95 protein-coding genes, 1 pseudogene and 1 riboswitch (1 of these 97 running past the window's edge) are annotated in these 115343 nt (G+C 43.3%); of the genes and pseudogenes, 48 read left to right on the top strand and 48 right to left on the bottom strand.

The window, feature by feature from the left end:
* Nucleotides 1-1019: 1019 nt before the first annotated feature.
* From L2748_RS06335 to L2748_RS06345, 3 genes are all read left to right on the top strand, one after another.
* Entirely contained in the window at nucleotides 1020-2579 is a 1560-nt protein-coding gene (locus L2748_RS06335) for a flavocytochrome c (protein WP_220780230.1), read from the top strand.
* Nucleotides 2580-2618: 39 nt separating this feature from the next.
* A complete protein-coding gene (locus L2748_RS06340; RefSeq protein WP_220780278.1) occupies nucleotides 2619-4268 on the top strand; it encodes an HAL/PAL/TAL family ammonia-lyase in 1650 nt (549 codons plus the stop codon).
* 189 nt (nucleotides 4269-4457) lie between these two features.
* Complete coding sequence (locus tag L2748_RS06345; protein WP_220780231.1) at nucleotides 4458-4838, top strand: cytochrome c3 family protein; 381 nt, start codon at nucleotides 4458-4460, stop codon at nucleotides 4836-4838.
* Between the two features lie 95 nt (nucleotides 4839-4933).
* Here the strand turns inward: L2748_RS06345 and L2748_RS06350 are convergent, their stop codons facing one another.
* The 11 genes from L2748_RS06350 to L2748_RS06400 all read right to left on the bottom strand — a co-directional run bounded on the left by L2748_RS06350 (nucleotide 4934) and on the right by L2748_RS06400 (nucleotide 15616).
* Nucleotides 4934-5317, bottom strand: coding sequence for an MAPEG family protein (locus tag L2748_RS06350; protein WP_220780232.1), 384 nt, complete (start codon nucleotides 5315-5317; stop codon nucleotides 4934-4936).
* Nucleotides 5318-5469: 152 nt separating this feature from the next.
* A complete protein-coding gene (locus tag L2748_RS06355) occupies nucleotides 5470-6027 on the bottom strand; it encodes an HdeD family acid-resistance protein (RefSeq protein WP_220780233.1) in 558 nt (185 codons plus the stop codon).
* 216 nt (nucleotides 6028-6243) lie between these two features.
* A complete protein-coding gene (locus L2748_RS06360; protein ID WP_246616112.1) occupies nucleotides 6244-7038 on the bottom strand; it encodes a cobalamin-binding protein in 795 nt (264 codons plus the stop codon).
* Nucleotides 7039-7588: 550 nt separating this feature from the next.
* Nucleotides 7589-8206 carry a cob(I)yrinic acid a,c-diamide adenosyltransferase gene (gene cobO, locus L2748_RS06365; protein WP_220780235.1) on the bottom strand — a complete coding sequence of 206 codons (618 nt, stop codon included), beginning with the start codon at nucleotides 8204-8206 and terminating at the stop codon, nucleotides 7589-7591.
* A 277-nt stretch (nucleotides 8207-8483) separates the two neighbouring features.
* Nucleotides 8484-10043, bottom strand: a complete 1560-nt coding sequence (locus L2748_RS06370; protein WP_220780279.1) for a cobyric acid synthase — start codon at nucleotides 10041-10043, stop codon at nucleotides 8484-8486.
* 60 nt (nucleotides 10044-10103) lie between these two features.
* Entirely contained in the window at nucleotides 10104-10646 is a 543-nt protein-coding gene (gene cobU / locus L2748_RS06375) for a bifunctional adenosylcobinamide kinase/adenosylcobinamide-phosphate guanylyltransferase (RefSeq protein WP_220780236.1), read from the bottom strand.
* The gene (locus L2748_RS06380) at nucleotides 10643-11422 is read right to left on the bottom strand and encodes an adenosylcobinamide-GDP ribazoletransferase (protein ID WP_220780237.1); all 780 of its coding nucleotides are present in this window, start codon (nucleotides 11420-11422) and stop codon (nucleotides 10643-10645) included. The genes cobU and L2748_RS06380 overlap by 4 nt, the downstream gene beginning before the upstream one ends.
* A 215-nt stretch (nucleotides 11423-11637) precedes the next feature.
* On the bottom strand, nucleotides 11638-12666 hold the full coding sequence (cobT, locus tag L2748_RS06385) for a nicotinate-nucleotide--dimethylbenzimidazole phosphoribosyltransferase (protein ID WP_220780238.1): 1029 nt from the start codon (nucleotides 12664-12666) through the stop codon (nucleotides 11638-11640).
* A 34-nt stretch (nucleotides 12667-12700) separates the two neighbouring features.
* Nucleotides 12701-13702 (bottom strand): FecCD family ABC transporter permease, encoded by a 1002-nt coding sequence (locus L2748_RS06390; protein WP_220780280.1) that lies wholly within the window; start codon nucleotides 13700-13702, stop codon nucleotides 12701-12703.
* A gap of 46 nt (nucleotides 13703-13748) precedes the next feature.
* Nucleotides 13749-14597: an ABC transporter ATP-binding protein gene (locus L2748_RS06395; RefSeq protein ID WP_220780239.1), complete on the bottom strand. Its 849-nt coding sequence runs from the start codon at nucleotides 14595-14597 to the stop codon at nucleotides 13749-13751.
* Nucleotides 14598-14992: 395 nt separating this feature from the next.
* Entirely contained in the window at nucleotides 14993-15616 is a 624-nt protein-coding gene (locus L2748_RS06400) for a histidine phosphatase family protein (RefSeq protein ID WP_220780240.1), read from the bottom strand.
* 243 nt (nucleotides 15617-15859) lie between these two features.
* Here L2748_RS06400 and metH point away from each other — a divergent pair, with 243 nt between their 5' ends.
* Nucleotides 15860-19615, top strand: coding sequence for a methionine synthase (metH, locus tag L2748_RS06405; protein WP_220780241.1), 3756 nt, complete (start codon nucleotides 15860-15862; stop codon nucleotides 19613-19615).
* Nucleotides 19616-19764: 149 nt separating this feature from the next.
* Here metH and L2748_RS06410 read toward each other — a convergent pair whose 3' ends face one another.
* The 3 genes from L2748_RS06410 to L2748_RS06420 all read right to left on the bottom strand — a co-directional run bounded on the left by L2748_RS06410 (nucleotide 19765) and on the right by L2748_RS06420 (nucleotide 22741).
* Nucleotides 19765-20505: a hypothetical protein gene (locus L2748_RS06410; RefSeq protein WP_220780242.1), complete on the bottom strand. Its 741-nt coding sequence runs from the start codon at nucleotides 20503-20505 to the stop codon at nucleotides 19765-19767.
* 237 nt (nucleotides 20506-20742) lie between these two features.
* Nucleotides 20743-21342, bottom strand: a complete 600-nt coding sequence (gene gfa / locus L2748_RS06415) for an S-(hydroxymethyl)glutathione synthase (RefSeq protein ID WP_220780243.1) — start codon at nucleotides 21340-21342, stop codon at nucleotides 20743-20745.
* A gap of 349 nt (nucleotides 21343-21691) precedes the next feature.
* A complete protein-coding gene (locus L2748_RS06420; RefSeq protein WP_246616108.1) occupies nucleotides 21692-22741 on the bottom strand; it encodes a flavin-containing monooxygenase in 1050 nt (349 codons plus the stop codon).
* Nucleotides 22742-23031: 290 nt separating this feature from the next.
* Between L2748_RS06420 and L2748_RS06425 the strand changes: the two genes are divergently transcribed.
* The 6 genes from L2748_RS06425 (at nucleotide 23032) to L2748_RS06450 (ending at nucleotide 28237) form a co-directional block, all read left to right on the top strand.
* The gene (locus L2748_RS06425) at nucleotides 23032-23286 is read left to right on the top strand and encodes an HP1242/YdcH family protein (protein WP_220758746.1); all 255 of its coding nucleotides are present in this window, start codon (nucleotides 23032-23034) and stop codon (nucleotides 23284-23286) included.
* 270 nt (nucleotides 23287-23556) lie between these two features.
* Nucleotides 23557-23656: riboswitch (purine riboswitch) on the top strand.
* Between the two features lie 95 nt (nucleotides 23657-23751).
* Complete coding sequence (add, locus tag L2748_RS06430) at nucleotides 23752-24747, top strand: adenosine deaminase (protein ID WP_220780245.1); 996 nt, start codon at nucleotides 23752-23754, stop codon at nucleotides 24745-24747.
* 250 nt (nucleotides 24748-24997) lie between these two features.
* Complete coding sequence (locus L2748_RS06435) at nucleotides 24998-25693, top strand: class I SAM-dependent DNA methyltransferase (RefSeq protein WP_220780281.1); 696 nt, start codon at nucleotides 24998-25000, stop codon at nucleotides 25691-25693.
* Between the two features lie 400 nt (nucleotides 25694-26093).
* Nucleotides 26094-26831: a basic amino acid ABC transporter substrate-binding protein gene (locus L2748_RS06440; protein WP_220780246.1), complete on the top strand. Its 738-nt coding sequence runs from the start codon at nucleotides 26094-26096 to the stop codon at nucleotides 26829-26831.
* Nucleotides 26832-26838: 7 nt separating this feature from the next.
* Nucleotides 26839-27519 carry an amino acid ABC transporter permease gene (locus L2748_RS06445; RefSeq protein WP_220780247.1) on the top strand — a complete coding sequence of 227 codons (681 nt, stop codon included), beginning with the start codon at nucleotides 26839-26841 and terminating at the stop codon, nucleotides 27517-27519.
* Nucleotides 27512-28237: an amino acid ABC transporter ATP-binding protein gene (locus L2748_RS06450; protein WP_220780248.1), complete on the top strand. Its 726-nt coding sequence runs from the start codon at nucleotides 27512-27514 to the stop codon at nucleotides 28235-28237. Before L2748_RS06445 ends, L2748_RS06450 begins: the two co-directional genes overlap by 8 nt.
* Nucleotides 28238-28442: 205 nt before the next feature.
* On the opposite strand, the gene L2748_RS06455 is transcribed toward L2748_RS06450, so the two are convergent.
* A complete protein-coding gene (locus tag L2748_RS06455; protein ID WP_220780249.1) occupies nucleotides 28443-29465 on the bottom strand; it encodes an SEL1-like repeat protein in 1023 nt (340 codons plus the stop codon).
* A gap of 135 nt (nucleotides 29466-29600) precedes the next feature.
* Nucleotides 29601-29990: pseudogene (locus tag L2748_RS06460) on the bottom strand (DUF2938 domain-containing protein); the annotation flags it as partial.
* A gap of 183 nt (nucleotides 29991-30173) precedes the next feature.
* On the opposite strand from L2748_RS06460, the gene L2748_RS06465 reads away from it, so the two are divergent.
* The 8 genes from L2748_RS06465 to L2748_RS06500 all read left to right on the top strand — a co-directional run bounded on the left by L2748_RS06465 (nucleotide 30174) and on the right by L2748_RS06500 (nucleotide 39925).
* The gene (locus tag L2748_RS06465) at nucleotides 30174-30515 is read left to right on the top strand and encodes a TM2 domain-containing protein (RefSeq protein WP_220780251.1); all 342 of its coding nucleotides are present in this window, start codon (nucleotides 30174-30176) and stop codon (nucleotides 30513-30515) included.
* 123 nt (nucleotides 30516-30638) lie between these two features.
* Entirely contained in the window at nucleotides 30639-30767 is a 129-nt protein-coding gene (locus tag L2748_RS06470; RefSeq protein ID WP_220780252.1) for an RNA-directed RNA polymerase catalytic subunit, read from the top strand.
* Between the two features lie 220 nt (nucleotides 30768-30987).
* The gene (locus L2748_RS06475) at nucleotides 30988-33591 is read left to right on the top strand and encodes an acylase (protein WP_220780253.1); all 2604 of its coding nucleotides are present in this window, start codon (nucleotides 30988-30990) and stop codon (nucleotides 33589-33591) included.
* Between the two features lie 276 nt (nucleotides 33592-33867).
* A complete protein-coding gene (locus L2748_RS06480; protein ID WP_246616110.1) occupies nucleotides 33868-34422 on the top strand; it encodes a hypothetical protein in 555 nt (184 codons plus the stop codon).
* A gap of 337 nt (nucleotides 34423-34759) precedes the next feature.
* Nucleotides 34760-35317, top strand: a complete 558-nt coding sequence (locus L2748_RS06485; protein ID WP_220780254.1) for an NAD(P)H-dependent oxidoreductase — start codon at nucleotides 34760-34762, stop codon at nucleotides 35315-35317.
* Nucleotides 35318-35366: 49 nt separating this feature from the next.
* On the top strand, nucleotides 35367-36614 hold the full coding sequence (locus tag L2748_RS06490; protein WP_220780255.1) for a NupC/NupG family nucleoside CNT transporter: 1248 nt from the start codon (nucleotides 35367-35369) through the stop codon (nucleotides 36612-36614).
* A gap of 320 nt (nucleotides 36615-36934) precedes the next feature.
* Complete coding sequence (locus tag L2748_RS06495) at nucleotides 36935-37600, top strand: DUF2076 domain-containing protein (protein WP_220780256.1); 666 nt, start codon at nucleotides 36935-36937, stop codon at nucleotides 37598-37600.
* A gap of 282 nt (nucleotides 37601-37882) precedes the next feature.
* Complete coding sequence (locus L2748_RS06500) at nucleotides 37883-39925, top strand: S9 family peptidase (RefSeq protein ID WP_220780257.1); 2043 nt, start codon at nucleotides 37883-37885, stop codon at nucleotides 39923-39925.
* A gap of 73 nt (nucleotides 39926-39998) precedes the next feature.
* On the opposite strand, the gene L2748_RS06505 is transcribed toward L2748_RS06500, so the two are convergent.
* Complete coding sequence (locus tag L2748_RS06505) at nucleotides 39999-41828, bottom strand: carboxypeptidase-like regulatory domain-containing protein (protein WP_220780258.1); 1830 nt, start codon at nucleotides 41826-41828, stop codon at nucleotides 39999-40001.
* Between the two features lie 413 nt (nucleotides 41829-42241).
* On the opposite strand from L2748_RS06505, the gene L2748_RS06510 reads away from it, so the two are divergent.
* Entirely contained in the window at nucleotides 42242-45823 is a 3582-nt protein-coding gene (locus tag L2748_RS06510; RefSeq protein ID WP_220780259.1) for a hypothetical protein, read from the top strand.
* Between the two features lie 101 nt (nucleotides 45824-45924).
* Here the strand turns inward: L2748_RS06510 and L2748_RS06515 are convergent, their stop codons facing one another.
* Nucleotides 45925-47133: a toxin-antitoxin system YwqK family antitoxin gene (locus tag L2748_RS06515; RefSeq protein WP_220780260.1), complete on the bottom strand. Its 1209-nt coding sequence runs from the start codon at nucleotides 47131-47133 to the stop codon at nucleotides 45925-45927.
* A gap of 468 nt (nucleotides 47134-47601) precedes the next feature.
* On the opposite strand from L2748_RS06515, the gene L2748_RS06520 reads away from it, so the two are divergent.
* Nucleotides 47602-47898, top strand: coding sequence for a DNA polymerase III subunit epsilon (locus L2748_RS06520; protein ID WP_220780261.1), 297 nt, complete (start codon nucleotides 47602-47604; stop codon nucleotides 47896-47898).
* A gap of 98 nt (nucleotides 47899-47996) precedes the next feature.
* Here the strand turns inward: L2748_RS06520 and L2748_RS06525 are convergent, their stop codons facing one another.
* A complete protein-coding gene (locus L2748_RS06525) occupies nucleotides 47997-49298 on the bottom strand; it encodes an NAD(P)/FAD-dependent oxidoreductase (RefSeq protein WP_220780262.1) in 1302 nt (433 codons plus the stop codon).
* A gap of 446 nt (nucleotides 49299-49744) precedes the next feature.
* Between L2748_RS06525 and L2748_RS06530 the strand changes: the two genes are divergently transcribed.
* From L2748_RS06530 to L2748_RS06540, 3 genes are all read left to right on the top strand, one after another.
* A complete protein-coding gene (locus L2748_RS06530) occupies nucleotides 49745-50098 on the top strand; it encodes a DUF2541 family protein (protein ID WP_444544723.1) in 354 nt (117 codons plus the stop codon).
* 276 nt (nucleotides 50099-50374) lie between these two features.
* Nucleotides 50375-52600 carry a TonB-dependent siderophore receptor gene (locus tag L2748_RS06535; protein ID WP_220780264.1) on the top strand — a complete coding sequence of 742 codons (2226 nt, stop codon included), beginning with the start codon at nucleotides 50375-50377 and terminating at the stop codon, nucleotides 52598-52600.
* Nucleotides 52601-52660: 60 nt separating this feature from the next.
* Nucleotides 52661-53332, top strand: a complete 672-nt coding sequence (locus tag L2748_RS06540; protein ID WP_220780265.1) for a Fe2+-dependent dioxygenase — start codon at nucleotides 52661-52663, stop codon at nucleotides 53330-53332.
* 27 nt (nucleotides 53333-53359) lie between these two features.
* Here L2748_RS06540 and L2748_RS06545 read toward each other — a convergent pair whose 3' ends face one another.
* Nucleotides 53360-53881 (bottom strand): hypothetical protein, encoded by a 522-nt coding sequence (locus L2748_RS06545; protein WP_220780266.1) that lies wholly within the window; start codon nucleotides 53879-53881, stop codon nucleotides 53360-53362.
* Between the two features lie 171 nt (nucleotides 53882-54052).
* Here L2748_RS06545 and L2748_RS06550 point away from each other — a divergent pair, with 171 nt between their 5' ends.
* Nucleotides 54053-54340, top strand: coding sequence for a DUF6482 family protein (locus tag L2748_RS06550; protein ID WP_220780267.1), 288 nt, complete (start codon nucleotides 54053-54055; stop codon nucleotides 54338-54340).
* 25 nt (nucleotides 54341-54365) lie between these two features.
* Here the strand turns inward: L2748_RS06550 and L2748_RS06555 are convergent, their stop codons facing one another.
* On the bottom strand, nucleotides 54366-55151 hold the full coding sequence (locus L2748_RS06555) for an AraC family transcriptional regulator (RefSeq protein ID WP_220780268.1): 786 nt from the start codon (nucleotides 55149-55151) through the stop codon (nucleotides 54366-54368).
* Nucleotides 55152-55253: 102 nt separating this feature from the next.
* Between L2748_RS06555 and L2748_RS06560 the strand changes: the two genes are divergently transcribed.
* Entirely contained in the window at nucleotides 55254-56504 is a 1251-nt protein-coding gene (locus L2748_RS06560; protein ID WP_220780269.1) for an MFS transporter, read from the top strand.
* Between the two features lie 66 nt (nucleotides 56505-56570).
* On the opposite strand, the gene L2748_RS06565 is transcribed toward L2748_RS06560, so the two are convergent.
* A complete protein-coding gene (locus L2748_RS06565) occupies nucleotides 56571-58634 on the bottom strand; it encodes a TonB-dependent receptor (protein WP_220780270.1) in 2064 nt (687 codons plus the stop codon).
* A gap of 141 nt (nucleotides 58635-58775) precedes the next feature.
* On the opposite strand from L2748_RS06565, the gene L2748_RS06570 reads away from it, so the two are divergent.
* Genes L2748_RS06570 through L2748_RS06580 form a run of 3 tightly spaced genes read left to right on the top strand, consistent with a single transcriptional unit; the run spans nucleotide 58776 to nucleotide 60942 of the window.
* Nucleotides 58776-59042 (top strand): hypothetical protein, encoded by a 267-nt coding sequence (locus L2748_RS06570; RefSeq protein ID WP_220780271.1) that lies wholly within the window; start codon nucleotides 58776-58778, stop codon nucleotides 59040-59042.
* Nucleotides 59042-59338 (top strand): hypothetical protein, encoded by a 297-nt coding sequence (locus L2748_RS06575; RefSeq protein WP_220780272.1) that lies wholly within the window; start codon nucleotides 59042-59044, stop codon nucleotides 59336-59338. The genes L2748_RS06570 and L2748_RS06575 overlap by 1 nt, the downstream gene beginning before the upstream one ends.
* A complete protein-coding gene (locus L2748_RS06580; protein WP_220780273.1) occupies nucleotides 59335-60942 on the top strand; it encodes a PepSY-associated TM helix domain-containing protein in 1608 nt (535 codons plus the stop codon). Before L2748_RS06575 ends, L2748_RS06580 begins: the two co-directional genes overlap by 4 nt.
* A 22-nt stretch (nucleotides 60943-60964) precedes the next feature.
* Here L2748_RS06580 and L2748_RS06585 read toward each other — a convergent pair whose 3' ends face one another.
* Nucleotides 60965-62032 (bottom strand): DUF2955 domain-containing protein, encoded by a 1068-nt coding sequence (locus L2748_RS06585; RefSeq protein WP_220780274.1) that lies wholly within the window; start codon nucleotides 62030-62032, stop codon nucleotides 60965-60967.
* 46 nt (nucleotides 62033-62078) lie between these two features.
* Nucleotides 62079-63146: an HlyD family secretion protein gene (locus L2748_RS06590; RefSeq protein ID WP_220780275.1), complete on the bottom strand. Its 1068-nt coding sequence runs from the start codon at nucleotides 63144-63146 to the stop codon at nucleotides 62079-62081.
* 100 nt (nucleotides 63147-63246) lie between these two features.
* Between L2748_RS06590 and L2748_RS06595 the strand changes: the two genes are divergently transcribed.
* The gene (locus L2748_RS06595) at nucleotides 63247-64122 is read left to right on the top strand and encodes a LysR family transcriptional regulator (protein ID WP_220780276.1); all 876 of its coding nucleotides are present in this window, start codon (nucleotides 63247-63249) and stop codon (nucleotides 64120-64122) included.
* Nucleotides 64123-64272: 150 nt separating this feature from the next.
* Here the strand turns inward: L2748_RS06595 and L2748_RS06600 are convergent, their stop codons facing one another.
* From L2748_RS06600 to L2748_RS06610, 3 genes are all read right to left on the bottom strand, one after another.
* The gene (locus tag L2748_RS06600) at nucleotides 64273-67110 is read right to left on the bottom strand and encodes a TonB-dependent receptor domain-containing protein (RefSeq protein WP_220780277.1); all 2838 of its coding nucleotides are present in this window, start codon (nucleotides 67108-67110) and stop codon (nucleotides 64273-64275) included.
* A gap of 318 nt (nucleotides 67111-67428) precedes the next feature.
* Nucleotides 67429-68811 (bottom strand): Na+/H+ antiporter NhaC family protein, encoded by a 1383-nt coding sequence (locus L2748_RS06605; RefSeq protein ID WP_220780967.1) that lies wholly within the window; start codon nucleotides 68809-68811, stop codon nucleotides 67429-67431.
* A gap of 363 nt (nucleotides 68812-69174) precedes the next feature.
* A complete protein-coding gene (locus tag L2748_RS06610) occupies nucleotides 69175-70104 on the bottom strand; it encodes a hypothetical protein (RefSeq protein ID WP_220780968.1) in 930 nt (309 codons plus the stop codon).
* Nucleotides 70105-70367: 263 nt separating this feature from the next.
* Here L2748_RS06610 and L2748_RS06615 point away from each other — a divergent pair, with 263 nt between their 5' ends.
* The 4 genes from L2748_RS06615 to L2748_RS24615 all read left to right on the top strand — a co-directional run bounded on the left by L2748_RS06615 (nucleotide 70368) and on the right by L2748_RS24615 (nucleotide 73204).
* On the top strand, nucleotides 70368-71432 hold the full coding sequence (locus L2748_RS06615) for a permease (protein WP_220780969.1): 1065 nt from the start codon (nucleotides 70368-70370) through the stop codon (nucleotides 71430-71432).
* A 171-nt stretch (nucleotides 71433-71603) separates the two neighbouring features.
* Nucleotides 71604-71825, top strand: coding sequence for a ribosome alternative rescue factor ArfA (locus L2748_RS06620; protein ID WP_220780970.1), 222 nt, complete (start codon nucleotides 71604-71606; stop codon nucleotides 71823-71825).
* A gap of 438 nt (nucleotides 71826-72263) precedes the next feature.
* Nucleotides 72264-72875: a DMT family transporter gene (locus L2748_RS06625; protein WP_373317205.1), complete on the top strand. Its 612-nt coding sequence runs from the start codon at nucleotides 72264-72266 to the stop codon at nucleotides 72873-72875.
* Nucleotides 72863-73204, top strand: a complete 342-nt coding sequence (locus tag L2748_RS24615) for an EamA family transporter (RefSeq protein ID WP_373317206.1) — start codon at nucleotides 72863-72865, stop codon at nucleotides 73202-73204. The genes L2748_RS06625 and L2748_RS24615 overlap by 13 nt, the downstream gene beginning before the upstream one ends.
* Before the next feature lie 61 nt (nucleotides 73205-73265).
* Here the strand turns inward: L2748_RS24615 and L2748_RS06630 are convergent, their stop codons facing one another.
* The 3 genes from L2748_RS06630 to L2748_RS06640 form a co-directional block, all read right to left on the bottom strand.
* Entirely contained in the window at nucleotides 73266-73784 is a 519-nt protein-coding gene (locus L2748_RS06630) for a DUF3465 domain-containing protein (RefSeq protein WP_373317207.1), read from the bottom strand.
* Between the two features lie 150 nt (nucleotides 73785-73934).
* Nucleotides 73935-74846 (bottom strand): 3'-5' exonuclease, encoded by a 912-nt coding sequence (locus L2748_RS06635; protein WP_220780971.1) that lies wholly within the window; start codon nucleotides 74844-74846, stop codon nucleotides 73935-73937.
* 108 nt (nucleotides 74847-74954) lie between these two features.
* Nucleotides 74955-75656, bottom strand: coding sequence for a hypothetical protein (locus tag L2748_RS06640; RefSeq protein WP_246616150.1), 702 nt, complete (start codon nucleotides 75654-75656; stop codon nucleotides 74955-74957).
* A gap of 116 nt (nucleotides 75657-75772) precedes the next feature.
* Between L2748_RS06640 and L2748_RS06645 the strand changes: the two genes are divergently transcribed.
* From L2748_RS06645 to L2748_RS06655, 3 genes are all read left to right on the top strand, one after another.
* Nucleotides 75773-77053, top strand: coding sequence for a polysaccharide biosynthesis protein (locus L2748_RS06645; protein WP_220780972.1), 1281 nt, complete (start codon nucleotides 75773-75775; stop codon nucleotides 77051-77053).
* 213 nt (nucleotides 77054-77266) lie between these two features.
* Nucleotides 77267-78658 carry a DUF4397 domain-containing protein gene (locus tag L2748_RS06650; protein ID WP_220780973.1) on the top strand — a complete coding sequence of 464 codons (1392 nt, stop codon included), beginning with the start codon at nucleotides 77267-77269 and terminating at the stop codon, nucleotides 78656-78658.
* A 385-nt stretch (nucleotides 78659-79043) separates the two neighbouring features.
* Nucleotides 79044-79700, top strand: coding sequence for a thiol:disulfide interchange protein DsbA/DsbL (locus tag L2748_RS06655; protein ID WP_220780974.1), 657 nt, complete (start codon nucleotides 79044-79046; stop codon nucleotides 79698-79700).
* Between the two features lie 97 nt (nucleotides 79701-79797).
* On the opposite strand, the gene L2748_RS06660 is transcribed toward L2748_RS06655, so the two are convergent.
* The 6 genes from L2748_RS06660 to L2748_RS06685 all read right to left on the bottom strand — a co-directional run bounded on the left by L2748_RS06660 (nucleotide 79798) and on the right by L2748_RS06685 (nucleotide 86585).
* Nucleotides 79798-80832: a glycosyltransferase gene (locus tag L2748_RS06660; protein ID WP_220780975.1), complete on the bottom strand. Its 1035-nt coding sequence runs from the start codon at nucleotides 80830-80832 to the stop codon at nucleotides 79798-79800.
* An 84-nt stretch (nucleotides 80833-80916) separates the two neighbouring features.
* Entirely contained in the window at nucleotides 80917-81447 is a 531-nt protein-coding gene (locus L2748_RS06665; RefSeq protein WP_220780976.1) for a cytochrome b/b6 domain-containing protein, read from the bottom strand.
* Between the two features lie 17 nt (nucleotides 81448-81464).
* On the bottom strand, nucleotides 81465-81992 hold the full coding sequence (hemG, locus tag L2748_RS06670) for a menaquinone-dependent protoporphyrinogen IX dehydrogenase (RefSeq protein ID WP_220780977.1): 528 nt from the start codon (nucleotides 81990-81992) through the stop codon (nucleotides 81465-81467).
* Between the two features lie 218 nt (nucleotides 81993-82210).
* A complete protein-coding gene (locus L2748_RS06675; RefSeq protein ID WP_220781007.1) occupies nucleotides 82211-83824 on the bottom strand; it encodes a di-heme oxidoredictase family protein in 1614 nt (537 codons plus the stop codon).
* 176 nt (nucleotides 83825-84000) lie between these two features.
* The gene (locus L2748_RS06680; protein WP_220780978.1) at nucleotides 84001-85149 is read right to left on the bottom strand and encodes an imelysin family protein; all 1149 of its coding nucleotides are present in this window, start codon (nucleotides 85147-85149) and stop codon (nucleotides 84001-84003) included.
* 29 nt (nucleotides 85150-85178) lie between these two features.
* Nucleotides 85179-86585, bottom strand: coding sequence for a porin family protein (locus L2748_RS06685; protein ID WP_220780979.1), 1407 nt, complete (start codon nucleotides 86583-86585; stop codon nucleotides 85179-85181).
* 484 nt (nucleotides 86586-87069) lie between these two features.
* Between L2748_RS06685 and L2748_RS06690 the strand changes: the two genes are divergently transcribed.
* Entirely contained in the window at nucleotides 87070-88251 is a 1182-nt protein-coding gene (locus tag L2748_RS06690; protein WP_220780980.1) for an MFS transporter, read from the top strand.
* 351 nt (nucleotides 88252-88602) lie between these two features.
* Here the strand turns inward: L2748_RS06690 and L2748_RS06695 are convergent, their stop codons facing one another.
* A complete protein-coding gene (locus L2748_RS06695; protein ID WP_248957672.1) occupies nucleotides 88603-89553 on the bottom strand; it encodes a LysR substrate-binding domain-containing protein in 951 nt (316 codons plus the stop codon).
* A gap of 563 nt (nucleotides 89554-90116) precedes the next feature.
* Between L2748_RS06695 and L2748_RS06700 the strand changes: the two genes are divergently transcribed.
* The 5 genes from L2748_RS06700 (at nucleotide 90117) to L2748_RS06720 (ending at nucleotide 95385) form a co-directional block, all read left to right on the top strand.
* Nucleotides 90117-90728 (top strand): thiol:disulfide interchange protein DsbA/DsbL, encoded by a 612-nt coding sequence (locus tag L2748_RS06700; protein WP_220780982.1) that lies wholly within the window; start codon nucleotides 90117-90119, stop codon nucleotides 90726-90728.
* Nucleotides 90728-91342, top strand: coding sequence for a disulfide bond formation protein B (locus L2748_RS06705; RefSeq protein ID WP_220780983.1), 615 nt, complete (start codon nucleotides 90728-90730; stop codon nucleotides 91340-91342). Before L2748_RS06700 ends, L2748_RS06705 begins: the two co-directional genes overlap by 1 nt.
* A gap of 24 nt (nucleotides 91343-91366) precedes the next feature.
* Nucleotides 91367-93127, top strand: a complete 1761-nt coding sequence (locus tag L2748_RS06710) for an aryl-sulfate sulfotransferase (protein ID WP_220780984.1) — start codon at nucleotides 91367-91369, stop codon at nucleotides 93125-93127.
* A 62-nt stretch (nucleotides 93128-93189) separates the two neighbouring features.
* Nucleotides 93190-94167 carry a porin gene (locus tag L2748_RS06715; protein WP_220780985.1) on the top strand — a complete coding sequence of 326 codons (978 nt, stop codon included), beginning with the start codon at nucleotides 93190-93192 and terminating at the stop codon, nucleotides 94165-94167.
* Between the two features lie 366 nt (nucleotides 94168-94533).
* Entirely contained in the window at nucleotides 94534-95385 is an 852-nt protein-coding gene (locus tag L2748_RS06720; protein WP_220780986.1) for a TIGR03899 family protein, read from the top strand.
* A 79-nt stretch (nucleotides 95386-95464) separates the two neighbouring features.
* On the opposite strand, the gene cysC is transcribed toward L2748_RS06720, so the two are convergent.
* The 5 genes from cysC to cobA form a co-directional block, all read right to left on the bottom strand.
* Nucleotides 95465-96082, bottom strand: coding sequence for an adenylyl-sulfate kinase (gene cysC, locus L2748_RS06725; protein WP_220780987.1), 618 nt, complete (start codon nucleotides 96080-96082; stop codon nucleotides 95465-95467).
* Between the two features lie 106 nt (nucleotides 96083-96188).
* Nucleotides 96189-97913 carry an SLC13 family permease gene (locus tag L2748_RS06730; RefSeq protein ID WP_220780988.1) on the bottom strand — a complete coding sequence of 575 codons (1725 nt, stop codon included), beginning with the start codon at nucleotides 97911-97913 and terminating at the stop codon, nucleotides 96189-96191.
* Between the two features lie 2 nt (nucleotides 97914-97915).
* The gene (cysN, locus tag L2748_RS06735) at nucleotides 97916-99355 is read right to left on the bottom strand and encodes a sulfate adenylyltransferase subunit CysN (RefSeq protein ID WP_220780989.1); all 1440 of its coding nucleotides are present in this window, start codon (nucleotides 99353-99355) and stop codon (nucleotides 97916-97918) included.
* Between the two features lie 41 nt (nucleotides 99356-99396).
* Nucleotides 99397-100305, bottom strand: a complete 909-nt coding sequence (cysD, locus tag L2748_RS06740; protein WP_220780990.1) for a sulfate adenylyltransferase subunit CysD — start codon at nucleotides 100303-100305, stop codon at nucleotides 99397-99399.
* Nucleotides 100306-100331: 26 nt separating this feature from the next.
* Nucleotides 100332-101147 carry a uroporphyrinogen-III C-methyltransferase gene (cobA, locus tag L2748_RS06745; protein WP_220780991.1) on the bottom strand — a complete coding sequence of 272 codons (816 nt, stop codon included), beginning with the start codon at nucleotides 101145-101147 and terminating at the stop codon, nucleotides 100332-100334.
* 418 nt (nucleotides 101148-101565) lie between these two features.
* On the opposite strand from cobA, the gene L2748_RS06750 reads away from it, so the two are divergent.
* The 3 genes from L2748_RS06750 (at nucleotide 101566) to L2748_RS06760 (ending at nucleotide 105060) form a co-directional block, all read left to right on the top strand.
* Complete coding sequence (locus tag L2748_RS06750; RefSeq protein WP_220780992.1) at nucleotides 101566-102501, top strand: phospholipase A; 936 nt, start codon at nucleotides 101566-101568, stop codon at nucleotides 102499-102501.
* 114 nt (nucleotides 102502-102615) lie between these two features.
* Nucleotides 102616-104106, top strand: a complete 1491-nt coding sequence (locus L2748_RS06755; RefSeq protein WP_220780993.1) for a S41 family peptidase — start codon at nucleotides 102616-102618, stop codon at nucleotides 104104-104106.
* A gap of 93 nt (nucleotides 104107-104199) precedes the next feature.
* On the top strand, nucleotides 104200-105060 hold the full coding sequence (locus tag L2748_RS06760; RefSeq protein ID WP_220780994.1) for a PA4780 family RIO1-like protein kinase: 861 nt from the start codon (nucleotides 104200-104202) through the stop codon (nucleotides 105058-105060).
* A 97-nt stretch (nucleotides 105061-105157) separates the two neighbouring features.
* On the opposite strand, the gene L2748_RS06765 is transcribed toward L2748_RS06760, so the two are convergent.
* From L2748_RS06765 to L2748_RS06790, 6 genes are all read right to left on the bottom strand, one after another.
* Entirely contained in the window at nucleotides 105158-105730 is a 573-nt protein-coding gene (locus L2748_RS06765; protein WP_220780995.1) for a peroxiredoxin family protein, read from the bottom strand.
* Nucleotides 105731-105860: 130 nt separating this feature from the next.
* Entirely contained in the window at nucleotides 105861-106283 is a 423-nt protein-coding gene (locus L2748_RS06770; RefSeq protein ID WP_220780996.1) for a DUF3010 family protein, read from the bottom strand.
* Nucleotides 106284-106399: 116 nt separating this feature from the next.
* Nucleotides 106400-108124: a hypothetical protein gene (locus tag L2748_RS06775; RefSeq protein WP_220780997.1), complete on the bottom strand. Its 1725-nt coding sequence runs from the start codon at nucleotides 108122-108124 to the stop codon at nucleotides 106400-106402.
* A gap of 715 nt (nucleotides 108125-108839) precedes the next feature.
* The gene (locus tag L2748_RS06780) at nucleotides 108840-109601 is read right to left on the bottom strand and encodes a phosphoadenylyl-sulfate reductase (protein ID WP_220780998.1); all 762 of its coding nucleotides are present in this window, start codon (nucleotides 109599-109601) and stop codon (nucleotides 108840-108842) included.
* Nucleotides 109594-111291: an assimilatory sulfite reductase (NADPH) hemoprotein subunit gene (cysI, locus tag L2748_RS06785; RefSeq protein WP_220780999.1), complete on the bottom strand. Its 1698-nt coding sequence runs from the start codon at nucleotides 111289-111291 to the stop codon at nucleotides 109594-109596. The genes L2748_RS06780 and cysI overlap by 8 nt, the downstream gene beginning before the upstream one ends.
* Nucleotides 111292-111378: 87 nt before the next feature.
* On the bottom strand, nucleotides 111379-113175 hold the full coding sequence (locus L2748_RS06790; RefSeq protein WP_220781000.1) for an assimilatory sulfite reductase (NADPH) flavoprotein subunit: 1797 nt from the start codon (nucleotides 113173-113175) through the stop codon (nucleotides 111379-111381).
* A gap of 344 nt (nucleotides 113176-113519) precedes the next feature.
* On the opposite strand from L2748_RS06790, the gene L2748_RS06795 reads away from it, so the two are divergent.
* The 3 genes in view from L2748_RS06795 to L2748_RS06805 are tightly spaced (at most 6 nt apart) and all read left to right on the top strand, a layout consistent with a single transcriptional unit that may run on beyond the window.
* The gene (locus L2748_RS06795) at nucleotides 113520-114710 is read left to right on the top strand and encodes a Re/Si-specific NAD(P)(+) transhydrogenase subunit alpha (RefSeq protein ID WP_246616151.1); all 1191 of its coding nucleotides are present in this window, start codon (nucleotides 113520-113522) and stop codon (nucleotides 114708-114710) included.
* Nucleotides 114710-114985, top strand: coding sequence for an NAD(P) transhydrogenase subunit alpha part 2 (locus L2748_RS06800; RefSeq protein ID WP_012153916.1), 276 nt, complete (start codon nucleotides 114710-114712; stop codon nucleotides 114983-114985). The genes L2748_RS06795 and L2748_RS06800 overlap by 1 nt, the downstream gene beginning before the upstream one ends.
* Nucleotides 114986-114991: 6 nt before the next feature.
* Nucleotides 114992-115343: the 5' end (the start) of an NAD(P)(+) transhydrogenase (Re/Si-specific) subunit beta gene (locus tag L2748_RS06805; protein WP_220781002.1), read on the top strand. Its footprint extends 1031 nt past the window's final position; 352 of the gene's 1383 nt are visible here — the first part of the coding sequence; the start codon lies at nucleotides 114992-114994; the stop codon falls past the right edge of the window.

The following is a 115343-nucleotide window of genomic DNA, read 5'->3' on the forward strand; positions in this document are numbered from 1 at the left end:
TTTGATTTACGGGTCATTTGTTCACCTTGTGTTTAGATGGGGATTATACCCCTTACATCTTGGTGTCCAAATTCACTATGCCACTACAGTTCATACATTATTGTAAACAGATAACAGTGCAGCCACCTTGGTTATTAAATTCACTTATTTAACTTACTTATTAAACAATACTAATTTAACCTTTCAATGGGTATGTCTTACAAAACCCTATAAATATGTGAGTTTGATAAAACTAATTTTAAATTTGTGAATCATTTATAAGTAATCTTAAATATGTGAGCTATTTAAATAGTAAAAATCAAATTTTACAAGCAGAAAATAACTGCTCGAAAGTTTACGCATAAAAAATCGAAAAAAGATTAAAGCTAACGTCACAAAATACGCCTTGAGACATAATGCTCACTGAATTAAATCAGTAAAATCCCCCACGCCATCACAGAAAGTTGAAGTTGACTGGCTTAGGAACACTTATAACACCAAGCGGTTATCGACAAAAACTTAGCGGCGCTGGCGATAACGTTAACCTTCGGGGATGCAAGCTAAGGTTGTAATAAAAAATATTGCAATATTTATTGGTGTGAAAATTAAACCAATAATAGGCAGATATAAATTACAAATAAAAAACTATAAAAACCCAAATTCCATAAAATTAAATTATCGAATAAAAATCAAAGGTAACATTTGTGTTCAATAATTTTTAAATACTGTTATTCAACCATCAAAAATCGAGTTTAAGAAGCGGTTAAAAGCAATAGCAAACCAACTTTACTCATTCTTTTTATCCATTATTGATGCTTCATACTTTTTAAAACAAAAGCAAAACTTCATTGATATCTCGGGGTGACCACGAAATATCAAGACGCCAGACCATGATATTTCGTGGTTACATGATTCGGTTCATAGAACCCCAGTAATAAAGTACAAATTCACGAGTTGGCATAGTCACTGCAACTTTACCTGTATTAAATCGAGCAGCAACCGCTCTGATAGATAATTAAAAATACAGATAGGAAAGAGAGATGAACGATAAAGAATTAGTTAGCCTTGGCAGACGCCAGCTTCTAAAAGGTGGCGCTGCAATGGCTGTTGCAGGTCTAGGCAGTACCGTCGCCCTATCGGCAAATGCCGCCTGTGTATCTCAAGACGATGCGAAGTTTGATGAAGTGGTTGATGTTATCGTGGTCGGTAGCGGTTTTGCTGGTATGTCTGCAGCACTGCAAGCAAGAGAAAACGGCGCCAGCGTAATGGTTATTGACAAGATGCCAGTATTTGGTGGCAACTCAACCATCAACGGCGGCGCAATGGCAGTTGCAGGCTCTCCTCTGCAAAAGAAAGAAGGTATCGAAGATTCTGTTGATGTGATGGTTGCTGACATGCTTGAGTCAGGCCGTGGCATGAACGATGTCGAAATGCTTAAGCTAGTGTGTAATGGCACCGCAGAATCATGTGAGTGGCTTATCGACCATGGTGTTGAATGGAAGCCTTTTGTACAGCACTTTGGTGGTCATTCTATTCCTCGCGTTCTACAAACCGTACAAAGCTCTGGCGCCGGCATTATTCGCCCACTAATTAAAGCAGCAAAGAAAAGCGGCATTGAAATGCGCAACCAAGCCAAGCTTGAAGGCTTTATTAAAGATGAAAACGGTCGCGTTATCGGTCTAGACGTGCGCCAAGGCTATTACTTCCCTAAAGAACGCACTGGCAAAATGATCAAAATCGGTGCTCGTAAAGGCATCATCATGGCAACAGGCGGCTTTGGTAACGATATTGAATACCGCCAAATGCAACAACCTGAATACACCAATCAACTGGACTCAACTAACCACGCAGGTGCAACCTCTGAAGCACTAAAGCAGATGATGTTACTTGGCGCGAACCCAATTCACTTAGACCAAATCCAGTTAGGCCCTTGGGCATCTCCTGATGAAAAAGGGTTTGGAACTGCGTCTCAGTTTAACACTATCGCGACTTACCCAAGCGGCATTGTAGTTGACGTACGCACCGGTGAGCGTTTCTTTAACGAGCTTGCCGACCGTAAAGCCCGCGCCGATGCGATTATGGCCCGTCGAGACGGCCAAGGTAATCCTGTTTACCCAATTGGCTTTACTAATGCCGAAGGTGCAAAAGACGCGCAAACCTTAGATTGGGGTCTGAAGTACAACGTAATTAAGAAAGCAGACACCCTAGAAGAGCTCGCAAAAATCTACAACATGCCAGCAAAAGCACTGAAAGATCAGGTTGCTCGTTGGAATGAATCTGTCACTAACGGCAATGACACCGAGTTTGGTCGCCCAATGCAAAAGGCGATGTTACTTGATAAAGGTCCTTGGTATGGCGTACGCATGTGGCCAAAAGTGCACTACTGCATGGGCGGTGTAAAAGTAAACACCGCATCAGAAGTACTACACCTAGTGACCAATAAACCTATCCCAGGTCTTTACGCTGCCGGTGAAGCAACTGGCGGTATTCACGGTGCCAGCCGCTTAGGCGCATGTGCTGTGGCAGAGGGTGTTGTAACCGGCAGAAATGCAGGTCGTCACTGCGCTGAAAGCCAAGCAGTAACCCTAAAACTTGCCTAGTTAGTCGCTACTAAATTTAATAAAAAAATTATAGGAATGATGAATATGAAAACCACTAAAAATGTTGCTTTAACTACACTCGCATTAGCACTGACTGCCGGCCAAGCAATGGCAGCAGATACTGTAGTATTAGACGGTAAAAACCTGTCTCAAGATCAAGCATGGGAAATTGCCGAAGGCGCTAAAGTAAAAATTGCTGCACAATCAGCAACAGCACTAGTTAAGTCTCACGAACTGCTTATGGAAGCAGCGCGTTTAGGTAAGCCAGTATACGGCCTAACAGTAGGTGTTGGTTTAAACAAAGATCACAAACTATTTGATGCCAACGGCGAACTTAGCCCTGAAGTGATGAAAGCATCGAAGTCATTTAACTACAGCACGCTACGCGCTCACAGCGCAGGTGTTGGCGAAGCGATGCCAGTTAACTTAACTCGCGTTGCACTGGCTGTACGCTTAAACACGATTTTATCGGGTCACACAGGTGTACAACCTTATGTTGCCGAGCTCTACCAAGCTTATCTGAACAACGATATTACGCCAATTATCCCGTCTAAAGGTACTGTGGGTGAAGCAGACATTCTATTGGCTTCTCACGTTGGTCTAGCCATGATTGGCGAATGGGACGTTATCTATAAAGGCGAGCGCATGAACAGCGCCGTCGCGATGAAAAAAGCCGGTATTAAAGCCCTTGACCCAGTAGGTAAAGATGCACTGTCTATTTTATCAAATAACTCAGTAGGCGTAGCTTATGCAATGCAAGGCTACCGTGATGCTAAGCACCTGCTAGAAGTATCGCCAACGGTATTTAGTTTAAGCCTTGAAGGCTTAAACGGTAACGTTTCGCCATTCTTGCCACAAACGAACGACATTCGCCCATTCCCATTCCTAAAAGAAGCGACTAGCGAGATCCGTAACGACTTAACCGGTAGCTACTTATGGGATGCAAACCCAGAGCGTCCGCTACAAGATCCACTAAGCTACCGCACTACCGCTTACACTTTTGCTAGCGCTTATAAGGCACTGGCCGATCTTGACCAAGTGATTGATATTCAGATTAACCACTCAGACGACAACCCTGGCGTTATCGTAGGTGCAGGTGTGGATTACGGTAATAACTCACAAGTATCTAAGTACTTAGTTGAAGGTAAGGGCGGTGTGTTCCCAACAACTAACTTTGAGCCATTACCTGTTGCACTTGCAGTACAGCAGTTAGCCATTGCGCTGACTCACGTATCACACAACAGTGCTATGCGTACGATTCACTTGTCAGATGACCACTTTACTCGTTTACCACGCTTCCTAAGCGCACCAGGTAACAACGGCCATGCTTTTGGTGCAATCCAAAAGACATTTGTTGATATGCAAGTACGCAACAAGGCGTTAGCTAATCCAGTATCATTCGACGGTATTGCGATTGCAGGTAACATTGAAGACACCTTCACTAACTTAAAACTTGCGTCAGAGAGACTAATTCAAATCGTTGATAACACAAACGTTATGTACGGTCTTGAGCTAATGCACTCAACTCAAGCAATCGATTTGCGCAAACTTGCCAACCAAAACTTGAAGCAAGGCGAAGCAACAAAAGCCATGTATGAAGGTTTCCGTAAGCAAGTGCCATTCGTTGAAATCGACCGTCCATTTACACCAGATATTAAGGCATCAAAAGCATTTATCGCCCAGTACTAACTTTTAGTACCAAGAGTAAGTACTAAGCACAATAAGTACCACTCGCAAGATACTTTTGCACTTGCTCAGCGTTACCAATACCGCTCCCTTTGGTAGCGCTGAGTAAGTCGCAATAGTGTCACAACGCAGCAGCGATTTAAGCAAGATGTTATACAAGTTATCGGGCGCTATGCCCAACAAGGATTAAAGATGTTAAAAGTATTATCGACTATCTGCATGTTAATGCTGATGGCTATCCCAAATGCCAATGCAATGAAGATTAAAGATTACCACCAAGAGATCATGATGGGTGATAACGGCAAGGTAGAATGTAGCGCATGTCACGGCGATGCAAAACGTAAAACCATCCCTGATGCCAGTGTATGTGAAAGCTGCCACGGTAGTGTTGAAGACGTTGCTGAGCTAACTAAACGCCCTGCAGATGCCGGCCACGATGTTGAGCCTAACCCACACGACAGCCTACATTACGGTACAGACCTGCCTTGTACTTACTGTCATATCGAGCACAAAGAAAGCAAAGTGTACTGTAACCAGTGTCATGAGTTTGAATATCCAGATATGAAGCGATAAGTTTAGCTTCGATCAGTAAAAAGCCACGCTACTATTTAGCGTGGCTTTTTGTTAACTGTGATTGTATATCTTGATGGGCTAAAGCCCAACCTACTTTAAACCGCCTGCCAAAACACGGTAAATGAGGCAAAAATGGCTACAAACCAAGATAAAGAACGCAGCGTTCCTTTATCCATTAAATATAAAAGGTGATAAAAAACCCGAGCAATCACGTGCACTATGGCCGCGGTTTCGGCAATGGCATTCACTTTACCTGTCGCAATAACGGCTAATACCGACAGACCAAAAATAAGCAGAGATTCAAATGCATTTTGATGACCAGCAACCGCGCGCGCACCAAAACCAGTGAGCTTAGATTGCTGCTCACGCGGGTGATTATTATCGTAGCCACCCAGTTTTGCCATTGCCACAGCAACCGGGCCTTTAGCGACATAAGGCAGCAACATGGCAATAAATAGGCAGATAAGTAACGTGGTCATGGATAAGTCCTTTTCTTATTGTTATTTGGAGTTCACCAGTTGAAAACTCTTACACCAACAAAGCTATTAAAGTCAGCACTAAAACATGAAAAGGCGCTACAGGTAAAGTCCCCGTAGCGCCACACAAACAAAACCATTGGAAATCATCTCGATTATTTAGCAACAGCCTTTTTCATCTGCAAGCCTATAAAGATAAAACTAAGCCCTTCAAACAGAAACGATACTCCAATAAATACACCCAAAATGGATAACGAGAATTCTGGGTTACCCATTAACGAAAAGAAATAAACCGCAATCGCGGTCGACACTAAGCCGCTGACCACAATCCAGCGCCATCCAGCCAAATTATTACGGCTATTAAAACCGAAGAACATCCGCGTCACCCCATTAAACAACATAATGGTTATCATCATTACCGTAATGGTAAACAAACCGACATAAGGCTCAGCGATAATCATGATGCCGCCAATCAGATAAAACAGTGCACTGATGACATACCAAAAACTGGATTTCCACTTTGGAATGCTAAAGATGTGATACAGCTGCACTATCCCCAACACCAAAAAGATAGCACCAATAATCGTAGTAATTGTAACCCCCACAGCCACAGGCAAGCTTATGGCAAAAATGCCGCCTAGCGTCACCACAGCGCCAACCATCACAAACCACTTCCACCCTTTACTCAGCATCGCATTTACAGGATTTTCCATAACACTTCCTTAGTCTTTAGCTCATTGATAGCCAGTTGCAGCCCTAAGTATTGGTCATCATTAGATATATAACTAGTTTGCGAGAGGGATTTTGACTTGAACTACGCACTAAAACGAATCAACAGGAAGACCGTTGCAAACAGCCGCAGCTGACTATGCACGGGGAAACATGCAGCGGCAAGCCTCACTATCGCTTGCCGTTTAAGTTGATAAGTATTAACGCGCCTTATCTAACGCCTGACAAAGCGCTTCGACACCTAACAATGCTCTTGGGGCTGCTCGGTGTAAAAGGTCGGCATTGAGCTGATAAATATGCTGATTTTTAACCGCTGGGATTTCTGGCCAGTCGCTCCAGTTTATCCCAATAATATTGCCCTCATCTTGGCTTTGCAAAATGACATCTGGATTTTTTAATACTACGGTTTCTAGGCTCACTTGCGGATAATCACTTGCCGCATCAACAAACACATTATTGCCATGACACACTGCAATGATCTGTTGAATCCAACTGTTTTTAGCGACTGTACGCAGTGGTGCAGACCACAGTTGATAAAATACCTTTACTTCAGGCTTAGCAAAATTGTCGCTACGTAGCTTAGTCAACTTAGCCCGATAATCATCAGCGGCTTGCTTAGCTTTAGCTTGATTACCAGTAAGCTCACCTAAAGCCTCAAGCTCATCAGCTACCGCCTCTAAAGTCTTAGGGTTGCTATCAAACACCTTAAAGCCTAATTCTTTAATCCGCTGAATATCTTCAAGCTTATTGCCGCTAGCCCATACAACGACAAGATCAGGATTTAACTCTAAAATACGCTCAATCTGCACGCCGTGATAACCACCTATACGTGGAATATCAAGTGCAGCCTCAGGAAAGTCAGCATATTCAGTGGTTGCCACAATAGAGTCCCCAGCGCCAATGGCATACAGCATCTCAACCGAGTGTGGAGAAAGCGCAACAATCCGTTTAGCTGGTTCAACTGCAAAAGTTGAAGCAGAAACAAATAGGCTCATCGCCAGTAATAACTTATACAAGATGTTCATAAAATCCTTTTAAAATGAGCTGCAATTAACAGCGATACTTCATAGCATTCGAGCTTGTGGCTGAGCCGTTAAATTTATCCCAAATGGCTAGCCTAAAGCATACGTCTCTTTCTAAAAACCGATTGATAGAGTGGACTATCATCTAAACCTAACCAGCACCGACAATAACGCCACAACAAAGAAAGCGAAGAAAGTAATTTCAAACTGATCGCTTTTGTAGCTAAGCCGTCAAGCTTTCTCAGAATAAAAAGCCTAGCCCATGAGCATACGACTCTTTCTAAGAGCCGCTTGATTGGTTTAACTATTATCTAAACTCAACCTGCACCGACAGCAACGCCAAAACAAATAAGGCGAAGAAAGCAATTTCAAACTGATCGCTTTTGTAGCTAAGCCGTCAAGCTTTCCAAAAAACAACCAACTCTTGAGCATACGACTCTTTCTAAGAGCGAGTTGATTGGGTGAGCTCTTGTCTAATCAACCAGTGCAGACAATAACGCTACAGAAGCTAGCAGGACGAAATTTAGTAGTCGAAGCCGGGCTGGGCTTTAATTCCTGCCTCAAATGCGTGTTTTACGACTTGCACCTCGCTCACAGTATCGGCAAGCTCCACGATTGCTCGGTGACAGGCTCTGCCCGTGACAATCACATGCTGCATTGGTGGGCGATTCTTTAACGCTTCAATCACTCTTTCTACTTCTAGATAGTGGTAACTCACCATATAGGTCAGTTCATCGAGCATGACTAAATCAATGCTTTCATCTTGTAGTAGTTTTTCAGTCGCTTCCCAGGCTTTAACTGCGGCAGCCGTATCTTTTTCACGGTCTTGAGTTTCCCAAGTAAAGCCTGTTCCCATTACGTGGAATTCTACGCCAGCACCTTCGAGCAACGTGCGCTCACCGCAGTCCCAGTTCCCCTTAATGAACTGCACAACAGCCGCTTTTTTACCATGGCCTACTGCGCGGGCTACGGTACCGAAACCAGAGGTTGATTTGCCTTTACCGTTGCCTGTTAATACCAGCAAAATGCCTTTTTCTTCTTGGGCGCGTGCGATCTTGGCATCTACGCCCTCTTTTATCCTTTGCTGACGGGCTTTATGACGTTCTGCTTTTGCTGCATCCGCCGATTTATTATCAGTCATTATTCCGTTCCTATTTTGTCCCTGAAAACCTGTTTTATTAAACTCACATCTACCAGGTTGTTTAAATTCAAAGCAGCCCAAAAGCCACCAACTTAATAACAATTTAGTAGCAAGCCAATATAAGCCCAACCTCAGTATTGGCGAGGGTTTAAGCGATTTGAATTATGATGAATGCGTATCATATTTTAATTGTTTAGTTGACGCTCAAACAAAGTTCAACCTTTGCTCACAACGGCTATTTTTAATGCGTTACACCGCTGCTGCACTAAATGTTTATTTAGCTTGGATCCCAGATCTTGTTAACAAGATCGAGATCTAGGTGCTTCTCTAACACATCAGCCAATCGTTCTAATTGCTGCTCGCGTACTTGATTAACATCGACCATTTCGGCCTGTTGCATTCCAGCCCACTTCAAAATCAACTGACATGCCGCAGGCGAGTCAAATAAGCCGTGCACATAGCTACCCAATATTTGACCATCGCTAGATAGCATTCCCTCTGGCGCTGTAGGCGCTTGTTGATTATCTGCACTAGGGTCTATTGTGGAGTGCGCCTCTTGTTCTGAGTCGTTTTTAGCCCGTAACTGCAAAGGCTGAGTCAATGGCATTAACGAGCGAGAACGACCGCAGTGGATCTCATAACCCACCAGCGCAGCATTTTCATCAAGAAGATGTAAACTACCCTCAACTTGTTGCAGAATCTTATGACTCGTTAGCTCGGTCGCTAGCGGCAGTAAGCCAAGTCCTTCACTATTGCCAGGGGTACCTTCAACGCCTTGAGGATCATCAATAATCATCCCTAGTATTTGATAACCGCCGCAGATCCCCAGCACTTTACCGCCATAACGCAGATGCTTTTCAATTGCACTATCCCAGCCTTGCTCACGCAAAAAGTCGAGATCAGCGCGGACATTCTTACTGCCAGGGATAATGATTAAATCTGCTTGTGGAAGCGTATTTACGCCCTTATTTGGGTTCTGTGCTTGGGTTTGTAATGACACATAATTAAAGTCGATTTGCGGGTGTAATCTTAGCGGGTCAAAATCAGTATGATTACTAATACGTGGCAGCACTAATACTAAGACTTTAAGTTTAGTATCAGAGGATTTATCAGGCGCTGCGATCAATGCGTCTTCAGCATCTAAATGCAGGTCGTGCAAATACGGTAACACGCCTAATACTGGCTTTCGGGTGTAGTCTTCTAACCAATCTAAGCCGCCTTGTAATAGGCTAATGTCGCCGCGAAAGCGGTTAATGACAAAGCCTTTAACACGCGCTTGTTCAGACTCGCTTAGCAGTGCAAGCGTGCCCACTAAATGGGCAAACACACCACCTTTATCGATATCAGCAATGATGATTACTGGGCAATCAACTTCTTCGGCAAAGCCCATGTTAGCAATATCACCTTCACGCAGATTAATTTCTGCAGGGCTCCCCGCACCTTCAACCAACAGCATGTCGTAATTACTGGTTAATCGCTGATAAGATGCTTTAACCGCAGCCATCGCCTTAACCCGGTAACCATTGGCGTTTTTGCCAAAATAGTCCTCAGCTTCCATTTTCATCAAGGCTTTACCGTGCACAATGACTTGCGAGCCTGTATCTGAGCTAGGTTTTAATAAGATAGGGTTAAAATCGATCTGCGGCTCTAGCTTACAAGCAACGGCTTGCAAAGCTTGTGCACGGCCAATCTCGCCACCATCAATCGTTACCGCACTATTAAGTGCCATATTTTGTGGTTTAAAGGGTGCGACTTTAATACCTTGCCTAACAAATAAGCGACACAAACCAGCGACTAAAGTGCTTTTACCTGCATCGGAAGTGGTGCCTTGCACCATAAGTACTTTGCATTCTGTTTTGACTTTATTGTTATCTTTTACTGTCAATTTAGCGCTCTCCTAACCTTTTAAATGCAGAGGCAAACCTGCAGTCACTAAAGTAACTTTATCTGCTATTGCTGCAATATCTTGGTGTAGCCAACCGGCTTCATCTACAAAACGGCGGCTCAATTCGCCCATTGGCACAATACCGCAACCTACTTCATTACTGACAAGAATGACCGTCCCTTCGATGTCAGCTAAGGTTTGCAGAAACTCACGCTTTACTTGTGCCCAGTTATCATCAGTCCGTAAAAGATGATTGGTTAACCATAGGGTTAGACAGTCGACTAATATAATGCTGTCAGTTGATGAATAGGACCTTAACGCTTGGGTTAATTCAGTTGGACATTCAATGGTTTGCCAGGCAATAGCATCTGTTAGACGCTGGGCTTGATGATGCTCAATACGCTGATGCATTTCGCTGTCTAATGCTTGTGCGGTAGCAAAATAGAAACTATGTATCGCCCTGTTTGACTCTGTAGCCTGCAGATATTGCTGCACCTGCGATTCTGCATAGCTGCTCTTACCGCTACGCGCGCCGCCTAAAACAAAGTGGATCACCAGCTGACTCCCAATATCAATAGCATCAGATAGCAAGTCAGCTCTGAACCTTGTTGCGCAGCGCCTAAGGTATCGCCGGTATAGCCACCTATTTGCTTTCTGAACAGCCAAACAAAACCGTAACGCACTATAATAAGACCAAGCGTTAACACTAAGGCTTGCATAACCCCCACTAACAACAGCGCCAATAAGCCTGTCGCCAGTAAAATAGACAACTCATTTAGCCCTTGTTGCTGAGCCAACGGCTTACTTTTGCTGGTGTCCGCATCACTGACATACTCTTCAGAAAAAATAAAACTTGCAGCCACAACCCGGCTCAAACAATGTCCCACCAGCAAAGCTAAACTGACACTGCTAGGATCAAATAGTGCCAACTCCGTCAGCAGTTGCCATTTAAGTATTAAGGCTAATACCAGTGCTAATGCGCCGTAACTGCCTAAGCGCGAGTCTTTCATAATGCTCAGCTTAGCTTCTACCGTCCAGCCGCCACCAAGGCCATCGGCGGTATCGGCAAGACCATCTTCATGAAAGCCACCTGTAACCAAAACGCTAGTGATCATCGCCAACACAATTGCAATTGACGGTGATACCCAATACAGCATCAAGCTATACACCAATGCGCTAATTGCACCGACCAACAAACCCACTAAACCAAAGTAACGACTCGCTTTATTGAGTTTATCTGCATCAACTTGGATCCATTTTGGCATAGGGATCCGCGTAAAAAATCCCATCGCAATAAAAAACAGATTGAGCTGTTTTTGCCAAGTTTGCATGTAACAGTCCTTAAAATATCGGGTTTAAGCTAAAACGATTAACTGCTCAATAAAACAAAGCAGAAGGGGATTGGCCTAAACCTGCGTTACCCCGTAGGTCGGTATTTATGCCGACAATACTTATATGTAAAACCTAAGGTGATGGGCTAAAGCCCAACCTACAGAAAAATTAGACTTTTCCGTCTTAGCTCATACTGTCTGAGCTAATTAGCGCCTCAAATCGCTATACCTGCGTCATCAAAGCTAGCCATTTCATTATAGAAATTCACCGCGGCCTGAATCAGTGGCAATGCCAATGCGGCGCCAGTACCTTCACCGAGCTTCATACCAAGTTTTAGCAGTGGTTTCGCCTGTAAAAACTCCAGCATTAGGTAGTGACCTTTTTCACCCGACTGATGGGCAAAAATCATGTAGTCGCGTACATTTGGATTAATCTTTACCGCAGCGAGTGCCGCAGCCGAGGCTATGAAGCCATCAACTACAATAAGCATATTGCGCTCAGCAGCAGCTAGCATAGCGCCTGTCATCTGTACAATTTCAAAACCACCGACACAAGCAAGCACCTGCATAGGATCGTTAAGCTCGCTGTGGTGTAATAGTAGAGCTTGTTCCACTAGCATTTGCTTACGCTTATAAGTTGCGGCATCAATCCCCGTGCCGCGGCCAACGCAGTCTTCACCTTTCATGCCAGTAAGCGCAGCCATCATCACAGCAGCCGATGTTGTATTGCCAATGCCCATCTCGCCTAACGCTATCAAATTACAGCCATTTTGGTGATGTAAATCGACTCGAGCCCTTGCCATTTCAAAGCCCTGTTTAACGGCACCAAGCGTCATCGCCGCGCGTTTATGGATAGGGCCAGTGCCCGCACCTAAGCGCTGGTCGATAACCCCATCAACATTGTCTAACGGCTTTAAAATGCCGCAATCGATGACTTCTAAATCAAAACCGACTTGGCGAGTAAATACGTTAATTGCCGCGCCACCACGCATAAAGTTAGCCACCATTTGGGTCGTCACTTCGCTCGGCGCAATCGACACACCAGAATCAGCAATACCATGGTCAGCAGCAAATACCATCATCTTAGGATTCGTAATTGCAGGTTTATCTTTACCTAACACTTGAGCAATTTGTAGCGCTAGCGTTTCTAAATCTCCTAACGCGCCCAGAGGCTTAGTTTTGGTGTCTATTTTGTGCTGAATTTCAGTATTAAATTCAGTATTAACTGGTTTTATATCAAACATTAACTTCCCTTGCCCACTCAACTTGGGGCCATCGCTAAATGCGCTTGGCGCCTCGACTGCCTAAAATAAATAAAAAGAAGATACTGCCCATCACAGAGGTTATTATCCCCACAGGGAGCTCTTGATAACTCAACAAAGTTCGCGCGAGTACGTCCACCCACACCATAAATAATCCGCCCACCAGCGCAGTCAATAACAATGGATAGCGCCCAGGAAATAACAAGCGCACGGTGTGAGGAACCATTAAACCGATAAAGCCAATACCGCCGCAGTTTGCCACTAGAATCGCTGTAATAAGCGAACACAGCAACAGCATACTTAACCGTAGGTGAGCGACGTCTATCCCCAATGTATGCGCGGTTTCATCACCTGCACGCATCGCCACAATCTGGCGTTTATATAATAAAATGATGAGTGTACAAATAAACACAACGCTGGCGGGTAACCACAAACCTTGCCAACTGGCTTTAGCGAAGCTACCTAAAGTCCAAAACAACACCGACGCCGCAGCTTGTGGACTTGAGAAATACAACATCAAGCTGGCCATAGCACCAAACATAAACGAAATCGCCACCCCAGATAAGAGCATACGCTCAACCTGAGTCGATAAATTTCGCCCACATAAAGCCAACACCATAACAACCGATAGACTGGCACCAATAAAGGCACCTAAGGGCAAGCTCAACCATAGAATGCTTTGACTAAATAGGGTTAGAGCGACCACGGCGCCAAAGGATGCGCCTGATGAAATACCGAATAGGTATGGGTCGGCTAACGGGTTGCGAGTGACTGTTTGCAGCACACTACCGGCGATAGATAAGCCGGCTCCCGCGATAAAAGCAAGCAATACCCGTGGTAAACGCAGCTCCCAAATAATGCGTTCTCGTACACCAAGTGACTCACCCACATTGAATAGTTTATGACTCAGCACACTAAATACATCAATAACACTAATGCTAGCTGCGCCAAAACTGGTCGCCGCAAATGGCGTCGATAAGGTAAGTAAGGCGAGTACACCAAACAATAAATATTCAATTGGGCGTCGCTGCAAGGTTAAACCATTAACCTGCCCAATAGCGGAATTACTCACCCTCGCCTCCTTGAACTTTATTGGCTAAATCAGTTGCCGACTCATAACCGTAAAAGTAACTAATAAGTGGATTGCCATGCTGAGGGTGCGGCCTTATTTCACAGCACACATCAAATACCTCGGCAATAGTTTGCTCGGTAAGTACAGCTTTAGGTGAACCTTTTGCAATACAGCGGCCGCCATCGAGTAGCAGTAATTCATCACACAATGCGCTGGCAAGGTTTAGATCATGAATCGATGTGATAACCGTAATATTGAGGGTACGTAGCAGTTCCAAAGTTTGAATTTGGTAGCGGATATCTAAGTGATTAGTTGGCTCATCAAGAATAAGTAGCTTTGGCCGCTGCACTATCGCGCGGGCAATCAGTGCGCGCTGCTTTTCACCGCCAGATAGGCTTTCATATGCTTGATTCGCCTTATCTTGTAAGCCAACCTTTAACAGCGCACTGGTGACTTGTTCTCGGTCTTGCTTAGTCGTGAATTCAAAAGCATTTTTATGTGGGGTCAGACCTAGTGAAATTAATTGCGCGGTCGTCATTTCAAAATGATGTGGAGTATCTTGCAGTACCACCGCAACTTGCTGCGCAAAGCGCTTAGCCGATAGGGTGTCAACTTGCTCACCAAATAGTTCTATGCTGCCCGAGGTTGGCTTAACAAAGCGATATAAGCAGCGCAGCAGACTAGACTTACCGGCGCCATTTGGCCCAATAATGCCGAGCATTTTCCCTTCAGCAAGACCAAAGTTAACTGCCGACAAAATCATCTTGTCGTGTAATTGCCAAGTTAGATCTGTGACTGACAGAACAAGATTTGTCTGTAGTTTGGAATCTGGTTTAGCCATAAGTGGCTGTGTACCAAATCAATAGGATCATTTTATTATCTCCCTCGAGTCGCCCGCTCGAGTTTATGTGCCGCTAAAATAAGTGCACGTTTACTTTATCAATACCGATTTTTGATAAGCATGTTCGATTAAGCTAGGCAGGTATCTGACTTGAATCCGCATTAATAAAGCGGTCTTCATACAGTTGCGGGTACAGTCCGGACTAAATCTTGATAACAACTACGACCTCCGGTTCCCTTTATGCTATTTAAGCACCTAACTTTATTTGTTACTTATGCCACGCTTTCTTAGCGAGGATAATACTAACGTTGCAGTTTACCATCATACGTTTACAGCGAATACCAATCAGTATGAGAAGTTGTTCAATACAGCAGTAAGCCATCGATTCGCTTTATTTACGCCCAGTTTAAACTCAAATGCAGTGTATCGCCGTCGTGTAGTATGTCTATTGGTACCTTAGCGGCATAAGGCAGTTTTAATGCCGTGTAAAAACCCGCGACTTGGCTAACACCAAGCGCTTTACTCATTAAATAGCGCATCACGCCACCATGAGTAACCAGTAATATCTGTTTACCTTGGTGCTGTTCAATCATGCTTTGCCAAGCTTGCTCTATGCGCAATTCAAATGCTTGCATCGATTCACCATTAGGCGGCGAAGCTTGCCAAGGGTTAGCCCAGTAGCTATCTAACGCGGCTGCATCTGACTGATACAACGCATCAAATGTTTTTCCATCCCAATCGCCAAAGTTCAGCTCTTTAAAGCCATCGTCTATAAATAAGGGCAACTGATGCGATGTAGCGAATGCTTTAGCTGGGGCTGCACAGCGAATAAGTGGCGAGCTAATTACTACTAGAGGAGAATCACTAAGCGTGGGTTCTGCGACTAAAAATAGCTCAAAAAATGCGTTTTGCATCTGTAACTTACCTTGCTCACTCAAGCTTACATTCACTTGACCGCGCAAAATATTACCGCCTTCACATTGACCATGGCGTAATAGAGTAACCCTAGTGGTTTGCATGGCGTTAAATCATCCTCATTATTAATCATGCACTTACAAATCTTAACGGGCTTTTAATACTGAAAAAGTATCATGCTTTAGCACTTGCACTTTAGAGTAAGCCTCACGTATTATGGACGTCTATACGTATAAATGTCCAAACAAATAAGGTATCGCTTAAATCAACAGGCGATTTAATCAAAAATAATGGGCATGATGCATAAATTACAAAAATAACGATTTGCGAACTGGTAGGAATTATCTATGGCAACCTGTACCCCAACACATGCCTTGAGCGCAGTAGCACACACTCAAGACACTGCCGAAAAGGTGTTAGCAGTACTTACCCAAAAGCTTCAAGCAGGGATCCTTATTCTCGATGGTGCTATGGGCACCATGATCCAAGATCGCAAATTTGAAGAGCAAGACTTTCGTGGCGAACCATTTAAAGATTGGCATTGCGATGTAAAAGGCAACAACGATATGTTGGTGCTGACGCAACCTGAGGCGATTAAGCAGATCCATAAAGATTATCTACTCGCCGGCTCAGACATTATTGAGACCAACACCTTTAACGCCACGCGTATCGCCATGGCCGATTACGACATGCAGGCGCACTCTGCCGAGATTAACTTAGCCGGTGCCCGTCTTGCCCGCGAAGCGGCAAATGAAGTCGAAGCCGAAACCGGTCGTCAATGCTATGTAGCAGGTGTTCTGGGTCCGACCAACCGTACCTGTTCAATCAGCCCAGATGTTAATGATCCAGGTTATCGTAACGTCAGTTTTGATGAGCTAGTTGAAGCCTACATTGAATCGATTAATGCGTTGATTGCTGGTGGCGCAGATTTAATTATGGTTGAAACCATTTTCGATACCCTTAATGCTAAAGCGGCACTGTTTGCCATAGAAACCGTATTTGATCAGCAAGGTTTCCGCCTGCCGATTATGATCTCTGGCACCATTACTGATGCCTCAGGTCGTACCCTTACCGGCCAAACAACTGAAGCGTTTTATAATTCTTTGCGCCACGTTAAGCCTTTATCTATCGGCCTTAACTGTGCATTAGGGCCAACCGAGCTGCGCCCTTATGTTGAAGAGCTATCTAAGATTTCTGAATGTTATGTCTCTGCCCACCCTAACGCTGGCCTGCCTAACGAATTTGGTGGCTACGATGAAACGCCAGAGCAGATGGCAGAAGTCATTCAAGAATGGGCCGAAGAAGGCTTTTTAAACATTATTGGTGGCTGCTGTGGTACCACGCCTGATCACATCCGCGTTATTCGTGAAGCGGTAATTAAGCACTCAGCCCGTGTGCTGCCAGACATTCCTGTTGCTTGCCGTCTATCAGGGCTTGAGCCGCTAACTATTGATGCCAACTCGCTATTTTTAAACGTGGGTGAACGTACCAACGTCACTGGTTCGGCTAAGTTTTTGCGCCTAATTAAAACCGGCGAATATGAAGAAGCGCTGTCAGTTGCCCGTGAGCAAGTTGAGAGCGGCGCACAAATCATCGATATCAACATGGATGAAGGCATGCTCGATGGCGCTGAAACCATGCACAAGTTTCTTAACTTAATCGCTTCAGAGCCTGATATCTCACGCGTACCAATTATGATCGACTCCTCTAAATGGGAGGTGATTGAAGCAGGCCTTAAGTGTATTCAAGGTAAGGGCATCGTTAACTCAATTTCGCTAAAAGAAGGCGAAGAGAAGTTCATCGAACAAGCGACCTTAGTAAAACGCTATGGCGCCGCTGCCATTGTGATGGCATTCGATGAAGTCGGCCAAGCTGATACTAAAGCGCGTAAAGTCGAGATCTGTACCCGCGCTTATAATGTATTGGTCGATAAAGTCGGCTTCCCGCCAGAAGACATCATTTTCGATCCAAACATCTTTGCCATTGCTACCGGTATCGAGGAACACGATAACTACGCCGTGGATTTTATTGAAGCCACCGCAGAGATAAAACGCACTTTGCCACACGCGATGATCTCAGGCGGCGTATCAAACGTGTCGTTCTCGTTCCGCGGTAACAACCCGGTGCGTGAAGCAATCCACGCGGTATTCCTGTATCACGCGATTCAAGCTGGCATGGACATGGGTATTGTTAACGCCGGTCAGCTGGCCATTTATGACGATATCGACCCAGAGCTAAAAGCGCGCGTTGAAGCCATTGTGCAAAACTTACCGTGCACTGTGGCCGATACCAACAACACCGAACTGCTATTAGAAGTTGCCGAAAAATTCCGTGGTGATGGTAGCCAAACCGTCAAAAAAGAAGATTTAGAATGGCGTACTAAGCCGGTTAATGAGCGCTTAGCCCATGCGTTAGTAAAAGGCATTACCGACTATATCGATGCAGATACCGAAGAAGCGCGCCAACAGGCAACGCGCCCACTAGATGTAATTGAAGGGCCGTTAATGGACGGCATGAACATAGTTGGCGATCTCTTTGGCTCAGGCAAAATGTTCCTACCTCAGGTGGTTAAATCAGCTCGAGTGATGAAAAAAGCCGTGGCTTACTTAAACCCATACATTGAACTAGAAAAAGTTGCGGGTCAGTCAAACGGTAAGATCTTAATGGTCACCGTAAAAGGCGATGTGCACGATATTGGTAAAAACATTGTTGGCGTAGTACTCGCTTGTAACGGTTACGAAGTCATCGATTTAGGCGTAATGGTACCAGTTGAGAAAATCATTGAAGTCGCTACTGCAGAAAACGTCGATATTATCGGTATGTCAGGCCTCATTACCCCAAGCCTTGATGAAATGGTGCATAACGTTAAGAGCTTCCATAAAGCAGGCTTAACCATTCCATCGATTATTGGCGGCGCTACCTGCTCTAAAATTCATACCGCAGTCAAGATTGCACCACACTCACCAGAAGGTGCTATCTACATTGCCGATGCTTCGCGCGCCGTGCCTATGGTATCTAAACTCATCAATAACGACACTCGCCAAGCGACTATCGATGAGGCTTATGCCGAATACGATATGATGCGCGAAAAACGTTTGTCGCAAACCAAGCGCAAAGAGATCACCTCGATTGAAGCCGCGCGTGAAAACCGCTGCCAGCACGACTGGCAAAACTACAGCCCATTTGTGCCTAATCAACTTGGCCGCCAAGTGTTTGATGACTACCCGCTAGAAGACTTAGTTGAACGTATCGACTGGACACCATTTTTTAGAAGCTGGGAGCTGCATGGTCACTTCCCAAGAATTCTAGAAGATGAAGTGGTGGGCATTGAGGCGCGTAAGCTGTTTAGCGACGGCAAAGCCATGCTAGACAAAATCATCAGTGAAAAATGGCTTACTGCGAAAGCGGTTATTGGCTTGTTCCCAGCTAACACCGTTAACCATGACGATATTGAACTGTACACAGATGAAAGCCGCAGCGAACTTGAATTGACGACTCATCACCTACGGATGCAGATTGAACGTGTTGGTAACGACAACTTCTGTTTAGCCGACTTTGTTGCGCCAAAAGACAGTGGTGTGGCCGATTACATGGGCGGCTTTGCAGTCACAGCGGGTCATGGCATTGATGAGCATGTAGCTCGTTTTGAAGCTGACCACGATGACTACAGCGCGATTATGCTTAAGTGTTTAGCCGACCGTTTAGCCGAAGCCTTTGCCGAGCGTATGCATGAACGCGTACGTAAAGAGTTTTGGGGTTACGCAGCCGATGAAGCACTGGATAACGAAGCACTTATTCGTGAAAAATATAAAGGTATTCGCCCAGCTCCTGGTTACCCAGCATGCCCAGATCACACTGAAAAAGGCCTGCTGTGGGACTTATTAAAGCCTGATGAAACTATCGGCCTTAATATCACCGAAAGCTACGCCATGTTCCCAACGGCTGCGGTTTCTGGTTGGTACTTTGCTCATCCTAAGTCGCGCTATTTTGGCGTAACTAATATTGGTCGTGATCAAGTCGAAGATTATGCCGCCCGTAAAGGCATGAGCATAGAGGAAACCGAGCGCTGGCTAATGCCAGTGTTGGACTATGACCCAGAGTAATTGAATCCAGAGTAATTAAAGCAAAAATTAAGCCCCTGAATAAGGGGCTTAACATAGAAAACAACGTAGTTTGCTAGGCAGCTTACCTGTTCAGTTTAGTAAGCTTAACCTAAACTCAAAAGCGAATCTCAAAGGCTAAATTCACAGCCCTAGCTCACATTACTCATACAAGGTTTAATCATGCCTGTGGCGTCATCACCACTCAGCAATAACGCCTTATACTGATTTATATTTCTTTCAAGTTGCAGCATTAATCCTTCAGCGCCTTTAGCCGCTGTACTTTCATATACTAAAGGCACCATAGTTAGATTATGCGCCTGAGCCTGAGCATCGACAAACTGCAACTGTGACCAGAATAAATTAGAGATAAGATGAAACAAACAGCTGCTGATCCCCTTGTGTCGCATTTCTGGTACCACATAAGCATAAAGTAAGTAACAACACACGCCCACATGCCGATCATCACAGGTATTGCCATCGGCATACCAAGAATCAAGTAGGCCTATATTAAAGGTGACAAAAGCGATTGGGGTTTGTTGCTGCTCTTCTAAAAAAGCGACTAGTTGATAATGTCTTTGATGTCGACTTTCTGAAAGGTGACTAACGGGTACAAGGCTCTTAAATATTTGATGGCTGATGGACTCATCATCAAGACTTTTACCACAAAAGTGCTGCTGTAAATCAGCTGATGTAATATGGGCTGGCGCATCATAAATACTCACGCAGGGGGCATTTAATAATGTATCGGTATCGACAGACGTAGGTGCGTGCAGGCGTAAATCTTTTTCGGCTAAGGTTTTGATAAACCCGCCTTGCAGTTGAAACTGGTTAAAATCATCCAGTAAATGAAACGAAGGAAATAACTGCGCCTTACTTTTATAAGAAGTCATAGACAACCCCACTTATAGCTGCGGTTACCTGTAAAATAAAACTTTTTTATCAATTGCTTATTAAGTCAAAAAGGCATACAGGCAACACACTTAGTTAACTCAATACCCATTAACTATAGGTTCTATATATTTGACTGTAAAACCCGTTGTCAGATAAAAAACAACTTATGGGCAAGATTGCAGATAAAAACCATACCTACAACCAAAATTGTCATAGGTATGGCGATGATAGGAGAGTTAGTCCTTTTTAGCTACATGGGTTGCGATAGCATCCATAAGATCTGGGGATAAGCAGTCGTAAGGCTCTAAGCCAAGCGTCGTTAGACGCTCACGAATAGCAGGCATACTTTCAATCTCTGTTCCCGACTCAATAATAGATGATACAAACGCAGCAAATTTTGGCTCAGCCCAACCTGCCTGCTTGCTTAATTCGGTATGAACAAAATCAAGACCGAAGAAAGGGTGGGCTTCATTATGTATACGGCCATACATGTGGACGCCACAATCTTTACAGGCATAGCGATTAATAGCCGCCTCAGAATCAACAACTTTAAGCTTAGTTTCATTCGCAATAACTTCTAGATTATCACGCGAAATTACAGCGACTTGTGAAAACAACGCCTCTTTTGGCTTCCAGCACTTAGAACAGCCGCATACATGGTTATGTGCTGTTTGGGAGGCCAACTTTACTTTTACCGGCTTACTCTTACAGTGACAGGTTAATGTCCCTCCTGTAAAAACAGGTAATTCGGTAAAAATGCCATTATCCACTGCAGGGTGAATAAGAACTTTAACGGTTTTTTTACTTTTAAATAAACTCAATAATTTAGAAATCATAATCAACATAAATAGGTATTTGGGTAACTTGAATCGTTGAACTATCGATTTCTAAATGTTTATTTAGACGCTCAATCAAAATGCGATATAAACATATACCTTGTGAGCTCGACTCTTGAACAACGGGCTTGAGTGCGAGCAATTATATGCAGATATAAAATCTTGATAAGTCCACTTAGAGGTAAAAGATTATTACCAAATGAGCGGCAATCTTTGTATTTCCGAGGAATTCAAAGCAAAATAACCCAATATTACCCTTGTGTAATAATATAAAAAGCATAAGCCTAAATACGCTTAATCCATTAACTGTTTATGCTGTTAATGGTTCGATAAGGTCAGTTGATAGCAATCACGCAGCTTGCTTTGCTAAAATATGCGTCATTAAGTAATTCGCATCTTTCCAAACCCCGCCTAACGTTGCCGAGCCACGGGTATATAACCAAGGTAAACCAATAAAAAACAAGCCATCGATATCTTTACTCACACCGCGATAATTACTTGGGTAGTTCATTTCATCGAACGAGATGTCTTCAATCCAAAAAAAGTTAGGCTTAAAACCTGTCGCCCATATAATATTCTTAATGCTGCTTACACTGCCTTTTTGAAACTTGATACTGCAATCATCAGCTGACAGGGTCCTGCCCATATGCAGCACATTGTCTTTTGCCAGCAAAGACTTCACATCAGTGCCTATTACCGGTTGTACGCCTTTACTTAACCACTGACCGATTTTGCTATAACGGTTAACCGACAAAAAGCCTATCTTAGTAAACCACCACCAAAGGGTTTTACCTAAAAAGGTCTGCGGAATAGCAGGGATTTTATCCGTACCGGAAAAGTGTACTTTGCGTCCGGTATCGGCGATTTCCGATAAAATTTGCACGCCGGAATCGCCCGCGCCAACAACTAAGCAATCGCCCTCTTGCAGTTGAGCCGGACTTTTATAGTTCTCACTATGAATTTGCTTCACATCTTTAGCGATGTCCGCATGACAAGGAGGTGTATACGGAGTATGGAACGGGCCGGTGGCGATAATAAGCTGCTTAGCTTGATAATTTGCCGTCGCACTAGTGATCTCAAAGATGCCATTCACTTTCTTTACCGAGATGATTTTTTGATTAAATTCAATCGGTATCGAAAACTTATCGGCATAACTTTTTAAGTAATCCGCCACTTCATATTTATTAGGGTAATAGCCTTTTGGGAACGGAAACGGCATGCCCGGTAAGTGGTTATATTCGGTTGGGGTAAACAGTTTCAATGAGTCCCAACGCTTTAGCCAAGGCGCACCGATATGCTCGTTGGCATCTAAAATAAGGTAGTCTTTTTTATGCTGCGATAAGTTATAGGCCATAGACAAGCCAGACTGACCCGCGCCGATAATGATAAATTCTTTCATAATTTCCAACTGCATATGTTTTATTTTTATTATGCCAAGCATGATAACAGAACATCAGCATAGAACCTGATTTAGCCAAAAAATAGTCAAGGGGGGGACTGTAAAGAACAGCGAAATTGAACAGTGACTCCTACCGTTAACAATCAATACTAGGCTTTTAACATTGTCATCGCTAAAAGCTGCAGAGATCTCATTTTGTGCTAAATTGCAGTGCTATAGTCAAATGAGTAAGTCAAAAAGATTTAAATAGAATATCCCAGTATTTCAATTCAGTAGGTCTAGGAGCAACTATGTTAAATGAAAATCACGCGCTTATTTTCGACTTTCCAGAATTTAAACAAGACATTGTTTATTTGAACTATACCGACCAAGAGTTCGACAAGCTTTCCAAGCAATACCACCTACTCGATTATGATATTCGTCAGTTAGAAATCGCCGGTAGCCCTACCGATGACGAACATATGCACCAACTCAAAGTACAACGCGCTAACTTAAAAGATGTTTTATTCCATAAGCTTCAAGCCCACCATAGCGAATCGAAGTAACAAATTTTTGAAAAATACCGAGCGCATTCAGCTCTGCATATAACAGTCAAAAATAAGCCAAAAGGCAGTAACGCTAACTTTTTGGCTTTAAAATCTTTTTCTAATCATCTCTTATTGCCACTAAACTCAGCCTAGTGACCTTTAGGGTTAAACAACTGCGTACGAAATAGCTAGAAAATACGTGCTTAAGGCAGATTTTGTGTTAGGCAGCCAATGAATCCTCTGGTCTTATTTGTTGTTAGGCTCTTTCGCAACTAGCTTAATGAGTGCTAATATTGACCGTTAACACTTCGTATAATCTCAATGATATGGTTTGAGAGTTTCTACCAAGAGCCCTAAACTCTTGATTATGAAGACTTTACTTTATGTAATGCTAACTATGTAATATTGCTTATATTTTGCGCTGCAAGGTATAAATGATTATTTGCCTATAGTTGGTATAACCACTTAATAAAGGAGAGCTTCATGAATTTTCTACAGCTACCTAAAATTGATCTTCATTGCCACCTAGACGGTAGCGTACGTCCGCAAACGGTTATCGACCTTGCTAAAATCCAAGGCACAGCTATTCCTAGCGATAACGTTGACGAGATAAAAGCGCTAATGGTGGCGCCTGAATCTTGCCCAAACCTCGATGAATATCTAACTCGCTTTGCACTGCCGGTATCGGTTATGCAAACAGAAGCGGCATTAGAGCGTATTTCGTTTGAGCTATTTGAAGACGCAGCAAAAGAAAACGTGAAGTACCTAGAAGTCCGTTTTGGCCCACAATTACATCGTAAGCAAGGCCTTAACTTTGAGCAGATCATTGGCAGCGTTGTCAAAGGTATGCGCAGAGCTGAAGCCCAATACAACATTAAGGGTAACTACATCCTATCGATTATTAAGGTGCTACCAAAAGATGACATCAATGATGTGATTGACGCTGGTGCTAAGTTCCTTGATAACGGTGTCGTTGCATTCGACTTAGCAGCAAGTGAAGAGCCAGGCTTTTGCCATGAGTACATTCCTTACGCTAAGTACGCGTTAGAAAAAGGCTACCGCATTACAATTCATGCCGGTGAGCAAGGTGTAGGTCAAAACGTGTATGACGCCATTGCGTTACTAGGCGCTGAACGTATTGGACACGGTATTCATATTAACAGCCACAAACAAGCGTACGATTTAGTGCGTGCTGAAGCCGTTGCGTTAGAAACCTGCCCAAGCAGTAATGTGCAAACTAAGGCGGTTGAGAATCTAGAAAGCCACCCGTTTGGTGATTTCTACCGTGATGGCTTACTGGTTACTATTAACACAGATAACCGTACAGTGTCTGACACCACCATGACTAAAGAACTTCAGCTTGCAGTAGAGAAATTTAACTTAACCGAACAAGATTACATGGCTATCTACAAAATCAGCGCGAACAACTCATTCGCATCTGATGCTGTAAAACAACATCTATTACAGTTTGTTGCGTAAGCTTCATTAGCAAATTGCTAGCCCTTTAGCGAGTACAACTATGTGCTCGCTAAACCCTCCCTCCCTAGGACTCATCAACAACCCATTTCAGTGACAAATATAGCGAGATTTAGATCGCAAATCGCTTAATTACTCATCGCTAAAACGCCTTATTGCTATAAAATGCCGCACCCCAATTTACTGGTCACCTTCCTTGCAAACTGCAACAACCAACGCGTTATATACTGACTTATCGAGTTACTACAATTTAATGTGTGCTGATATCGACTATCTTGCACAAAGCGAGTGTATTCGCAGACATCATCAGCTCTTTGGTAATGGTGGCAAACGTCATTTAGATCTTGCTTGCGGCACAGGTCCACATGTAAGGCATTTCATCGATAATGGTTATCAAAGCCAAGGGTTAGATATTAACCAACCTATGCTTGATATTGCCAAGTTACATTGCCCAGAAGCTGAGTTTAGCCTGCAAGATATGTGTGATTTTAAGGTCGATGAAAAACTGGATTTGATTACCTGTTTTCTATACTCCATTCACTATAGCGATGGAATTGAAAAGCTAAAACAGTGTATTGCTAGCGCACATCAAGCACTCAACATGGGTGGTGTTTTTTGCTTTAACGTTGTCGAAAAAAGCATGATTGTGAACAACTCGTTTGCCCAATATCAACTAGAACATGAAAATAGCCAGTTTACCTTTAGCTCAGGTTGGGACTATTGCGGCGAAGGCGAAAGGCAATCACTCAAAGTGAGCATTGAGAAAACCACCGATCTCATTAGTCAGTCATGGCAAGACGAGCACCCTATGGTTGCCGTCAGCTTTGCAGAGCTTAAACAACTTCTTGCCCCCTACTTTGAGGTGCATATGTTTGAGCATGATTATGAAAAAATTCTGGCTTGGGATGGCCATTCAGGTAATGCTATTTTTACCTGTGTAAAAATTTAACCCTCGCTCGGCACACATTGTTAGCCAAGTCGAAGTTAGCCCCTATTATCGTGAGCGGTTTATTAGGGGCTAAACCATAAGTTACTCTACTGACTTATCCCGCCCACTTAATCCCCTTTTTAGTTTTCACTAACTATTGCTAGCGCTTGATAAAAACATGCATCAGCTCAACTCACTAAATATTCATTTCTACTGATATTCTAATCAACAGCTCAAACTGTAAATCAAAGCCATAACCTTTGTTAATACCTAGTTAACAGCAGCATCTAAACGTTCAAACCTTAACCATAAAAACAAATCACACTGAATTTTTAGTCATTACTTATGAATAACTATTGATTTATTTTGGTGTCAGTTTATAGTCGTCACCAGTTAAGTAATTTGATTAAGAGAGTTTGAGATGAAGCGGTCAGTGACAGGTTTAGTAAGTTTAGGGTTAGCAAGCGTTCTATTATTGGCTGGCTGTGGCAAGAGCGATGATGTACTTGTAGTAGGCACTAATGCCACCTTCCCGCCTTTTGAATATGTGGGTGGTGTAAGCGGCGATGAGATTAAAGGTTTTGACATCGACTTAGCTAAGCAAATTGCTAAAGATGCAGGTAAGACCCTCAAAGTTGAAAATATGAACTTTGACTCACTCATCGTTGCATTAAACGCGGGCAAAATTGATTTTATCGCCTCAGGTATGACTATCACACCTGAGCGTCAAGCAAGTGTTGACTTCTCAGCACCATATTACGAAGCAACCCAACTGGTGTTGGTGAATAAAGATAACACCAGTATCAACAGCACTGATGATCTAAAAGATAAGCATATTGCAGTACAACTTGGCTCAACTGGCGACATTATGGCAAAGACCTATAGCCAGAACGTCACTGCTTTCAACACAGGTTTTGAAGCGGTAATGGAACTGAAAAATAATAAAGTCGATTTAGTACTATTTGATAGCGAGCCGGCGATAAGCTTTTTGAATAAAAACCCACAATTGAAAATGGTGAAGTTGGACTTTGATGCCGAGTTTTATGGCTTAGCAGTACCTAAAGGCAAAACAGAGCTATTAAATAGTATCAACACCACCCTTAAATCCATGAAAAGCAATGGCGAGTACGATGCCCTTGTGACCAAATACATGAAGTGAGCAACTGATGATTGATGCAATAAACTCTTCTTTATTTACGCCCATTGGCTCAGACGGTTTAATCGGGATCTATCTCATCTTAAACGGCTTGAAAGTCACGTTAATCGTTACCTTCTTTGCCATGATAATGGGTTCTGTACTCGGCGTTGCCACCACCTTAATGAAGATGTCATCAAAGTGGTATTTTAGCTGGCCAGCCAATTTATATGTAAGCGTGATACGCGGTACACCAGTGGTTGTGCAGTTAGTGATCCTTTACTTCATCGTACTGGCATCACTCGATGTAGATAAAATCACTGCAGCTATTATAGCCTTTGGCCTTAACAGTGGTGCGTATATCTCTGAAATCATCAGAGCCGGGATCCAAGCTGTAGACAAAGGCCAAATGGAGGCGGCGAGATCACTCGGTTTATCGCATTGGTCAACCATGAAAGAAGTGATTTTACCCCAAGCGATTAAGAACATTCTGCCATCGCTAGGTAACGAGTTTATTGTATTGCTCAAAGAGACTGCGGTTATTGGCTTTATCGGCGGTGTCGACTTAATGCGGGCAGGTGAAATTATCCGTAGCCGTACCTTTGAAGACAGCGTACCGCTATTTACCTGTGCCATTATTTACTTGCTACTGACGTATATCTTCACCTTTATGCTATCTAGATTCGAAACGAGGCTAAAACAAAGTGATTAAAATAAATAACTTACATAAAAGCTTTGGCGACAACCAAGTACTCAAAGGCATTAGCGAGCAAATTAATAAAGGCGAAGTAGTCAGCGTTATTGGTCCATCTGGGAGCGGTAAAAGTACCTTTTTACGTTGTATCAACTTACTAGAGCAACCAACTCAAGGTGATATTTTCATTGATGGTCAATCCATTACCGCCGCAGGGGCTTGCGTTGACAAGTTAAGACAAAAAGTCGGTATGGTGTTTCAAAACTTTAATCTGTTCCCTCATAAAACAGTTAAACAAAACATCATGCTAGCTCCAGTGAAGTTAGGTGTGATGAACCAGCAACAAGCGGGCGCAGAAGCCGATAGATTGCTAACCCTAGTGGGCTTAAAAGACAAAGCCGATGCCTATCCATCAAGCTTATCTGGCGGGCAAAAGCAGCGTGTTGCCATTGCAAGAGCGTTAGCCATGAAGCCAGAGCTTATGTTATTTGACGAACCAACATCAGCACTCGACCCTGAGATGGTTGGCGATGTACTCGATGTGATGAAATCACTCGCGGAAGATGGCATGACAATGGTGATTGTTACCCATGAAATGGGTTTTGCACGGGACGTATCCGATAGAGTGATCTTTATGGATGGTGGTTATATCGTCGAGCAAAGCGAACCTGAAGCCTTATTTAGCAAGCCTAAAGAGGCCAGAACTCAAGAGTTTTTAAGTAAAGTACTACGATAAGCTTAACCGCTATGTTGCTGGCATTTGAGCAAGATTGTCACCCCAAATTGCCGCCTCTTTAAGAGGCGGCGTTATCTTTTAAAAGTAAGGTGAAGACTCCAGCCCCAAGCAATACATCTCGTTCGGCTTACATTAATTAGCTTGAATAACTGAGCCTGAGTTACTGAGCTTGAGTTACTAAGCTTGAGGCACCGAACTTTCTAAATCAGTGTACGAACTGCGGTTTGCTAGCGCTCGACATTAATGCTTCTAAGGCTTTTTGATGTCCCTGCGCCGCAGCCTCTAGATACCACTTTTCAGCGTTCTGTAAGTTTTGCGGGTCGCTTTTATCCGATTCATATAAGGTGCCCAAAACATATTGCGACTCTGCATCGCCTTGCTTAGCAGCGGCTGTATACCAGGTTATCGCTTCAGGTATGTTTTGAGCCACACCATCACCCAGTTCAAATATCACCCCAAGGCTATATTGCGCACCAGTGTTCCCTTGCTCTGCCGCTTTTAAATACCATTTAATTGCCTGTACTTTGTCAACCTGAGTGCCTTGACCTTGCTCAAACATTGAACCTAGGTAAAACTGCGCTTTGGCATGGCCGTTATTCGCCGCCTTTTGATACCAAGCAAAAGCCTTAACCGGATCTGCAGCCACGCCTTGGCCAAAGTCATAGGCTGAACCAATATAAAATAAAGAGGCTACATGGCCTTGCTCTGCGGCTTTCATATACCAAGTAAATGCTTGCTGTCTGTCTTCTTCAATTCCAACACCAAAAGTTAGCATTCTAGCCATATCATACTGAGCTTCATCAAGGCCTTTAACTGCCGCTTTTCTGATCCAATAAATGGCTTGTGGATAATTTTGCTTAGTTGAGTGAAATATCATTCCGATGGCATAAAGCGCATCGATATGCCCTTGCTCTGCCGCTTGATAATACCAATGCAATGCCTGTTGCCTATTTTCAGGCACGCCAAGCCCATAATCATAAAAGGTACCGAGTGTATACTGCGCATCAGCATGACCTTGCGTTGCCGCGGTTTGATACCACTCAATCGCTTTCTGTTTATCCTTCACTGTACCGCTCCCAAAATCATAAAAGCGTGCCAGCTCGTATTGCGCATAGACATCACCTTGTTCAGCCGCTTTGCGATAACTCTCAAAAGCAAGGGCTGGGCCTTGCTCTGAACTTGCACACCCAGCCAGTAAGAAAACCATTAATAAAATTAAAAACTTCATAATCACTCTTTGACAACAGCAAACCATTAGTGGCTTTTATCGCTCATTGATGCGAGTGTAAACTATATTTTTTAATTTAACTTCAGTTATTTAGATGGCTAACTTGTAAAGTAAAAGGTTAAGACAGGGACCACCTTAAGTGAGTAACTTTACTGCCAAACCTGAAAGATATAAGCCCAGCCCAAACACAGCGTGAGCAATAACACTGTGTAGTCGAGTAATGGCAGGCTTTGGCGTTTTAGAAGTTGCAATTCCCGCCCCCATGCCTGGCTGCATTACCAAAAAAGGGGCAACTACGGTGGCGACCCCGACGATAAGTGCGGGTCCAAGTGTTGGGTTTTCAATCCACGTCTGCCCCCATAAACCAATTAATAATGCCGCAAGCGCAATACCTATCAGATAATGAAATAACCAGCCAATAACATGCTCCCCGCGAATTGGGGCTGATTCTGCAATAGCCTTATGATAAAACTGCCCATAAGCCATGTAAGCTATCCAACGCCCCACCATTGCAAAGTTTGGCGTTGCAAAACCTAACTATTCAATCATGGTTCTTGCTTACTCATGGATACTAACCTTGCTCAACTAACCGTGATCCCTGTGCGGTTTCAAATTGCTTTATTTTCATTTTGTGAGCTGCGCACCTATTTTTCAGCGCACACTTGTACACATAATGGCTCTATCGCAAATTGACAATTGGAGTCCGTAATGCAAACCCTAGATTGCCCACAGTGCAACCATAAGATCGACCTTAATGTAGTTACTTGTCCTCAATGTCATGCTGCACAAGGTTTTGATTCTCTATCCGGCGTAGATCCTGATATTCGCATTAAAAACCAGAGACTGGCTATCTGGTTCAGCTTGCTACTTGGCGGTTTAGGCCTGCACAAGTTCTACCTAGGACAACACCTAAAAGGCAGTTTATATCTGGCATTCAGCTGGACACTTGTGCCTATGGTAGTAGGCTGGGTAGATGCCTTCCGCACCCTAAGAATGACGCCATTTCATTTTGAACAGCGCTACTGTAAGCGTGTGTCACAAGGGTTTTAGGTCGCAACACTACCAAGCGCTTAAACCAGCGGCATAATGTTAAAGCACAATGCACAAATACATAAAAAGACAGCTTACGCTGTCTTTTTTAGTTTAGTCAGTCCCAGTAAAGGTTTTAGCTTTATGCCTGCATTAACAGCGCTTGCAGAAACAGTTGAACACATTCGCCCTTCAATCTCACCGAAAATCCCGCTAACTCTAGCCATTTATACCACTGATTTGCTCTTTGGCAGTCGAGTCATTGCTTACTAAGCATTAAGTATTAGCAAATATTGCATGTATGTAGACAAACGTTTAAATGACTGATTAACTAACAGCCATGCCCTTGCTGTATTTGATAAAAACATTTTGGGTACTTATTGGTGCAATAGCTCAATAAGTATATGTTTTACTATCAAAATTAGGACATCCGACATAATAAAAGTATCCATCAACATTGATTGGTGGAACAACAAATAAAAAGGATCTTTTAATGCGCCTAAATAAGTTAGTGCTCGCTTTAGGGATAGCTTCAACAGTTACCTTAGTAGGTTGTGGCTATGATGAAACCGACAATAGTGACTCACTATTTGTGCCAGAGCCCACACCTGAAGTTATTCCCCCACTACAAGTATTTGCTCCAGATGGAAAGCTCAATGCACAAATTCGCCGAACCAGCTATGGTGTGCCGCACATTAAGGCTGATAACCTTGAAAGCTTAGGTTTTGGTAGTGGTTACGCTCAAGCTCAAGACAATCTATGTATCCTCGCCGATGGCTTTATTAAAGCCAACTCTGAACGCTCAATGTACTTTGGTCCTCACGCCTCGCTAGATTTCACCACAGGCTTGCCGACCGCTGAAGATAACGGTAACTTAATCTCAGATTTTTCCTATAAAGCCCTTAAAATTCGTGAAAAAGCGGAAGCACAATACCCAAGCTTTAGTTATAACTCCCGTGCATTAATGGAAGGCTTTAGTGCCGGTTATAACCAATATTTGGCCGATGTTGAAGCCGGCACACAAAACGGCGATCCATTTTGTGCAGGCCAACCTTGGGTAAAGCCTGTTGATGGTGTCGATGTTGCCAACTATCTATTTTCCATCGCCCTGCTGCCTGGCGCAGCTAATTTCCTTGACCTGATTTTTTACGCCAACCCTGGAGATGGCCAAGAGTATTTGCCACGCATTATTGGTCCAGCTCCGACTCAAGCTGCAACCGAGGCACAAACCGCCTTTATCCAAGATGTGAATAGCAAGTTTGTCGCTTTCCAAAATGCCATTACTACCCCAGAAACCAATCCACGCAATCTCGGCTCAAACGGCTGGGGCCTGGGTAAAGACAAAACCGAAAACGGCAAAGGTATGGTGCTGGGTAATCCGCATTTCCCACACACAGGTAACCTGCGCTTTTGGCAGTCTCACTTAACTATTCCAGGTCATATTGATGTGATGGGCGGCTCATTGGTAGGTATGCCGGGCGCGATTAATATTGGTTTCAACAAAGATGTGGCTTGGACCCATACCTTCTCAACCGCGGAGCACTTTGTGCTTTATAACCTAGAGCTGGTCAGTGGCGACCGCATGCAATACTTGTTTGATGGCGAAGCCATGCCAATCACTAAAGAAACGGTACAGATCTTAGTGAATGGTGGCCCTGCTGGCATGCTGGTAGCAGAAAAAGATATCTACACCACTGCAAAAGGTCCAATCGCTGAAGCACCTGCGAGTCAGGCACCATTTGGTTGGGATGATGGTCAAGCCTATATGCTGCAAGATGCCAATATGGCTAACAAAGATCCTATCGATCACTGGCTCGCCATGAACCGTGCAACCAATAAAGACGAATTCCAGCAAGCCTTTAAAGACTTTGACGGGGTGATTTTCAATAACACCATGTATGCCGATAAAGAAGGTAACGCCTTCTATATTGATGACTCGACGGTACCGGGGTTATCAGGTATTGCCATTAGCTTACTGAAAACCAACCCGGATATTATTGCTGCCCGCCAGCAAGCTGGCTTTACCATTTTGCCAGGTAACACCTCTATGTTTGCTTACGACGCGCCGCTCGCTTACGAGTATGCGCCTAAGCTTGAACGTACTGACTTTGTGCAAAACTCTAATAACTCATTCTGGTCAACTAACCTTGACGCACCACTTGAAGGCTACTCTGCCATGTATGGCCCAGAGCGTGGACAACAATCTCTACGTACTCGTATGGCATTAAAGTTAATCGCTGAGGCTGGCGGTGAAGATGGCAAGTTTAATCTTGATGAGTTAGAAGCTGCAGCGCTTGGCAATGATATTTATCTTGATAGTCTAATCTTTGATGATTTGATCGCCCAGTGTGAAGCTCAAGGTGATACCCCTGTAATGGTAAGCGCTAACCAATCTAAAGATATCAGCGCTGCCTGCGCCGCACTAAAACAGTGGAATGGTAAGCAAGATAACGACAGCATTGGCGGAGCATTAATCCGTGAGTTTGCACATCAATTTGATCAAAATAGCATGCTAACTGTGCCATTTGATTTTGAGCAAGCTGCAACAACTCCAAATACCTTAGCCACTGACGGCAGTGCACTCGTTGCCTTAGCCAAAGCGGCATTAAACGTTGAAGCAGCTGGTTTTGCCGTTGATGCAGCCATGGGTACAGTGCAGTTTGTTGAAAAATCACTGCCAGACGGCATGCCATCAGGTAACAAGCAACCATGGCCGGGTACCCATAACGCTGAAGGGGGTTTTAACGTGTTCTCAACCAGCTTAAGTGGTGACGATACGTTAGTGCCGCAGCATAGCTACCCCGCGGTTATGGACGCTGTAACCGGTAAGCCATTAGCATCGGGTTTATCAGATCAGGGTTACGCTATCCGCTATGGTTCAAGTTGGATGATGGCAGTGAGCTTTACTGACAACGGCCCTGTTGCTAAAGGCATTTTAACCTACTCACAATCAACCAATAGATTGAGCCCGTATTTTAACGACCAAACTGAGCGTTACTCTACAAGCAAGCAATTCCGTCCTTTCTTGTTTAATGAAAGTGATATTGCCGCAGCGGTAGAGTCGACCACTGAGCTAAGTGCACAAAAAGTGCAGTAGTTAAGTATAAGTTAGTTTGTTTAAGGTTAATCAAGCGCCATAGCAGCGCTGTAAATTAATTAGCATGACTCAAAAGCAGCCTTTTAGGCTGCTTTTTTATTGTCTCGCAACGATCAATTAAAAATAACATTCGCAAATACTTAAGGTTTAATTGCTTAATTTTCAAAACCTTAATTACTTAGCCAAACTTGCTCCAGTTCACATTCCAGTGCATGATTTAATCAAAATGCGATGTGCATCATTTGATTAATCAAACGAAATAGCAAGGGAGGCTACATGCGTATTCTACTTTGGTTCGCGGCCATGTGTGTTGCGGTAAGTTTGCTGCTGTTATCACTAAAAACCCAAGCGACGGCAAAGAGCCTAACGCAAACAACTGTAATGACACCGGCAACAAATTCAGCTAACGCAACTGATTCAAATAAGCCAGATAATAAAACCCCAATGACCACAATTACGCTCAATAAGTACTTAGGCGGCACAGAAGGCAAACTTAATAATAAGTCAGCGCTCAATTTTAAATTTACTAACGCCAATGGCAGTAACAAGAACACTTGCAGCATTATCACCACCGACAATTATCTAAGGCACTCTAAAAATCGGCTAGAGAACATTAATCTTAGCGAGAAAAACTTCTACTTTGACTGTACCTGGGATGGCCGCTATTACTTTTTATCTAATCGAGTCAGAACCTATGCTGAAGTGATCATTAAGCAACCCGATAGTCAGTTTCCGATGTCGATGCATATTGAAGCTAAGTTGGTGAGTTTAACTGGTGAGCAAGTCGAAATTATTAGTGGCGATATTTCACTAAGACGCAATCCAAGATAGAAGTTAGCCAAAAGCTCCCTACTAAATAAGCAGTAAAACAGCCTTAGATAAATGAGCTGATAATCGTTTTAGTGCTAGCAATATTATGCTGCTGGCTAAATACACCGCAAACAGCCTAACAATCAGGCAAGAGCCACAAGGTAAGTGTGACTCGCCCGCCAATATCCTATCAAGTTAATCCACATTAATAGGCGTCTGTGCAATATTAGCGCGCCGTAGATCTAGACCTGATAAAAGGTCAACTTTATAAAACTAATATTAACCTCAAAAACAACGGTTTTGAGGTCGACTGCGCGCACTTATTTATGACTTTTAGACGACTTTAAGTGTAAACAAAATGAATGACACCAACAGCAATGTGCTACTGATCTCGGGCCACCCAGATCTTCAGCGCTCAATTGCTAATAGCGAAATACTTAACCTGCTAGCGACAACTAGCCAGATTAAGATCCATAAACTCGATGAGGCCTGCCAAGGCTTTCAAATTGATGTCCCCGCTGAACAAGCCTTACTGACTCAAGCCGATACGATTATTTTCCAGTTTCCACTGTACTGGTCAACCTATCCGGCATTGATGAAGCTGTGGTTTGATGAAGTATTTACCTACAACTTTGCCTTTGGTCCTAACGGCGACAAGCTAAAAGGCAAAAAAGTGATCTTATCGATTACCTGTGGTGCAACCGAAAACTCCTATCAACCAGGTGAGTTTAACTTCTTGCCTATTGAGCAGTATTTACAAGCCGCTATGCATCCCGTTAAGGCCGCACAAATGGACATTGTCGATACGGTTATCACCTTCGAGATGAATTCAACACCTGATGAAGGCGGCGATCAAAACACCGTTATGCAATTAGCTCAACAACATGTAGAGCGCTTAACCCATTTACTCAACTAACTGAGCAAACCTGCTTAATTTATCAAATAAACAATAGGTTATAACTATTATGTTTCAATCCATATTAGGTATCGTAGCGCTACTTGTAGTGGGCTACCTTTTTTGTAACGCGAAAAAGCAAGTTAACTGGCGTACCGTCGGTGGCGCGCTGATCATCCAATTAACCATTGCAGGCTTTGTATTGGCCACCAGTTTTGGTGAAAGCGTATTATTGTCTTTATCTAACGGCGTTGCTAACGTTTTAGGCTTTGCGTCTAAAGGTATTAGCTTTGTATTCGGTAACCTAGTGACTTTCCAAGTTGAAAACCTAGGTTTTATCTTTGCTTTCCAAGTACTACCAGCAATTATCTTTACTGCGTCACTTGTAAGCTTACTGCACTACATGGGCATTATGGGCTTTGTGGTAAAAGTGCTAGGCGGTGGTCTACAAAAGCTGATTGGTTCATCTAAAGCGGAATCAATGAACGCCATTGCTAACACAGTATGCGGTCAAACTGAAGCGCCACTCTTTGTTAAGCCTTGGCACCAACACCTAACTAAATCTGAAATTTTTGCCATCATGGTGGGCGGCTTAGCCTCTATCGCGGGCTCTGTATTAGCAGGTCTTGCTGGTATGGGCGTTGAAGTTCGCTACTTGGTTATGGCGTGTTTTATGAGTGCGCCAGCCGGTCTACTATTTGCTAAGTTAATGATCCCAGAAACTGAGCAACCTGTTAACGATGCGCCTGCACTACCAGATGATGAAAAGCCATCAAACTTTATTGATGCTATTGCTAAAGGTGCTATTGCCGGTATGCAAATTGCGGCAGTAGTGGGTGCAATTCTTATCGCCTGTATCGGTTTAATGGCAATGCTAAACAGCTTAATTGGTTGGGCTGGTGGCTTATTTGGTTATGCCGACATTACCCTTGAACTATTGATGGGTTATGCATTCTCACCTATCGCTTGGTTAATTGGTGTACCTTGGGCAGAAGCTAACATCGCTGGTAACTTTATTGCGCAAAAGCTAGTACTTAACGAGTTTGTTGCTTACGCAGGCTTTGCACCATACATTTCTGGTGACATGGTTGTTGCAGCGACTGGCGAAGTGATGTCACCAAAATCAGTGGCTATCATCACTGTTGCGCTATGTGGCTTTGCTAACATCGGATCAGTATCTATGGTGGTTGCAGCGTTAAGTACCATGATCCCAAATAAGTCTAGCTACATCGCATCTGTTGGTATGAAAGTACTGTTAGCAGCGACTTTAGCTAACTTACTATCAGCTACGGTTGTCGGTCTATTTATGTCTTTCTAAGACCATAACTGACCAACTGAAAGTGCTTACCCTGTGATAGGGTAAGCACTTTTTTACCACTTAGCATATCTTAACTTTTCCTAGCTTCCTCGATTCCTTATTTCCCTTCTCTATACTGATTGAATCCTGAACAATTTTAGATAAAACTCTCTTAATCTTTGTAAGTTTTTAAAGCTGCTTGTTTGTTAATTGTTGTTAACTGATAGTTATTTAAGCTGTTGATTAGCTCATTAATTATTAGTTATACGCACTCTGTGAACCTTAGGCTAGGATGCGCGTCAAATACGTAAAGACGTATCCTTACATTTAGGAATTTGACAATGACTCCGCAAGAACAAGAACTGATTCAAAACGTAGCCGACAAACTAAAAGCTAGCCCTAACAAGCCAAAAGATGCTGAAGCGGAAAGCCTAATCAGCCAAGAGATCGCTTCTCAAGAAGATATCGTTTACAAGTTAACTCAAGCGGTACTTGTACAAGAGATGGCACTTAAGGAACTTAAGTCAAAGAGCGACTTTTTACAGACTCAAGTTGATCACTTCAGAAAAGAATCTGAGCGTGGCGCACTAAGCCGTATGATGGGCGGTGCTAACCCTGCACCAGTTCAACCACAACCTGTACGTCAGCCAAGTGCGTTTGGTAGCTTTATGCAAACTGCAGCAGGTGTTGCAGCGGGTATGGTTGCCGGTAACCTTATCAGCAACGCACTATTTGGTGACGAAGCACCTGCAACAGCGGAAGCGACACCTGAAGTTGCTCCAGAAGCGCCTGCAGAGGCAGAAGCGCCAACTGAAACTGCTGCTGCTGCTGATACCGCAGCACCTGAAGACACTGGTTCAAGCTTCTTAGATGACAACTCAGGTTTTGCTTCTGAGTACGCTAGCGAAGACACTTTTGCTAATACTGGCTTTGGCGGTGATGAAAGCTTCGGCGGCTTTGATGACGGCGGTTTCGGTGATTTCGGTGGCGACGACGAAGATTTTTAATCTCGCTTAATCGCAGCTAGCATCATAGCTAAAACCACACAAACTAATGGCGGCTGAACTCAAGGTTCAGCCGCCATTTTTATTTCAACCTCACTCTCTTCTTAATTCTGCATCTATTCCCAGCAATTAATCTTTGTTTAAAGCAGTTATGCAACCATCTGCAACAGCCTTTTGATATTGATATCCTTTTTGTAATATTCGCGGCTATACTAGCTTCGCCAGTTACAAGCTGGCTAAAAAACCAATAAAAACTCAACAAATTGCTCCCAAGGAGAACCACTCGTGAAGAAAGCCGGGATCCTGTTACTGTCTATGCTAATGCCTATGGCAAGTGCATATGCAGAATCAACTAAACCCCTTTCGGTTGATGTGCTGTGGCAACTAAACCGTATAGGCAGTCCAATTATTTCACCGGACGGCGACAAAGTCGTTGCGCCTGTGACCCAATATGATGTGCCAGAAGACAAAGGCTCAACCCAGCTTTGGTTGTTTGATAAAGATGGCGATAGCCAGCAAGCGCTGACAGCTAAAGGCATGCGTGCAAGCGAAGCCACCTTCTCACCTGATGGTAAAACTTTAGCGTTTATCAGCAAGCGTGATGACGATAAAGCCGGTCAGGTATACCTACTGCCAATGACGGGACCAGGGGAAGCGCAAAAGCTTACTGATGTGCCAGGCGGCGTATATGGCATGAAGTGGGTGGGTAAACACATCTACTTTATCAGCCGTATTTTCCCGGGTAAGAACTGGGATGAGATGACTGAGCAACTAAAAGCCGATAAAGACACTAAGGTTTCAGCTCACCAATGGACCGAGCTGCCTTACTCAAGCTTTGACCACTGGATTGATGAAGACCGTCAGGCACATGTATTTCGTATCCCAGCTACTGGCGGTGAAATCGAAGCCATCACTCAACCATTGAGTCAGCAATTACCACGTTCATCACAAAGCGCCTCAAGCTATGATATTGCGCCAAACGAGCAGTGGATTGCCTTTACTGCCAACGGCTGGGAGCAAGCAAAGAAGACCCGCGAAGTTGATCCTAAGATTGATATCTTCTTAGCAAAAATCGGTAGTGGTAAAGCTGAAAACTTAACTCCAGATAACGAAGCGCCAAATAGTAATCCACAGTTTAGCCCTAACGGCAAAACCTTAGCTTTTACTCAACAGTTAATTCATGGTTTTTACGCTGATACCTCACGTCTAGTATTGATGGACATGAAAAAGCGTCAGCCTAAAGTGATTAACGACACTTGGGATCGCTCGGTATCGCGCTTTGGCTGGACTAAAGACAGCAAAGGTTTTTACGCCGCTATTGATGATGCCGCCACTAGCCGTATTTACCACATCAATGCTAAAAACGGCAAAGTAAAAGCGATTACCAAAGACACTAACTTTGGTAAGCCGGTGATGGCAGAAGACGGCACTATCGTTGCCACTAACGACAGCTTCTTATATCCAGCACGTTTGGTGACCATTAACCCACGTAACGGCAAAACCACCCGTCTAGATAGTTTTAACGACGACATTCTTGCTGACGTTGATATGGGCACTTATGAGTCGGTAACCTACAAAGGCTATAACGACCAAGACATTCAGATGTGGGTACACTACCCTCCAGGGTTTGATCGCAGCAAGAAGTACCCATTGATGATGCTTATCCACGGTGGTCCACACAATGCGATCTCTGATGGTTTCCACTACCGCTGGAACGCGCAGACATTTGCTTCTTGGGGTTATGTAACTGCATGGCCTAACTTCCACGGTTCAAGCGGCTTTGGTCAAGAATTTGCTGACAGCATCAACCCTGACTGGAAGAACAAGTCACTTGAAGATGTGCTTAAAGCGGCTGACTGGTTTGAGCAAAAAGATTGGATAGACAGCGAGCGTATGGTTGCTGGTGGTGCAAGTTATGGCGGCTATTTAACCTCGATTATCTTGGGTCAAGAGCATCCGTTTAATGCGCTAATGATCCACGCAGCGGTATACAACATGTACTCGCAAATGGCGGCTGATTTCTCGGTTCACAGCACCCGTTTTGGCAGCTACTGGGAAAAGCCTGAGATCTACAAGTCAATTTCTCCGCACTACTTTGCAGAGAACTTTAATACGCCAACGTTAGTGATCCACGGTCAGCTTGATTACCGCGTGCCAGTTGGTCAAGGTTTTGAGCTATTCCGTACTCTGCAAACCCGCGGCGTTGAATCAAAGATGATCTACTTCCCTGATGAGAACCACTGGATCATGAAGCCAAACAACTCTATCTATTGGTACAACCAAGTAGAAGATTGGATGACACGTTTTGCTGAGCCTGGCGGACGTTAATCCATTTAAAATAAGCTATTAGCAACACAAAAAAGGCTGCCTATTGGCAGCCTTTTCTATTGTCTAAATCGACTTATTTAGTAACACTTACATCATACCATTTGGCATCATCATGGTTATCCCAAGTCACAATACCGTCACTATTACGCACTAGCGCAGTAATATTAAACTGGTCAACGGCATCTTCCGCTTTAAAGGTGTAGTCAACCTCACAAACACCCCAATCGCTAATCACGCTATCTAACGCACTATGGTTACCACCCTTTTCAAAACGGCACTCAACCACATCATTTTGAGGGTCGCTATAAAGCGCCTTAAGTTGATAAGTATGGCCAACTCGAGCCATTACATCCGTTGCCACGACACCATCAATTAATAAGTTATCAACCATTGCAGGCTTACGCTCTGTATCTAGTGGGATTCTAATCACCACCTCTTCACGCTCATCTAAATAATCGATGTAAGTAACATACTGAACTTCATAAACATACTGAGGATAAGCGGCACTAGCATCAAATAAGTAGCTATCGCCAGTAGGGACATCATCAAACAGATCTTTTCTTCCCACCACATAAAACTCTGCTAAGCGTTCATCTGGCCCTGTGACATCAATATCAATATGTACGCTACCATCAATGGCAATCGGTTTTTGCACTTCAACTAGCATATAAGTAGAGTCTGGTGGGTTATCAAACACTTCTTCACCAACGGTAACCGTTTCCACTTCTAGCTCTTCAGCTTCGACGTAATCCGCCATCATAAACTGAGCACCAAACATAACATCAGTCATGCCGTTTAAGCCAAAAAAGCCGTCATCGTTACTTAACTCAGCCATAATAGACACCATGTATTCATCGGCGTCTTTTGCGGTAATCGTATGCTGGTATTGATAAACTCCACTTCCGGTAACAACTTCTTCAGTACCAAGATCAGAATCAACGCTAAACTTACCAACGACAGGACGATTATTAGGATCTTCAACCGTCACTTCTACCCATACACTATCACCTACCGCATATTCAGTTTCAATGTCGCTCGAATACCAAGAGAAGTCCTGCCAGAAACCTTTTTGATGGGATTCATTATTGACATTAACCTGCGTAATGATCGGATCTTGGTGCATTCTGAACGCGCCAATCGAATCATCAAATTCTTCAATTTCAACAATAGTGCGAGTCCAAATATTAGAGCCATCTAGGGCGACATCGTCCGCTTTTAAGGTGTAACTGCCAGTTGGAATGCGCTCAAATGAGAATTTGCCGTTATCATCAGTTACAGTTTCAAACTCACCATACTTGCCTTGCAGTAGAACCTTCACGCCGGCAAGCGATACACCATCGCTATCGGTATAGGAGAAATCTGGCTCGCCATCACCATCGATGTCGATTAACCGATCTGCGACCATGTCGCCATCAACATCGATATTTAAATCACTAATACCATCAAAATCTTTATCGATATTTATGTCTGCTTTGGCGTCACAAGTCATATCAACGTTTAGGTAAATCCCCTCACGAGAGGTCAGTGTGTTTAACTCTGCTAACTTGTCGCCATTAAGGTCGATATTGAAGTAAAGATTACCTTTATCGTCAGTTAGGTTGGTATCTGCAACACCGTCGTTATTGTAATCTTGGTTATATAAGCTCGGATTAACCAAGCTGTTATAAGCATCGCCACATACATGCCAAGTAGCTAACTCAGCTTCACCTTGCTCGCCGTTTTCAGCACTGTAATTGGTACCGCGACGCGAGTTAACTCTCGCAAGCGCCTTATCATCAAACAAATAGGCATCTGCAACCACAGAACCCAACACTTGGCCGCCAGATGGCTCTGACTCACTTCCACCACCGCCACACGCGGTTAATGCACTCACTGCAAACGAAATTAATAACGCTTTTTTCATCATGACTCGTATTCAAATAACAACACTCAATCCCCGCAGCTTGCATCAGTATTGAGGTTTAAAAGTTAGATATAGATTAAGGAATTAGACTGCTGCAGAACCTTAGCAGGGCTTAAATTCGGCGCGAGATTATATAGGTATAAGCTCAATTAGGGGAGACTATTTTAAGTATATAGCTGTAAGTTTTTAACTTAACCTCTTGTAGTTGCAATTGCTTTAATCACCAAACAAGCATAATTAATAACAACCGATACTTTAGGCATTTATGCCTCTGTTATCACAGATTTCCAGTCCATCATAAAATTCATTAGCTAAATAACTGATCTGATTAGAGTGATCAGTTATTCTGCGGTAAAAACCTAGTAGTGAGCCCAACATGCTAGGGATCAATCCAATGTTTATAGGACTGCAGTATGGATACATTTAGCCAACTACAAGTTATCGAGTTTAATCGCCACAGCCCTGCCAGTATCGAGCAAGCTTTGCAAAGCTATCAAGCTCAATTAGAAGCGCATCAAGCCTTTGATAGAGGTGGTCGATTAAACTTGATGTTTATGGATAACAGCAATGGCACGCGTGAGCACCTGCAGTTGGACATGCTACAAGATCAGCAACTAGTAATGGCAGCACTCTCACTCAATCCTGATGGCGGCCACTTAAGTAGCTATGTGGTGAGTGATGAACGTCAACTGCACTTATCTGAAACCCTACTATTTGCCCTCGCCCTTGAGCATGAGCCACTCACCCCACAGCTACGTAAAACTGCACAAGCCATGGTCAACCATGCCCGCTTTGAAAACGACACCAGTAAGATGTGGCTCGATCATACTCGGGTATTTGGTGCAGAACCCCTGTATATGATGGCGGCTAAAGACGCTAACGATGTGGTTTATTTAGCACAGTTTTTTATCCCATACTGGGACGATGAACATGCAGTAGGCTATGGAGACATGCTCCTTAACTTGGTAAAGCAACATGGCTGGTGTGAGGCGATGATTAACGCCTTTATCTGGTGTGACAACCCGCACTTCAGATTTGCCTTTTACGGCAGTGATTGGGAACAACCTGCACCAAGGTACCAACCGCTTGGGGATTATTTAAAAGCGAACCCAGATAAATACCCGCGTTTTATTGAATTGATAAAACAACGCTTTAACTCCTTGCCGGTGTTAGTTTATAGCGCTGATGAACCACTTTATAAGCAAAATCCTGTTCTGGACATTTATATCACCCTGTTAGCTGATTGTTGCGGCCAATATAGTGAGGATAGGGACCAAGAACTAGCAGAGCACTTTATTAATGACTCCCTCGAAAATGAAGCCATAGAGCTGCAAAACCAACTCAAACTAGAGCTAAATAAACCACTGTGTTGTTATGCTGGCAGTATTGCACACCAACAAAAAATCCAAACTCAGCGCAGTGAACGCGAAGAAGCTCGCGACGAGTATCTTGGCGGGCTGCAAATGTTCAATGAATTTATTCATAGCCTTGATAATAGCCATGCCCTGCTTGCTTACATCTCAACAGGTAAAAATTCTGAGGTACTTGATGAGATTCAACCCTTTAACTTTATTAAGCACTGCCAACAGCATGCATTATCACTGTTCGAAACTATCGACGAAACCTGCTGGGAGTTAGGTAACTTTAATTCTGTGCGCAACAGTTTCCACGAGCCTCTGCACTATCTCGCTAAAGACCTACAGCAAGATTTAGACGATGAGATGGGTGCAGAGGCAATGTATGGCTTTATAATTAGAGTTAGTTCAGGTTCTGATAAAGCCTGCGCTGATATTGAAGCCATGCAGGCTAACACCCAGCCTGAAAGCCAAGTGCGTAGCGCACAAACTATGCTGCGTTTTGTTGATATTTTCTATCGTTTATTCGGCCATCAACCTTTTGATGACGAGCTATGCGATATGCTTACAGGAGAGTCGGTATATCAGGCAATTATCAGTGTTGAAGACTATTACGCTCGCTTTATGCCTATCGACGCAACACCAAAACTTGACTCCGGTGTAAGTCGAGCAGAGCAAAAAGCGCTTGAAAGTCTGCTCGGTGAATATACTGACATAGAATACACCCCTGTCACTGCCGAGATGCTTAAGCACACCGATAAGCTATTTGCTAATCGCGCCTGCCTAAACTGCCAAGACTGGTCCGAGGATGAACTCGGCATCGATGCGCTTTGCGCCTACTTGCTGTTGCAAGATACGCTGAACAATATCAATGATGATTACACCCAAGCGTTACATGTAAGGCTAAATGGCGTATTCGAGCGAGCCGTTAACTTGATGCTAGAAAATACCGATATTTTAGGCGACGGCCCCTTTGATGAAAAAGGCTTAAACGACGGTGAACAGGCACAAGTCAAAGCTTACTTTACCGAGGCAACGCCTGAGCTAAATCAACTGCAGATGATTGAGCTATTAAACCAACATCTTTATGGTCAAGATATCTGCCGCCAAGCATTTTTATATTTCCCTAAAATTAGCCCAATGCAAAAAAGCTATAAGTTTTTAGATGACTATAATGATGACTATCAGCGAGTGGTACTCATTTGCTTATGGTTAAAACAACTCGACATTCCAGAAGCCATTAATGCTAAGCGTATTTGGCAGCTACTTATCACTATGGCTCCTATCAGAGTCGTGCACATTATTGCAAAGGCCTATAGCGAACATAGCCGCAAGTTGAGATTTGACTCAGCTGTCGATGAACGTAACTTCTTCGATATGCTCAACAGCCATGGCATAGATAAAGCCTTTACTTTGGCCTATCAAGTTGAGCAATTTAGCTCTAGCTCATCTCGCACTGAAGATTATCTGAACTTAGTCGAGCTAATGGGTGAGTTAGATAATGAGCAGCAAGGCATGATGGCTGCAGCAAGACGCAATGATGCTAAGGCGTTACTGCGCGGATTAGATTTCAGCTACCAACCAACAAAGCTCGAGTTTCATAAACATGTGGCGATGCGCTTCCCAAGTATGCCTTTTGCGCTTGATAACGAACTAAAGCAATGTCTAGCCGACTTTATTAAGCTTAATCAAAACTCCTGGGAAGAGGTGATTGCAAGCAAGTTTAGCGACAATGTGATCTTCTCTGACTTTGTCACTGACGAGGCTGAACTGCCTAAAAAATTGCGCTTTCAGGTCAAATTGCACCCTAACGCCGATCTAAGCCAAAGCCGTAAAAACGATAGAATGGATTGGATATATACTGAGATCTTGCAGCAGGTTGGCGACGAGTTACTAGTACTTGTGGCAGACAAAGACGCTTTTAAAGACGGAAATTTTTACGTTGGCGGCCAAGTTGTGATCCTCAATGACAAATTAGACGCCCAAAACGTGATTGACGCGGTAAAAAACCTAGCTACTCCAGAAGAGCGCCAAAACCAAGTTAACCAAAACCTATGGGCGTATCTGCAAGGCGAACTCGATTATGCTGAGTTTGCGCCGCAGTTTAACCAGTATGTGAGCTATGAAACTACTGTCAGTCTAAAAGAATATCGCAGCCACTCACTGAGCCAATATGTATGGCTACTGGATGATGAACGTTGCGGTCGCTTAGTTAAGTTATTAGCAAATCACAGTTATCGCGCTTATAAAGTGATTACAGACGGGTTAGTAACAGGTTATATGGACATGCTTGCCCTACAAGGTAAGATGGACTTAGCGACTCGCTTAGAATGCGATGAGGATGATTATGAAGAGGCTGCTTATCAAGTACTGCTTGATTGGCTGTTTAGCCATAATGTAAAGCCTGAACTTCTCTTACTATATATGATCAAACACTACCAGCCATGCATGGGACAATACATCATCGCCATGGCACAACGTGATGAAATTAAACCTTTACTGCCATTTTTGCGTATCGAATCTAAAGCAGAGTTAGTGGATATCTTAGCCAAGCAAGCAGGTGGAAATGAGTTTATGACTTTGTTCGCTAAAGAGAAGTCACGCAAGATCCGAGACAAGGTTGAGGCTGCATTGAGCTAATCCACTTAGATAAAATCCTTAAACGAATGAGTTTTACCACTTCAATGATGTAACCAAAAAGCGCTAGTCCATTTTTGCTAGCGCTTTTTATCATTCCAATACTAGTTAATCGGTCTATCATTAATCAATCTAGGCTCAGGGAAAACCGGGATTTCAAGCGCATCCGGCAGGTTTGGTAGCAAAACAAGCACTTCCTCGCGACCAATGGAAGCCTCTACAAATTTCCAGGTTTGACCGATATCTTTAGAGAGCCCAATCAAAGCCGTCTCTGCAACAGCATCGCCTATAGGCGAGCTCATATTGATCTCAATAGGCAAGTAAACGTAATACTCGTCCACCTCCTCCTCTTGCAGAAACATTTTTGTCGGTTCGTTGAATATCGTCGAGACCCGCTTAATACCTTCACTCAACAACTGCTGCGATAAAGCAGCCATTCCTCTTTTAAATGCAGCTTCACCGCCGGCATACTCAATCACGTAGCTAAAGGCAAAGCGCATATAAGTGTCATAGTCCTTATCGATAATAGACTGCTGCATAACCTTAGCTTCAATTAGAGCCTTTTCAGCAATGAGTTCACCATTTTGGGCGAAATATTTTTGCTCTCCAGTAGGTTGCCTAGCAGCCACTGTCGTCTCCCACTTAAGTGCCCCGTTAGGCCAAAACTCCTGATGCATGCCATTACCATTTTCATCAAGCAGTGTCTTTTCTTGCAGCCCGCCATCTTTAAAATAGCGCTCATTCACACCAATCAACTCGCCATCTAAGTAATTGCGCAAAGTGTCCAAGTGACCATCGAAGTCATAGCTCTTAAATGTCCCCTGCTTTACCCCATCTTCAAAATACCCCTCTTCTAGGAGCAGGCCATCTTCAGAAAACATCTTTTGCACACCACTAGGATGGTGAGAATAGAATCGTAAGCTGCCGTCATCAAAAAATATCTGCCAATGGCCCACCTTATCGCCATCAAGCTTATAGCCCCGACTCTGCAGCTGACCATTTTCATAAAAGTTCTCTTCTAACACTGGCTTAGGTTTTACCTTAGGAGGTACCGGAAAGTCTGCAGTTTTGATGGCAACGTTAATATGAATACTCTCGCCTCTTTCACGCTCCGATTCAGGCAAAGTCTCCATAACCACAAGTAGCGCTTCCATCGAACGCTGTAACTGCTCTGTGGCTATGGCGTCAAACTCTGGTGACCCGCTCGACTCGCTCACCTTAGTGTGCATCTTGCTGCCCGTGTCATAATCCACCGCCACAACCACTTTTAATTGGCTGAATTCGGGATTAGCCTGTGTCTCTTTCTCTGCCAACCCCAAGCTTAAATTGAAACAAGAATTGAAGGTGTCACACTCAATAGGAGTGGGAGGTATCACTGCAAGCAGACAACAGCAAAGCTGCCGTAAAACTGGCTATAATCAGTATTTTTTTCATGGGGTTATAGACTCACTAAAGAGGTTGCGGGCGTGCTAGATGAAAACGTCAAATTTGAGTTATATCAGTATCGCTTATGAGGGACAGCTCACTGACGATACTCAATATAATAAGTTACAAGTCAAAAGCAATGAAATCAAGTGACTAAATAAATGACTAAATCAAAAACACCAAAACTTAGCCATTTATTACTGTAAGCCAAAAACCTAACTAAAGCATAATACGTGGGGTTCACAGCACGTATTATGCTAAAATCCCCCATCAGCTTTATGAATGTGTAATAGATCTCATTTGTTTGACTGAAGGTAGTCAAATCCTACCGAAATAAACTTATGAGGATAAAAGATATGAAAAAATTAAACGCAGAACAACGCAAGGCTCGAGATAACGAACGCTTTGCACAACGGGTAGATGAACGCAGAACCAAGGGCGAAGATGTTGTTGCTTACGCACTTTCCAATGCAAAAGCCTATAAGTTTCTGACTAAACCAGAGAGATACGAGCTTAAGCAAAGACAAGCTGCACTGCTCAATGAAGTAAAATTATCAGCAGAAGAAAAGCTTAAACTTAGACAAGAGCAAGAGTTGCAGCAAATTGAAGCGACATTTGATACCGACGAAGACGGCTCAGCATCGAGCAACTAAAGCCCTGCAAACTTAGCTTGGTAAAAATCGAGCTAAAACAGTAAATAAAAAGGGAAGTTAAACTAACTTCCCTTTTTATTACTTTAACTTATTACACATTAATGTAATTTCATTCGTGGGCGCACCACGCGCATTACCTTTTCAGCGCACCACAGCGCAATAGTCTTAAAGGTACCGTGAATCGCTTGCTGATGCATACGATATAGCGAGATATACACCAAACGTGCAATCTTGCCCTCAACAAACATACTGCTTTTAGTTAAGTTCCCCATCAAGCTACCCACAGTGCTGTAACGTGATAAGTTTACTAATGAACCATGATCAACATACACATAGTCGATTAACGGCTCAGCTTTAAGCTCATTGAGAATATTTTTTTCAACACACTCGGCCATTTGGTGTGCAGACTGCGCACGCGGCGGCACAAAGCTACCATCAGCTTGTTGGCAAGCGCAGCAATCACCGATGACATAAATATCGTCGCTAACCGTACTTAACAGGTTTGGTTTAACCATGATTTGGTTGGCACGGTTTAACTCAAATAATCCGATATCTTTAATAAAGTCAGGTGCTTTTACCCCTGCAGCCCAAAGCATAATATTGGCTTCAATCAGCTTCCCCTCAGAAGTCACAAAGCCTGCGGCTGTCGCCTCGCTAATGCGGGTATTTTCCATCACATTCACGCCAAGCTTGCTCAGTTCAACTCTAGCTGAAGTGGCTATTCGCTCAGGTAATGCCGGTAAAATACGCTCACCCGCTTCAATCAAGTGAATATTAAGCTTATCGGCGGTCATCTTACTTAAGCCGTAAACTTTAAGCATGTCAGTTACATGATAGAGCTCAGCCGACAATTCAACACCGGTTGCACCACCGCCCACAATGGCAATATTAAGCTCATTGATACTTTCTGATTGGTGTACACGAGTAAAACTATCTAAAAGTGCATTATGAAAACGGTTAGCTTGCTGGTGTGAGTCTAAGAAGAAGCTGTTCTCTTTAACCCCCGGAGTATTAAAGTCATTACTGACACTACCGATAGCAATCACTAATTTGTCATACTGAATTTGGCGCTCAGGTAACATGACCTTACCCGCTTCATCAACTATCGGCGCGACCGAAATTGACTGAGTAGTCTCATCTAAGCCGCAAAAGGTACCAAGCTGAAATTGATAACCATGTTTGGCTGCATGAGCTGAATAAACCACGCCATCTAGCGCAGAATCAAGTGAACCTGTGGCGACCTCATGCAATAAAGGCTTCCAAATATGAGTTCGATTTCTGTCGACTAAAATAATCTGGGCTAGGTTCTTTTTCCCCAGTTTATGACCCAATTGGGTCGCCAATTCCAAACCACCAGCACCACCACCAACAATCACAATTTTTGGATTTGCCGATCTCATTATTTGATTCCTCACAAGGAGCTACTATCTTGGTCCACGATGGCTGCAATAGAGCTTGATACTAATTTAACGTTCACTGCTTTAATGATCATATGTTGACGCAAAACATGACCTAAGTCACGTTGAATAAATTCAATTTTATGACAAAAATCAGTTGATTTAACTGGCCAAACAAAAATAAGCAACAGCATTAGCAATGCCAATTCACAGTTAAATCGCATTAAATATAAGAAGTAGCAACAAGACCATCTTGAGCCCTGTTTACACAAAGCACTGTTCACTCACAATCCAAACTGAAAGATCAGTATCAAACGCCAAAAACTGCTAGCAAGATCAAAATTCATTCAAGATAAGCTAGCGCTAAAGCAAACAAAGCACTAATTTAGCCGCCCTTTAAAATCACTTATCAATATATGAATATGAAAACCTTTATCGCTAGCCTTATGATGGCTTTAAGTATGCTAACTATCAGCAATACAGCTATGGCTGATGAGCAAATTACTTTAGGTCGCACTATCTTATTAGGCAGCGGCGATCACGGCGCAAAAATCCCATTACTTATTTGCCGTAAAACAGATGCTATCCGCGTAAAAGCCGAGCGTGATCTAAATTTAGAAAAAATCAAAGTGACCTTCAACAATGGTCAAACTAAGACTATCCACTTCTACCGTGACCTAAAGAAAAACAAATACACCGACTGGCGTAAATTCGCTTACCCACGCTGCGTTAAAAAGCTTGAAGTATTTGGTAACTCTGACGGTTCAAAAGCTGGCGTAAAAGTACTAGGTCGCAAGAAGTAAAAACTAAACAAATGAAGGTGGGACATTCAGCCCGCCTTCTCTTCTTTCTATAAACCCGCATAAAACATTTCATATCACTTGGCAAAGTTACAGTGTGAACCACTATTTTACAGCTCAAAGTAAAACATAAATTTATTAAATACATAGCCTTACCACCCTAGATGTAAACAATGTGTAAAGCAAGGTTATTTGATTGACGCACTTATTGCTAATAATTATCATTCGCACCCCAACAAAAGGTTAACAAATATTTCATAATTAAAGAGTTTAAAAACCATGCCCCGACCCAAAGCCAACAAACAACATTTGCTGCATAGTGCGTTAGTTTCATCAATGCTGATCTCCGCCCCCGCTTTCGCCGCAGAGCAAGCATCTGCTGCCGAAAAAGCCTCAGCTAATGGCAATATCGAGCGAATTAAGGTTCATGGTCAGCGCGCCAACAAAATGAATCGCCAAGATCAAACCGTTACTAAGATGGATGTTGATCTAAAAGATGTTGGTCGCTCGGTGACCATTCTCGATGCTAAAGATCTTGAACTGCGCGCTATTGAAGATGTTAAACAGGCATTCAATTATGTCGCGGGTTTTAGAGGTAATGGCCCCGCCGATCGCACCTATAACGCTCGCGGTGTAAGCACTAAAATCGATACGGTTATGGTCGATGGTATGCGCTCTTTACAAGGTGGTGAAGGCGGTACAGGCTCGCGCTTACCAACCACATTTAATGCCGAGAGTGTCACCTTCTTGCGCGGCCCAGAAGCCTTACTGTACGGCGCTGGCGTGGGTGGCGGTATCATCAATATCATTACCAAAAAGCCGCAGGAGTTTAATGAAACTACCATTGGCGTTAGAAACAAAAGCTATTTATCTGACGACACGGGTTATTTTGAACGTAACGACACCAGCTTTAATTTAGATACTACAGGTTCAATTGCCGACAACAGCGATTACTTGTATCGCTTACTCGCCAAATACACCCCATCAGGTGATCACTTCCAAGAGCGCCGTGAGCAAACAGAGACCTTAGCGGATCTCGCCTTTACTTGGGTTGCTAGCGAAAACACCCGCATTACGCCGCGATTTGAATATGCCGATCGCCAACTAACCGGTGGCAGTGGCTACGCTGACGGTGTGTTTACCAGTAACTATTTTAGCGGTGATCTAAGTGAATATGGTGAGCCGATGAACCGCGGCCAATACTATGGTAGTGAAAAAGATAACGGTGACAACAACTCACAGAGCTTTAGCCTCAAAGTCGACCATGCCTTTAATTCTGAATGGGCACTAGCTGGCCAATATCGTTACAACAAAACCAAATCTAACGCGCTTGATCTGTATATTTCAGACAGTTCAGGCCTAGACAATGAAATTGGTGATGAGTTTATCGACCGTAAGTGGGTTTACAGCGCTGGTAATGATAGCTATCACTTGTTTGATATCAGTTTACAAGGTCGCTCACAGCTACTCGGTATGGAGCACCACGTGCTGCTTGGTTACAACTACCGTGATATGAAAGTTAACTTTGTGCGTAACTTCCAAAAGAATGATGACGCACTAGGTAAAAATATCATTTCAGTTGCTAACCCTGAAAACCAGTTAGTCGGCGAGATCCCAGCAAGTCTATTTGAGGTCAATGCCAGAGATAAAAATCAAACTGATACCAATATCTACTTTAAAGATCGCATAAAGCTCACCAGCAGTACTACCTTTGTCGCCGGTCTTGGCTATATAGCGCAAGAACAAACTGAGCAGCGTAGTGGCGAAACCTATAACAAGAAGTATGACGATATGATTTGGGATCTTGGTGTTGTCCAAGCCATCACTAAAGATATCAACTTATTTGCCACTATGAGCCGTGCTTACGAGCCTGTCAGTGCTCGTTATATTAGCCAATATGGTGTTGATGGCACTGAGTATTTACAGGTTGAAGGCTTTAACTATGAAGTGGGTGCCAAAGCAGATTTACTCAACGGTGACTTTACCGCTGCGCTAACCTTATTCAGTCTAGAAAGAGAGAATAGTACCGAGTTCGTTAGAGTTGACGACCAGTGGCAACTACTGCAAAACACTGGTAAAAGCTTCGAGTCGCAAGGTGTCGAAATAGATTCAACTTATTACCTTAACGACCATTACGACGTCACCTTAAGTTACGCTTACACAGACGCGCACAATACTATTGGTGAGTTTAAAGACGTACAAGTTAACAACACCCCAAAACATGCTGCAGCACTGTGGAACAACTTTAACGTAAACGACATGCTGTCGTTTAGCTTAGGTATTCGTTACGAGTCAGACAAAACTGATGGTAACGAACGTGAGTTCAATTTACCGAGTTATGTTGAGTTTGATGTCGGCGCTTACTACAAGCTAGACCAATGGCGCTTTGCTATGGTGCTTAACAATGCACTGGACAAAAACCGAGTTGAAGCAGGTGCTAACTGGGTTACCGTGCAGCCTAATACACCGCGTGCATTAAACCTTAGCGTCAATTACACCTTCTAACAGTAATTTGTACTGACGATAACAAGCCCATCATTTGATGGGCTTTATTGGGTAAAACTTATGATCCAAATAATTAATAATGTATTGAGTGCAGAACAAATCAATCGCTTGAAACAGACTATCGCTCTAGGCGAGTTTTATTGTGGTAAGCAGACCGCTGGCTGGCATGCCCAGGGAGTAAAAAACAACCTGCAATGGCAAGCGGCAGCCGAAGTGAACGAGGAATTACAGCTGAATTTATTGCAACACCTCACCCAGCATCCACAATTTAGTGCGCTAACCTATGCAAAAAAAATGATGCCATTTATTGTCAGCCAATCAACTGATAATGGTGGTTATGGCAATCATATTGATGATGCCTTAATGCACGGTGAGCAGATGGTCAGAACCGATATATCTTGCACTATTTTTCTTAGTGAACCTGAAGATTATGAAGGCGGTGAGCTAGTTATGAGTCTTGGGGTAGTTGAGTTGCCGTACAAGCTCAATGCTGGCGATGCGATAATTTATCCAAGCACCACATTACACAGAGTAAACCCTGTATCACAGGGTCAGCGCCTTGTTGCCTTGACTTGGATTGAAAGCTTTGTTTCAGGCTGTGAGCAAAGAGAGATGCTGTATGATCTTGATTGCGCCAGAAAATCCATTATGCAGCAACATGGAAAAAATCAAGAATTCGATTTAATCACTAAAACCCATGCAAACCTTTTACGCCGCTGGTCAACAACATAAATGGGTCTGCATGGTGATTGCAAACGCTTACTTTGTCTGACACTCGCTTAATAGCTGCTGGAAATGTGCGCCTAGATCTTGGCTAGCAAACTCTTCGCTAGCCGTGGCCATTTTTTGCAAGTGTTCAAGGCCTTTTTCAATGCCTTGATCGGCAATAATCTGCTTGGCGTACGCAGCGGCATCTGCGCCTTTTTGCATTAAGCTCGACATATTCTCTAAGCTAAAATCTTGCTCCATAAGCCCTTCAAGCTCACTCATTAACTCAGCGACCTTTGCCGACTCAACTAAAGCGCCTTCAACGTTTACTAGCTCACCTAGCGGATCCATCTCAAGTTTTCCCGCTACACAAGCTGCAACACTGCCAGCATCAGCACCTTTAGCTACGGCTTCAATGCCTTGGCTACGGATCTGTTCAATAACCTGCTGCAGCTGCTCATCTTTTGCTAACCAAGCTTGCTCTAATTGCTGCTTTTCATCGCCACCAAAATAACCACAACCACTTAAGCCAATCGCTAAAGCTACTGGAACCATAACCGTCTTAAACTGCATTTATATTCTCCAACAAATCAATGGCTAACCTGCCATGATGCTGAGTATACCTAGTTCTTCAAACACTGACTTTTAAACTTTATTAATCTTCACTAGAGAAAACAATCTGCTGAATTATTGAACCATTTAATAATCAGAGGCGTAGTGCACAAAAACGACAAGGAGCAAAGTATGAATAGTCCTCAGGTTACGCAATCTTTAGCATCTTTAAACGCCCAACCTAAAATCATTGGTGTAGCAGATGCCACTCACTATTTAGTTGGCAGTGTAGATGGCAATAACAACTTTATCGAACTCAATGAAGAGTCGAGTATTCAATGTGTATCGTCACTCGCTCAAGCTAATCAGTTACTTAGAAATCATCAGTATCAAACCGCAGAGCTTGAGTATCAAACGGCCTACGATGAAATGTGCGGTCTGCCTCACTGCGGCAGCTATAAAGAAACCATCAAGCTGTAAAACCTGATAACTCATTGGGCTAAAGTTATGGTTCTTTAAGCTTCATATATTGTTTTGGTGATTTACCTAAGGTTTTCTTAAAAAACGTAATGAAAGCGCTTACAGACTCATAACCTAGCTCATCGGCAATGCGCTGCACCGAATCGCCAGTGGAAAGCTTTTGCAGCGCAAGGACGATATGCAACTGTCCTCGCCAGCGGCCAAATGTCAGGCCAATTTCATTCTTAACCAATCGAGATAGTGTCCGCTCACTCATGGCAAACTCACTTGCCCATTGCCCTACTGTCCGCCTATCTTCTGGCGCTGATAATAAGCGATTCGCTATCGCTTTTAATCTAGGTTCTGCAGGAAGAGGAAAATCGAAATGCTCGGTTGGCATAGAGCGTAATTGCTCAATCAACACATCAACCAACTTATCGGTCGCACTGTGTTTGAGGTAGTTTTGCTCAACCTCAGTTAAATGGGCAATCAACTCTCTCAGCAGTGGTGTGACAGATAAGGTGCAACTTGATGCGGGCATCCCCTCAATAGCTGGATCGACAAACAACATGCACACATTGGCATTTTTAGAAACTTGATTACTGTGAGGAACCTGACTTGGGATCCACACGGCACAATTAGGCGGTACTATCCAGATTGCATCTGCAATTTTACACTTTACATAACCATTGAGGGCAAGCACCAACTGACACTTATGATGCTGATGAACTGGCGTTTCAGCATATTCTTGTTCAGCAACAAAGCGAGTAGCAACCACAGCTTGCGGATAATCATCGGAGTCAAAATTGATGGATGATGAGGTATCTAGCATGAAAACTTGACCGTTTTTAGCAATATAGAGTCACTATAGCTCAATACAGTAAGCAGTTAGAAGCGTAAGCTAGCGCACTTTATTATAATCATGAGACCTAATATGACTTCAGCGCATCCTGCTCGCTTTGCTAGCACTGGTTTTTTACTATTCGGCATATTGCTCATCGCTATCAGCTTACGTAGCCCTATTACCGGTGTTGGACCACTACTTGATGCCATAAGAGCTGAACTACACCTCTCGGCAACACAGGCCGGCATGTTAACCACTTTACCACTATTAGCTTTTGCTTTTTTCTCACCTGTGGCGTCAAAGTTAGGCGGCAAATTAGGCCTCGAGCAAGCATTAATGCTGTCATTACTATTTGTCGCAAGTGGACTGTGCGTGCGTTCATTTGGTTCTTCTAGCGCATTGTTTCTTGGTACCGTTATTATTGGTGCCGGTATTGCCTTTGCTAATGTGCTGTTACCTAGCCTAATTAAGCGCGACTTCCCAACCCAAATTACCACCATCACCTCAATATATGTGTTAATGATGGGGGCAGGTTCTGCTATCAGCGCCAGCTTAGCTATTCCACTAACAGGATTTGCTGAACGCTTGTCGATTAATGTGATCCCTAGTTGGGCCCTTGCACTGGCGAGCCTAGTCATATTTCCTATTATTGCGATGCTTGTATGGCTACCACAGTTAAAACGTCATACATCACCAAGCAAAGACACTCAGAAACTGGAAAGCCATAGTTACCTTTGGCGAAACAGCAGCGCATGGCAAATAACCCTCTTTTTAGCTCTGAATTCGTTCCTGATGTATATCTTTATTAGCTGGCTGCCAACGATTTTGGTCGACAAAGGCTATAGTCATCATCAGGCAGGCGTTATCCATGGTGTATTACAGCTATTTACTGCCGTTCCCGCTTTAGTGCTTATTCCGTTTATGGGAAGAATTAAAGATAAGCGCTTGCTTACTTTAGCTCTAACTCTTATGGCGTGTGTCGGCATCATCGGGCTGTTGCTGATACCATCTCAGGCAATGATCTGGGGAATGTTGTTTGGCTTTGGGGCTGGCGGCGGTTTTATTGTTGCACTTGCTTTAATTAGTCTACGTACGTCAAGCGCCTATCAGGCTGCAACATTGTCAGGCATGGCGCAGTTCATAGGCTATCTGGTTGCAGCGACTGGCCCAATGATAATGGGTGAGATTCATGAGCAAACGGCTAGCTGGCAACTCCCTTTAATGATTTGCGCGGTATGCAGTTTATTTTGGGGCGGTTTTGCCTGGCTCGCGGCAAAAGATGAGGTCATTACCTCATGCGAAGAACCGCTATCGTTAGCTGCATCCGAAAGCCTCTCGTAGATTTTATGCTTTTACAGCAATAAAAAAGGAAGCCGAGGCTTCCTTTTTTTAACAATAAATTAGCGATTAAAAGCTATACATCACTGACACACCAATATTGCGAGGGTCAACGACAGCTGCGTAACCATGATCATAACCACGCCCCGGCGGCTCGTTGACTGTCAGTGCTTTTTCATCAAACAGGTTGTTTACAAAGGCACTTATACGCCATTGTTCTGTTTGGTAATCAATATTTAAGCGGCTTACGATGTAATCACCTGCAACTCGCTCAGGCGTATTGGCAATATCCGCAAAATACTCATCAACATAATTGCCTGATACACCAAAGGTTATTTCATCATTAAACCAATATTTTAGTCCTAAGTTAGCGGTAAAATTGGGCGCTGAATTTAGCTCATTGCCAATAATGTCACCATAGCTTGGATCGGCTTGTTTGATCTCAGACTCTAACCAACCCGCACCAGATACTAACTGCCAGTCACTGCCCAACATCGCAATAAACTCTAGCTCTAAACCATAGGTGACGGCTTTATCAATGTTAGTGATCCGGCGAAGGCTGTTTGAAGCTTGGTAACCGTCATAGCCGTTATAGAACAAGTTAGCATTTAAGCTAACGTTACTATTATCGAAACTACTACGTGAACTGAGCTCATAGGTATCAACCGACTCTTCATCGTAATAGTAGTAATCACCACCACCCGGCGTCAGCGCTAGTGCACCACCACCAGCGTTATAGCCTTGGCGACCACTTAAGGCTAACGTTGTGCTCTCACTCAAACCGTATTGCAGCACAAGCTTAGGTAAAGCAACGGTTTTGGCTTTATCTAGGAGCTCATCAACGGCGCTGCCACGAAACTGCATGGCAAAGTTTCGAGTTTGCTCGTCGCGCATCACCCGACCACCCGCGGTTAACCACCACTTGTCAGCCAATGCATAGGTCAGCTCACCATAAACCGATGATGAAGTGCTGCTGTCGTCACCACCATAACTAAAGCCGCCGACACTGCTAAAATCTTGTTCCCGCTTGTAATAAGCAAGGCCAACAAAACCATTGAAATCTCTATCGTTTAAACCAAAGCTGTACTTACCATCAACCGTGTAGCTTTTATCATTCATTGCCACTGTAGCTTCGTCTGTGGCAATGGGCTCGTAAGAGTCAAAGCCCCAATCGTAATCCATATAAGCGACCAGCAGATCTAATGCTTGGCCCTCGCTAAGCTGGTAATCAAAGTTGACTGAATGAGTACTTGATTTGGTTTTAATATAACGTTGAAAAATTGGCTCATAAGCCCAAGGGTCGTCACCTTTAAAGTAGTTACGCCCAGAGTCGCCACGTTCATCGTTATAAGCAAAACTGTATTGAATGCTTAAGTCTTCAAGCCCTGCTGGTTGCCACAACAGCTTGCTGCGCCAGCGATTGGTATCTAATTCATTTTGGTCGAAGGTTTTTGGGTTGGTTGAGTAAACTTCACCTTTATTGTAGGTGTTACCCGTTACATTTTGGCCAGTGATACGAAATGCTAATTGGTCGTCCAGAATCGGGCCCGACAACATCACTGCGCTATCGACAAAGCTATCTTGGTCACGATAGCCTATGCGCGCCGCTCCCTGCCAGTCAAAGGTTGGATCGGCGGTTTTAATAAATACCGTGCCACCAATGCTATTGCGACCATTAATGGTTGATTGTGGGCCGCGAAATACTTCAATTTGCTCAATATCCCAAAGACCTGTATCACCAGTAAGGTCAGCAACAAAAGGCTCTGCTACGCCATCAACTAAGGTCGAAACACGAGCTTTAGCACCACCAGTAAAAGAGTTAAAACCTGTCGCGCTACCATTACCCGTTACACCACGAACATCAGGAACCGCACCAGTGGTGACCACTATGTTCGGCACTTCTGACAACGCAGCTGAAACAGACTGATATTGACCACTATCTAAGGTCTCCTTATCAATAACCGCAACTGATGAAGTGGTATCTTTTAGGCTACGCTCAACCTTTTCACCATATACAGTAATCACTTCAATCCCTGCATCAGGCACCATATTGTCAGCATAAGCTGGCGTAAAAATAGGACTACATAAAATAGCAGTGACAACAAGATTTCTTCTATACACCCTTAATTCCATGGGTTACCTCTAGTTACAGTTAGTATCAATTTGTTGCGGCAACAATTTACAGTAAATGATAATGACTCGCAATTGCGAACAGTTCACATTTACATTACCATTTACACAAATCTGAAATATTGATCACAAGAGAGGAAACAAATGGAAGGGTTTCAACTAGCCGCGGTTATTCTGACAATCATTGGTAGTGGACTGATTTACGCCACTAGCAAACATCAGCGCTTGCTACGAAAACCTCAACCTAAGGTGTTAGCTTGGTTAGGCGCTTGCCTGCTGTTATTTGCACTATTAAGTTGGTGGCAACTACTTACCCCCACGGCCGCAATCTTTACTTGGCTATTTACAGCCATGACCTTGTTAATCGCTCTGCCGCTTTCCACCTTATTTGATAGCCGAGAAGAGTGCTAATGCCAAGTGTTCAGCAACACAAAATTCAGCCTCATTGGTGGCGCAAGAGCTTTATAGCCCTCTTTTTAGGCTTAGGTTTTGCTTACGGAAGCGTTGCCCTGTTTGCATGGTTCGGCCCAGGTGGTATCGATGCACCGGTCAAGGTGCAGTTCAATATGTGGATGATTAGCTTGATCTGGTTGCCAATTTTGGCTGGCGTATTTCTATTTCGCAGTGCTAAAAGCGCTTTTATAACCTTATTAGGTGCGAATGCACTGGTTTATTCAATTTTTGCTTTTTTGTGGTGGTTACAATGAAAATTCGCTCAGATGTATTGCGAACTTATCAATCGATTCATACTTGGACAGGGATCACCACAGGACTGCTATTATTCATCGCCTTTTTCGCCGGTGCACTCACCATGTTCAAGCCGCAAATTGAACAATGGGCAACCCCACCGCACACTCAGCTAAGCCCAATCGCACAGCAAGATTACGATCAATTAATTAGCAAAGCCGTTAATCAATACGACAAGGCCGCCGATGGTTTTAAGGTCAATTTTACTGCAGATTTATCGCCACTCACATGGTTTGAGAAAGGCGGCGGACGCGGCTTTAGACTCGATGATAGTTTACGCCATGCAACATTAGATGATGACGGCAATATTACGACTCAACTCAGTACTACCAATGAGTTAGGCGAGCTTATCGATCAGCTACATCGCACCGCGGCGATCCCCGGCAAGCTTGGTCATGAAGACATTGGCGTGTTGATTTTAGGCCTAGCGGCGCTGCTTTACTTTATTGCTTTAGTATCTGGGGTCATTGTATTACTGCCAACATTAGTCAAAAGCTTATTTGCGTTACGACAACATAAAGGTGCCAACCGCTTTTGGTTAGATAGCCACAACCTCGTTGGTGTGGTTAGCTTGCCATTTCACCTCATCATAGCCTGGACTGTAGTGGTGTTTGCTTTTCATGACCCTTTTTATGGTGGGCTGCAGCAGGTTTATGGCGAGCAAGCTATGTTTGAGCCAAGAGCAAAGTCAGATATAGAGTATTCCGTCACTCAGTTACCTTCAATTAATGAGCATATCGAATGGGTTAATCAGCTAGCAAGTGATTACCGAATCAAGAGCATGGAATACGATAAGTTATCTAGCACCACGCCCTCGCTTGCGGTGGAAGTGGTTGCCAATGACCGAGTGATGCGTGGTGGCTATAGCGATTACATTTATCTAAACCCCTATACCTACAAAATTGAATTTAGCACTGTTCATCAAGCAAAAGACGGTCCATATGGCGATATCGTTAATAGCTTTTTTGCACTGCACTTTGGTAATTATGGCGGCGGATTTACCCGTTGGGTTTACTTCAGTCTTGGTTTGCTAGGGGCATTTTTATTTTACAGTGGCAACCTACTTTGGCTTGAAAAGCGACGTCAAAAACAGCCGCAGCAAAAACGCTCAGTACGCTTTATGGCATCACTCACCATTGGCATCTGTTTAGGCTCCATGCTTGGAGTGAGTAGCGCAATCCTTGCAACTAAATGGTTGTATTTGTTCAATGAGCAGATTAACCAACACTATTTAAGCTGTTATTACCTGGTTTTCTTTGCCGCGCTTATCTATAGCTTTGCACGAGGGGCTGCCGTTGCAGCAATTCACCTACTCAAACTGCTGGCACTGAGCTGCCTGTTAATCCCAATAAGCTCGCTATTAACCCTATGGGTGCCGGGACTAACTTCTTGGGCGCCAGCTGACTTTAGTGGAGGATTAATTGAGCTAATGGCTTTACTGTTTGCTGGGATCTTTTACTTAGCAGCAACAAAAGCACAGCTCCGCAGTACACAGGGAGAGCCCAATAGTATTTGGGCTGTCGAACCTAAAGCAAACAGCAAGCTAGTGGTTAATGAGGTCTGATTTATCACAAAGTATTAGCCGCTTATCGTGTTACCGAACAAGCGGCTAATGACTTAAACCTGACCACCCGTACTAAAAAGTGGTGCACCAGCCATATCAATAGTGAAGTCACCACCACAGCCACAACAATAGAGCTAAAGCGATAACAGATTGAGAAAAAGGCATCTTGTTGCTCAGGCACAAAACTACTGGTTAACGGCACCGTAAGTGCAGACATTGCCGAAAAGCCAATTCCCGCTTTTATGCCACCCATCGCCAGCCAACGACAAAAAATAGCCGCAGCAATAGCAAAGCCCAACAAAAACAAAATCATATTGTTCGCTAGGCTATATAAAGTCAGCTGTAATATCATCCCAGCTAAACAGCCTAGAAAAGTGCCTAGGATTCTAATTTTGGCCACAGCCATAGAGCCGATAAACGTCATTGGCGCTAACACTATCAATATTGACGCTTGCGCTGATAGCGAGTCATTTAGATCGGCTACCTGAAACAAAATAAATGCCGCCATGGCAACTATCCAACCAAGCGCCGCTTGCCTGACCATGCCTAAATGATCTTTACGTTGATTGTCATTATGGGTTTTCGCTTGATTTTGGTTTGCTAAATGCGACAAAGGCTGAGGATTGCAAGGCTCTGGAAACAGGTAAAATGCCAGTGCGACAACGGGCCCAGTTAACAATGCAGATGCCACCAGCCCCATCACAAAGTCTTCTAAATCAAAGCCCTGATAACTGCCATAGTTGAGCAGGATTGAGCCCATCAGTAACCCAACATAACCAAACAGATAGCTGCTTTTATGGGTCATAGCGATGCACTTACACAGCAGCATAATTGCTACCACTAGCGTCATTAACAAGGGGTACGGCTGAAAGAAACCTATGATGAAGGTCACTTGGATACAAACCCAAATAACAGCAATCACTAACTGCGCTATTAAGCCGCTATTCCACCTATCAATTTGAGTTAACACAAACATAGGCAGCAATGCAGCAAACATGCCATTTGACCAGCCAAACACTAAAGTGACAGCGAGCCCAAGCACAGTACCAAACCAGATCCGTTGAGTCTTTAATAAGGTTTCTTGCTGCACAACAATCTCCTTCTTCAGCTAAAAATCATTAGATTAAGCAATGGATTTAATAGATATAGTGCAGCAGGCTAACAAGGTGAATTTGGGCTTTTGCAAGCAAGCCCCATAGCCAGTTTTCACTAGGGTACAGCACTACCGTCGCGCGGGAGCCGACAAATAGTGGCTTAGGTAACGCATGCTCGCTAGCAAGGTTAATTCTGACTCGCTGAGCATCTCTGACCCAACGATTATTGACCTCTACCTGAGTCAATTGCCCATTTGGGCTTTGCTGCGCCGCCGCTACGCCAAAGTCTCGACTTTGCACATTAAAAATAAATACCTCCCCCGGAAAAGCATCAAATGCCACTAACCCTTTTGACTGCTTGTTGATCTTAGCCACAGCCTTTTCTCGAAAGTCAGCCGCTACCCACAACGAATCGTTAGGAATGAAAGTCAGTAGAGGCATGTTTGCGTTGGCTGTACTGCCGACTTCAAGCTGCAGGTTAGTCACCACCCCATCACTTGGCGCAAACACTTGTGTATGAACAAGATCTAGCTTGGCCTGCTTGAGTGCATTTTGCGCCGCACGAACGCCGTTACTCTGTCCCGGCGCACGACCAAGCTGCACCTTAAGAGCCAGCAATTCTTGCTTAGCAGCATCGAGGCTTGAACGTGAGGCATTATTATCGGCTAAGGCGTTATCTAACATAGAAACAGACACCAACTGCCGCTTAGCTAACTGACTAATACGTAAGTACTCGCTATTGGCATTATCAAACACCGCTTTACTGGTTGCCACATTGGCTGTTGCTGCAGCGACTTTTGCGTACATGGCCTGCTCTTGCTCAAAAGCTTGTTCCAGTGTGAGCTGCGCTTTCTCGACAGCTAGCTGGTATTTTTGTTTATCGATGCTAAAGAGCTTATCGCCCTTACTGACCTGTTGATTATTCTCAATCTGCACAGCAACAACCGTACCAGTGACCTCAGAAGCCAATTGAATCACATAGCCCTGCACCCTGCTTTCAGTGGTTAACGGCGCATAACGATCTGCAATTACGATATAGCCGACCAAAATAACAAAAAGAATAATGAGGCTTTGCATCCAACGACGAAAAGCATGTTCTGCGGTTTGCATGAATAAATCCAAGGTCAATCTGAGGGCTGCGTAGTATAGATATTACTAATTAGATTAAATAGAATGATAAATAGGCCGCTTACAACCTACAGGTAGGACAATGAATATTAGTATGGATGACTTACAGCTATTTGTACTGACTGTGCAGCATGGCGGGATCAGCGCCGCAGCTAAACAGCAATCCTTACAACGTTCAAAAGTCAGCAGACGCTTACAAGAGCTAGAAAAGTCATTAGGTTGCCAGCTACTCATTCGCACCACACGTAAGATAGAGCTCACTGAAAATGGCCGTTTACTGTATCAGCAAATCAATCAACCTTTAACGGGTGTCGCCCAAGCAGCCAAGTTACTCAGTAATCAACAAAAGTCAGTACAAGGCGTGTTAAGAGTGGCGGTACCTGCCGCACTTATTACCTCAAATATGTTCGCTCTCTTATTAGAAAAGTACCTTGAGCAATTTGCAGACGTACAGCTAGAGGTTCTGCATTGCCAAGAGAGCATTGATCTTAAGAGACAAAATGTCGATATTCAGATCTTACCCGATGGGGTAAAAGTGCAGAACGAGGACTATGTGCAGCAAACACTGCTGCGTTTTCCCAGCAGTTTAATTGCCTCACAGCAATACCTGCAAAGTCATCCAAGTATCACAGAGCTTAGCGAGCTTACTCATCACCCACTGATGGTTAGTCGTTATAATCAGGCATCTCTACCTGATAACCTCACCCTGAGATTATGCTCCGATGATCTACGTTTAATTCAGCATATGGCGACCACAGGCAAAGGTGTAGCCTTACTACCGACCATCTTAGTCAAAGATGCGCTGCAATCAGGCGAGCTTGAAGCAATACTGATTCACGAAAAACTTCCAGAGATAAAGCTGACACTCATCTACCCTTCTAAGCAATTTTTGCCAGAAAAGAGCCGCGCATTAATTAAGTTACTCAGAGAGACCTTCAGCGAGAATAATATTCGCTAAATAGAGTGAAGCAATTTTTATATTGATTGGCTTATATCAAACAAACCTTAAACCTTAAACGACTATTCATAGACGAAAAAAAACCAGTAGCAATGCTACTGGTTTTTATCACTCTTCATACTTATACAAGTGAGCTAGTACTCGCTTAAATTAAAGCTTGTAGTTAGCGCCGAGGAAGAATGCACGACCGTTAGTGTCGTAGTAGCCGTCGCCATCGTAAACATATGGGTTACGTGGTGGTGCTTTATCAAACGCATTCTTCACACCGAAACGTAGAGAGAAGTCATCGTTAAAGGCATAAGAACCAGTGAAGTCCCAAACTGTGTGCGATGGAATATCGTTATAGTTGTTGTTCTCTGGCTTCCACTCGTTATCAGCAACAGCTGAATGACGGTAGTTAGATCTCGCTTCTAAGCTAAGCGCATCATACTTCCAACCTAAGCTAAACATCGCCTTCCAACGTGGGTTTTCATACTCACCTACATCAACTTGTAGATCGTCAGCAAAACCTGTTGGGTTTTTCTCCCACTGTTCTAGGTAAGTCGCGATTAAATGAACACGGAAATCACCAAAGCTGTCAGTTGGAATGTTGTACTGACTTTCAATATCTAGACCTTTAACGTCAAATGAAGCTGAGTTAATAGGGCTCTGTACGAAGTCTATGATATCGCCAGTCGCTGCATCACGAGTAAATAGATCACAATATGGATTATCTAGCGACTCTGAGTCGTAGCAATAGCGTACTGCAGTACCCACTTGAACGTATTCAATTGCCTCAGTGATTTCAAATGCCCAGTAATCAACGGTAATTGAGAAACCTTCAAGATAGTTAGGTGTATAAACAGCACCAATTGTATAGTCATTTGAGGTTTCAGGTGTTAGATCAGGGTTACCTGCGTTATATCCAGGGTGGTTGCTTAAATACCAAGAATCACTAGGGTTCCAGCCAGCAGGTAAACCTGAAGCTTGACAGTTTTTCTTACGGTTATCATCTGGACCAAGCTCTACGTTAATATTGTCACAAACATCGGTAAAGCTAGCAAAAGTTTGACCTGCAGGACTAAACAATTCACCAATGTTAGGTGCACGTACTGATTTAGACTTAGTCGCACGTAAACGTAAATCTTCAATTGGTGCCCAGTTTAGGCCGATTTTCCAAGCATCGTCTTGACCAGCAGTGCTGTAATCCATCCAGCGATAAGCAAGATCTAAAGCTAAATCGTAAGCTAGGAACTGATCTGATAAGAGAGGAATGCTAAATTCAGCTGCAAACTCACTAACATCATATTCACCACGCATTGGGTTAGCTGTGTTACCAAAAATAGTACCGTCAACTAACGCTTGATCTGGGTTAGTTTCAGACTCTTCTTTACGGTAATCCGCACTGAATGCAGCGCTTACATAACCTGCTGGTAAATCAAATAAAGCACCACTAACAACTAGACCCGCACTAGTTTGGGTTGTTTTAGCTGTTTGACCTGCACTTGTGCTAACCCAGTTAATTGCTTCTTGGCTAGCTTGATTCTCGCCTAAAAGGTTTAGTGGCACACAGCCTGCTGCGCGAGCATCGGCATCACGACATACTATGCTGCCATCGTCTGCAAAAATTGCATCTTTAGCTTGATCATAACGATCGCCCCAAATCTCGCCGCCCCACACAGTCGTTTCTTTTAATTGACCGCGCTGCGCATGGAAAGAATAATCCCAATCATCACTAATCACACCTTCAATCCCGACAAGGAAACGCATAGTTTCACGGTCTTGATTATAGGTACGGTTACCAAACTCTCTATCGATACGGTAGAGGTTAAACTGATCCATGCCCGTTTCAGCCATTAGCTGCTTTGTTTCTTCAGGTAAAAATGCGTTATCAGCCTGAATATAATTACGAGTGTGGAATACCGGTGTGCTTTCACCATTAGATGAGTAATCTACATAGGTAATTTCACTAAACAACTTATGGTCATCATTGAGTTCATAGTCGGTATTTAAGGTAAATACCATACGATCGAGTGGGGTACGCACTAGACCGTAATCCACTGGATCATAACCTTCACAGCTAGGACCACAATAGTTGCCATTAGTACCAGGACCTTCAATTAGACCTTCACCATAGTCAAACTCTTTCATGGCACCGTTTTTATCGAAAGTGTACTGACCGCCATCTCCAGCAAAGAATGTTCCGGCTTCATTAAGCCAAGATAGTGGCTTACGGCCTTCATAAGGAATACGTGCAGGTGCACCTTCAGAAGTATCAGGATTATAAATACTGGTAACAGGGTTATCTAAAAAGTCGCGGTCAGTATTGCGTAACTCTTTTTGTTCTGCATAGGTGAAGTTAAATATCGTAGATAATTTATCATCTAAGAAGTTACCACCTGCAGTAAGTGAGAACTGACTTTCTTCACCGCCGCTTTGCTCAGGCTGAGTGTAGGAAGCATCAAGCTCAACACCTTGAATATCTTTACGAGTAATAATGTTAATTACACCAGCAATCGCATCAGAACCATATACAGCTGATGCACCACCAGTAATCACTTCCATACGGGCAACCATAGCGGTTGGGATAGTATTTAAGTCGACAGCAGAATCACCATTAGAACCAGCAACAAAACGACGGCCATTCACGAGAACAAGTGTACGGTCTGAACCTAAACCACGTAAATCGGTTTTGTTTAGTCCATTAGCAAAAATAGTATTATTAGAGGTTTCTGGAGAGATACCTACTGTTGATGATGGAAGTTTATTCAAGATATCGGCTACGTTAGTAATACCCATATCCATCATTTCTGCACCAGTAATAACAGTAACTGGTGTAGGAGATAACTCCCCTATTCGCTTAATTTTAGAACCTGTTACTTCGATTCTTTCAATACCATCACCTGACTGTTCTTCAGCATAAGCTACGGCACTTGTCATTAACGCTGCGCTAGAGGTTGCAATCAATGCAACTCTTACAGCATTAGATAAACTGCTTATTGACGTCATTATTAACATTCCCTTTGTTGATTAAGAACCCAATTTCTTTTGATTGAGTTTCTTTTTAACCAGATACCCCAGCTAAATTCAGCAACAAAATTACAACTTTATTACTACTCAGTCAACATTTTGTTTCAATTCAAAAAACAAATACCAACATAAGTTTCAGCGCAAACTTATAGATAAAGCTTTAAGCTCGATTCAAATCACCATTAATTAGCAACATCCATATAAACAAAGCCTTAAGTAATAGAATCAATCAAAAAAAAGGCCGCACTGAGATCCGTGCGGCCCTTTAAAGCAATAAATTATTAAGTCTTTACAGCATTATGCCATTAGTAAGAAGCCGACAAATGTCATACCCGCCGCAAGCAATGCGTATGGTAATTGAGTCACCGCATGGCTAACTAAGTTACAGCCAGAGCCTTGAGCGGCTAATACCGTAGAGTCGGAGTAGAAACACGCCTGACTACCAAATGATGATGCCGACAATAACGCACCAATCACCAACGGAATATTAGCATCAACAGATTGCGCCAACGGCATAACAATCGGAATTGATACTGCAAAAATACCCCAGCTTGAACCCGTTGCGAATGCCAAAATCGACATACTCAGGAAAACCACTGCAGGTAATAATTGCGGCGTCATAAACGGACTTAAGCTCTCAATCACGTACTGCGGCAGCATTAATTTATCGCATACATCTTTAAAGATGAAGGCAGCGATAACGGTACCGATTGCTGGCAACATATTCTTAAAGCCATCAATCATTTGCTCCATCATCTCTGACAAAGGCATCAGCTTTTGTAAACCGTAGTAAGGCAAAGTCACCGCTAATGTGGCAATCAAACCTTTGAGAACGTCGATATCAAAATAAACAGTAAAGCCAACCAATAACAAGATGGGTACAAAGAAGTTATGTAGCTTACCGCCCGTTTCAGCGTGTTTAAACTCATCTTCAATGGCTTTAAGCGCATATTCATCTGAAGTTTGTACTTCATCTAAGTCCACTTGTTTAATTGCTGGTTCACCTTGAGCTGCGGCCAGCTGCGCTTTTTTCATTGGACCAAACGCAGGCACTATGCCCAAAATAACCAGCAATACCATAGCAACGGCAAGCCATGCGTAAAGCATGTACGGAATAGCCTGCATATAAACAGCAATGCCTTGGCCTTCGGCTGCAATGCCGTTATCAACTAACAAACCACCAAAGAATACTGCCCAGGTCGATAAAGGAACCAGCACACAAACTGGTGCAGCTGTTGAGTCGACCACATAAGCTAGCATCTCACGTGATACCTTAAACTTATCGGTTACTCGCTTCATGGTTGAACCAACGGTTAACGCATTGAGGTAGTCATCAATAAAGATAATCGCGCCTAAAATAAAGGTCATAAACAGCGATGATTTTTGCCCATTGGCAAATTTTAGCGCATAACGACCAAACGCCATTGAGCCACCTGTACGCACAAGTAGAGCAATCAAGGCACCAAAGCCACCACAAACTAGAATCAGCCAACCGATGGTTTCATCGGCCATCACCGACAAAGAGGTATCTGCGAAATTAGTTAGCAAATTCTGCGGGTCATACATGACCAAGCCAACTAATGCTCCGATAATCAAAGAGAGAATTGGGCGGCGTAGCACAATTGCTAACACCAATACCACCACTGGTGGTATAAGACTTAAGGCTGTCGGTTCTGACATGCGCTAATGTCCTTATAATAAAGTGCCAAAATGGCAATTAATCACCAAACTTACACAATTATTTGCGAAGTTTAATTGCTGCTCTACCGTTGAGATACCTGCCGATACCTTGAATTTTACGGGCAATATTTAGCGCCCTAGTAAAAACATCGCGCAGAAAATAATCCCCATTTGCCCCTGAGTCAATAATAAATATCCCCTGGGAGTGAATTTTTATAGCCCTAGCTTGAAATAAAAGCCCAAACACATGAAAACATTAACTTAAATATCATTAAACTCAACAACAAATTGTAGACGTTTTTGACTGAAAAACAGCAAAATCTCAGCAAGAATTAATCAGCTTGGTTGATTTGTGATTAACCGCTATTCGCTATCTTCCGACTTAGAAATAAAAATACGATTCAAGTCTTGACCCCACAACTGAATAATTTTGCGGTTTTTAGCTTTATTCCAAAAGCACTTTCCTAGCAGAATTATCCCAGCGCCTTCAAAATCACGCCGTTCATCTAGGCCGAAACGTTGTTGTAAATCAGCTTTTATGCCTTCTATTGGGATACCTACATCTTGGCTATCTGCCGGGTTTAGCCAAAGCCCTTCTTTATCGGTATGAGAAATGGTGCCCCAGTACATTCTAGGAGAGCCATTATCGGTTGGAACAGCGTCAGCAAAATTTACGAATAGATTTTTAGCGCGCCAACGATACTTTTCATCGGTATACACCCAAAGATCTGAACTGGCGAGATCACTGCCGCGCATCAGGCTATGCAAAATTTTCTCAAGCCCTTCTTTAGCAATGCGCTTTTCTGGACTAGCTTGAGTTTGCTCTTCAACCTGCAGCGCCGATGCTGGCTGATGAGCCTCTTGTTGCTCAGGCTTTAAAGCCTTAGCCTCAACGTGCTTATTTGCAGCGGGCTTATTATCAGTGACCTTAGCAACGACAGTTTTTTTAGACTTATCCGCTTGAGTACTGGCAATACTTGGCCTGCGGCTAAAATCAATAATCATGGCGTCACTATCAACTAATAGCTGATTGACCTCGATTGCATGCTGCTCTTCACGCACTTTTGCGGCAGAAGGCTTAAACTCACGACAGTCGGATTGATGATAACGCGAGCCAAAACAGGCGGCCTTACCATCTTTGGATGCTTTACGATAATAGGCTTTACCCGCACAAACTGGGCACACCAAAACTTGCCGATATTTTTCAATATCCAGCTCATCGAGTTTTTGAAATTTAAAAACTGAATACGTAATAGGGTTCGATTCATCGAACAAGCATATTGCGTCAAGCATGATAACTCTCTCTATTTCATATTTTTTTAATCATAGAGAAGATTAAAGATAACAACAAGATTGAGCATCGACTTGCTCATTTACTTATCAGGCCCCTAAACAGCCGAATCACGATTGCCAACTCAACAAAACAAAATCTTTAAATTATTTCCACATTATTCGAAATAATAGTTGACAGTTTCTTAAATCGGACTATTATCTACCCAACTTCGTTATTTCGATAATTCCAGAAATAACAAATAGAAAATTTTGAGGTAACTATTATGACTCCTGAAATCATGGCTATGGCCAAAGATACTGCCGGCATGTTTTTGTTTCTTGCTGCAGAATTGACGCTACTATTTCTAGCGATTAGCTATATTGTTGGCATACTGCAAGAATATATTCCGCCAGAAAAAATTCAGTCAATTCTGAGTTCAAAAAAAGGTAAAGGCTACATCATTGCCGCGTTACTGGGCTCTATTACGCCATTTTGTTCTTGCTCAACCATCCCTTTCTTAAAAGGATTATTGCGAGCCAAGGCAGGTTTTGGCCCTATGATGGTGTTCTTGTTCTCAAGCCCACTATTAAACCCAATTATCATAGGTCTGTTTATCGTGACCTTTGGCTTTAAAGTCGCACTGTTTTACTTTGTTGTGGCTATGGCGGTATCTGTAACAGCGGGTTACGTGCTTGAAAAGCTTGGTTTTGAGCGTTATGTAAAACCTGAAGCTTATGAAGCTGCTGAACCGTCAAGCTGTGGCACGAGTTGCGGTGATACAGCAAAAGTAGCAGTAAAAGCACAAACCAGTTGCTGCACGGCACCTAAACAAGAGGCTAAACTAGACGCTGCAGCCGTTGCCGCAGCGACAAGCTGCAACGTACCAAAAGTTGAAGCCACTACAAGTTGCTGTGATTCAAGCCTTGTAGTGAAAGAGGATAGCCGCTGGATGCGAGTATGGCGCTCAACCTGGAAAGACTTTAAACAAGTACTGCCTTACTTAATGATTGGTATTTTACTGGGCTCATTTATCTACGGATTTATTCCAACAGATTTAATTGCTAAGTACGCTGGTGAAGGCACATGGTATGCCATTCCGATTGCTGCTGTGATTGGTATCCCGCTCTACATTCGTGCAGAGGCTGTGATCCCTTTAAGTTCAGCATTAGTGGCTAAAGGTATGGCGTTAGGCTCAGTAATGGCACTGATTATTGGTAGTGCGGGTGCAAGTTTAACTGAAGTTATTTTGCTGAAATCTATCTTTAAGAATCAAATGATAGCGGCATTTTTAGCAGTAATTTTAGGTATGGCAATCGCAGCTGGTTACCTATATACGCTAATATTTTAATCTCAGCTAAGCATCAACTACAGCAATAAAACGCTGAAAAATGATGCCACAAATTGCTAGTCGCCCGATAAAAACGGCGTATAATCGCACTATCTTAACAACGTTATTAATAACGATAATTAAGGTAGTGCTTTTTATTTTAATTGAAGCAGTTTACACAAGGAGATATTGATGGCTAAACATCAAACCGATACGGCGATTGAACATGAAAGTGGTCGCGGCGTCATAAAAGATAACGCTTTAAAGGCTATCGTTACCAGTTCACTATTTCGAACCCGAACGGAAAAGCCGAAAAAAGGCAAAGGGTCGTACAACCGCAAACAACAAAAGGGGCAAAAGCTGAAGGGCTTTGCCCCTTTTGACTATCTGCAATTGCCACTTATTGTTTATTAATACCGACATACCTCTCTGGTTATTAACCTGCAAACACATCACTAGCTTCCTGCTGACTTATCCTGAATAAAAATCAAGCTTATTTAGCGATTACTTATTGACTATATTGCATAAGAATTAGACTATGACGATTCGATAACTCAAGGCTACAACACCTTTAAATGACATTATTCATTACCGCTAATTCGCTAAAACAAAATCTAGCACTGCGACTTAATCGCTGTGTGCTTTGGCTATGTTTATTCGCGGTAAGGTAAGAGTCATTTAGTTAGTTCTCGAATTCATACCGCAAAGTGTCACAACGCGGTATGGTCTCTCCCTCTTCCGCCTTGCTCCCTTTCGGTTTAACTAAAGTCGTCATTCAGTTACAGCCTTTGTCTGTATACGAATGTGAGCCGCTCATGGACGATTAAGCTTGAGCATTGCAAGGAGGATAATATGTCTACCGCCGCGTTACCTAGATTAGTTCCAATAGCGTTCTTAACCGTTGTGTTAGTTTGGTCTACCACCCCGTTAGGCATTGTTTGGAGTAGCGAAAGCATTCACCCCACCATGGCAGTATTGCTGCGCATGCTAATTGCGCTAGTCTTTGGAGTGATAATTTTATTATTAGCACGTATTCGACTGCCTTGGACATCAGCGGCTTGTAAACTTTATTCATTTTCAGCTATTGGTATTGTTGGTGGCATGTTGCTCAGCTATTTTGCGGCTAAGTATCTTGCGTCAGGCACTATGTCACTTATTTTTGGGCTGTCGCCACTACTCTCAGGCTTAATAGCTCAGCGCTTACTTGGCGAAGGTCACTTTGGAGTGACACGAATACTTGCCTTTGCAATGTCATTTACTGGGCTAGCCATTGTTTGTTCTTCTAAGTTATCAATTGACGGTGATAGTTGGATAGGGCTGTTATTAGTACTCATTGCTGTGGTGCTATTTAGCTTAAGTGGCGTATTAATCAAAACGGTTAAGATCAATATCCACCCACTAGCAAGCACTGTAGGAGCGCTATTGTTTTCAACGCCATTGTTTGCATTGGCTTGGCTTGGCTAATCTTTGATGGCAACCTCGCCATAGAGACGTGGCAAAGTCGCTCTATATTAGCTGTGGTTTATTTAGGAGTATTTGGATCTTTACTCGGCTTCATTGCTTACTTCTACGTTTTACAGCACCTTGCCCCAAGCACTGTGGCACTCGTGACATTAATTACGCCTGTATTTGCCATGCTTCTAGGCGCACAATTGAATAATGAAACCTTGAGCCCGTCTTTGATATTAGGTGCAGGCTTTGTATTAAGCGGCCTCGCCCTATACCAATTTGGTCAGCGTTTATTAAAACTGTTTTGGCAACCCAAATCAGCAAATAGTGCCAACCCGTCATAGCTGTTAAGCCAGATTTTAACTGCTCATAAAACAACGGCGAGCCTATGTGCTCGCCGTTGCTTTATTGATATGTTTTCCCCTGGTGCTTAAGCCAGCCACCAATATGCTTGCCGCGCGGATCATGATGGGTCCAGTGAATAACCCCACCCCATTTGTTCCATTCGTATTCACCGTAAAACTCAACTTCATCGCCCTCTTGCAAACCTGCGATGCGCTGGGCTAAATCAATATTATGCGCAACGAGAACCGTTTGGCCATTGGCTAATGTCAGTATAAACCTTTGATGACGACTGCCCTTATTGTCATCAGCTAAAACTCGAGTCACGGTTCCAGCAGCTTGTATTTGAAGGTTACTTTGTTGTTCAAATGCCTGCTTAATCTTGCCTGCGCCTATTTCATCACTCGCCATTACACCAGCGGCGGCAGCCATGGCAGTATGCTCGGTGGCGGCAACTGCACGGTTATAAACAAAGCTCGCTATCGCCAATGCAATTAACATAATCACGATGCGCATTAATACGCCTTGAATAACTTTGCGGTGCGAAGAAGCGACCTCAGGCGGCGTGGGGTTTTCATCCATTATTTTATATCCCTACATTCATGCTTGTGTTGTTGACGACTTCATTATTGACAACATTATGCACTGTTACTTTGATATCGGTGCAGCTCAAACTGTTATCATTAGTAAACTGAGTAGATTTTCATAACCTGCTCAGCGTGGTGGCAATGGTTATTGACCGGTATCAGCCATAAAGCAAGCGGTTACCTTTTTGCATTCAGCAAGTCGTTGTTGTAATGACTGCGGACATAAGGCTTGATAAGGTCTGAGCAGGTTGATTAACTGATGCAAAATATCTAGTGCAACCAAGGTATCTGCTGCAGCATACTGCAGTTGCAACTCAGATAATGGTTCTGATAACGGCTTTGCCCAGTTAGATAACGTGACCTTTTTACTCTTGGGTAGCTTAAGCTTTAACACGCTTGCAGCTATCTGCTGAGTTCCCATTTGCTTAGGTGCACCCAATTGATTCATTAGCCAATTGAGGTCCAATATATGCGTCATGTTAATCTCAAAATCACGCTTCATCGCGTTAATATCGCCTCGCAGCCCAATACCAACTTTGAGCTGTTTATCACTACTCAATATAGGCTGTAAAGCTGCCTGAAAAGGCGCAATATTGTCATCAATCATTCTAAACAGATAACAGTGACTCGCGGTAGCAATCTGGATAAGTGAAATAGGGTTACTATTGCGTCTGCCCTTTTCAAAGGTCGCGGCGGTTTCAGTGTCAAAACCCAACCAAGCCTGCGAACTAATATCAGTCATGGCTGCATGCAGTGATGCTTGTGTCACCACCGAAATACGGCGCAAAGCTTTATTGCCCTCTATATCGCTAGCTTGAGCGTGCTCAATACTATAGTCATTTAACTTCGCTAATTCACTATCATCGACTCGGGTAATTAAGCCCGTTCGCATTTGTAGCCAATGTAGCTGTAATTGGTTTTGTTCTGTTGTGACCGAACGGAAAAACGCAGCCTCTGCGATTTGCATTGCAGCAAAATACGCAGCAGCGTCTTTACCTAGCTCACGTCGGATAAGTGCAGCTTTGTCAGCTGCAAGGCCAAATTTAAATAAACTCATACCGTTACTCTATATTCAAACATCATAAAGAAAAATCATCATAGCTACAGTGCTAACGCGCACCAGGGCTTTGAATGCCAAGTGGCTAGCAATCAAGTATTGTAAAAATCATTGAGTTACCCACATTAACCCGAGTTTTTTATCTATTGCTTCTGTGACCTTGCGGCTAAAAGTCGCTATGCCGCTTGTTATCTCTTGGTACTCACTTTCTTGCGGAACATAATCAGGGTTATGTATTAACAGCCAAGCATCAAATCGACTCCTAATTGTTTGCGCATTTAAAGCCGTCAGTAGTGGCTGTAAACTGCATAAATCATGGCTTTTAAATGCAAAAGACTCGCCATCGGCAGCCATTTTTATCGCATCGTGATCATTGATGTCTATCCAGGTTTGAAACAAGCTGCCAGCGCCTTTTACCCGGTTTTCAGTATTGTTGAGGATATAATGATAAATATCGACATTACGATGACTGACATTAGGGCCGATCATTTCAACACTAGCGCTGGGCCAACTAACAGGAATTTGTTGGCTTTTTTTGCCGTTAATAAGCCGCGCTAACCTTAATCGCCATGCTTGCTTTGCGGGTGCCTTTAGTAAATTGGCGCTTGGTTGCTTACCAAGAAGATAAGCCTCAATGCTCAACGGATAAAGTTGCAAAAACTGGATATGCTCATCAGGTAAGGCAAACACATTAAAACGTAGTGCCATTGGGGCTCCGCAAATAATCAAAAGTAAGCGTAAATAGCTGCCGATAATAGCAATGAATAACCCATGATACCTAAAACATTCATTGCCATTATCTGTTTTCATTTGCTATTCATTAGCTTGCAAGTTCACAGCTTTTATCAACAAACCTGACAGATTAGAAAGAACTGGTTACTATTTGTCGCCATAAACGACAACGCTTTTTTTGAGAATAAAGCACAATGACAGAGCCTTCTTTTAATCGTGCAAAAGATGCTTTTATTAAAGCTATTTGGGCAACGCTTGCCAGCGTATCCTTAGGACTAGCATTCAAGATTTGGTTAGCGCAGTGGGTCGCAAAAAGCGATCTTGCCTTGTATCACACTGTCGTCGATATCATTTCCATGTCACTGATCCTGCTCAGCGGCTTTCGAGCCTCTATGGTAGTGAGTTTCTCACAAACTAAAAACGATGCAGATATCACCAATATTTTCCGTTATTCACTGATCACTATGGTATTATTCACTTGGGGATTAGTACTGCCCTATATTAAACATCAGCTCAATATTGATGTTGAATATATTCAGTTAGTCGGTGTTATTTTGGGAATGGGCTTCAAGGTATACTTCACCAATCAAATTGGCATGTACCGGCTGTACGACATCGCCAATAAAACCACCTGGATTGAGCCTTTGGTGCAGGTATTACTTTTCTTGGTTTGTTACTACTTATTGGCTCAGACAGCTATGGCATCTTTGTTTTACAGTTTAATCCTGTCTAACTTTGCAGTCGCAAGTTTTATGTTTATTCAGCGCAGAAAACAGATCGCCACAACCCCGTTAGGACCGGTTCAACTCGACCCGGATATGCGAAACTTTGTCAAAAAAAGCGTGATGTCATCACTTGAAATGGGAGCCAGTATTCTGATGGTTTACATTACAGTACTGCTGACTATTGGCTACTTCACCATTGATGAATTAGGTGACTTCCAAGTGGTGGTTCGTCCAATATTGGCTTATTTTACAATGTTATTTGTATTTCCTGTTTATCGCTATATTTTGCCGGAACTGGCTCAATGTATCCGCAATCAAGAGCATCAACAAATAGCCTTAATTCGGCGTTGGTTTTTCAGGTTTAGCTTTGCAGTGAGTGGCGCTTTTATTATTAGCCTAGTGCTATTTAGCGATGAACTCGTGGCTATTGTGTTTCCAGAAACTTATGCCAATGCAGCGCCTATATTGTTGCATTTTGCGCTATTTTTTGGCTTTATGATGCTCAATGCCTATCAAATTGCCTATATCAAATCCCACGGCCACTTTTTGCAAAGTTTAATGATCCGTATCTTAGGCGTGGGCACATTATTGGCGATGTTTTATATCTTACGTCTGTTTACCGATAACGTTGTAGCGGTGATCTTGGCCTTGGGGTTTGGCTATGTCAGTATGTTTATCGCCTCCAGCATTATCGAACGACGCTTAATTAAACAACATAGAGAAAATGCTACTCTCAATAATCAGCATTAACCAAACTCGGTTTTGCCTTTAAAAGCCCATAATTGGCGCTTCTGATTATCCCTCTATGTGCCCGTTGCCTTCTGGTACGGGCTTTAGAGGACGTGACTCAACTGAGTGACGAGCATCAAACTCAAAGAATGTAAAAAATATGTTTATTTTTTGATCTCATAAAATTTCGATAACGTAGTGGCTGTTGAAATTAAATATCAAGGAATAATCCAGATGACATTTTCAACCCCAATTACCCGTTATTTTTCCGTTGCTGCTATCTCAGTATTAGGTCTCACCGCATGTAGTGATGATGACGACAATATTAGCCAACCTATTCCCGTTCCGCCGATTGAAGTCGCAGACGCTGAGATCCGCGTGATTCATGCCGGTAGTGATGCACCGCTGGTGAACGTGATGGCTAATGACAGCAGTTTTATTGATGACGTTGACTATGCAATGTCTAGCGGCTTAGCAACGGTCGATGCCGGTAGTTATTCTGTCACTGTCGATGCACAACTGCCTGACGGTACGACAACAACTGTGTTAAGTGCTGACTTAGCTGCGGCTGAAGATATGGAGTATACAGCCGTTGCTATCGGTAACGTTGCAGATAATAGTTTGATGCTAAAACTGATTGAAAACCCTGAACAAGATATTGCCGATAATTACGCTCGGGTTCAGGTATTGCACGCCTCTCCAGCAGTGGGCCTTGTTGATGTATATGTGACTGAACCTGATGCGGATATCAGTATGATGCAACCAACCTTATCAGCCAACTATATGGATGCCAGCCCACAACTTGAAGTTCCCGCTGCCGATTACCAAATTCGCATCACTGCGTCAGGTGCCAAAGATGTCGTGTTTGACTCTGGTACCGTTCCCTTAACTGATGAAGGGGATTACTTTATCTCAGCCATTCCCAATACTTGGTCTGGCGCTTCACCGGTAGCTTTATTAGTCGCGCTTCCAGAGGGACAACTACTACTGAATGACAAAAGCAGCGGTAGTGATATTCGTGTCATTCATGCCGTCGCGGACGCCCCTGCGGTAGATGTATTTTTAGATGAAAGCAACACAGCCGCTATCACTGACTTAATGTTTAAAGGCATTGCCGGTTACGTCAATATCCCAGAGGGTGAGCACACAGCGACAGTTGCGGCGAGCGCAGATAATAATGTGGTTGTTATCGATAAAGCGCCTTTTGAGTTAGCCCTAGGTTCAAGCTATTCAATTTTCGCAACAGGCTCACTATCAGACAGTGACATTCAACCTTGGGTCATTATGGAACAGCCACGCATGGTCGCAACTGAGGCAAAATTAACGGTATCACACACCGCCTACTCTGCGCCTGAAGTCGATGTTTATCTAACAGCAACCAGTGATATTTCAGACGCAACACCGGTACTCACAGATGTCCCTTTCAGGGCGACATCTGGCAGCCTAAGCGTGCCTGCTGGTGACTATGTAGTAAGTGTTACGGTAGCAGATACGAAAACCGTCGCCATAGGTCCACTGTCTATCACGCTTGAAAACGGTGGCGTATATGGTATTGCCGCGGTAGATAGCACTACCAGTGGCGCATTCGATGTAATTCTATTAGATGACTTTGTGATGGCTCCATAGGCAAAACAAAATAACAAACCTCGCCTTCCTAGCCCGTGTTGCGGCCGTTATATTTAACGGTCGCATTTTTATTTACTGACTGACAACGGTTAAACTCGATTGCATTAAGTCAGTACACTAGGCAAATTAACAAAAGTTCCCGAGGTGCGTGTTTTTAAAGTCAGATTGTGAAGTGCGACAAAGTTTAAAATGAAAACCTGTGTTTCCGCTTAAAAGCATTATATCGGTCACACTCTAAGGTATGTATTAATCGCTAATTTCAGTCATAATTAAGCATCTAGTTTTATTCTTAACAACAATGTAATTTGCTGTAACGGATGAATAATATTTGTATTATTCGTTATCGCTTGACTACTTATACAGACGTCACTTTGAGGACAAAAGTTTGATTAAACATATTGCTTTAGCGTTAACACTAGCCGTTGCTCCACTGAGCAGCTTTGCAGCACAATTTGTTGAAGGTAAACACTTCACTGTTGTTTCAGATAAAGCCCCAAGTAGCGAACCAAAGCTAACTGAATTCTACTCTTTCTATTGTGGCAACTGCTTCAATATGGAAAAGATGTACATAGCAGACATCAAAGCAAACCTAGACAAGCAGGTTACTTTTGACAGCAAGCACGTAGATTTTGCAAATACTGAAATCAACACTGAAGTAATGCGTTCACTTGCTGTGATTCAATCTTTAAAGAATCAAAAGCCATTAACTGACGCAATGTTTAAAGTTATCCAAGGCGAAAACGGTGAGAAACATGACCATAGCGCTCCGGGTCATAAGCATGATGAGCCAGTTAAGAGCCGTGACGATATCAAAGCAGTATTTGCTAAGTTTGGCGTTGATTCTGCGCAATACGACAAAGTCGCTGACAGCAAAGAGACTGATGCTAAGCTAGCACTATGGCGCACTCAGCAACGTGAATTCAAAGTACAAAGCGTACCTTCATTCATTGTTAACGATAAATACCAAATCAACATGGGTTCAATCCGCACTTTAGGTGAATTGATTGATCTAATGAACTACCTAGCACTAGAGCATAAGTAACCTTTATTTATCAATTTGCTAGCAAGCTATACGCTTGAGAAAGTTGAACTAAAAAGGCGCTAATTAAGCGCCTTTTTTAATGCCATTTTGTAAAGGTTCAACGCTTAGCTGTGATCTGAGTTAATAGCTGCTGCCAGTTATTTAACACTGATAGCCATACTCCCTCACAACTTACTCGGTGTGCATCCGAGACTTGCAAACGCTCTCCTTCGACGACTTGCTTTAGCGCTATCTCAATCCCCGTAACCGATAACTCATTTAGTAATTTAAATGCTTGAGGCTCTTTTGGTTGCGATGACGCCAAAGCAGCCGTTTGATCAGCTAAGCCGTCAAGATTAGCCACTATTACCGCTTTACCTGCCGCTATAGCCTCAATACAAGTCAGACCAAAAGGCTCCCAGCGAGAAGGGATAATAACAATATCGCCTGCCGCTAAAAAATTAGCCACATCTTGCACTTCGCCCACAAATTCAACATGGCTAAGCCCATTCGCAAGCTTCACCAGTTCTGCTTGCTGATCCCCCTCACCAGCAATAGCCAGTTGCACTTTTTCGGCAGGTAACTTAGCCATTGCCCTAATCAATAAATCAAAACCTTTCTGCTCGCTTAAACGCCCGTATGCTAACAACTTTAATGGCTCTACTGACGATGGCGTATAGGTTTTGCTCGGCAATGCAGTAAAAGCAGCGAGCTCTTTACCTTGGCCTACCAGTACCATTTTAGCGGCAGTCGTTATCTCCAGTTCAGCTAACCAGTGTCGCTGCGACTCAGACACCAGTAGTACCTTATCCATCAGCCTATAAGTTAGTTTTAACATTAAAATGAAACGACGAGGCTCCTGCACACAGTGGCGCACAAACTCACGGCTATAATGGTGTTCTTGATAAAGAATTGGCGTACCGATATTGGCAAGCTTAAGGGCAATAAATGCGGGGAGTTTTCGCCAACTTGCTGCAGCATGTACAACAATAACATCGGCTTGGTAACGCTGGAAGGAACAAGAATTGAATTGGCGGTATAGAAGCTTAAAACTAAACGATTGTTGCAATGTGGACGCAGCAAGACTCTCCAGCGCTAAATTAACGCCGCCGAGTTTAGTATCATCGATTAAATGCACTACCTTTGGCCGCAAAGCAACTCCTTAACTTTAATCCCTTACCTATTAAGTTAAAGACATTACAGCCAATTTAAAAGAATTGTTTTGCCCAAATACAGATCAATTACGAATAAAGTCCAGCAGGTGCAAACAGGCAAAAATAGCATGCAATACAATAAAACCGATAAACCCATGTGCAGCATCGATATGATAACCACGCCACATAAGCGCTGCACTGGTGCCTTGAGTGGCAAACCAAAGTAAGCCTGTCACACCAACGGCAAAAAACAGCAACATACCCATCCCTTCGGTAATACTAAATAATCCTCTGCCACCAGCTATCGGAATTTTACCTTTAGTTAGACCAATGAGATCCGCTTTTAATTGTGAAAAATCAGCGACCAACCAAGGAAAATACTGGCGCCACTTGCCCTTTAGGCAAGTTGTGATTAGAAAGCTAATGGATAAGAATGCCCCCACTAACCCAAGGTAAACATGACTGGTGTCCCAGAAGCTGGCATGGGTACGCAGACTACGACCAATGAGGATCCAGCTGCTAGTAAATATCAAGTAGGCAGAGGTGATAATGATTAAAACATGTTGCAAATCAATATATTTTCTCGCCAAGCGTTTAAACATAGACTGCGCCATATACTCTGCCTTTTAATTTAAGCCGTTAACAAGTTGATGCTATCAGCGTAAGCATCGACCTTTTGCCAATCTGTATATTCAATATTGGTATCAGCAGCGGTAGGACCTTTAGTGATCCACATAATAAAGCGAATGATATTTCTATCCATTGCTCCGTAGCTTGGGTAATTTAAATTGCCACCAAAGACTTCGGCCAATTTGGGTGCCCATGGCGATTTTTCAAGAAAAGCACGCATATAAGGGTTTGTTTCAGCGGTATTCTTTAACGGTTTACGGGCGACTAAACTCACCGAAAAAAAGCTACTTGGCTTTTGCTCTAATAACGCTTGGTTTGCTTCAATAAAATCATAAACTGCTGGATTATGCTTACCATGACGAATACTGGCACCGATAATTATTTTATCAAACTCTGCTAAATTCACCTTGTCGGCAAGACTTACTGCGGTAACGCTATTACCAGCAGCCGTTAGCTTATCTTCTAAATAAGCACTAATTTTGCGCGTCTGGCCATGTACACTGGAATAAACAATAACGATTTTGCTCACCAGACATCTCCCTAAACTAGGTTTTTAAAGTGAATGAATTTAATAAATAAATCATAGGTGATTTAGTTAAAAGATTACATGAAACAGATCACGAGGAGGGGGGGAATAATCCAAATTAGCTTTATCTACTTCACAAAATTAACAGCGGGACTCCCCAAAAGAGGTAGTCCCGCTGTTTTTATAGCCGAGGACGGCAGTTTCAGTTATGCAGATTTCGATTACAGTGACATCAAGAAATCAATAACTTGCGAGCGTTCTTCAGCCGATAACGCCATAAAATCTTGTTGACTCTTTTGCGCTTCGCCACCGTGCCATAAAATCGCTTCCTCTAATGTTGCCGCACGGCCATCATGCAAAAATCCGGCTTGTGGATTAACCGTTTGCGTTAAACCTATGCCCCACAACGGACGAGTACGCCACTCGTTTCCATCAGCCAAAAAGTCAGGTCTGCCATCAGCAAGTTCGTCGCCCATATCGTGCAACAGCAGATCAGTGAAGGGATAAATAGTCTGATTTTTATGACTATCGCTCATCATAGCGCCGCCCAAATCACCGGATGCTTTGGTTACAAAGCTTGGACTGTGGCAACCAGTACAATTGATTTGTTCAAATAGCCTTGCGCCTTCACGCACACTCGGATCATCGATGTTTCGTCTTGCTGGTACAGCAAGCGTTTCTGCATAAAACACCACAGAGTCACTAAATGCCGCATCAGCTTCTGGTTCGCCATTTACATCACTGCCTGTATCAACAAAGCCTGTGCGCGTAAGGTAAGAATCATGCAGCGCCGTCCCCGCTATGCTTTCTTCAGGGAATAACGGATTAGTGATCCCAATATCGCCTCGCAGTGCGCCAAGTGACTGCACCCTAACACTCGGCGTATTCGCCTTCCAGCCAAAGCGCCCTAAGGATACTGGCGTTGCTTCGCCCGCTTGGGCTTTAACCGCATCAAACACATAGTTGGCGCGGCCTGATATACCGTCATTGTCGACATCGTGAGTATCAACATTGGCAAGGATATCCGCTTCTGGTATTGCCTCGAGTAATCCTAAACCAAATACCGGCATGCCATTGCGCCAGCCCATTAATACATTATCTTGGAGTAAATTTGAGGTTAGGTTGCTGCTTGATTTAGTCTCCCCCGGCGCATCATAGGGGTTTTCCACTGCGAATAACGGCTTTTTCAGGGTGACACTTGTGCCATCCTCGTAGGTAATAACTTTAGTTTCATAGGACAAATAAACATCTGCTTGGCCAATAAACTGATTTTGCTGCCAATCAGGGCGTGCTTGTAGCACTCCTCGATGAAATAGTTGTCCACCAAAGTCTGGAACGGGGATCGGTGCGCAGTAATCATTAGCTGCAGTAGCAGTCACACAAGGTTCGTTAGGCGCCAGGCTAATCCTTAAGAATAGCCCGGCGTCAGAACCCAGTTTTACTCGACTTTTTCCAGCAGGAATAATAGGCGTTGAATTACGACCATCTCTTTGATGACAAGAGTTACAGTCAGCGTTATTAAATACTGGCCCTAATCCATCAAGCTCAGGGTGAGCTGGATTAGGCGCCGTGGTAAACGCCGTTTCAAAACCCAAATCGCCTTCTAAGTGTAGAGTTAATTCATCCGCGGTTAGGTTAGGTGCTGGCGTTGAAAAACCATGCCCAGATTCTGAAGCATCAAATGTTGTGGTTTCACCACCACTTGCCTTCATATCTGTATAACTAGGGTAAACTTTCTCTTGCGGCTTTGGTGCTTCATCGTCACCAGAACCACCACATGCGGTTAAACTTACCATCGCCACTAATACTAAGCTGTTAAGTAAGCTTTTCTTCATACCTCTATGGTACTGGTTTATTATCTTTGTTTTATTAGGTTCGCTTGCCATATGCTGTTCCACACACTTATTCAATATTCGTTTTTCTCACTAACTAAAGCATTTAACCACTTATAATTTATGGGTATTTAGTGAGAAAAAAGGAGGTCCACTGGACCTCCTAACTTGTTAACTCGTTAGATGTTCCAATCTTTCAACAGTGGCAATACATCTGACTCTAGACTTGCTTGCAGTGTTGTAAGTGAATCAACAGCGGTTTGAATACGCACACGGCCATCTGCGTCGCTAATCGCTTGACGAAATGGCATATCATTATCGCCTGCTATCGCTTGAATCTTACTAATAGCATCATCGATTTCAGCTTTTACCCGGGTAGCTAGCTCTGGATTGGCAGCATTAACAAAATCAATAATTCCTTGCTTATCAGCAGCGCCGTCAAACTCACCTAAATAGACATTGCGCACACCAATGATGTTATCGCTAAAGTCCGTTAACGAATTCCACGAATACTGCGACTCAACCTTTGAGGTATCGGCTTTATCAAGCGACTCACCAAATGGATCAGCAATCTTGCCGTTACCAACCTCATCAACAATACCAATCATGCCGTTTACCAGCTCTTCAACGACACCTACCTCTGAGCTATAAAATGTATTGCCGTCAACACCTGAGTTTTTCAACAGTTCGGCGTATGCTTTACCACTTTGACCGTCATGGCTGATTAGCCATGCATCATCGAGTGTTTTGGTATAATCACGGAATACTTCAGCAAGCCCCATAAGGTAATCACGCTCATTAGCCGTTAGTTCTGAAATGTCTTTACTATTATCATCGACACCATCGCCAAATAGCAGATATTCCATAGTGTGAAAACCTTGCACATCATCATTCCAGCCCTTGATCGTGTCAGCATCAAAACCAGTATTGTTAGCTAAAACAGTGGTTAAATCAGTGGTATTTAGCGGCCAGCTATCTAAATGCGGATCGATGCCTAAAGAGTCTACCGGACCAAAAATATGCGACTCACCTTGCTCCCATGGTTCGCGCGCCGCTTTCCACGCTTGTTGCGCAGCGAGCAGATTGGCTTGTGTAGGCGTATTAACTAAGGTTTGAGTCGCTTGCAGCATAGCTTCGCCAGTCGCGGCTAAATTTGAATAACCAGCAACGATTACATCATCAGTTAGGTTGGTCACCATTTCAGTGGCGTCGAAAGTAAAGCCCGTTTCAGGTAATACTACTGGTGTATCGTCAGATCCTGAGCCACCACAAGCAGAAAGGGCTGTGACAAGAGCAATCGCTAACGCAGAATGAGTAAAGTGTTTCATAAAAACTCCATTTATTTATGTCTTATTATTTAAAGTGAAAATTGGTAACCAACGCCTAGCGCAAAGAAGTTAGTGTCTGGAATAGCGGCCACTGCGACTTGATGCACACCAGCTTCAGCCTTGATGACAATCTCCGGAATAGGGAAATAGTTAATACCAGCACTTATCCAAGTGTTCTCATAGCGCTTGGTTGCCACACCGGTTTCCACTTCTTTTAAAGGATTGGAGTAATCGATATTGGCAAATACTGTAATAGGAATAGCGGTGAACTGCCCGAGGTCGACACCCGCTTCAACAAAGAAAGCCTCAGATTTAGATCCGACTTGAGCGAAGTTGCCCGGCTTAAGACCTGGAGTGGTTTTATTCGCCTGAGTGATGGCATCGCTGTCACTAAGCGTTCCATATAGGTATTGTCCGCGTAGGATCCACGGCCCTTCCACAAAAGCGCCAGCCAGAGACAGAATTTCTACCGTGCCATTTGCACTGAGCTTATTGGTCTTATGACGATTACCGCTGGTATTACCGTAATAATAAGATGCTCCTAACGCAGAGCCTGTTTTGAAGTTGCCATAATCAAGGCGAACAACGTAAGCAAGGTCATCAGCATTCACATGTTCAAAACGCTTTTGATGACCAGATGCCACCCAGTCATAGGTTCGGAAGTACTCAGAGTTTAAGCCACTAACAACCTGGGCTTGATAATGAAAATCCGCGACTTCACCGAAGATCCCAATACCATTTTCATTCCATACAGCTGGTAGCATGGCAGCTTCACTCTTATGGCGTTGCACCGTAAGGTATTGACTGGGTTTGTGTAGCGTACTACTCAGACCGACAGGAAGGTGAATATTACCGAACTTAACGCCAAAGGCTTCGCTTGGGCGATAGCGGATCTCGGCTTTTTCGATCATCACCTCACCACCGGCTTCAACCTCAGCCTCAAACTCGCCAAATTCATCAAATCCGTCATATTCTAACGAGCTGCCAGTACCACCATGTTCGTATTCAATTTCAACTTCCATGTCCCATTCATCATTAAACTGATAGCCAAACTCAGTCACAATACGTTCTAGGTCAAAGCGACTGCGGCGCTCAGGCGAAGTGTCTTGCACGTTATCGAAGTATTCATCACTGGTATAAATCGCACTACCATAGGACTTGAATGAAAATTTATCCCACTGACTTGCTGTTGATTTAACAGTTTGTGACGCTTGTTGATGCTCGTTTTTCTGTTGTTGAACTTCAATTGCTTGCTGCTTTTGTTGCTGCGCCAATTGTTGCAACTGGATTTTCAAGGCCGAAAGCTCTGCTTCTTGTTTGGCAATCGCTGCAGCTAACGCTTCAGGATCGCTTGCTGATAACGCGCTTGAGCTAAATACGCTGGCAATAGCTAACGCTAGCATATTCAGCTTGGTATGCTTCGAAATGGACTTCATAGACGTCTCTCATTTTGATTCTGCGCTGCAAATCAATTAATAAAGCATTGAAAGTAAAGTAGTACTTATACTTTCAGGCGTTCTCAGCACTCTATCAACCAACTTGAACAGCTCCCCCTAAATTCGCAGACAAACTACACTCAATGAGAATGACTTACATTATCATTTACAGAAAACTTACATTTAGCACCAAGGTGCTACTTAGGTAGCAGAGCAGGCAACAATTCAAGCTCAGTAACAATCAATGATTAAATAAGGAGAAGAGCTAGATAGCGCAATATTTCAAACCGTGAGGGTCTTTCTATTTAGCTTATAAAAAGGGGAATCAAACAACTGGTGCGCAAATTGTTACTATTGCCACCCGCTTCTTTGCGACTCAGGTCTAATAATAAAAGACCATCATGTATACTGCTATTTCGCCTAAATCACTAAGAAAAAGCAGCACTGAAATCAACCGGTTTACAAGTGACTGATAGGACCTCCAATGAGAAACGATCCTCAAAAACTACTCCTATGGATGACTTTCATCATGTCACTAGTGTTTGCTGTATGGCAGGCATTATTAAATAACTTTGTCATTGAACGAGCACAATTTACCGGTGCAGAAATTGGCATTTTACAAAGCTTGCGTGAGGTTCCAGGCTTTCTTGCTTTTACTGCTATTTTTGTTTTATTACTGATCCGGGAACAAGCCTTTGCTTTATTGTCGCTGGCCGTACTGTGTATCGGAGTCGCAATTACCGGATTTTTCCCACAAGTTCTGGGCTTATATATCACCACGGTGTTGATGTCCGTCGGATTTCATTACTTTGAAACCGTTAACCAATCTCTTACCTTACAGTGGGTCGACAAACAAGAAGCGGCAGCATTTATGGGCAAGGCTTTAGCTTGGCGCAGCGCTGCCGCCCTTGGTGGCTACGCCAGTATTTGGTTAATTATGAGCAGGCTAAAACTAGATTATCAATGGATGTACGCCATTATCGGCAGCCTAGGCTTATTAATGGTGATCACCATCAGCTATTACTTTCCTAATTTTAACCAAGGTGAAATGCAGCATAAAAAGCTCATCGTTAAAAAGCGCTATTGGCTTTATTACCTACTGACTTTCTTTTCTGGCGCAAGACGGCAAATATTCATGGTATTTGCAGGGTTCATGATGGTTGAAAAGTTCGGCTATAGTGTCACTCAAATTACTTCCCTGTTTTTAATAAATTATGTGGTGAACCTGTTATTTGCTCCTGCAATCGGTCGTTTTATTGGACGTATTGGAGAGCGGAATGCATTAACTATTGAGTATATAGGACTTACCGCGGTATTTATTAGCTATGCTCTCGTTGAGCAAGCCGAATTTGCAGCAGCGCTATACGTGATAGATCATTTGCTCTTTGGCATGGCGATAGCAATGAAAACCTATTTTCAGAAGATTGCCGACCCAAAAGACATTGCCGCAACCATGTCGGTTAGCTTTACCATTAACCACATTGCAGCAGTGGTGATCCCTGCACTATTGGGCCTGCTATGGTTAAGCTCGCCACAAATGGTGTTTTATATCGGAGCAGGATTTGCAGTTTGCTCATTGGTGTTAGCATTAAATGTACCGCGCCACCCAAAGCAAGGCGAAGAAGTAGCCTATTTTGGTAAAGTAAATCAAGATTCTACGAGTTGATTTCGGTCAAGATTAGTCGGATTGGAATACGAGTTTACACTTGCTAGTATTAATATCTGCTGGCAAGCGTATACTATCAAGAATTAACAATTAAGGCCGATAGTCATTTAATATAAATTTATTTAAAACTTAAAAACTCACCAATTTAAACAATGTAATCATTAATTACCTACCCAACACTTCCTATTTAGCCATTCTCAACAATAACATCATATAAATTACAAAGTAACTACATATAAAAACTTCAATAACGAAATACAATTTTATCATCATTTATGAGCTTCCCTACCCAGCTTAACAACATCCTAATATTATTAGGAAACTCCAATATGACCTCCCCTTTCCAACCAACTATTTCTCTTTCCAATGATGACTACATTCCCCCATTAGTTTAATAACTTCGCTTTTCAACACATCTCTAAGCCATTTATTGAACAATGTATTACCTCTACTCCGAGAGTAGATACTATAGTAATTTAAATGAGTATCTAACTCTCTTGGTGCCTTAATTAGCTTAATTGAATCTCCCTGTGCCATTAACCCCGCAGCTGAAGAATAACAAAGGCTATTACTTGATTTTAGTATTGAAACAATAGCAGGAAGGTAAGCTATTTTAGCTGTGATATTGGGGGTAATGCCTTTATCTCTGCATGCCAATTCAATTAATGAAGAACCATACTCATTCCAGCAAGGAATGCTTTGTAAAATTATAGGATAATTACACATATCAATAAGTGTAATTTCATTTTTGCTTTTTAAAATAGGGTGGTTATATCGGCATGCAAGCATTCTTAATGAAGGACAAATTAATTCACTTTTCACATAATCAGAATCAAGTGACTGCACCGTTAAAGCAATATCAATCTTTTCTTTGCGAATCATGTCTAAAGTATTTTCATTCCAAACACTTATACTCAGTTGAACATGAGGACACTCTATCGCTAATCTATGATAAAGAATAGGTATCAAACTCACTGCTATAGGTTCTAAAACTGCAATACTCACCTGACCTTGATATATTGATGGAGTAAAGTCTGGTGTAATATTGTAGAGACTCTCCATACTCAGTAAGGTCTCTGGTAGTTTCTTATAAATTTCTGTCGCTCGCTCACTGGCTAGCAAACCAGTTTTACAGCGTATAAATAAAGGATCGTTAAATATTTCTCTTAGTCGCTTCAACTCATAGCTTACTTTTGACTGAGACTCCTGGAGAAGCTTTGCAGTATTAAGAATTGATAATTCTTCATACAACAGTTTAAATATCTTTAAAGTACCGTATTTCATTTCATTTAGATCGTTCACTAGCCCTCCCTAGAACGCAAGAACAAAACAAGTTCAAGCAAAAAACAATTCACTACTACATCTAAAAATCAAATATAACACGATCGATTTTAAATATTGCATTTCGAATCTAAATTTGCGACCAAAACTTTACAATCACAAAAACATTGAACAACAACACATACTTTATGACAAATTCAAAATATCTAGGTATAAAAACTAATTTTTGATTTTTACATTACCAAACAATACGCCAATCATAATAATTAACACTGGAATTTATCACCACATAATTGAGTGATCCTTGTCACAACAAGACTCCTTATATGTAATTAATTTATTAAGTGAAAACGGAGTAACTTAAGAAACTTTAATGATGATGTGTTTTTTATTAGCAGAACGACTCACACAAAAGAATAGTAACGTAGAAATGCATATCGAGACTACATCACCAAAAAAGACTGTGTATCGCTCAACCGATATTCGTCCTTAATAAGCTTTCGCTCAATAACCTAAACATTAAATCAAGTATAGCTCTCACTTATTTAGCTCTATATCCAATACTTAAAGAGAAGATCAACATTATGAAAAAATCACTCACATGTATCGCTGCTGCCCTATTTTTATCATTCAGCGCTCAAGCAGCAACAGAAGGCGTTGAGTATCAAGTATTACCAGCATCAGCTCAGTTTGATGCCCCGAATACCGTTACTAAAATCTACTCGATTAACTGCCCTTTCTGCTTTAAGTATGAAAAAGCAGGGATCCCGAATGACAAGATTCTCCCAGCTGGTAGCAAGCTTGAACAATACCATATTTCCCCTAAGCCACCTTTCGGTATGGAGAAGTCGACAGCACTCGCTATCGCCAAAGAAATCAAAGGCGACAAAGTATTTAAACAGGTTAAAGCTGAATACTACAACCAGTACCACGTTAAGAAAGTTAAGTTTAAATCATCGGATGCGACCATTAACTTCGCATTAGACGATTTAAATATGACTCGTGCAGAGTTTGATAAACATGCTGAAAATCCTAAAGTTAAAGCATTAATCGCTGAGTGGGATAAAGGTGTTGCCGTAGCTAATATCCAAGGTGTTCCCGCTATTACTGTTAATGGTAAATACCTCATCAACACCAAGTCTATTAAGTCTATGAACATGCTTAAAGACCTTATCGCTGAATTGAGCGCTAAGTAATGAGCGCTATTAAAGACTTTTGGGAGGGCTTTAAGTCCGACCCTATGAATGGCTTAGTAACAATGCAAAGCCAACGCCCTATTTGGGCGGTGATGATTGGTGGAGCGATGTTCGCCATCCTTTCTGCAATCTTGTACTTCCAGCTATTTATGGCAATGGACCCATGCGAATTATGCGTTTATATCCGCTTTAGCCAGTGCTGTATTGTTATTGCTGGACTTATCATTTTAATTGACCCACGTAACCATATCCTGAAAGGCCTAGGCCTACTGTTAGCTTGGTACGGTGTGATTCAAGGCTTCATGTGGTCATACGAACTAATGGGTATTCACAATGCAGCTCACATGGTTGTAGACGAGTCGATGGACTTTTTTGCCGCCGCTGGCGATGCAGCGGGAGCCGCCTGCTCCACTGAGCCAAGATTCCCTCTAAACCTGCCTTTAGATGAGTGGCTACCATTTGAGTTCATGCCTACTGGTGGTTGTGGTGAAGATGATTGGACTTTCCTAGGTGGCGGTATGGCCCATTGGTGCATGGTTATCTATTCAGTATTTGGTTTAGCGGCTGCGCCTTTAACAGCAGCTTGGTTAGTACAGTTGTTTAAAAGAAAGTAATAATAATTCGGAGATTTACAACTAATGAAACTTACAAAAATTGCGTTTGCCCTTGCTGTGATCGTATCAGCACCAACCATGGCTGCTAAATTTAACGCCATATCAGCCCCAGCAGCACAAGGTCAATTAGGCTCTGTAGTGGTTAACCCTTATGGCACATCACCACAAACAGCAATCGTTGACTTAGGCGGTTACGAAGTTAATTCGGCTAAGGTTGTTGTTCATGGTAAAGGTAAAGATGGTGTTGATATCGAGTATGATGTAAGCCGTGAAACTATCCTAGATCATAACGGTATTCCGGTATTTGGCCTATACGCAAACTTCGACAACAAAGTCACTCTTACTTATAAGAAGAATGGTAAGCATGTAGTTGAAGATTATTCAATCTACACTCAACCAAGAACCGGCGGTGCATCAGTTAACGGTATGAAGCTTAACTTTCCAGAAGTTACGCCAATCAAGGTTGATGAAGAATTTAAAGACCGTCTATATCTAATCAACTACATCATGCCAGTTGAAGGCTCTACAGCTGTAACTTGGGCGGGTGGTATGGGCGCTCTTGAGTGGGATCGTCACCCTGTTACATTCATCACCGATACTCAAGGTGAAACACGTTGGTCTTTAGATGTGTCTGATATCCACGATGTTAAGCACTTAGACAAGCGCGGTATCGTGATGGGTATACATCAGATGGACAACGGCGACATCATCTTCGGTCAAGGAATGAAAATATTCCGTATGACAATGATGGGTGAAACTGTTTTTGAATGGAACTTACCGCGCGGCTACCAAGATTTCTCTCATGACATGCAATTGATGGAAAATGGCAACTACCTCGTTCGTGCAGCTAAGACCAGCTACCTACGTGAAGATGGTAAGCGCGTTCACACAGTACGTGACCAGATCCTTGAAATTGACCCAACTGGTAAGCTTGTTGAAGTTTGGGACTTGAACAAGATTCTAGATAACATGCGTGATGCACATCTTGTAGCCTTAGATGCTGGCGCAGTTTGCCTAAACATTGACGATGAAAAAATGGGGCAAAAGGCGAAGATTGAGCCTGACGCTCCTTACGGTGATATCCCAGGTGTTGGTGCTGGACGTAACTGGGCACACGTAAACAGCGTTGAATATGATCCTGCTGATGACTCTATCATCTTATCTCTACGTCACCAAGGCAACGTGAAGATTGGTCGAGATAAAGAAGTTAAGTGGATTCTTTCTCCACGTGAGGGCTGGACAGGCGACCTAGCCAAGAAGGTGCTCCAGCCCGTAGATAGCAACGGTGATGAAATCCAGTGTACTGAAAAAGGTTTATGTGAAGACCCAAGCAAGTTTGACTTTACATATACACAGCACACGACTTGGTTAACCGGTAAAGAAGAGGGAGATGACGAAGTCTCTATCGTTTCATTCGACAACGGTGATGGTCGTTTCTACGAGCAACCAGCTTTCCCAACAGACAAGTATTCTCGCGGTGTTGAGTTCCTAATCAACGAAGATGATATGACCGTTGAACAGCGTTGGCAGTATGGCCAAGAGCGTGGCTTCGAGTGGTATTCTGTTGTGACTTCTAACATTAGCTACGAGAAAGACCGCGACACAATGTTCATGTATTCAGCTAACACTAAAATGTCTGATCCTAAAGAACTTACCGTTGGTATCCTAAACGAAGTTAAAGATGGTACTCATGACGTTAAAGTCGAACTACACGTAACATCACCAATGCCACGCAGTACAGGCTACCGCGCAGTGATTATCGACCCGAACAAAACAATCAAGTAATCAGTAATAGCCTAAGCCACCTTAAAAAGTAGGGTGGCTTTTTCTTTTATAGAGTATTAAAAATGAAAATTAAGTATTTAGCTCTTTCTATTCTGCTTGCCTCTACTGGCGCTCAGGCTGCTACTGTCAGTAATACCGTATACGGTAAAGCTCAAGGTCAATTAAGTTGGCAAGACGGTAAAGACTTCCAAACACAAGCCCAGCTCGTTGCCATTGGTAATAAAGGGGTTTATAAAACAGATGACTTTAAAATTATCTATGAAGCAGAGGTGCAATACTCTGATAACTTCGCTAAACGCGGCCTAGATGATTTCGAGCTAAACACAGCACGTATAATTTTTGCGAGTAAATTTGGTGCCGCTATCGTTGGTCATGGTTACTCTGGTGTTTATAGTGATGTTTATAAGCGTGTAGACATTCACCAATCAAACAACGCTGAACTCTCTAGCCGTAATAAGATGTTATGGGAACAGGCCACTTACGCCAAAAACATTTTAGCTTATGCGACACCGTCACTGGCTGTAGGTAAAGGTAAGCTAAAGCTTGTAGGCTCGGTTATTACACCTAAGGAGGACAACGGTAGCAATGACGATGTAATTTCAGCCCGTCTTGTTTATAACTCAGCTAACTTCAATGCGGCCATTGGCTACGTTCAGGTAGATAAAAAATTCCCAGCTAATAAAGCTGATGATGACTACAAACGCTACTCTATTGGTGCTGATTATAAGTTCAGTAGTTTAACACTTGCTAGCATGGTAGAAGTTAACGAAGACTCATTTAACAAGTCTGAGAATACTTATGTTGGCGCAGTTAAGTATCAATATTCCTCTGTTGACTTTGGCGTGTCATATCAGCATAAGACTTACCAAGATACGACAGATAATGCCGATCAGTCTTTATTAATAGCAAGTGTTAATTATAACTATGATGAAAACTTATCTTTCTTTGTTGAGGGGGCATTCTACGGAGAAGAACCTGCACTGTTTAAAGATACTTATTCAGAAGACGCTATAAATATTGGCATTAAGTTTAAAATCTAATTTACAGCTTAATAAGCAATACTGAATCTTCCTGCAGACACAAGATAATCCCTACCCGTATTCTGGTGGGGATTTTTTTACAGTGTAAGTGCAAGTGTATGTATATTTTCCAGCATTTATTCACCTATCTAAATTGAGCTAATTAAATGGCCAAATTTAATGTATCACTACTCTATTACAGTTAGGCATCACTTTTATCTAAGCCCTCATTTGCTAGGTTCTTTTAGAGAACATTGCTACCTGCCTAGCATCAATAATTAGCAATTAAGGCCGATAACTAGAATAATAACCCTTATTTAACTGTTCAAAAGTCAATAAAATGGGTTTAATAAACAGTAATAACCTTTGATAATGGCGAATGTCTTCATGGTTGAAACAGCAACAGATAGTGCGGTCGCGCATGCGACAAAAGACAATAACAAAGCCACTGATGCATCAGCCCGGAAAAAAGCATTACTGCTTGGGCGAATGCTAGGGTTAGCGAGTGAAGATGACTACCGTGCGAGCAATGCATCCATTGCTGAGCGGGCGAGTTTTCGCGCGCAAAAACTTGCGTGCCAATATCAAGAGAACTTAGAAACCATATATAAAATTGCCATTAGCCATACACCGTCAGATGTTACCGGCGTCGATCTTGATCCGGACTGGGCGCATCAATTTTTTCAGCTAGCAGAACAAATTCATAACCGCAAAATGCAAGAGCTATGGGGACGGATTTTAGCTCATGAAATCACCTCGCCGGGCAATTTTAGCTTACGTACCTTAAGCACGCTGAAACAGTTAACTCACAAAGAAGCGCAGATACTAGAAAAAGCACTGAGTATCTCGGTTCTGGTTAACAACGAAACCCGCTTAAAACTGATTATTGGCTGTAAACATACTGGTGGCATTGGACAAATATTTAAGAAAGCTGCTGCCAGAAACATAGGTTTATCGCAATTCGGCTTACCCTACTCCAACATACTGACTTTAGTTGAAGCGGGGGTTTTGCACCGTAGTGAACTCGAAACTGGTCTACTTAGCAGTAAAACCCCAATCCACTTTGCCCTTGGTGATACCAAGCTCAAGCTAACGCCCAAAAGCGGGCAGTTGTTTTTTAGCTATTATCGCTTTACCCCAATTGGCGATGAACTAGCGCAGCTTATTCATTTCAATACCGATAAAAGCTATATCAAAGCAATGAAGGCGCTATTTTCACAGGACTTTAAGATTGAATAATCTCGATTTACTGTCAGCCTTTTAACATAAAAATGGGCTGCAAAATGCAGCCCATTTTTTAACGTCTATAAGTCGCCGTCTAAACTACCGCTTTTAGCTTCTCAGAATCAATCACTTGAATCGCCGCTAAATAGTCCAGTAAGGCTCGTACTTGATTAGCCAAATCACCTTTACTGGTATCTATCGTTAATTCGGCTGCAGTAGGCACTTCATAAGGTGCAGAGATCCCAGTAAAATCTTTAATCTCGCCAGCGCGCGCTTTACTGTATAACCCTTTTGGATCACGCGCTTCGCACACTTCAATTGGAGTAGACACATGCACTTCAATAAACTGGCCAGCTTCAAATAATGCTCGCACTCGCTCACGTTCTTCGCGAGTCGGAGAGATAAAGGCAGATAACACCACCAGCCCAGCATCGACCATCAATTTTGCCACTTCACCGACACGGCGTAAATTCTCATCTCGGTCATCCGAGCTAAAGCCAAGATCTTTGCACAAACCATGGCGCACATTGTCGCCATCGAGCAGGTAAGTATGAAAACCAGCATCAAATAGTGCACGCTCCAGTGCGCCTGCTAAGGTCGACTTGCCAGAACCTGAAAGACCTGTAAACCATAACAAAATAGGGTTCTGCCCTTTTTGCTCCGCACGCGATTGCTTATCGATACTATGTTGGTGCCAAACAATATCAGACATAAAAACTCCCAAAATTCTATCTATAAATACAGCGGTAAAATTTGCTAAGTTCAATATTCAAAATATCAATTTCTACTCAATTCAACTTAGCCCTGCCTAGCATTAACTAAAAAGGAAAAAACACCGGAACCAATAACAATACAATCGCAGAATAAAGCAGCGATAACGGCAACCCTACCCTAACAAAATCACTAAATCGGTAATTGCCCGCGTTATACACCATTAAATTCGTTTGGTAACCGTAGGGTGAAATAAAACTCGCACTCGCACCAAAAACAACAGCTAAAATAAATGGTCTAGTATCGACGCCATAACTCATTGCAATTGCATAGGCGACAGGAAAAGACAGCGCTGCGGCGGCGTTATTGGTAATGAGCTCAGTTAACAATAACGTCATTAAATACACAGCGACAAACGCAGCAAACACGCCGTAGCCATTTATTGAGCCAAGAATAAATGTCGCAATATCATCAGCCAGCCCCGTCGATAACATCAAATTAGCTAAACTCAACGCACTGCCAACAATGACCACTAGCTCAAACGGAAAACGCCGCTTAAGCTCTGACAAGCTGACCGCACCAATCGAAATATAGCTCATCAGCAGCAAAATAAGTCCTTTAACCAGCGGTAAAACACCAGTCAAACTTGCCAAAATGGTAATAAGGAAACCACCGAGAACCCATTTACTGCGGCGGGGATCTAGCCTGACACTTAAGTCTAAACCGCTTACTGCGGCAAATTCAGATGCCAACTTAGTATTACGGCTAAAGCTATCACCAGGGGTAATAAGTAATACATCTCCCGCTTGCAGCTCTATATCGCCTAAGCCGCCTTTCAGCGGATGGTGTCCTCGACGAATAGCCAATACTGCACCATCAAATTTCTCTCTAAAAGTCGACTCTTTTAACGAGCGACCAACAAGGCTAGAGCTTGGTGCCAGCACAGCTTCAATCAAGTTTTGACCTTTAGCTTGCTGCTTACCAAACCACTCTAAGCCGTCAAATTGATGTAATAGCTCAACAGACTCTACCGCACCACTAAAGCGCAACACATCTTCGCTTTGTAGCACTAAGTGTGGCGGCACTGGGCAAATACGAATGCCGCTGCGCTCAAGCTCTACAAGGTACAACTTCTTCAGTGCGCGCAAACGGTTATCTTGCACGCTGTGACCAATCAGTAGAGACTCTTTAGCCACTCTCGCTTCAAGTAAGTAAGGCAAAGTCTCATCGGCCGTCTCTTCGCGTCTATCCGGCAGCCAGTTGGCCAATAACACCAATAAGCCCACACCTGACGTGACGATCACTATGCCTATCATCGAGAACTCAAAAAAGCCCAATGGCACAAGGCCAGCGTTTTCAACAAAAGAGTTAACGATTAGGTTAGTTGAGGTGCCAATCAAGGTTAGCGTGCCACCTAAAATCGCCGCATAAGACAGCGGCAATAGTAACTTGGCTGGCGCATGAGCTTGATTACGCCGCACCACACCAATAAGCGACGCCACCACCGCTGTATTATTGGTAAAGGACGATAGTAATGCCGTTGAAAGACCCAACTTCGCCATAGTTGATGCCAATGAGCCACGCCCAACCATTTGGCTTAATTTACCTAATAAAGAGGTTTTTTCCAGTGCCGCTGTCGACATAATTAGCAGCACTAAGGTAACTAAACTGGCGTTGGTAAAGCTTGCAAGCGCAGTTTCCAGCTCTACCATGCCAAGTAAGTAAGTCGTTAATGAAGCGATAAAAAACAAAGCTGCAGGTGTCCATAGCCCCGCCATTAAGGCGGCGACTAAGGCAAATAAAATGCACGATAACACCCACAAATCAGCCATGATTAACGGCTAACCTTACTGATATCAATTGCTTGCCAGTGCGGATACTGCTTACGAATCAGCGCATTGAGTTCTAACTCAAAATCACTGTATTGCTGAGCGTTGCTTTGCTCTCTCGCACTAGATACAGCCATAACGGCAGCAACTGTCGCGTTTGATAAACGATCAATAAGGATCATGCCGCCGGTATCACGCACTAAAGTATATGGGTCAATTGCAATTGACTCATTAAGCTCAAGCGTTACTCGCGCCATATCATTCAAACCAATACTATTGTTTTGATTACGCTCAAGCGTATTTATATCAACAACATACTCAACTTTTGCCACGCTTGCCTGTAGCTTTTTACCGGCCACTTTTAAATCGTAAAGTTGGCCTAGTTGTAATGGCTTTTCATCCATCCAGGCAATGTCAGCCGTCACTTGATTGGCTAGCTCAGGTGCATTTTCTACTTGTGATAGTAAATCGCCTCTTGAAATATCAATCTCATCTTCAAGGGTTAGGGTCACAGCTTGCCCTGCTATCGCTTGCTCAAGATCGCCGTCAAAAGTCACAATACGCGCCACTTTGCTGCGTTTACCTGATGGCAGTGCCACCAACTCGTCACCAACATTAATCACACCCGATGCTAACGTGCCTGAAAAGCCACGAAAATCTAGATCAGGACGCTGAACATATTGCACCGGGAAACGCACAGGTAAACTGGTAAGCTCGCGGCGAGTATCTATGGTTTCTAGCAGGTGTAATAGTGTTCCACCGTCATACCAAGATGTGTGTTCGCTGGTATCAACAATATTGTCGCCTTTAAGTGCTGATAGCGGCACATAATGAATATCCAAATCACCTAACTGCTCGGCAAACTCAGCAAATTCAGCTTGAATGTCATTAAAGACTTTTTCATCAAAGCCAAGTAAATCCATTTTGTTTACCGCTACAACAAAGTGGCGAATACCCAGTTGTGAAGCAATAAAAGCATGGCGACGAGTCTGGGTTTGTACGCCATAACGCGCATCAACTAAAATAACAGCTAAGTCACAAGTTGAAGCTCCGGTTGCCATATTACGCGTGTACTGCTCGTGACCTGGGGTATCGGCAATAATGAATTTACGCTTATCACTTGAGAAGTAACGGTAAGCAACATCAATGGTAATACCTTGCTCACGCTCAGCTTGTAAACCATCAACTAACAGAGCTAAGTCAACTTCTTCACCTGTGGTACCTAGCTTGGCGCTATCACTTTTTAAGCTCGCCAACTGGTCTTCATAAATTTGGGCGCTATCGTGTAATAGACGGCCAATTAAGGTACTTTTACCATCGTCGACACTGCCGCAAGTTAAAAAGCGTAATAAACCTTTGTTCTGCTGCAATGACAGGTACTCTTTTACACCTAAATCTTCAAGTTCTGCCGCCAGTCGAGCGTTATTAGTTACTGCTTGATTCATAATGATCCCTTAGAATTCTTAATCCACACCCTCAACAGGCGTTAGAAATACCCCTGACGTTTTTTAAGTTCCATCGATGCACTTTGGTCTGAATCGATAAGTCGCCCTTGTCGCTCACTTGAACGAGTCAATAACATCTCTTCGATAATCTTTTCGAGCGTGTCAGCTTCTGAATGCATCGCTGCAGTTAATGGGTAACAACCTAGCGTTCTAAAACGTACTAACTCTTGCTTAGGCTGCTCGCCATCAGCAAGCGGTAATCTGTCATCATCAACCATAATCATCATGCCGTCGCGCTCAACCACTGGGCGTTCTTGGGCAAAATACAGTGGCACAAGTTTGATATTTTCTTGATAGATGTACTGCCAAATATCAAGCTCTGTCCAGTTAGATAGCGGAAATACACGAATGCTTTCGCCTTTATTTACGGCGCCATTATAGGTACGCCATAACTCGGGACGTTGATTCTTTGGATCCCATGTATGGTGCTTATCGCGGAATGAATATACGCGTTCTTTAGCACGCGACTTTTCTTCATCGCGGCGTGCGCCACCAAATGCTGCATCAAAGCCATACTTGTTCAATGCTTGCTTAAGCCCTTGAGTCTTCATAATGTCAGTGTGCTTCGCGCTGCCGTGATCAAATGGGTTAATCCCCATTTCTAGACCTTCAGGGTTTTTATGTACTAACAGATCAAAACCAAACTCTTTCGCTTGCTCATCGCGAAACGCGATCATCTCTTTAAACTTCCAATCTGTATCTACATGCAACAAAGGAAATGGAATTTTTCCTGGGTAGAATGCTTTGCGAGCTAGATGAAGCATCACAGAAGAGTCCTTACCGATGGAATACATCATCACAGGATTATCAAATTCAGCCGCCACTTCGCGAATAATTTGAATGCTCTCAGCTTCCAGTTGTTGCAAATGGCTTAACTCTTTTGCGCCCATGCTAGTTCTCCGTGTTCTTCAATCAATTATTTAAGTTGTGCGGCTAACTCAGAATCAATGAGTTGGCTATTATCTGGGGTAAACCAATTTAGACTACCGGCAAGCTCTACAACCTCACCAATAACCATCAAGGCTGGCATCACTAGGTCTGGATGCTTAGCAAGCTCGTCAATGTTATCTAATGTGCCAACAAAGGTTTGCTGATCCGGTGTTGTCGCTTTCGATACGATAGCAACAGGAGTCTGAGCACTTCGCCCAGCCCCCATCAATCCTTGCTTAATCAAATCGGCATTGAGGATCCCCATATACACCACTAAGGTATTATTAGGGTTAGCGTAAGCCTGCCAGTCCATCGGGCGGCTTTCTAGCTTGCAATGCCCAGTAATAAAACTCACCCCTTGAGCATAATCTCTATGAGTTAGCGGGATCCCCGCGTAAGCGGCTGTACCGCTAGCCGCCGTGATGCCTGGGATCACTTCAAACTCAACGCCTGCGGCAACAATCGTTTCAAGCTCTTCACCGCCACGGCCAAAGATAAATGGATCGCCACCTTTTAAGCGCACCACATTTTTTCGGGTGTAAGCTTTGGTCACCAGCAGTTGGTTAATTTCGCTCTGGGCAGCACTGTGCTTACCCGCTCGCTTACCTACTGCAATCTTTTCTGCATGTTTTGGAATAAGCGCGAGGATCTCATCACTGACCAAGGCGTCATAAAGCACAGCATCAGCGCTTTGCAAGATTCTGTGGGCCTTTACTGTAAGTAGATCGACATCACCAGGTCCCGCACCTACCAGCCATACTTTTCCTGTCGCGGCTTGACCGGGTAAAGCTACAATCTCCATAACGCTTCCTCACTCTTATTCGTTAGAGTGAAATATAGCTGCCTGCTTATTCCATAATAAATAGAAAATTATTACCTGTTATAACTTTTTGTTATTTAGCTATTCAATACCAAGAGTGCAAGTGTCAAACAATCCCGCTAAGCAACTGAAATGTATAGCCTTAACGACCACTTAACATATTCGTTTGCCAACAACTGTTATCCGCATTGTGTTTTTTGCACTAAGTTATGGCATTTCAATCTAGTCAAATAGTCAGTGTGATAAAGCTCAAAGCCACCAAAATTGGCATTCTGGTTACATAGAGCCAAACAGCCATTGTTACTAAGTTGCGTAATCACTGTTAAAGCACTTAGTTGCTAGGTAGAATCTTTCTCAAACAATAAAAGCTTCAAATTATGTAACCATTTCAGGGAATGTTATGAATAAATTAGCTGCACTCTTATCTGTAGTAGGCTTAAGCTGCGCATTTAACCTGCAAGCTCAAACTAAACCAGCCCCAACCGAGACCGAAATAGAAGTTATCCCTAAAAAACAGCAGTCTTTGGTGGATGAACGGATCTCTGATGAAAAAGCCACTGGCGATCTTCCCTATGTCATCACGCCACATAAAGTAAATTACATTCTACCAGTGACTTACAGTAAATCGCCTAATATGGCGCCTTTTGAGCAACAACAAGAGGAGCAACCATTTACGTTAGATAATATGGAAGCAAAGTTTCAAATCAGCTTTAAATTCCCACTTTGGCATAACGTTTTTGGCGACAACGGCCACCTATTTGCAGCTTATACCAATCAGTCTTATTGGCAGGTTTACAACAAAGACATCTCCTCTCCTTTTCGAGAAACCAACCATGAACCAGAGATATTTATGGTGTTCACTAACGATTGGCAACTGGGGCCATTAACCAACTCTTTTTGGGGCCTAGGTGCTGTGCACCAATCTAACGGTCAGTCTGGTTCGCGCTCTCGCAGTTGGAATAGACTGTACGGCATGATGGTATTTGATAATGGCCCGTTCGCATTAGAGGCTAAAGCCTGGTGGCGTATTCCTGAAGATGAAAAAGAAACACCAGAATCTCCACGTGGGGACGATAATCCAGACATTACTGATTACATGGGCAATATTGAGTTCACCGGCGTATATGGCTTAGACGAGCATAGATTTACATTAATGCTGCGTAACTATATTCAAAAGCCCAACTATGGTGCAGTTGAGTTTACTTGGAGCTACCCGATTTTAGGTAACTTAAGAGTGTATACCCAATACTTTAATGGCTACGGTGAAAGTTTAATCGACTACAATGTACATAACCAACGAATAGGTATCGGGGTTTCAATTAACGATATTCTGTAGTCAGCAGTTATCGTCAGTTTGTAATAATCATTTTAGCGCAGCCAAAAAGCTCGATACCAAAACACATCTAAAGCAAGCTTAAGCTAGACCAAGCTTACGTTATAAGGATGGTTTATGATTTTGAGTTTTAGGGGCGCGATTGCTACTTTTGCAATACTCATTTTGGTGAGTATTGCTCAATTAGCCTATCTTTCCTTTTACCCTCATAGCTATAGCTCACAGTTAAATCGCGAACAATATCAGCAAGACATTCAGTACTTTATTGATGCTATTAAGCAGCATTCCGCTTTTGCGGTGCTAAATCCGCAAAATTTACAGCAACTAGAGACGGCCAGCCAGCAACTTGCTGGCTCAGCCAATAAGCGTCATTCAGCTGCGCAACTAGAGCAGCAATTACAGCTAATAGCCAGTCGACTCAATGACCCTGCAGCCAGCGTATACCTACCTATAAGCACGCAAAGCTCACTTCAAGAACTGCCATTAACATTACGCTTTGACGGCCAACATTGGCATGGCTTTACGACCAATACTCTGTCCATTAGCGAGGAGCTACCTTATTTAACCCATATAGATGGCATTCCTATGGGGCGCTGGGTGAAGGCAAGCCAAGCGTACCTTGCTGATCCTCTGAAACTATCCCCTCAAGCCCAAGCTAGTGGGCTAACTCAGATAGTAAGGCTGCGTCAAGATATAGGCCTAGCAGCCAAGGACAATGTAACCGTCACTTTTAGTAATGGCGAAGTTAGCAAGCAAGTCACCTTGCCGTTAACCGTATCAACAGCAGGTGACGCTACCGACTTAGCCTCAACCTTGATCAAGAATACCCCGCCAAACCAAGCCTTAGTGCGCCTTGATGACCAAATCGACGAAACAACAATAGCGCGACTTTCTCTGTTATTGGCTGCGCGCACAAAGCAAAATAAAATTTCAGCCACTATGCCTCTAGCATTAGATATCCGCGCGATCAAACAAGCTCAACCAGCCTTAATGAATTGGCTACAAACTCATTTTGCTGCGCAGCAAGGTCGAACCATCGGGGTGTTACGCTACAAACGCTACCCCACATCAAGAGCCGACCATATTGCCAAAGATTACATGCCGTTAAAGCAATTAAGCTTTTTTGAGCAAACTCAACTTACAGATAAAGGTTTTGAAAACCACCTCAATCAAAACCTCGCATTAAGCGACTATTTAGTGCGTCAACACAATAGCGCCCAAGTCGTTATCCAGCCAAAAGCCTCAACTAAACCCAAGCTTACACTGCTCGTTGATTCAAGCTGCGAGCAAGAGTGTGAATGGCTAGCGTTAGCCTCACAACAATGGCCAGAGGTTGAACTTATTGGAGAAAAAACCCGTGGCAGCCTAAGCCCGCGTTACCAAACAACACTGCCTAATAGCGGGATAAGATTGCAATTTAGCCAAGGTGTTATCTACGACCCTAATGGCCAACTCATATCAGGAATAGGTCTGGCTCCCGCCATGCAAATTAATCAACTCGCCTTCGAAAACCATCGCGTTACCGAGCTAATTGCTGCGCAAAAGTTAATTCGTTCTCTTGCCCCGTTAAAAGGCACTGTTGCCAATGCTAACGCTGAAAAACGCTAGTTCTTACTCATAGCAACCAGCTAAATGTGATTTTTTTCAGCGATAATAATCCTATCCATTCCATCGCCGGGCTAACTAAGGTATAAGAGCGCTATGAAAACCCCAAAACGACTCCAACCTCTGGTTGATGAAGGACTAATTGACGAAGTGATTCGTCCATTAATGAGCGGCAAAGAGGCCGATGTATACATAGTTAGATGTGGCGACGATGTGCGCTGCGCAAAAATTTATAAAGAGGCGGATAAACGCAGCTTTAAGAAAGCCGTTGAATATCGTGAGGGTCGTAAAAGCCGCAACTCTCGCCGAACAAGGGCGATGGAGAAAGGCTCAAATTACGGCCGTCAGGAACAAGAACAAGCCTGGCAAAGCGCCGAAGTGGATGCACTGTTTAAACTAGCTTATGCCGGAGTTAGAGTTCCTACCCCTTATGGGTGTTTCGATGGCGTATTACTGATGGAGCTTATCACCGATGAAGCCGGTTACGTTGCACCGCGACTTAACGATGTCACGTTAACAGCTGAAATGGCGACAGCCCATCATGCTTTAGTAATGAAAGACGTTAAGCGTATGCTATGTGCAGGCCTTATCCACGGCGATTTATCAGAGTTTAACGTGCTATTGGACCATACAGGCCCAGTGATTATTGATTTACCTCAAGCAGTTGACGCTGCGGCAAACAATAATGCCAAGCGCATGTTGCTGCGCGATGTTAATAATATGACCCAATATTATGGTCAATTTGCACCAGCACTGCTGAACACTAAATATGCTCAAGAGATGTGGCTTAAGTTTGAATCAGGAACATTAACCCCTGATACAGAATTAACAGGCGAGTTTATTGAAAGTGAGCAAAGCGCAGATATCGATGCAGTGTTAGCTGAAATCCAAGCTGCATTTGAAGAAGATCAAGAACGTAAAGCCCGTATTCAAGGCGAAACAGAAGACGAGTATTAGTCGGAAAAAGAGAAACGAATACCCATCAGTAGAAAGCCCCGCAATAGCAATATTGCGGGGCTTTTCAATGTGAACGACAAGCAATGAACTTGAAAACTTATTCTACTTGAGCAGTTTCACTGTGGTTTGCAGGCGAATCCTGCTTAGCTTTCTCTACATTGAGCTCTGCCAGAGTGGCAGCAATATCTTCAGCCGCCGTCTTGGCATTAATATCTTCATCTATCTTTAAGATCTTGCCGTCTTTACCAATATAAAAAGTCACTCGACTGGCAACACGGACTAAGTTCAGTACATCATAAGCTTTGGCTGTTTCCTTGCTCGGATCACTAAGCATAGGAAAGTCTGCTTTTTGCTCGCGCGCAAAGGCCTGATTGTCTTCTAAGTCATCCACACTTGCCATCATGTAAACGGCATTGTACTCGCGAATAAGGTGACCTTTTTCTACCAAAGATTTACATTCCAAAGTACAGCCTCGGGTATTCGCCATTGGATACCAGGCCAATACAAGATTTTGCTTACCTTTGTAATCACTCAACTGGTAAAAATGCCCATCGGTTGCTTGCAACTTAAAGTCAGGCGCTACATCGCCGACTTTTAAATCTGTCGCAGCCGCTGTAAGTGGCAATAATAGCAGTACCATAAAACCTAGTTTTGAAAGCTGTTTAATCATTGTTTTGTCGCCTTATCAAATTATTATTAGACTATTAAAGTTAAGCAAATAAAGCCAAGCAAAAAATTACTTGTTTACACATACGATTTAGCGCCGGAAAAGATCAATACAATCGGCATAAACTCATCTTCTACACTAAACATTCAAACGCTAAATCATAAGCTTTACCAAGATCGACCGTCTTAGGTTTATCAATCTTAAGTTCTGCACAACGTTTATCTGTCGCCCTTAATGTTGCCGGATGCACAAACTCAATTTCTGTTGCAACAGAAGCTAAAATCGCCCCCTCCATTAAAAAAGTGCCCGCACCACCAGCGCCTTGTCCTGTGGTTGCTCGACGGTTTAACACCACCTTTGTCACTTTATGCTGGTTAATATAGCTCTGCAGCTGCTCAACAAAACAGCTAACTTCAGACTGGCTTGGATTTTTCACTAAAGTAAACTTATTCGCCTTAGGTGCAATAAGCTGATGAGAATCTCGAATACCTGCTAACGTCACTACTCTAACTTCGTTTGCTTTTAAAAATACGCCACAAACAACTTGCTCACTCATCTTCACTCTGCCTTTTTCTGACCCTACTACCAATCAAGAGCGCAGCTTTGCGTCTTAAAATAAAACGCCAACCTAAATGGCTGGCGTTTGGATTCAGTCATTATGACACATGACGCTTATTTTGTTGCACGAGAGTCCATGTGCGTATCAATTTCAAAACCTTGCTGATCAATATCTAGCGTAAATTGAGTCCGCATATCGTAATGCTTCATCCCTTCTAATTCTTCAGGGATAGGCTCACCGGTCATTTCGATAAAGGTTAGCAGTGGATCAAACATCTTCATGTAATCCGCTGATACCACGAATAAGCCATTACTTGTGACTGGTTCTTTTTCGAGTTTGTCAGCTATCGCAGCGCCCTTTTCACCCGAGAACAGCACTAGATGATTACCTTTAAGCGCCAATTTAGGCGTGATGTTTAGCTCAGCAGGAATAGGAACCACACTGCTCAGCTCAATAGCATCACCATTTTCAGGTAGTTGAAGATTAGCCAACTCAGGAACAAAAGATTTAGCCATATTAAACAGCGTTGCAGGGTTATCTGCAGAAAGGGTAACAACTGCATCTAAGCTATCAAGCTGAGGTGATTGAGTATCCTCACTAATCTTGTAATCTATCAGTGATACACCAAGCCCCTTCACTCCATTAGCCATGCCAGTGAACATGCCTAACATCGCCGGGCTTTGCTGACTCATCTGCATTTGCATCTCAGCCAATGGACCGCACTGATATTCAGGCGTAAGCATATCATCCCAAATACCCGTTAATGCAGGCACCATTTGGTTAACATCAATACCTAGCCCAAGACTGAACACGCTATTATCAATATATTGAGTGTAACTAGGCAAGTAGCCACGTAGCTTCTGGTAGGCGCCGAGCAACACTTGGTTTTCACTTTCTATCACAGTTCTAAAACCAAACGCGCTGTGACTATCCGTCACAGTTAACTCATCGTAGCCCGCAACTGTCCGCGGCCAGTTATTAGCGATAGCTGCCAGCTCAGAACTACAAGCAGGTGTCTTTAACTCTGCCATAGGATCTTCGCCCATAATCTCATAGAGCTTAGATAACTGACCCGCTAGCTGATTACCATCAGTGCTGGTTAAAGCCGTAATGATCTCTTTATGATTAACAAAGCTCACCCCTTCATTAGTAAAGCCATGCTTAGTGATTATCTCTTCAACAATATTCGCATCAGCAATTGAATTATCAACAGAGGTCACACCCAGCGCCGTTTCTAGTAGCGTCGCTTCAGTAAACGATGTGCTCAACGTGGCGGTAAACAAACCATCATGTACCGCAAACACCAAACTAACCTGCTCTTTTTCTTCGGCGTCAGTTAGCTGATAACTGCGATAATCAACCCCTTTTAGATTGGCGGGAGTATGCGTTAGACCGCTTTGTGCTTCAGCTTTGTCCAGTATTGCCCAAATAGCATCAGCGTTTTCAACTTCAATTTTAAAAACTGGCACTGCACCAAGGGTATAAACATAACTACGCACTTCAGCTGCTAAGCCGAACGTCGTTATAAAAGTGTCACCATCTTTCATAGAGTCGGCGTATGACTTCAACAAGCTAACAAAAAACTGAGCACGCTGGTCACTCTCTTGCTCAAGCTCATCAAAACTTCCTGGAGGGAACTGTCTATAAGCATCTGATAAAGAATTGATATAGTCTTTAATTGGAAAAGGGTTCAATTGCGCAGAGAACAAAGGCGTATCTGCAGGGACATAACTCAGAACAGCGCTATCAGTTGTCGATAGAGAGGTTGATTGCTGGCTATACCAGTATCCACCCGCACCCACTGCAACAACCGCCGCAGCAATAAGTATCTTATTCATTTAAAACTCCATTTAATGATTTAATTAGTCCCACAAATACACACCAATCTATTGGTGCGACGCAATTCTACAACATTATTAACACACAATACCAACCAAACCCTTCTTAGCTAACTTAACAAAACAGCATTCAAGCAAGCCAATCAATCATACTTTACAACACAAACTTAAGTGACCGCTTATGTAGTGGGACACATGTTTTTAGGGGATGCATAAAATGGATGGAGGCAATAGAAGAGATAAAGACAATTGACCACTAGAAATATAAAACCCCAGATAACGCAATCTAATAGCGTTACCTGGGGTTATACCACTTGATAAGCTAGCGCTAGCAAGCCAATCAATTTGTTCAATTATAACGTTTGGTTAAAGCCAAAATATCACGTTTACAATCAAACTTGGTTTATTCGATACTGACAGCTCTGCCTGTAATTTATAGCTGATTAAGATTATGTAACTTAATCAGTGGAAGACTACAAATCACCGAGTCTATTTAGACCTGATACAGAACAGTTTCCTAAAACCATCTACGGGAACTTTGAACTATAGTCTAAAAAACCAACTGTGCATAACCCTGTTAGCAAAAATGTACAAAAAACACCCAACATTTAATACTAAATGACTAAAGGCTATTTAATACATAATGTTAAAGAAGAACTCTATCGCCAAAAAGTAGCGCATTAATTATACATGAGTGCATTTACCCATTAAGTCGCTAAATATCAAAGTGCAAACCACACTCTCGCTTTAAGCCATTAAAACGAGTCTCTTCTTCGCTCATACCTAACTCTAGCGGTTTACTCGAATGGGTATCGCCAACCGACACATAACCTTGCTCCCATAAAGGGTGGTAGGGCAGCTCAAATTGAGTCAGGTACTCGTGTACTTGCTTATTACTCCAATCGATAATCGGCAAAATTTTATAACGTTGCCCATGAATAGCTAATACAGGTAAGTCTTCCCGTGTGCTTGACTGTGAGCGTCTAAGACCTGCAAACCAAGTGCCTACCTGTTGCTCTGTTAAAGCACGCTGCATCGGCTCAACTTTATTAATTTGGTTATATTTATCTAAGCCATCAATATCTTGCTCCCACAGCTTTCCAAATCGCGCTTCTTGCCAAGCAGAACTAAACGGCGACGAATACACTTTAAGGTTTAAGCTTAAGCGTTCAGTCAATTCATCAATAAATTGATAAGTTTCACTGAACAAGTAGCCAGTATCGGTTAGCAACACAGGAATGTCTGATTTTTCCTGACTCACCATATGCAACATCACAGCTGCTTGAATACCAAAGCTTGACGATAACGCATGGTTACCCGGCAGATACTCTAGTGCCCACTTCACTCGCTCGACTGGCGTTAATGCTTCTAAAAAAGTATTAACTCTAGCCAATTCAGCCTGCTGTTCCACTTTAGGTGCGCTAAGCAATGCGTGCAGTTCATCAGCACTAATCACTGATTCAAAGGTATTAACCATGAAATTCCTTAGCTGCGTCATTTACAGCTGCAACCACACCACTTCGTACAGTGTAATTACCAAAAGTTTCACCTGTTTGACGCTCTTTTACATATAGCGCAAACAAGGTATCTAACTCCGCAAGGATCTCCGCTTCTTGGATATTCTCGCGGTACAGTTTATTCAAACGTGTGCCTTCAAAACTCGCGCCTAAATACAGGTTATAGCGACCCGGTGCTTTGCCCACTAGACCGATTTCCGCAGCGAAAGGTCTCGCGCAACCATTCGGGCACCCGGTCATACGGATAACGATGCCTTGGTCCAAGAAGCCATGCTTATCTTGTAGCGCTTCAACTTTAGTTAAAAAGTCTGGGAAATAACGCTCAGCTTCAGCCATAGCCAACGCACAAGTCGGCAGTGCTACACAAGCAATTGAATGACCGCGGGTTTCCGTAATGAGTTTGCCCATAAAACCATGCTGCCTTGCTAATGCTTCAACTTGTTCTTTATCGGCAGCGGGTACGCCAGCAATAATAATGTTTTGGTTGGAGGTCATACGGAAATCACCTTTATGGATCTTGGCTATTTCTCGTAAACCCGTTTGCAGCGGTTGACCCGGTAAATCTTTAACCCGGCCACCTTCAATAAATAAGGTTAAGTGCCAGTTATCATCGACACCTTGCTTCCAGCCATAACGATCGCCACGATCGCCAATAACTACATCACGCTTAGGTTCAAACTTAATCCCAGTACGCGCTTCAATTTCCGCTTTAAACTTATCAAAACCATGTTTAACTATGGTGTACTTTAAGCGCGACAGTTTACGGTTTTCACGGTTACCCCAGTCACGCTGAATGGTCATAACGGCTTCAGCAAATTTGAGGGTATCTTCAGCTTTTATATAACCAAAGTCATCGGCTAAACGCGGGAAGGTAGCCACCTCACCATGGGTCGAGCCCATACCGCCACCAGCGACTAAGTTAAAGCCAATTAACTCATCACCGTCAGCAACAGCGACAAAACCAAGGTCGTTAGTGTAAACGTCAACATCGTTATCTGGCGGCACAGCAACGGCCATTTTAAACTTACGTGGCAGGTAAGTTTTACCATATACAGGCTCAACTTCTTCCCCTTCGGTAGTCACCAACTTTTCATCGTCTAACCAGATCTCTGCGTAGGCCTTTGTGTGCGGTAGCATATTGTCTGACAGCTGCTTTGCGTAAGCATAAGCTTGCTGATGTAGCTTGGATTCAACCGGGTTTGGGTTACACATTACGTTACGGTTAACGTCACCACATGCGGCAATTGAATCCAGTGCTTCACGGTCAAGATCTTGAATAATGGTTTTCAGGTTACGCTTTGGAATGCCATGGTACTGAAACGTTTGACGGGTGGTTAAACGAATACTGTTTGAACTAGTAAGGTTTGAGGCAATTTTATCAACTGCTAACCACTGCTCTGGCGAACATACGCCACCAGCAACACGGGCACGCAACATGAAGCTATATAATGGCTCTAGTTTTTGCTCTTTACGCTCATTACGTAAATCGCGGTCATCTTGCTGATAAAACCCGTGGAACTTAATTAACTGCTGATCGCCTTCACTAAAAGCACCCGTCACGGCAGTATCTAAGCCTTCTTGAATTGTGCCGCGCAGGTAATCACTATCGGTTTTTAAATATTCGTTTACTGCTAACTTTTGCTCACTCATAGCAAGGTACTCTCTTAAAATTCTTTTTGTATTGCGCCCGCTTTTGCATGGCGTCACTCATCATTGCGCTTCAGCTACAAGCTGGCCTTAATAAACGTCTTTTTGGTAGCGTTTAGCTGCTCTTAAACCTTCTAAATATTGCTCGGCTTGCTCAGGCGTTTTATGACCAAACTTAACCGCTACATCTAGCAGAGCTTGATGCACATCTTTGGCCATGCGCTCTGCGTCACCACAGATATAGAAATGCGCGCCGTCTTCGAGCCACTGCCACAATTGCTCACCTTGCTCAGCAAGCTTGTGCTGCACATAAACCTTATGTTGTTGATCGCGAGAGAATGCTAAGTCGATACGTGATAGCTCACCGCTTTGCAGGTATTGCTGCCACTCAGTTTGATACAGGAAATCTTGTTCAAAATGTGGGTTACCAAAAAATAGCCACGCTTTACCTTCTACGCCTTGCGCTGCACGCTCTTGCATAAAGGCTCTAAATGGCGCGACCCCGGTACCCGGACCAACCATAATCACTGGTGTGTCTGGATTTTCTGGTAAACGGAAGTGATTGTTAGGCTCAACATACACCTGCACTGCTTGACCTTCTTCAGCGCTGGCAAGGAACTGCGATGCGCCGCCAAAACGAGCTACGCCATCACGCTCATCTTCAACTAATGCCACGGTTAAGTGCACTTCTGACTCAACTTCAGCTTGGCTCGATGCGATTGAGTAAAGTCTTGGCGTAATGCCGCGGAGCAAGCCAACAAACTGCTCGGCGGTGACTTTTGCAGGGTACAAACGAACGAGATCAGCGACTTGATGGTTATTCACAAACTCGCGAGTCAACGCCTTATCAGCGCTTAATGTAAGTAAGTCAGCATTCTTGCTTAGCTCTGCCCAACCACTGACTAAACCAGGATAAAGCTGTGTCAGCTCTTTTTTATGAGTGAGTGCATCGCGTAAAGCAAGCGACTCTTTAGATACTGTAACCTGCTCATTTTCATCAAGCTCTAATGCTTCAATCAACTCTGAAACCAGCTCTTGTGAATTGCTAAACCATACACCTAGGGCATCACCCGCTTGGTACTGAATACCAGATTCGCCCAACTCAATTTCCACATGGCGTACATCACGATCAGAATCACGCCCTGTTAGCTTTTGGCTAACCAGTAATTCTGCAGTGTAAGGTTTTTGCTTGGTGAAATTTGATGTTGCCACTTGGCTGCTAGCAATCGACACCACGCTGGCACCAGCACTTTGAACGAGTGGCTTAACCGCTTCTAACACATCCGCTTGCCACTGTTCAGCTTGCTCTTGATAATCAACATCGCACTCAACAATTGGGGTAATGGCTTTTGCCCCTAATGCACTTAGACGAGAGTCAAAATCTTTACCGGTTTGGCAGAAAAATTCGTAACTTGAATCCCCCAATGCCAATATCGAATAGTTTAGGTTATCCAGTTTAGGGGCACGCTTAGAGCTTAAAAACTTGTGTAGCTCAATTGCATCATCCGGCGCATCACCTTCTCCATGGGTACTCACCACTAGCAGCAACAAGCTTTCTTGTTTCAACTGGCGAGTTTTATAATCCCCCATAGAAGTCAGGTTCACAGCATAGCCTTGAGCTTGTGCTTTTTCAGCTAGCTCAGTTGCCACACCACGACCATTACCCGTTTGGCTTCCATAAAGAATGGTAATAACTTGCTCAGTACCCGCCTCATTGCTTCCCGCAACTTGAGGTACACCTGCCACCCCTTGTTCAGACGTTGCAGCAAGATAGCCGCTAACCCAAGCAAGTTGAACGGCACTCAGCTCTGCAGTGAGCTGCTTTAACTTATCCACTTGACCAGCAGAAAGCGGTGAAGCGAGTGATGAAAGCTCTTTTAACAACATGGAAACGGCCCTGTATCAGTATATTGTTGGTCAGCTTAGCCCCTCGTTAGATAAAGAAAAAAGAATAAAAGATAATTTTTAATTCGATTTAGGAATATGCAAAGCACAAAAATTGAGCTACAAAAGTATAGGGCGAATCAATAAACCTATTGGCAACAGCGTTTTCTACTGCAAACTTCCACTTAAAAGTGTGGACTAGCGCAAACTTTTCAGTCTGACCAGTACAGAATATGGGATATTGAAAAATATGCGCTTGTGTCTAGCTTTAGAGTCGCCACAATAAGCACCCTGACAAATTAATGACATCTGTCCTACTAATGTCCTCAACTGAGAGGTTTACCTTTGTGAAGCTAGGTCTACCGAAAGAAAGTCACGCTGGAGAAAGTCGTGTTGCGATTATCCCAGCCAATGTGGCTCGACTACTTAAAAATAATCTACAAGTTCTTGTTGAAAGTGGCGCTGGTAGCAATGCTGGCTTTACCGATGAAGATTATCTTCAGGCAGGCGCATCAATTGTGTCCCGCGAACAACTGTTCAGTGATGCTGATATTATCACTGTCGTAAACGCTAAAGATGAGCAACTTGCAGAGCTAAAGTCGGTTATCAAACCACAGCAAATTGTGATTGGTATGATGGACCCACTGGCTCATCCAGAAAATGCCCAAGCGCTTGCAGAAACGGGGGCTACCGCCATTGCGTTAGAACTTGTGCCACGAATTACGCGTGCACAAAGCATGGATATTTTATCATCCATGGCAACCATTGCCGGTTACAAGGCGGTATTACTTGCCGCCCATAAAGCGCCGCGTTTATTCCCGATGATGATGACAGCTGCTGGCACACTAAAACCAGCACGCGCCTTTATCATGGGCGTGGGTGTTGCGGGTCTACAGGCTTGTGCTACAGCAAAGCGTTTAGGTGCAGTCGTTGAGGCTTACGATATTCGCCCTGCGGCACGTGAACAGATCATTTCTGTTGGCGCTAAGCCAGTTGAACTTGATCTTGAAGCTGAGAATACTGAAACCAAAGGTGGTTATGCAGCAGAGCAGTCTGATGACTTCTTAAAACGTCAGCAACAAGCGATGGCTAACGTATTAGCTCAGCAAGATATCGTTATCACAACCGCAGCGATTCCTGGCCGTAAAGCACCAATTCTTATCACCAAAGAAATGGTTGATGGCATGAAGAGCGGCACGATTATTGTCGATCTCGCTGCTGAAACCGGTGGTAACTGTGAGCTAACAGAGCTTGATAAAGAAGTGGTTTACAATGGCGTCACCATTCTTGGTCCATCAAATGTACCGGGCTCAGCCGCTAACCATGCCAGCCAAATGTATGGCACTAACATTGAAAACTTACTTAAGTTACTGGTGACAAAAGACGGTGAGCTTAACCTCGACTTTGAAGATGAAATCGTTAAAGACACAGTAGTGGCTTATCAAGGTGAAGTAGCCAGTGAACGTCTACGCGATCTGTTAGGTCTACCAGCACTTCAGGTTGTCAGCACAGACTCTACTGCAGCGGAGGCAAAATAATGGAAATTTTACTGCTATTAACCCTATTTGTGGTCGCGGTGTTCTTAGGTGTCGAGATGATCACCAAAGTGCCACCAACGCTGCACACGCCATTAATGTCAGGCTCAAATGCGATCTCTGGCATCTCATTAGTGGGCGCACTGTTGTCGGCCGGTTCTGGCGCCGGTATTTGGGTCAACGTACTGGGCTTTATTGCCGTAGTACTTGCCACGATTAACGTTGTCGGTGGTTACATGGTAACTAACCGCATGCTAGCTATGTTTAAAAGGAAATAAGCCACTATGAGTATGACGTTTATTTACCTTGCCTACTTAGTGGCAGCCAGCCTATTTATTTTAGGTATTAAAGGACTCACTAAGCCAAGAACCGCAGTCCGCGGTAACCAGCTTTCAGCCCTCGGTATGTTTATCGCCGTGGTCGTGACTCTGTTTGACCAAAACATTTTAAGCTATGAATGGATTATTGCCGGTGTGCTACTTGGTGGTGCCATTGGTGCTGTGATGGCAACCAAAATTCAAGTGACCTCAATGCCACAAATGGTGGCTATGCTTAACGGTTTTGGTGGTGGAGCATCGCTATTTATCGCGCTAGCTAACTTCCTTGATCCAAGCTCAGCAACCCACACTGTTGCAC

It is taken from the genome of Shewanella sairae, from assembly GCF_023283535.1.
Lineage (GTDB): Bacteria > Pseudomonadota > Gammaproteobacteria > Enterobacterales > Shewanellaceae > Shewanella > Shewanella sairae.

What these genes read in the sequence shown, in the direction of transcription:
- L2748_RS06335 (WP_220780230.1), top strand. Translation starts at nt 1,020, where the DNA reads ATGAACGATAAAGAATTAGTTAGCCTTGGCAGACGCCAGCTTCTAAAA.
- L2748_RS06340 (WP_220780278.1), top strand. Translation starts at nt 2,619, where the DNA reads ATGAATATGAAAACCACTAAAAATGTTGCTTTAACTACACTCGCATTA.
- L2748_RS06345 (WP_220780231.1), top strand. Translation starts at nt 4,458, where the DNA reads ATGTTAAAAGTATTATCGACTATCTGCATGTTAATGCTGATGGCTATC.
- L2748_RS06350 (WP_220780232.1), bottom strand. Translation starts at nt 5,317, where the DNA reads ATGACCACGTTACTTATCTGCCTATTTATTGCCATGTTGCTGCCTTAT.
- L2748_RS06355 (WP_220780233.1), bottom strand. Translation starts at nt 6,027, where the DNA reads ATGGAAAATCCTGTAAATGCGATGCTGAGTAAAGGGTGGAAGTGGTTT.
- L2748_RS06360 (WP_246616112.1), bottom strand. Translation starts at nt 7,038, where the DNA reads ATGAGCCTATTTGTTTCTGCTTCAACTTTTGCAGTTGAACCAGCTAAA.
- cobO (WP_220780235.1), bottom strand. Translation starts at nt 8,206, where the DNA reads ATGACTGATAATAAATCGGCGGATGCAGCAAAAGCAGAACGTCATAAA.
- L2748_RS06370 (WP_220780279.1), bottom strand. Translation starts at nt 10,043, where the DNA reads ATGGTGCAAGGCACCACTTCCGATGCAGGTAAAAGCACTTTAGTCGCT.
- L2748_RS06380 (WP_220780237.1), bottom strand. Translation starts at nt 11,422, where the DNA reads ATGCAAACTTGGCAAAAACAGCTCAATCTGTTTTTTATTGCGATGGGA.
- cobT (WP_220780238.1), bottom strand. Translation starts at nt 12,666, where the DNA reads ATGTTTGATATAAAACCAGTTAATACTGAATTTAATACTGAAATTCAG.
- L2748_RS06395 (WP_220780239.1), bottom strand. Translation starts at nt 14,597, where the DNA reads ATGGCTAAACCAGATTCCAAACTACAGACAAATCTTGTTCTGTCAGTC.
- L2748_RS06400 (WP_220780240.1), bottom strand. Translation starts at nt 15,616, where the DNA reads ATGCAAACCACTAGGGTTACTCTATTACGCCATGGTCAATGTGAAGGC.
- metH (WP_220780241.1), top strand. Translation starts at nt 15,860, where the DNA reads ATGGCAACCTGTACCCCAACACATGCCTTGAGCGCAGTAGCACACACT.
- L2748_RS06410 (WP_220780242.1), bottom strand. Translation starts at nt 20,505, where the DNA reads ATGACTTCTTATAAAAGTAAGGCGCAGTTATTTCCTTCGTTTCATTTA.
- gfa (WP_220780243.1), bottom strand. Translation starts at nt 21,342, where the DNA reads ATGATTTCTAAATTATTGAGTTTATTTAAAAGTAAAAAAACCGTTAAA.
- L2748_RS06420 (WP_246616108.1), bottom strand. Translation starts at nt 22,741, where the DNA reads ATGAAAGAATTTATCATTATCGGCGCGGGTCAGTCTGGCTTGTCTATG.
- L2748_RS06425 (WP_220758746.1), top strand. Translation starts at nt 23,032, where the DNA reads ATGTTAAATGAAAATCACGCGCTTATTTTCGACTTTCCAGAATTTAAA.
- add (WP_220780245.1), top strand. Translation starts at nt 23,752, where the DNA reads ATGAATTTTCTACAGCTACCTAAAATTGATCTTCATTGCCACCTAGAC.
- L2748_RS06435 (WP_220780281.1), top strand. Translation starts at nt 24,998, where the DNA reads ATGTGTGCTGATATCGACTATCTTGCACAAAGCGAGTGTATTCGCAGA.
- L2748_RS06440 (WP_220780246.1), top strand. Translation starts at nt 26,094, where the DNA reads ATGAAGCGGTCAGTGACAGGTTTAGTAAGTTTAGGGTTAGCAAGCGTT.
- L2748_RS06445 (WP_220780247.1), top strand. Translation starts at nt 26,839, where the DNA reads ATGATTGATGCAATAAACTCTTCTTTATTTACGCCCATTGGCTCAGAC.
- L2748_RS06455 (WP_220780249.1), bottom strand. Translation starts at nt 29,465, where the DNA reads ATGAAGTTTTTAATTTTATTAATGGTTTTCTTACTGGCTGGGTGTGCA.
- L2748_RS06465 (WP_220780251.1), top strand. Translation starts at nt 30,174, where the DNA reads ATGCAAACCCTAGATTGCCCACAGTGCAACCATAAGATCGACCTTAAT.
- L2748_RS06470 (WP_220780252.1), top strand. Translation starts at nt 30,639, where the DNA reads ATGCCTGCATTAACAGCGCTTGCAGAAACAGTTGAACACATTCGCCCT.
- L2748_RS06475 (WP_220780253.1), top strand. Translation starts at nt 30,988, where the DNA reads ATGCGCCTAAATAAGTTAGTGCTCGCTTTAGGGATAGCTTCAACAGTT.
- L2748_RS06480 (WP_246616110.1), top strand. Translation starts at nt 33,868, where the DNA reads ATGCGTATTCTACTTTGGTTCGCGGCCATGTGTGTTGCGGTAAGTTTG.
- L2748_RS06485 (WP_220780254.1), top strand. Translation starts at nt 34,760, where the DNA reads ATGAATGACACCAACAGCAATGTGCTACTGATCTCGGGCCACCCAGAT.
- L2748_RS06490 (WP_220780255.1), top strand. Translation starts at nt 35,367, where the DNA reads ATGTTTCAATCCATATTAGGTATCGTAGCGCTACTTGTAGTGGGCTAC.
- L2748_RS06495 (WP_220780256.1), top strand. Translation starts at nt 36,935, where the DNA reads ATGACTCCGCAAGAACAAGAACTGATTCAAAACGTAGCCGACAAACTA.
- L2748_RS06505 (WP_220780258.1), bottom strand. Translation starts at nt 41,828, where the DNA reads ATGAAAAAAGCGTTATTAATTTCGTTTGCAGTGAGTGCATTAACCGCG.
- L2748_RS06510 (WP_220780259.1), top strand. Translation starts at nt 42,242, where the DNA reads ATGGATACATTTAGCCAACTACAAGTTATCGAGTTTAATCGCCACAGC.
- L2748_RS06520 (WP_220780261.1), top strand. Translation starts at nt 47,602, where the DNA reads ATGAAAAAATTAAACGCAGAACAACGCAAGGCTCGAGATAACGAACGC.
- L2748_RS06525 (WP_220780262.1), bottom strand. Translation starts at nt 49,298, where the DNA reads ATGAGATCGGCAAATCCAAAAATTGTGATTGTTGGTGGTGGTGCTGGT.
- L2748_RS06530 (WP_444544723.1), top strand. Translation starts at nt 49,745, where the DNA reads ATGGCTTTAAGTATGCTAACTATCAGCAATACAGCTATGGCTGATGAG.
- L2748_RS06535 (WP_220780264.1), top strand. Translation starts at nt 50,375, where the DNA reads ATGCCCCGACCCAAAGCCAACAAACAACATTTGCTGCATAGTGCGTTA.
- L2748_RS06540 (WP_220780265.1), top strand. Translation starts at nt 52,661, where the DNA reads ATGATCCAAATAATTAATAATGTATTGAGTGCAGAACAAATCAATCGC.
- L2748_RS06545 (WP_220780266.1), bottom strand. Translation starts at nt 53,881, where the DNA reads ATGCAGTTTAAGACGGTTATGGTTCCAGTAGCTTTAGCGATTGGCTTA.
- L2748_RS06550 (WP_220780267.1), top strand. Translation starts at nt 54,053, where the DNA reads ATGAATAGTCCTCAGGTTACGCAATCTTTAGCATCTTTAAACGCCCAA.
- L2748_RS06555 (WP_220780268.1), bottom strand. Translation starts at nt 55,151, where the DNA reads ATGCTAGATACCTCATCATCCATCAATTTTGACTCCGATGATTATCCG.
- L2748_RS06560 (WP_220780269.1), top strand. Translation starts at nt 55,254, where the DNA reads ATGACTTCAGCGCATCCTGCTCGCTTTGCTAGCACTGGTTTTTTACTA.
- L2748_RS06565 (WP_220780270.1), bottom strand. Translation starts at nt 58,634, where the DNA reads ATGGAATTAAGGGTGTATAGAAGAAATCTTGTTGTCACTGCTATTTTA.
- L2748_RS06570 (WP_220780271.1), top strand. Translation starts at nt 58,776, where the DNA reads ATGGAAGGGTTTCAACTAGCCGCGGTTATTCTGACAATCATTGGTAGT.
- L2748_RS06575 (WP_220780272.1), top strand. Translation starts at nt 59,042, where the DNA reads ATGCCAAGTGTTCAGCAACACAAAATTCAGCCTCATTGGTGGCGCAAG.
- L2748_RS06580 (WP_220780273.1), top strand. Translation starts at nt 59,335, where the DNA reads ATGAAAATTCGCTCAGATGTATTGCGAACTTATCAATCGATTCATACT.
- L2748_RS06590 (WP_220780275.1), bottom strand. Translation starts at nt 63,146, where the DNA reads ATGCAAACCGCAGAACATGCTTTTCGTCGTTGGATGCAAAGCCTCATT.
- L2748_RS06595 (WP_220780276.1), top strand. Translation starts at nt 63,247, where the DNA reads ATGAATATTAGTATGGATGACTTACAGCTATTTGTACTGACTGTGCAG.
- L2748_RS06600 (WP_220780277.1), bottom strand. Translation starts at nt 67,110, where the DNA reads ATGACGTCAATAAGCAGTTTATCTAATGCTGTAAGAGTTGCATTGATT.
- L2748_RS06605 (WP_220780967.1), bottom strand. Translation starts at nt 68,811, where the DNA reads ATGTCAGAACCGACAGCCTTAAGTCTTATACCACCAGTGGTGGTATTG.
- L2748_RS06610 (WP_220780968.1), bottom strand. Translation starts at nt 70,104, where the DNA reads ATGCTTGACGCAATATGCTTGTTCGATGAATCGAACCCTATTACGTAT.
- L2748_RS06615 (WP_220780969.1), top strand. Translation starts at nt 70,368, where the DNA reads ATGACTCCTGAAATCATGGCTATGGCCAAAGATACTGCCGGCATGTTT.
- L2748_RS06620 (WP_220780970.1), top strand. Translation starts at nt 71,604, where the DNA reads ATGGCTAAACATCAAACCGATACGGCGATTGAACATGAAAGTGGTCGC.
- L2748_RS06625 (WP_373317205.1), top strand. Translation starts at nt 72,264, where the DNA reads ATGTCTACCGCCGCGTTACCTAGATTAGTTCCAATAGCGTTCTTAACC.
- L2748_RS06630 (WP_373317207.1), bottom strand. Translation starts at nt 73,784, where the DNA reads ATGGATGAAAACCCCACGCCGCCTGAGGTCGCTTCTTCGCACCGCAAA.
- L2748_RS06635 (WP_220780971.1), bottom strand. Translation starts at nt 74,846, where the DNA reads ATGAGTTTATTTAAATTTGGCCTTGCAGCTGACAAAGCTGCACTTATC.
- L2748_RS06640 (WP_246616150.1), bottom strand. Translation starts at nt 75,656, where the DNA reads ATGAAAACAGATAATGGCAATGAATGTTTTAGGTATCATGGGTTATTC.
- L2748_RS06645 (WP_220780972.1), top strand. Translation starts at nt 75,773, where the DNA reads ATGACAGAGCCTTCTTTTAATCGTGCAAAAGATGCTTTTATTAAAGCT.
- L2748_RS06650 (WP_220780973.1), top strand. Translation starts at nt 77,267, where the DNA reads ATGACATTTTCAACCCCAATTACCCGTTATTTTTCCGTTGCTGCTATC.
- L2748_RS06665 (WP_220780976.1), bottom strand. Translation starts at nt 81,447, where the DNA reads ATGGCGCAGTCTATGTTTAAACGCTTGGCGAGAAAATATATTGATTTG.
- L2748_RS06675 (WP_220781007.1), bottom strand. Translation starts at nt 83,824, where the DNA reads ATGAAGAAAAGCTTACTTAACAGCTTAGTATTAGTGGCGATGGTAAGT.
- L2748_RS06680 (WP_220780978.1), bottom strand. Translation starts at nt 85,149, where the DNA reads ATGAAACACTTTACTCATTCTGCGTTAGCGATTGCTCTTGTCACAGCC.
- L2748_RS06685 (WP_220780979.1), bottom strand. Translation starts at nt 86,585, where the DNA reads ATGAAGTCCATTTCGAAGCATACCAAGCTGAATATGCTAGCGTTAGCT.
- L2748_RS06690 (WP_220780980.1), top strand. Translation starts at nt 87,070, where the DNA reads ATGAGAAACGATCCTCAAAAACTACTCCTATGGATGACTTTCATCATG.
- L2748_RS06700 (WP_220780982.1), top strand. Translation starts at nt 90,117, where the DNA reads ATGAAAAAATCACTCACATGTATCGCTGCTGCCCTATTTTTATCATTC.
- L2748_RS06705 (WP_220780983.1), top strand. Translation starts at nt 90,728, where the DNA reads ATGAGCGCTATTAAAGACTTTTGGGAGGGCTTTAAGTCCGACCCTATG.
- L2748_RS06710 (WP_220780984.1), top strand. Translation starts at nt 91,367, where the DNA reads ATGAAACTTACAAAAATTGCGTTTGCCCTTGCTGTGATCGTATCAGCA.
- L2748_RS06715 (WP_220780985.1), top strand. Translation starts at nt 93,190, where the DNA reads ATGAAAATTAAGTATTTAGCTCTTTCTATTCTGCTTGCCTCTACTGGC.
- L2748_RS06720 (WP_220780986.1), top strand. Translation starts at nt 94,534, where the DNA reads ATGGTTGAAACAGCAACAGATAGTGCGGTCGCGCATGCGACAAAAGAC.
- cysC (WP_220780987.1), bottom strand. Translation starts at nt 96,082, where the DNA reads ATGTCTGATATTGTTTGGCACCAACATAGTATCGATAAGCAATCGCGT.
- L2748_RS06730 (WP_220780988.1), bottom strand. Translation starts at nt 97,913, where the DNA reads ATGGCTGATTTGTGGGTGTTATCGTGCATTTTATTTGCCTTAGTCGCC.
- cysN (WP_220780989.1), bottom strand. Translation starts at nt 99,355, where the DNA reads ATGAATCAAGCAGTAACTAATAACGCTCGACTGGCGGCAGAACTTGAA.
- cysD (WP_220780990.1), bottom strand. Translation starts at nt 100,305, where the DNA reads ATGGGCGCAAAAGAGTTAAGCCATTTGCAACAACTGGAAGCTGAGAGC.
- cobA (WP_220780991.1), bottom strand. Translation starts at nt 101,147, where the DNA reads ATGGAGATTGTAGCTTTACCCGGTCAAGCCGCGACAGGAAAAGTATGG.
- L2748_RS06750 (WP_220780992.1), top strand. Translation starts at nt 101,566, where the DNA reads ATGAATAAATTAGCTGCACTCTTATCTGTAGTAGGCTTAAGCTGCGCA.
- L2748_RS06755 (WP_220780993.1), top strand. Translation starts at nt 102,616, where the DNA reads ATGATTTTGAGTTTTAGGGGCGCGATTGCTACTTTTGCAATACTCATT.
- L2748_RS06760 (WP_220780994.1), top strand. Translation starts at nt 104,200, where the DNA reads ATGAAAACCCCAAAACGACTCCAACCTCTGGTTGATGAAGGACTAATT.
- L2748_RS06765 (WP_220780995.1), bottom strand. Translation starts at nt 105,730, where the DNA reads ATGATTAAACAGCTTTCAAAACTAGGTTTTATGGTACTGCTATTATTG.
- L2748_RS06770 (WP_220780996.1), bottom strand. Translation starts at nt 106,283, where the DNA reads ATGAGTGAGCAAGTTGTTTGTGGCGTATTTTTAAAAGCAAACGAAGTT.
- L2748_RS06775 (WP_220780997.1), bottom strand. Translation starts at nt 108,124, where the DNA reads ATGAATAAGATACTTATTGCTGCGGCGGTTGTTGCAGTGGGTGCGGGT.
- L2748_RS06780 (WP_220780998.1), bottom strand. Translation starts at nt 109,601, where the DNA reads ATGGTTAATACCTTTGAATCAGTGATTAGTGCTGATGAACTGCACGCA.
- cysI (WP_220780999.1), bottom strand. Translation starts at nt 111,291, where the DNA reads ATGAGTGAGCAAAAGTTAGCAGTAAACGAATATTTAAAAACCGATAGT.
- L2748_RS06790 (WP_220781000.1), bottom strand. Translation starts at nt 113,175, where the DNA reads ATGTTGTTAAAAGAGCTTTCATCACTCGCTTCACCGCTTTCTGCTGGT.
- L2748_RS06800 (WP_012153916.1), top strand. Translation starts at nt 114,710, where the DNA reads ATGGAAATTTTACTGCTATTAACCCTATTTGTGGTCGCGGTGTTCTTA.